The 115,343-nt window shown below is 49.1% G+C and carries 102 protein-coding genes, 1 tRNA gene, 1 other RNA gene and 2 pseudogenes (2 of these 106 only partly in view); 37 read left to right on the top strand and 69 right to left on the bottom strand.

Annotated features, from left to right (window positions below; translation table 11 throughout):
* Window positions 1-83: the final stretch of a TolC family outer membrane protein gene (locus ACPXXB_RS06370; RefSeq protein WP_423910744.1), read on the top strand. It extends 1,234 nt beyond the left edge of the window; the window shows 83 of its 1,317 coding nt (coding positions 1,235-1,317); its start codon lies off the left edge, out of view; it ends in the stop codon at window positions 81-83.
* Between the two features lie 66 nt (window positions 84-149).
* Here the strand turns inward: ACPXXB_RS06370 and ACPXXB_RS06365 are convergent, their stop codons facing one another.
* From ACPXXB_RS06365 to ACPXXB_RS06330, 8 genes are all read right to left on the bottom strand, one after another.
* Window positions 150-1,601 (bottom strand): TrkH family potassium uptake protein, encoded by a 1,452-nt coding sequence (locus tag ACPXXB_RS06365; protein WP_423911013.1) that lies wholly within the window; start codon window positions 1,599-1,601, stop codon window positions 150-152.
* A gap of 13 nt (window positions 1,602-1,614) precedes the next feature.
* The gene (gene trkA, locus ACPXXB_RS06360; protein ID WP_423910741.1) at window positions 1,615-2,991 is read right to left on the bottom strand and encodes a Trk system potassium transporter TrkA; all 1,377 of its coding nucleotides are present in this window, start codon (window positions 2,989-2,991) and stop codon (window positions 1,615-1,617) included.
* Window positions 2,988-4,358, bottom strand: a complete 1,371-nt coding sequence (gene rsmB / locus ACPXXB_RS06355) for a 16S rRNA (cytosine(967)-C(5))-methyltransferase RsmB (protein ID WP_423910738.1) — start codon at window positions 4,356-4,358, stop codon at window positions 2,988-2,990. The genes trkA and rsmB overlap by 4 nt, the downstream gene beginning before the upstream one ends.
* 132 nt (window positions 4,359-4,490) lie before the next feature.
* Entirely contained in the window at window positions 4,491-5,423 is a 933-nt protein-coding gene (fmt, locus tag ACPXXB_RS06350) for a methionyl-tRNA formyltransferase (protein ID WP_423910735.1), read from the bottom strand.
* A gap of 167 nt (window positions 5,424-5,590) precedes the next feature.
* Window positions 5,591-6,106 (bottom strand): peptide deformylase, encoded by a 516-nt coding sequence (gene def, locus ACPXXB_RS06345; RefSeq protein ID WP_423910732.1) that lies wholly within the window; start codon window positions 6,104-6,106, stop codon window positions 5,591-5,593.
* Window positions 6,107-6,176: 70 nt separating this feature from the next.
* The gene (locus ACPXXB_RS06340) at window positions 6,177-6,401 is read right to left on the bottom strand and encodes an integrase core domain-containing protein (protein ID WP_423910729.1); all 225 of its coding nucleotides are present in this window, start codon (window positions 6,399-6,401) and stop codon (window positions 6,177-6,179) included.
* A 156-nt stretch (window positions 6,402-6,557) separates the two neighbouring features.
* Window positions 6,558-6,710: a helix-turn-helix domain-containing protein gene (locus tag ACPXXB_RS06335; RefSeq protein WP_423910726.1), complete on the bottom strand. Its 153-nt coding sequence runs from the start codon at window positions 6,708-6,710 to the stop codon at window positions 6,558-6,560.
* A gap of 97 nt (window positions 6,711-6,807) precedes the next feature.
* Window positions 6,808-7,422, bottom strand: a complete 615-nt coding sequence (locus ACPXXB_RS06330) for an IS1595 family transposase (protein ID WP_423910724.1) — start codon at window positions 7,420-7,422, stop codon at window positions 6,808-6,810.
* A 228-nt stretch (window positions 7,423-7,650) separates the two neighbouring features.
* Between ACPXXB_RS06330 and ACPXXB_RS06325 the strand changes: the two genes are divergently transcribed.
* The 8 genes and pseudogenes from ACPXXB_RS06325 (at window position 7,651) to ACPXXB_RS06290 (ending at window position 13,305) form a co-directional block, all read left to right on the top strand.
* Complete coding sequence (locus tag ACPXXB_RS06325; RefSeq protein ID WP_423910721.1) at window positions 7,651-8,133, top strand: LysE family translocator; 483 nt, start codon at window positions 7,651-7,653, stop codon at window positions 8,131-8,133.
* Window positions 8,115-8,570 (top strand): hypothetical protein, encoded by a 456-nt coding sequence (locus tag ACPXXB_RS06320; RefSeq protein WP_423910718.1) that lies wholly within the window; start codon window positions 8,115-8,117, stop codon window positions 8,568-8,570. The genes ACPXXB_RS06325 and ACPXXB_RS06320 overlap by 19 nt, the downstream gene beginning before the upstream one ends.
* 72 nt (window positions 8,571-8,642) lie before the next feature.
* Window positions 8,643-9,002: pseudogene (locus ACPXXB_RS06315) on the top strand (IS30 family transposase); the annotation flags it as partial.
* A 10-nt stretch (window positions 9,003-9,012) separates the two neighbouring features.
* Window positions 9,013-9,156, top strand: coding sequence for a hypothetical protein (locus ACPXXB_RS06310; RefSeq protein WP_423910715.1), 144 nt, complete (start codon window positions 9,013-9,015; stop codon window positions 9,154-9,156).
* 115 nt (window positions 9,157-9,271) lie between these two features.
* Window positions 9,272-11,083 (top strand): methanol/ethanol family PQQ-dependent dehydrogenase, encoded by a 1,812-nt coding sequence (locus tag ACPXXB_RS06305; protein ID WP_423910712.1) that lies wholly within the window; start codon window positions 9,272-9,274, stop codon window positions 11,081-11,083.
* A gap of 139 nt (window positions 11,084-11,222) precedes the next feature.
* Window positions 11,223-11,642 carry a c-type cytochrome gene (locus tag ACPXXB_RS06300; protein ID WP_423910709.1) on the top strand — a complete coding sequence of 140 codons (420 nt, stop codon included), beginning with the start codon at window positions 11,223-11,225 and terminating at the stop codon, window positions 11,640-11,642.
* Between the two features lie 7 nt (window positions 11,643-11,649).
* Complete coding sequence (locus ACPXXB_RS06295; protein ID WP_423911010.1) at window positions 11,650-12,573, top strand: quinoprotein dehydrogenase-associated putative ABC transporter substrate-binding protein; 924 nt, start codon at window positions 11,650-11,652, stop codon at window positions 12,571-12,573.
* A gap of 114 nt (window positions 12,574-12,687) precedes the next feature.
* Window positions 12,688-13,305: a rhodanese-like domain-containing protein gene (locus ACPXXB_RS06290; RefSeq protein ID WP_423910707.1), complete on the top strand. Its 618-nt coding sequence runs from the start codon at window positions 12,688-12,690 to the stop codon at window positions 13,303-13,305.
* A gap of 122 nt (window positions 13,306-13,427) precedes the next feature.
* Here the strand turns inward: ACPXXB_RS06290 and ACPXXB_RS06285 are convergent, their stop codons facing one another.
* The 5 genes from ACPXXB_RS06285 to ACPXXB_RS06265 form a co-directional block, all read right to left on the bottom strand.
* Window positions 13,428-13,526, bottom strand: coding sequence for a type II toxin-antitoxin system HicA family toxin (locus ACPXXB_RS06285; protein ID WP_423910704.1), 99 nt, complete (start codon window positions 13,524-13,526; stop codon window positions 13,428-13,430).
* 275 nt (window positions 13,527-13,801) lie between these two features.
* Entirely contained in the window at window positions 13,802-14,365 is a 564-nt protein-coding gene (locus ACPXXB_RS06280; protein ID WP_423910702.1) for a DUF1285 domain-containing protein, read from the bottom strand.
* A 40-nt stretch (window positions 14,366-14,405) separates the two neighbouring features.
* Window positions 14,406-15,506 carry a heat-inducible transcriptional repressor HrcA gene (gene hrcA / locus ACPXXB_RS06275; RefSeq protein ID WP_423910699.1) on the bottom strand — a complete coding sequence of 367 codons (1,101 nt, stop codon included), beginning with the start codon at window positions 15,504-15,506 and terminating at the stop codon, window positions 14,406-14,408.
* 263 nt (window positions 15,507-15,769) lie between these two features.
* Entirely contained in the window at window positions 15,770-16,141 is a 372-nt protein-coding gene (locus ACPXXB_RS06270) for a hypothetical protein (RefSeq protein ID WP_423910696.1), read from the bottom strand.
* 3 nt (window positions 16,142-16,144) lie between these two features.
* Window positions 16,145-16,387 (bottom strand): hypothetical protein, encoded by a 243-nt coding sequence (locus tag ACPXXB_RS06265; RefSeq protein ID WP_423910693.1) that lies wholly within the window; start codon window positions 16,385-16,387, stop codon window positions 16,145-16,147.
* Between the two features lie 59 nt (window positions 16,388-16,446).
* Between ACPXXB_RS06265 and ACPXXB_RS06260 the strand changes: the two genes are divergently transcribed.
* A complete protein-coding gene (locus ACPXXB_RS06260) occupies window positions 16,447-16,749 on the top strand; it encodes a hypothetical protein (RefSeq protein ID WP_423910690.1) in 303 nt (100 codons plus the stop codon).
* 262 nt (window positions 16,750-17,011) lie between these two features.
* Here the strand turns inward: ACPXXB_RS06260 and ACPXXB_RS06255 are convergent, their stop codons facing one another.
* The 4 genes from ACPXXB_RS06255 to ACPXXB_RS06240 all read right to left on the bottom strand — a co-directional run bounded on the left by ACPXXB_RS06255 (window position 17,012) and on the right by ACPXXB_RS06240 (window position 19,284).
* A complete protein-coding gene (locus ACPXXB_RS06255) occupies window positions 17,012-17,185 on the bottom strand; it encodes a DUF6722 family protein (RefSeq protein WP_423910688.1) in 174 nt (57 codons plus the stop codon).
* A gap of 136 nt (window positions 17,186-17,321) precedes the next feature.
* Window positions 17,322-18,197 carry a hypothetical protein gene (locus tag ACPXXB_RS06250; protein ID WP_423910685.1) on the bottom strand — a complete coding sequence of 292 codons (876 nt, stop codon included), beginning with the start codon at window positions 18,195-18,197 and terminating at the stop codon, window positions 17,322-17,324.
* 196 nt (window positions 18,198-18,393) lie between these two features.
* Entirely contained in the window at window positions 18,394-18,690 is a 297-nt protein-coding gene (locus tag ACPXXB_RS06245) for an endonuclease domain-containing protein (protein WP_423910683.1), read from the bottom strand.
* A 99-nt stretch (window positions 18,691-18,789) separates the two neighbouring features.
* Window positions 18,790-19,284, bottom strand: coding sequence for a hypothetical protein (locus ACPXXB_RS06240; protein ID WP_423910680.1), 495 nt, complete (start codon window positions 19,282-19,284; stop codon window positions 18,790-18,792).
* A gap of 127 nt (window positions 19,285-19,411) precedes the next feature.
* Here ACPXXB_RS06240 and pth point away from each other — a divergent pair, with 127 nt between their 5' ends.
* From pth to ACPXXB_RS06215, 5 genes are read left to right on the top strand one after another with little or no spacing between them, the layout of a single operon-like run.
* A complete protein-coding gene (pth, locus tag ACPXXB_RS06235) occupies window positions 19,412-20,083 on the top strand; it encodes an aminoacyl-tRNA hydrolase (RefSeq protein ID WP_423910677.1) in 672 nt (223 codons plus the stop codon).
* Window positions 20,083-21,189, top strand: a complete 1,107-nt coding sequence (gene ychF / locus ACPXXB_RS06230) for a redox-regulated ATPase YchF (protein WP_423910674.1) — start codon at window positions 20,083-20,085, stop codon at window positions 21,187-21,189. The genes pth and ychF overlap by 1 nt, the downstream gene beginning before the upstream one ends.
* A 20-nt stretch (window positions 21,190-21,209) precedes the next feature.
* Window positions 21,210-23,357, top strand: coding sequence for a nitric oxide reductase activation protein NorD (locus ACPXXB_RS06225; protein WP_423910671.1), 2,148 nt, complete (start codon window positions 21,210-21,212; stop codon window positions 23,355-23,357).
* 17 nt (window positions 23,358-23,374) lie between these two features.
* Window positions 23,375-24,403 (top strand): ferrochelatase, encoded by a 1,029-nt coding sequence (gene hemH / locus ACPXXB_RS06220; protein WP_423910669.1) that lies wholly within the window; start codon window positions 23,375-23,377, stop codon window positions 24,401-24,403.
* On the top strand, window positions 24,400-24,810 hold the full coding sequence (locus ACPXXB_RS06215) for a sirohydrochlorin chelatase (protein ID WP_423910667.1): 411 nt from the start codon (window positions 24,400-24,402) through the stop codon (window positions 24,808-24,810). Before hemH ends, ACPXXB_RS06215 begins: the two co-directional genes overlap by 4 nt.
* Before the next feature lie 65 nt (window positions 24,811-24,875).
* On the opposite strand, the gene ACPXXB_RS06210 is transcribed toward ACPXXB_RS06215, so the two are convergent.
* A complete protein-coding gene (locus tag ACPXXB_RS06210) occupies window positions 24,876-25,616 on the bottom strand; it encodes a haloacid dehalogenase type II (protein ID WP_423910664.1) in 741 nt (246 codons plus the stop codon).
* A 150-nt stretch (window positions 25,617-25,766) separates the two neighbouring features.
* On the opposite strand from ACPXXB_RS06210, the gene aceA reads away from it, so the two are divergent.
* Both aceA and aceK read left to right on the top strand, forming a co-directional pair.
* Window positions 25,767-27,071 carry an isocitrate lyase gene (gene aceA / locus ACPXXB_RS06205; RefSeq protein ID WP_423910661.1) on the top strand — a complete coding sequence of 435 codons (1,305 nt, stop codon included), beginning with the start codon at window positions 25,767-25,769 and terminating at the stop codon, window positions 27,069-27,071.
* A 74-nt stretch (window positions 27,072-27,145) separates the two neighbouring features.
* Window positions 27,146-28,936 carry a bifunctional isocitrate dehydrogenase kinase/phosphatase gene (gene aceK, locus ACPXXB_RS06200; RefSeq protein WP_423910658.1) on the top strand — a complete coding sequence of 597 codons (1,791 nt, stop codon included), beginning with the start codon at window positions 27,146-27,148 and terminating at the stop codon, window positions 28,934-28,936.
* 15 nt (window positions 28,937-28,951) lie between these two features.
* Here the strand turns inward: aceK and dksA are convergent, their stop codons facing one another.
* The 3 genes from dksA to ACPXXB_RS06185 all read right to left on the bottom strand — a co-directional run bounded on the left by dksA (window position 28,952) and on the right by ACPXXB_RS06185 (window position 30,299).
* A complete protein-coding gene (dksA, locus tag ACPXXB_RS06195; RefSeq protein WP_423910655.1) occupies window positions 28,952-29,386 on the bottom strand; it encodes an RNA polymerase-binding protein DksA in 435 nt (144 codons plus the stop codon).
* 185 nt (window positions 29,387-29,571) lie between these two features.
* Entirely contained in the window at window positions 29,572-29,859 is a 288-nt protein-coding gene (locus ACPXXB_RS06190; RefSeq protein ID WP_423910653.1) for an RnfH family protein, read from the bottom strand.
* Window positions 29,856-30,299: a type II toxin-antitoxin system RatA family toxin gene (locus ACPXXB_RS06185; RefSeq protein ID WP_423910651.1), complete on the bottom strand. Its 444-nt coding sequence runs from the start codon at window positions 30,297-30,299 to the stop codon at window positions 29,856-29,858. Before ACPXXB_RS06185 ends, ACPXXB_RS06190 begins: the two co-directional genes overlap by 4 nt.
* Before the next feature lie 102 nt (window positions 30,300-30,401).
* Here ACPXXB_RS06185 and smpB point away from each other — a divergent pair, with 102 nt between their 5' ends.
* Both smpB and ssrA read left to right on the top strand, forming a co-directional pair.
* Window positions 30,402-30,869 carry an SsrA-binding protein SmpB gene (gene smpB, locus ACPXXB_RS06180; protein ID WP_423910648.1) on the top strand — a complete coding sequence of 156 codons (468 nt, stop codon included), beginning with the start codon at window positions 30,402-30,404 and terminating at the stop codon, window positions 30,867-30,869.
* Window positions 30,870-30,994: 125 nt separating this feature from the next.
* Window positions 30,995-31,352, top strand: a transfer-messenger RNA (tmRNA) gene (gene ssrA, locus ACPXXB_RS06175).
* A 315-nt stretch (window positions 31,353-31,667) separates the two neighbouring features.
* On the opposite strand, the gene ACPXXB_RS06170 is transcribed toward ssrA, so the two are convergent.
* From ACPXXB_RS06170 to rpmF, 14 genes are all read right to left on the bottom strand, one after another.
* The gene (locus ACPXXB_RS06170; protein WP_423910646.1) at window positions 31,668-32,291 is read right to left on the bottom strand and encodes a glutaredoxin family protein; all 624 of its coding nucleotides are present in this window, start codon (window positions 32,289-32,291) and stop codon (window positions 31,668-31,670) included.
* Between the two features lie 173 nt (window positions 32,292-32,464).
* Window positions 32,465-34,732 (bottom strand): ATP-dependent Clp protease ATP-binding subunit ClpA, encoded by a 2,268-nt coding sequence (clpA, locus tag ACPXXB_RS06165; RefSeq protein WP_423910643.1) that lies wholly within the window; start codon window positions 34,730-34,732, stop codon window positions 32,465-32,467.
* Window positions 34,733-34,786: 54 nt separating this feature from the next.
* Window positions 34,787-35,086, bottom strand: a complete 300-nt coding sequence (gene clpS / locus ACPXXB_RS06160; RefSeq protein WP_423911007.1) for an ATP-dependent Clp protease adapter ClpS — start codon at window positions 35,084-35,086, stop codon at window positions 34,787-34,789.
* Window positions 35,087-35,218: 132 nt separating this feature from the next.
* Window positions 35,219-35,590, bottom strand: a complete 372-nt coding sequence (locus ACPXXB_RS06155) for a HesB/IscA family protein (RefSeq protein ID WP_423910640.1) — start codon at window positions 35,588-35,590, stop codon at window positions 35,219-35,221.
* Between the two features lie 164 nt (window positions 35,591-35,754).
* Window positions 35,755-36,528, bottom strand: a complete 774-nt coding sequence (locus ACPXXB_RS06150; RefSeq protein ID WP_423910637.1) for a TatD family hydrolase — start codon at window positions 36,526-36,528, stop codon at window positions 35,755-35,757.
* A gap of 33 nt (window positions 36,529-36,561) precedes the next feature.
* Window positions 36,562-37,617, bottom strand: a complete 1,056-nt coding sequence (locus ACPXXB_RS06145) for a hypothetical protein (protein ID WP_423910634.1) — start codon at window positions 37,615-37,617, stop codon at window positions 36,562-36,564.
* Window positions 37,618-38,376 carry a dTMP kinase gene (gene tmk / locus ACPXXB_RS06140; RefSeq protein ID WP_423910632.1) on the bottom strand — a complete coding sequence of 253 codons (759 nt, stop codon included), beginning with the start codon at window positions 38,374-38,376 and terminating at the stop codon, window positions 37,618-37,620.
* Between the two features lie 17 nt (window positions 38,377-38,393).
* Complete coding sequence (gene mltG / locus ACPXXB_RS06135; RefSeq protein WP_423910629.1) at window positions 38,394-39,380, bottom strand: endolytic transglycosylase MltG; 987 nt, start codon at window positions 39,378-39,380, stop codon at window positions 38,394-38,396.
* Between the two features lie 38 nt (window positions 39,381-39,418).
* On the bottom strand, window positions 39,419-40,657 hold the full coding sequence (gene fabF / locus ACPXXB_RS06130) for a beta-ketoacyl-ACP synthase II (RefSeq protein ID WP_423910627.1): 1,239 nt from the start codon (window positions 40,655-40,657) through the stop codon (window positions 39,419-39,421).
* Window positions 40,658-40,904: 247 nt separating this feature from the next.
* A complete protein-coding gene (gene acpP / locus ACPXXB_RS06125; protein WP_423910624.1) occupies window positions 40,905-41,147 on the bottom strand; it encodes an acyl carrier protein in 243 nt (80 codons plus the stop codon).
* Window positions 41,148-41,432: 285 nt separating this feature from the next.
* Window positions 41,433-42,182 (bottom strand): 3-oxoacyl-ACP reductase FabG, encoded by a 750-nt coding sequence (gene fabG, locus ACPXXB_RS06120; protein WP_423910621.1) that lies wholly within the window; start codon window positions 42,180-42,182, stop codon window positions 41,433-41,435.
* Window positions 42,183-42,243: 61 nt separating this feature from the next.
* Window positions 42,244-43,212, bottom strand: a complete 969-nt coding sequence (locus ACPXXB_RS06115; protein WP_423910618.1) for a beta-ketoacyl-ACP synthase III — start codon at window positions 43,210-43,212, stop codon at window positions 42,244-42,246.
* A gap of 53 nt (window positions 43,213-43,265) precedes the next feature.
* Window positions 43,266-44,270, bottom strand: a complete 1,005-nt coding sequence (plsX, locus tag ACPXXB_RS06110) for a phosphate acyltransferase PlsX (RefSeq protein WP_423910616.1) — start codon at window positions 44,268-44,270, stop codon at window positions 43,266-43,268.
* A 51-nt stretch (window positions 44,271-44,321) separates the two neighbouring features.
* Window positions 44,322-44,504, bottom strand: coding sequence for a 50S ribosomal protein L32 (rpmF, locus tag ACPXXB_RS06105; protein WP_423910613.1), 183 nt, complete (start codon window positions 44,502-44,504; stop codon window positions 44,322-44,324).
* A gap of 290 nt (window positions 44,505-44,794) precedes the next feature.
* Between rpmF and ACPXXB_RS06100 the strand changes: the two genes are divergently transcribed.
* On the top strand, window positions 44,795-45,853 hold the full coding sequence (locus ACPXXB_RS06100) for a 3-deoxy-7-phosphoheptulonate synthase (protein WP_423910611.1): 1,059 nt from the start codon (window positions 44,795-44,797) through the stop codon (window positions 45,851-45,853).
* 17 nt (window positions 45,854-45,870) lie between these two features.
* Window positions 45,871-47,055 carry a sulfate adenylyltransferase gene (gene sat, locus ACPXXB_RS06095; RefSeq protein WP_423910608.1) on the top strand — a complete coding sequence of 395 codons (1,185 nt, stop codon included), beginning with the start codon at window positions 45,871-45,873 and terminating at the stop codon, window positions 47,053-47,055.
* Window positions 47,056-47,145: 90 nt separating this feature from the next.
* Here the strand turns inward: sat and hsdR are convergent, their stop codons facing one another.
* From hsdR to ACPXXB_RS06065, 6 genes are all read right to left on the bottom strand, one after another.
* A complete protein-coding gene (gene hsdR / locus ACPXXB_RS06090; RefSeq protein ID WP_423910605.1) occupies window positions 47,146-49,575 on the bottom strand; it encodes an EcoAI/FtnUII family type I restriction enzme subunit R in 2,430 nt (809 codons plus the stop codon).
* A gap of 320 nt (window positions 49,576-49,895) precedes the next feature.
* Window positions 49,896-51,314, bottom strand: a complete 1,419-nt coding sequence (locus tag ACPXXB_RS06085) for an ATP-binding protein (protein WP_423910602.1) — start codon at window positions 51,312-51,314, stop codon at window positions 49,896-49,898.
* Window positions 51,311-51,577: a restriction endonuclease subunit S gene (locus ACPXXB_RS06080; RefSeq protein WP_423910599.1), complete on the bottom strand. Its 267-nt coding sequence runs from the start codon at window positions 51,575-51,577 to the stop codon at window positions 51,311-51,313. Before ACPXXB_RS06080 ends, ACPXXB_RS06085 begins: the two co-directional genes overlap by 4 nt.
* Window positions 51,578-51,607: 30 nt before the next feature.
* Window positions 51,608-52,849, bottom strand: coding sequence for a restriction endonuclease subunit S (locus ACPXXB_RS06075; protein ID WP_423910597.1), 1,242 nt, complete (start codon window positions 52,847-52,849; stop codon window positions 51,608-51,610).
* Window positions 52,849-53,274, bottom strand: a complete 426-nt coding sequence (locus ACPXXB_RS06070) for an HI0074 family nucleotidyltransferase substrate-binding subunit (protein WP_423910594.1) — start codon at window positions 53,272-53,274, stop codon at window positions 52,849-52,851. The genes ACPXXB_RS06075 and ACPXXB_RS06070 overlap by 1 nt, the downstream gene beginning before the upstream one ends.
* Entirely contained in the window at window positions 53,271-54,728 is a 1,458-nt protein-coding gene (locus ACPXXB_RS06065) for an N-6 DNA methylase (protein WP_423910592.1), read from the bottom strand. The genes ACPXXB_RS06070 and ACPXXB_RS06065 overlap by 4 nt, the downstream gene beginning before the upstream one ends.
* Before the next feature lie 300 nt (window positions 54,729-55,028).
* Between ACPXXB_RS06065 and trxB the strand changes: the two genes are divergently transcribed.
* Window positions 55,029-56,012 carry a thioredoxin-disulfide reductase gene (gene trxB, locus ACPXXB_RS06060; protein WP_423910589.1) on the top strand — a complete coding sequence of 328 codons (984 nt, stop codon included), beginning with the start codon at window positions 55,029-55,031 and terminating at the stop codon, window positions 56,010-56,012.
* Window positions 56,012-56,581, top strand: coding sequence for a Smr/MutS family protein (locus ACPXXB_RS06055; RefSeq protein WP_423910586.1), 570 nt, complete (start codon window positions 56,012-56,014; stop codon window positions 56,579-56,581). Before trxB ends, ACPXXB_RS06055 begins: the two co-directional genes overlap by 1 nt.
* Window positions 56,582-56,711: 130 nt before the next feature.
* Here ACPXXB_RS06055 and ACPXXB_RS06050 read toward each other — a convergent pair whose 3' ends face one another.
* From ACPXXB_RS06050 to aprB, 9 genes are all read right to left on the bottom strand, one after another.
* Window positions 56,712-57,374: an alpha-ketoglutarate-dependent dioxygenase AlkB family protein gene (locus tag ACPXXB_RS06050; RefSeq protein ID WP_423910583.1), complete on the bottom strand. Its 663-nt coding sequence runs from the start codon at window positions 57,372-57,374 to the stop codon at window positions 56,712-56,714.
* Window positions 57,352-58,770: an FAD-binding oxidoreductase gene (locus tag ACPXXB_RS06045; protein WP_423911004.1), complete on the bottom strand. Its 1,419-nt coding sequence runs from the start codon at window positions 58,768-58,770 to the stop codon at window positions 57,352-57,354. Before ACPXXB_RS06045 ends, ACPXXB_RS06050 begins: the two co-directional genes overlap by 23 nt.
* 25 nt (window positions 58,771-58,795) lie before the next feature.
* Window positions 58,796-59,122 carry a glutaredoxin family protein gene (locus ACPXXB_RS06040; RefSeq protein WP_423910580.1) on the bottom strand — a complete coding sequence of 109 codons (327 nt, stop codon included), beginning with the start codon at window positions 59,120-59,122 and terminating at the stop codon, window positions 58,796-58,798.
* A gap of 80 nt (window positions 59,123-59,202) precedes the next feature.
* On the bottom strand, window positions 59,203-61,236 hold the full coding sequence (gene ligA, locus ACPXXB_RS06035) for an NAD-dependent DNA ligase LigA (RefSeq protein ID WP_423910577.1): 2,034 nt from the start codon (window positions 61,234-61,236) through the stop codon (window positions 59,203-59,205).
* Window positions 61,237-61,309: 73 nt separating this feature from the next.
* Complete coding sequence (locus ACPXXB_RS06030) at window positions 61,310-62,680, bottom strand: cell division protein ZipA C-terminal FtsZ-binding domain-containing protein (RefSeq protein WP_423910575.1); 1,371 nt, start codon at window positions 62,678-62,680, stop codon at window positions 61,310-61,312.
* 117 nt (window positions 62,681-62,797) lie between these two features.
* A complete protein-coding gene (gene smc, locus ACPXXB_RS06025; protein ID WP_423910572.1) occupies window positions 62,798-66,319 on the bottom strand; it encodes a chromosome segregation protein SMC in 3,522 nt (1,173 codons plus the stop codon).
* A gap of 226 nt (window positions 66,320-66,545) precedes the next feature.
* Window positions 66,546-68,507, bottom strand: coding sequence for an adenylyl-sulfate reductase subunit alpha (gene aprA / locus ACPXXB_RS06020; protein ID WP_423910570.1), 1,962 nt, complete (start codon window positions 68,505-68,507; stop codon window positions 66,546-66,548).
* A 29-nt stretch (window positions 68,508-68,536) separates the two neighbouring features.
* The gene (locus ACPXXB_RS06015; RefSeq protein ID WP_423910567.1) at window positions 68,537-68,800 is read right to left on the bottom strand and encodes a hypothetical protein; all 264 of its coding nucleotides are present in this window, start codon (window positions 68,798-68,800) and stop codon (window positions 68,537-68,539) included.
* 72 nt (window positions 68,801-68,872) lie between these two features.
* Complete coding sequence (gene aprB, locus ACPXXB_RS06010) at window positions 68,873-69,337, bottom strand: adenylyl-sulfate reductase subunit beta (protein WP_423910564.1); 465 nt, start codon at window positions 69,335-69,337, stop codon at window positions 68,873-68,875.
* A 369-nt stretch (window positions 69,338-69,706) separates the two neighbouring features.
* Between aprB and ACPXXB_RS06005 the strand changes: the two genes are divergently transcribed.
* Window positions 69,707-71,344 carry a TaqI-like C-terminal specificity domain-containing protein gene (locus ACPXXB_RS06005; protein ID WP_423910561.1) on the top strand — a complete coding sequence of 546 codons (1,638 nt, stop codon included), beginning with the start codon at window positions 69,707-69,709 and terminating at the stop codon, window positions 71,342-71,344.
* 8 nt (window positions 71,345-71,352) lie between these two features.
* The gene (locus tag ACPXXB_RS06000; RefSeq protein WP_423910558.1) at window positions 71,353-71,709 is read left to right on the top strand and encodes a hypothetical protein; all 357 of its coding nucleotides are present in this window, start codon (window positions 71,353-71,355) and stop codon (window positions 71,707-71,709) included.
* A 103-nt stretch (window positions 71,710-71,812) separates the two neighbouring features.
* On the opposite strand, the gene lgt is transcribed toward ACPXXB_RS06000, so the two are convergent.
* Window positions 71,813-72,604 carry a prolipoprotein diacylglyceryl transferase gene (lgt, locus tag ACPXXB_RS05995; protein WP_423910556.1) on the bottom strand — a complete coding sequence of 264 codons (792 nt, stop codon included), beginning with the start codon at window positions 72,602-72,604 and terminating at the stop codon, window positions 71,813-71,815.
* 152 nt (window positions 72,605-72,756) lie between these two features.
* Between lgt and ACPXXB_RS05990 the strand changes: the two genes are divergently transcribed.
* On the top strand, window positions 72,757-74,883 hold the full coding sequence (locus tag ACPXXB_RS05990) for a thioredoxin domain-containing protein (protein WP_423910553.1): 2,127 nt from the start codon (window positions 72,757-72,759) through the stop codon (window positions 74,881-74,883).
* Between the two features lies 1 nt (window position 74,884).
* On the opposite strand, the gene trmB is transcribed toward ACPXXB_RS05990, so the two are convergent.
* On the bottom strand, window positions 74,885-75,655 hold the full coding sequence (gene trmB, locus ACPXXB_RS05985) for a tRNA (guanosine(46)-N7)-methyltransferase TrmB (protein ID WP_423910551.1): 771 nt from the start codon (window positions 75,653-75,655) through the stop codon (window positions 74,885-74,887).
* Between the two features lie 153 nt (window positions 75,656-75,808).
* On the opposite strand from trmB, the gene ACPXXB_RS05980 reads away from it, so the two are divergent.
* From ACPXXB_RS05980 to ACPXXB_RS05965, 4 genes are all read left to right on the top strand, one after another.
* Window positions 75,809-77,104 carry an acetyl-CoA C-acetyltransferase gene (locus tag ACPXXB_RS05980; protein ID WP_423910548.1) on the top strand — a complete coding sequence of 432 codons (1,296 nt, stop codon included), beginning with the start codon at window positions 75,809-75,811 and terminating at the stop codon, window positions 77,102-77,104.
* A 38-nt stretch (window positions 77,105-77,142) separates the two neighbouring features.
* A complete protein-coding gene (locus ACPXXB_RS05975; RefSeq protein ID WP_423910545.1) occupies window positions 77,143-79,212 on the top strand; it encodes a 3-hydroxyacyl-CoA dehydrogenase NAD-binding domain-containing protein in 2,070 nt (689 codons plus the stop codon).
* Window positions 79,213-79,302: 90 nt separating this feature from the next.
* Window positions 79,303-80,499: an aromatic ring-hydroxylating oxygenase subunit alpha gene (locus ACPXXB_RS05970; RefSeq protein ID WP_423910542.1), complete on the top strand. Its 1,197-nt coding sequence runs from the start codon at window positions 79,303-79,305 to the stop codon at window positions 80,497-80,499.
* Window positions 80,500-80,741: 242 nt separating this feature from the next.
* Complete coding sequence (locus ACPXXB_RS05965; RefSeq protein WP_423910539.1) at window positions 80,742-80,870, top strand: hypothetical protein; 129 nt, start codon at window positions 80,742-80,744, stop codon at window positions 80,868-80,870.
* A 214-nt stretch (window positions 80,871-81,084) separates the two neighbouring features.
* Here ACPXXB_RS05965 and ACPXXB_RS05960 read toward each other — a convergent pair whose 3' ends face one another.
* Together ACPXXB_RS05960 and ACPXXB_RS05955 are read right to left on the bottom strand one after the other, a co-directional pair.
* Window positions 81,085-81,279, bottom strand: a complete 195-nt coding sequence (locus ACPXXB_RS05960) for a hypothetical protein (protein WP_423910537.1) — start codon at window positions 81,277-81,279, stop codon at window positions 81,085-81,087.
* A 308-nt stretch (window positions 81,280-81,587) separates the two neighbouring features.
* A complete protein-coding gene (locus ACPXXB_RS05955; RefSeq protein ID WP_423910534.1) occupies window positions 81,588-81,839 on the bottom strand; it encodes a hypothetical protein in 252 nt (83 codons plus the stop codon).
* An 83-nt stretch (window positions 81,840-81,922) separates the two neighbouring features.
* Here ACPXXB_RS05955 and ACPXXB_RS05950 point away from each other — a divergent pair, with 83 nt between their 5' ends.
* Window positions 81,923-82,294 carry a hypothetical protein gene (locus ACPXXB_RS05950; RefSeq protein WP_423910532.1) on the top strand — a complete coding sequence of 124 codons (372 nt, stop codon included), beginning with the start codon at window positions 81,923-81,925 and terminating at the stop codon, window positions 82,292-82,294.
* A gap of 69 nt (window positions 82,295-82,363) precedes the next feature.
* Here the strand turns inward: ACPXXB_RS05950 and ACPXXB_RS05945 are convergent, their stop codons facing one another.
* From ACPXXB_RS05945 to ACPXXB_RS05935, 3 genes are read right to left on the bottom strand one after another with little or no spacing between them, the layout of a single operon-like run.
* Window positions 82,364-87,325: a putative Ig domain-containing protein gene (locus tag ACPXXB_RS05945; RefSeq protein ID WP_423910530.1), complete on the bottom strand. Its 4,962-nt coding sequence runs from the start codon at window positions 87,323-87,325 to the stop codon at window positions 82,364-82,366.
* The gene (locus ACPXXB_RS05940; RefSeq protein ID WP_423910527.1) at window positions 87,316-89,931 is read right to left on the bottom strand and encodes a cadherin-like beta sandwich domain-containing protein; all 2,616 of its coding nucleotides are present in this window, start codon (window positions 89,929-89,931) and stop codon (window positions 87,316-87,318) included. The genes ACPXXB_RS05945 and ACPXXB_RS05940 overlap by 10 nt, the downstream gene beginning before the upstream one ends.
* A gap of 38 nt (window positions 89,932-89,969) precedes the next feature.
* The gene (locus ACPXXB_RS05935) at window positions 89,970-96,809 is read right to left on the bottom strand and encodes a BspA family leucine-rich repeat surface protein (RefSeq protein WP_423910524.1); all 6,840 of its coding nucleotides are present in this window, start codon (window positions 96,807-96,809) and stop codon (window positions 89,970-89,972) included.
* Between the two features lie 334 nt (window positions 96,810-97,143).
* Here ACPXXB_RS05935 and ACPXXB_RS05930 point away from each other — a divergent pair, with 334 nt between their 5' ends.
* The 3 genes from ACPXXB_RS05930 to ACPXXB_RS05920 all read left to right on the top strand — a co-directional run bounded on the left by ACPXXB_RS05930 (window position 97,144) and on the right by ACPXXB_RS05920 (window position 100,970).
* On the top strand, window positions 97,144-98,115 hold the full coding sequence (locus ACPXXB_RS05930; RefSeq protein WP_423910521.1) for an ABC transporter substrate-binding protein: 972 nt from the start codon (window positions 97,144-97,146) through the stop codon (window positions 98,113-98,115).
* A gap of 153 nt (window positions 98,116-98,268) precedes the next feature.
* Entirely contained in the window at window positions 98,269-99,072 is an 804-nt protein-coding gene (locus ACPXXB_RS05925; RefSeq protein WP_423910518.1) for an ABC transporter ATP-binding protein, read from the top strand.
* Entirely contained in the window at window positions 99,072-100,970 is a 1,899-nt protein-coding gene (locus tag ACPXXB_RS05920) for an ABC transporter permease (protein WP_423910516.1), read from the top strand. The genes ACPXXB_RS05925 and ACPXXB_RS05920 overlap by 1 nt, the downstream gene beginning before the upstream one ends.
* A 172-nt stretch (window positions 100,971-101,142) precedes the next feature.
* On the opposite strand, the gene ACPXXB_RS05915 is transcribed toward ACPXXB_RS05920, so the two are convergent.
* The 5 genes from ACPXXB_RS05915 to ACPXXB_RS05895 all read right to left on the bottom strand — a co-directional run bounded on the left by ACPXXB_RS05915 (window position 101,143) and on the right by ACPXXB_RS05895 (window position 105,615).
* Window positions 101,143-101,218: transfer RNA gene (locus ACPXXB_RS05915), tRNA-Phe, on the bottom strand.
* Window positions 101,219-101,621: 403 nt separating this feature from the next.
* Window positions 101,622-102,191, bottom strand: a complete 570-nt coding sequence (gene ampD / locus ACPXXB_RS05910; RefSeq protein WP_423910514.1) for a 1,6-anhydro-N-acetylmuramyl-L-alanine amidase AmpD — start codon at window positions 102,189-102,191, stop codon at window positions 101,622-101,624.
* Entirely contained in the window at window positions 102,176-102,796 is a 621-nt protein-coding gene (locus ACPXXB_RS05905) for a CYTH domain-containing protein (protein ID WP_423910511.1), read from the bottom strand. The genes ampD and ACPXXB_RS05905 overlap by 16 nt, the downstream gene beginning before the upstream one ends.
* 39 nt (window positions 102,797-102,835) lie before the next feature.
* Window positions 102,836-104,095, bottom strand: a complete 1,260-nt coding sequence (locus ACPXXB_RS05900) for a hemolysin family protein (RefSeq protein WP_423910508.1) — start codon at window positions 104,093-104,095, stop codon at window positions 102,836-102,838.
* Window positions 104,092-105,615, bottom strand: coding sequence for a hemolysin family protein (locus tag ACPXXB_RS05895; RefSeq protein ID WP_423910505.1), 1,524 nt, complete (start codon window positions 105,613-105,615; stop codon window positions 104,092-104,094). The genes ACPXXB_RS05900 and ACPXXB_RS05895 overlap by 4 nt, the downstream gene beginning before the upstream one ends.
* Window positions 105,616-105,814: 199 nt before the next feature.
* Here ACPXXB_RS05895 and ppk1 point away from each other — a divergent pair, with 199 nt between their 5' ends.
* Together ppk1 and ACPXXB_RS05885 are read left to right on the top strand one after the other, a co-directional pair.
* Window positions 105,815-108,052 carry a polyphosphate kinase 1 gene (ppk1, locus tag ACPXXB_RS05890; RefSeq protein WP_423910502.1) on the top strand — a complete coding sequence of 746 codons (2,238 nt, stop codon included), beginning with the start codon at window positions 105,815-105,817 and terminating at the stop codon, window positions 108,050-108,052.
* An 83-nt stretch (window positions 108,053-108,135) separates the two neighbouring features.
* Window positions 108,136-108,897 (top strand): sulfite exporter TauE/SafE family protein, encoded by a 762-nt coding sequence (locus tag ACPXXB_RS05885; protein WP_423910499.1) that lies wholly within the window; start codon window positions 108,136-108,138, stop codon window positions 108,895-108,897.
* 137 nt (window positions 108,898-109,034) lie between these two features.
* Here ACPXXB_RS05885 and ACPXXB_RS05880 read toward each other — a convergent pair whose 3' ends face one another.
* The 5 genes from ACPXXB_RS05880 to ACPXXB_RS05860 form a co-directional block, all read right to left on the bottom strand.
* Window positions 109,035-110,258 (bottom strand): DNA methyltransferase, encoded by a 1,224-nt coding sequence (locus ACPXXB_RS05880; RefSeq protein WP_423910497.1) that lies wholly within the window; start codon window positions 110,256-110,258, stop codon window positions 109,035-109,037.
* Window positions 110,255-111,052 carry a hypothetical protein gene (locus tag ACPXXB_RS05875; protein ID WP_423910494.1) on the bottom strand — a complete coding sequence of 266 codons (798 nt, stop codon included), beginning with the start codon at window positions 111,050-111,052 and terminating at the stop codon, window positions 110,255-110,257. Before ACPXXB_RS05875 ends, ACPXXB_RS05880 begins: the two co-directional genes overlap by 4 nt.
* A gap of 107 nt (window positions 111,053-111,159) precedes the next feature.
* Window positions 111,160-111,477 carry a cupin domain-containing protein gene (locus ACPXXB_RS05870; RefSeq protein WP_423910492.1) on the bottom strand — a complete coding sequence of 106 codons (318 nt, stop codon included), beginning with the start codon at window positions 111,475-111,477 and terminating at the stop codon, window positions 111,160-111,162.
* 397 nt (window positions 111,478-111,874) lie between these two features.
* On the bottom strand, window positions 111,875-112,957 hold the full coding sequence (locus ACPXXB_RS05865; RefSeq protein ID WP_423910489.1) for a hypothetical protein: 1,083 nt from the start codon (window positions 112,955-112,957) through the stop codon (window positions 111,875-111,877).
* Window positions 112,958-113,081: 124 nt separating this feature from the next.
* Window positions 113,082-113,375, bottom strand: coding sequence for a GIY-YIG nuclease family protein (locus ACPXXB_RS05860; RefSeq protein ID WP_423910486.1), 294 nt, complete (start codon window positions 113,373-113,375; stop codon window positions 113,082-113,084).
* A 197-nt stretch (window positions 113,376-113,572) separates the two neighbouring features.
* Here ACPXXB_RS05860 and ACPXXB_RS05855 point away from each other — a divergent pair, with 197 nt between their 5' ends.
* Entirely contained in the window at window positions 113,573-114,283 is a 711-nt protein-coding gene (locus tag ACPXXB_RS05855; protein WP_423910483.1) for an IS30 family transposase, read from the top strand.
* Window positions 114,284-114,455: 172 nt separating this feature from the next.
* On the opposite strand, the pseudogene ACPXXB_RS05850 reads toward ACPXXB_RS05855, so the two are convergent.
* Both ACPXXB_RS05850 and ACPXXB_RS05845 read right to left on the bottom strand, forming a co-directional pair.
* Window positions 114,456-115,132: pseudogene (locus ACPXXB_RS05850) on the bottom strand (IS1595 family transposase).
* A gap of 107 nt (window positions 115,133-115,239) precedes the next feature.
* Window positions 115,240-115,343, bottom strand: partial view of a Trm112 family protein gene (locus ACPXXB_RS05845; RefSeq protein WP_423910480.1) — the end only. Its footprint extends 163 nt past the window's final position; the window shows 104 of its 267 coding nt (coding positions 164-267); its start codon lies off the right edge, out of view — the gene reads right to left on this strand; it ends in the stop codon at window positions 115,240-115,242.

The following is a 115,343-nucleotide window of genomic DNA, read 5'->3' as shown; positions in this document are numbered from 1 at the left end:
TTGAACTGGAAAGGTCGGCAGGGCAATTGGATGAACAGGACATCAAACGGGTAAACAGTTGGCTGGATGTATCTGCGCAATAATCACTGACCAGAATCATCGCAAGCTGCCCTGATATCGACTGCCGTATCGGCTGACCTGTTAGTGGATCAGCCTTTCCAGAACACGGGTGAAAACAGCACCAACAACGTGAACAACTCAAGTCTGCCCAGCACCATCGCGAAAGTTAGAACAATTTTTCCGGTATCGGTAATGCTGGCGTAATTCCGCGATACATCGCCTAGTCCGGGACCCAAATTATTGAGGCACGCGGTAACCGCTGAAAATGCAGTAGTCAGGTCGGCACCGGTGGCCAACATTATTATAAGCAGGATGGCATAACTAAAGATATATAACGAAAGAAATCCCCACACCGCATTGACCACATTATCCGGCACCGGCTTGCCGCCCAGTTTAATTGGAATCAGTGCGCTGGGATGGACTAATTTTGAAATTTCCCGTGCGCCTTGCTTGAACAACAGCAGCATCCGAATAATTTTCATGCCGCCGGCGGTGGAGCCGGCACACCCGCCTGCGGTGCTCAACAGGATGAGCAATATCGGAATAAACGTAGGCCAGATTGAAAAATTTGTGGTTGTGAACCCGGTGGTGGTGACGATGGATACGACCTGGACAATTCCCTGGACAATGTTATCGCTCAATTGTTCATAGACCTGATGATTATGTAACATCATCACGGTCAGAACTATAATCAGCAGTATCAGCCCGAAATAGGCTTTTGCTTCGGGGTCTTTTAAATATACGGCGACGCGCCTGAACCGGAATGCGGAAAAGTGCAGGGCAAAATTCAGCCCGGCCAACAACATGAATAACGTCGCCACCAAATTTATGGCGTTGCTTTGAAAATAACCCAGGCTGGCTTCATGAGTCGAGAAACCGCCGATGGCGACGGTTGAAAACGCATGGCTTACGGCATCGAAAACGGACATTCCTGCGAAATAATACGACGCGCCGCAAAGAACAGTCAATCCGAGATAAATACGCCATATCGCTTTGGCGGTTTCGGTGATTCGCGGGGTAAGTTTGTTGTCTTTCATTGGCCCTGGGGTTTCGGCACGATAAAGCTGCATTCCCCCCACGCCTAACGCAGGCATGACCGCAACGGCTAAAACGATAATTCCCATGCCGCCGAGCCATTGCAGTTGTTGGCGATAGTACAAAACGGATAGCGGCAGATCATCGATAGCAGTCAGGATGGTGGCCCCCGTGGTTGTCAGTCCTGAAGTCGACTCAAACAGCGCATCGACAATTCGCAACTCAGGACGATGAGCCAGCAGCAATGGAATGGCTGCCATTATCGACAATACTACCCAAATTAATACCACGATCAAAAACCCATCCCGAAAGCGCAGCTCACTCCGATAGCGCCTGGCCGGAAACCAGCAAATCGCGCCCACAGTTAAAATTATCAGCAGCGAGAAAATAAATGCGTCATGTGCTTGATCCATATAGAACAGTGAAACGGCAATCGGGGGTATCAACGTGATACTGAATAACACGATTAGTATGCCGAGAATTTTCATGATGCCGAGGGTCTGCATGGTCAAGCGCGCCTTAGAAAAACGTAGCCGATACCTGGAACAATTTCTCTACATCCGGAATTTTACGTTTGTCGATGACGAATATAATGATGTGGTCGCCGTCTTCGATTACTGCGTCTTCCTCCAGTCTGAGCAATTCATCATTACGCATAATCGCTCCGATTGTTGCCCCGTTTGGAAGCTTAATGTCTGCCAGCTTTCGTCCAACAATTTTTGAAGTCTTGGAATCACCGTGGGCCACGGCCTCAATCGCTTCGGCGACGCCCCGACGAAGAGAGTAGGCCGCCACCACGTCGCCTCTCCTGACATGAGACAATAACGCGCTCACAGTTGAAAGCCGGGGTGATATTGCAATGTCCAGAACACTGCTTTCGATGAGCTCGATATATGCAGCACGATTCACGATCGCCATGGCTCTCCTCGCACCGAGACGCTTTGCCAGCATTGCAGAAAGAATATTTGCCTCGTCCTCGTTAGTCAGCGAACAGAACAGCTCCATCTTGTCGATGTTTTCCTGATGGAGTAATTCTTCATCGGCCGCATCGCCCTGTAAAACAACGGTATCTTCCAATTGATCAGAGACCCAACGAGCACGCTCCGGATTACGTTCAATCAGTTTTACTTGATAACCGCTGCTTTCCAGCGATTGGGCCAATCTGAATCCGATGTTGCCCGCACCCGCAATAATCATCTTTTTTCCTGCTTCTTCTATGCTGCGAAGTTCCTGCATCACTTTCTTGATATCTTCATGGGTAGCGATAAAGAACACCTCATCATCCGCTTCGATAACGGTTTTCCCGGTAGGTATAATTGCCCGGTCCTGCCGATATATCGCCGCAACCCGGGTCTTAACAGAAGGCAAATGGTCTTTTAGGTCTTTCAATTCATGCCCAACCAAGGCCCCGCCGTAATAGGCTTTTAGGGCCACCAACTGAATTTTGCCATCAGCAAAATCGATCACTTGTAACGCCCCGGGATATTCAATCAGCCGTTGAATTTGATTGTTAATAATTTGCTCTGGACTAATAATGACATCGATAGGAATCGATTTCTTGCAAAACAGTTCCGGATGCGCCAAATAATCCGAAGAGCGCACCCGGGCAATTTTCGTGGGGGTGTGAAACAGGGTATGCGCGACCTGGCAGGCGACCATATTTACTTCATCGGAATTGGTTACCGCCAATATCAAATCCACGTCATCCACGCCGGCCTGTTTAAGCACTTCCGGCGAGGATGCGGCGCCATGCACTGTGCGAATGTCCATTCGATCTTGCATGGTATCCAGTATTTTGCGGTTGTGATCAACCACCGTAATATCGTTTTCTTCCCTTGAAAGAATTTCGGCAATGGATGCGCCAACCTGACCACCGCCCAGAATAGTTATTTTCATGAATGAGTGCCTGGGGTTTTATTGCCTGGGGTTTTATTGCCTGGGGTTTTATTGCCTGGGGTTTTATTGCATGGGGTTTTATTGATGCCGCAATAATAGAATCCGTCGCCTGAATGTATTCCGGGTAATCGTTGTCGGCCAAATGACGACTCCACACCGAATATTTCGTTGAGGGATTGTAATTCAAAATCTTCCTTGTCTTTTATGAATTTCTCAATTACATGATCATTTTCCGCTTTGAAAATCGAACAGGTTACATAAACCAGCTTGCCGCCGGGTTTAAGTAACGGCCATACCGAATTAATCATCGCCAGTTGCTGCTCAGCGAATTTTTCAATGTCTGACGGTCGTCGGCGATGTTTAATATCGGGGTGTCTGCGTATTACGCCGCTACCGGAACACGGTGCATCGAGGACAATTCTATCGAACCACCGACCATCCCACCACGCGGCGGTATCCAGCAAATCCGCCGCAATAACCATTGCGTTAAGCTTTAACCGGGCAAGGTTTTGTTCGATTGCCGTTATACGCAGGGGCAAATCGATAGCGACCAAAGAAGCCAAATCGGGTTGGGATTCCAGCATTAGGCAGGTCTTTCCCCCGGGGGCTGCACAGCCATCAAGAACCCGCTGCCCGCTCGACAAGGCCACGGCTGACGCCATTATTTGCGCCGACTCATCCTGAACTGAGACCTTGCCATCGGTAAAACCCGGGATTCGTTCAACCGAAACCGGGTTGCTTAATATCACGCCAATATCACTGTCTTGGGTCAGCACATAGTCCACGCCCTGCCCTTTTAACGTTTCCTCATAGAGACTGCGAGTGGTGGTTTTCTGGTTAATTCTCAGGGTCAAGGGCGGTTTTTTATTCGAAGCCCGAAATATTGCTTGGGCATGATCTGGCCAATCGCTGGTTATACGTTCATGCAAGTGTTTGGGAAAGGCATCTCGAACATGCGCCTTATTGAGCAGCCCAATTATTTCAGGTTTATTTCTAAGGAAATTCCGCAGCACGCCGTTGGTTAAGCTTTTTGCCCATGACTGATTGGTTTTTTCCAAAGCGCTTACACTTTCATTAACCACCGCATGATCGGGGGCGCACATAAACTCGATTCGATAAATTGCGCTGACCAACAAGAAATGAACGATACGATTCTTTTCTTTGATGGGTTTGTGCAACAATTTAGAAATGATGCTATCAAGGTAAATGTAAAAACGGCATCCACCAAATGCGATTTCTTTGAGTTTGGAAAGGTTGCCGTTAAAACCATCCCCCAAGTCTTCCACGGCGCGATCAAGAGAATGCCCGTGGTCAATTACCCCTCGCAATACCCGGGCGGCGGCTATAGTTAGTTGCACCTTTTTCATATGGATTTCTGCGGTAACGGCACGAGCGTTTGTTTGTTTAGGTGTTTGGCATGGCATGGCATGGCCCGGTGCCGTTTCCTTATAGATATACGTGTATTAGGTGCTTCGTCGTCAGTCGCGTTGTCTGCGGCGTTAGCGAAATACCATGCCTTTAGTGATCGACATGCCATTTAAAAAATCGGCAACGGCTAATGCCTTGCCTCCGGGTTTTTGCAGCACTTCCACATTGAGTTGACCTTGCCCGGTTTGAACGACCACACCACCGTTATCAGCACTTAGAACCTGGCCGATCTTTCCCTTGATTTGGCTGTTAATGTGGCTGGCTTTTATAATTCTAATGGTCATCTCACCAAGCTTTGTGGTGGTCATTGGCCAAGGGTTGAATGCGCGCACTTTTTGTTGTAGATTTTTTGCGCTTTGGCCCCAGTCCAATTTCGATTCAGCTTTGCTAAGCTTGTTTGCATATGTGGCTAACGCGTTATCTTGTACAACAGGTTCAAGAGATTGATCACAAATTTTGCTCAACTTGTTTTCAAGCAGCTCGCCGCTCAGCGCGGATAACTTATCGTGCAAGGTTCCGCCGGTTTCGGATTCGCTAATGTCGATCTGCGACTGTGCGAGTATGGGCCCGCTATCAAGGGCTAATTGCATTTGTATTAATGTTATTCCTGTGGTTCGGTCGCCAGCCTCAATAGCCCTCTGGATCGGCGCGGCGCCTCGCCAGCGCGGCAATAGTGATGCGTGAACATTAACGCAGCCAAGGCGAGGAATCTCCAACACCGCCGTGGGTAACAACAAGCCATAGGCTGTAACCAGCATCAGATCCGCATTTAATGCGCCAAGATGTTCAATGACTGCCGGCCCCTTAACCGATTCGGGTTGGTAAACCGTTAAACCCTGTTTTTCTGCGCAGGATTTGACCGCGCTTTTATGTCGCTTTTTACCTCTTCCTGCGGGTCGGTCGGGTTGGGTATAAACCCCGACAACTTCAACAAATGGCGTGTTTATCAATGCCTCAAGGCTGGGCACAGAAAATTCAGGGGTGCCCGCAAAAACCACTCGCATGAGATTTACCTCTTGTTGTCGATTCTTTTTGGAACGGCACCGAGCCTCGTAAACTTGAAAAAATAGGCCTACAAGAGGTTTCCCGCAAGGGGATACTTAAAATAATGCGTAACACTAAAGAGAATCATGTTTGTGAAGCGAAATCAGCCTGGGTTTTAAAAGCGTACTTACGCGGCCTCAGTCTCTGACAGTCGCGCTTCTTTGATGAGTTTCTTACGCACTCGATCCTGTTTTAATCGAGAAAGATAATCGACAAATACCTTGCCATTGAGGTGATCTACTTCATGCTGAATGCAAACCGACAGCATTTCGTCCGCCTCTACTTCGAATGGCTGGCCTTTAATATCCTGCGCCTTTATCCTGGTTTTTGCCACACGTTCCACCATGGCAACGACGCCCGGCACCGATAAACAACCTTCCTCGGTTTCGGTTACCCCTTCGAGTTCAGTGATTTCAGGATTGATAAACACCTGAAGGGTGTCTTTGGTTTCAGATAAATCCATAATAACGACTCGTTTCGGCACGTCGATCTGAATAGCTGCCAATCCAATGCCCGGCGCGTCATACATGGTTTCTGCCATATCCTTGACCAGAACTTCGAGCTCTTTATCAAAGTTCGTAACCGGCTCAGACTTGATTCTGAGTCGGTAATCTGGATAGATTAAAATTTCTCGTATTGCCATAGGTGATTATGGGTGCTTAGTGATCACTGTCAAACACGTATTGTATCCCCAACGGTAAAAAACTTCCATATCATGTTATAAGTCCACCCCCCTTGGCGCTCGGGTTGGTTATGGATGAGGAAGTTGCAGGAGATTGCAAGCCGAGGCTATGATGGGGCAGGACGGTGTTGCAGTCGAGTAGCCAGTCGGCCAGTTTGCGGTTAAAGCCAGGCAGGTCATGGAATAGTTGATTCTCGTGATAATCGACGAACTGCTCCTGGATGGTGCGGTTGAAGTGCTCGACATGGGCGTTCATTTTTGGTGATCTGGGATAAGCCCGCGGTTGGTCATGCCGTGGGCATCGAGGCGTTGCTGGAAGCGTCCCATGAACTCCGAGCCGTTAGCGGATTTCCTTAACCAGCTTAGTGGTGCCTGTGGCTGTCGCCGATGCCTGGGGCGCAGGATTTAGCAGTCAGGGCGGCCGGGGCGCCGCCGACTTGGCGCACTGTTTCCAGCGATAAAGCGTTCTGCGGCTGACATCAAAGGCATCACTGGTCGCGGCTGCGCCATGATCCGCGAAGAAACCGAGGATTTTGAGGCGTTCTTGAGCATATTTGGAAGTCATCTCCCAAAGCTGCCCTAAACAGGCTATGCGGCAAAGCCTTTGAGGCTGACCCAGATAACTAAGTTAAATTCTGCCTAACCAATTGTTTTATTTGCCGTCATTGCTCTTGTGGGTTTGGGTTGTTAAAACGCCGCTCGCATTCCTTCAAAAACAGCGGAAAATGGCGCCTCGGCACGCCGTTAAACTTGCGCAAATGACGCTTTGCCTGATTCCAAAAATTCTCAATGCCATTGATGTGGTTTTGACGCTCGGCAAACCGCCTGCCGTGGTTGATCCGAAAGTGTCTGAAGTCCGAAACATCCAACACATTGACTCCCCTCCAACAATCCGAATAGACAATGCTGTCCAGTACAGCCTTACGCTCAATAATCGGGTATGAAGTCGCCGACGAGGCATCAGCAATCCTTCGCATGACCTTGATGCCTCGCTTCAACCGCCCGAATACAGGGGTTCTCCCGGCTGCTCCACGACCTCTCCCGCCCTTCCGGGCACCACCAAAATAACTTTCGTCCACTTCAATCCCACCACTGAAAACCGTCTCTGACTGTTGCTCAAGTTGATAGGCCATCATCTCACGCAAGCGGTGAAAGTCATACACCGCTGTCTTCGCATTGACGCCCGCCAGTGCGGCGGCGCAACGAGCTGTCGTTCCAGCAACAAGATGTTCGACCAACCGAGCTGATTTGACTTTGCTTACTCTGCTCTTTCTCATGCTGACCATAATAACACCGAGTTGGTGTTATCTGGGTCAGCCCCTTAATGTTTGTTAATCACTTACTCCACGCTCTTTGTCTTTGATTTGATGTCACTTAATAACGGTTCGATTGTTTTTTCAAATGCAGCATGACAAATTTCGTGTGGAGTCACGTTGCCTCCAGGCGATATTTTGCGCTACGCATTATATTAATTCCAACTTAGCAAGAATCGGATATTTCAGAGCATGTCTGATCAAGCGGGATACCACGTTTCAACATGGCTAGTCACTGTAGCTGCAGGTCTTGGGTTCGCGGCGGTGATTCATAAGTATCCCGGGATATTTTCTACAATAAAAGTCTTAGGATCGCTTTATGTGCTTTGGCTTACCTGGAAGTTATTGCGCTCAGGTATGTCACGGACTAATCAGGAACCGACTGTCGCTAATTTCCGGGATGGTGTTGTATTACTAGTTCTTAATCCCAATGCTTACTTCATTATTGCGGCAATGTTTGCTCAATTTTTAAAGATTGAATCGGGAGATCAAGTAATACTGGTATTGTGGATCTTAACAGTATTCACGTTGAATAACCTTATTTCTTTTACTGCATGGATTATTGTCGGAGACCGTCTTGCAACATTGTTTCGTAGTGAGTCTAATGCCAAAATGATGAACTTGGGATTTGGGAGCCTTCTTGCAGTAATCGCTGTATGGATGTTTTTTTCGTAGATGAAATTAAATATCGCCAACAATTAGTATCAGGCACATTTGCTCTAATAAGTCGATATTACCCGGTAGATCAGGCAAACCGTCATAACATTAAGCATTTTGTTATTGTGGTTCTATCGGAATATTTTTCCAGATTCCCGGTTTGCCGGCATGAGTCAACGCACAGTCCAGCCGCACAAGGAATTCTGCGCGAGGAATTTCTTAGGATCGTCATCCACGGACTTCGCAAGCAGTGGTCGCCGGCGCAAATCAGGGCCAAGCACAAGCTAGATTATCCTGGGGATGAACGGATGCGAGCGTGCGCCGAAACCATCTATACGTATTTGTATGCATTGCCCGGGGGGCTGCGTCAATCCCTGTTGCGTTGTTTGCGGCGGCATCGCAACCGGGGCATTGACCATCGGGGTGGTATCCCGGAGATGTTCAGTATTGAATAGCGGCCTGCGCAAGTGGCTGATCGCGCTGTGCCCGGGCATTGGGAAGGCGACTTGATCTAGGGCGCGCGCCATCAATCCGCTCTTGGCACGCTGGTTGAGCGCACCACCCGGACGGTGTTGCTGGTTCGCTTGAAGAGACAGGACGCCGAAACGGTGCGCAAGGCGTTTGCGCGCAAATTGCGAACGATGCCGAAACAGATGAAACCAACCCTGGCATATAATCAGGGCAAAGAGATGGCGGCGCATCGATTGTTCACGAAAGAGACCGGCCTGCAGGTCTGTTTTGCCCATCCGCGCAGTTCATGGGAACGAGGCACCAATGAGAATGCCAATGGCTTGATCAGGCAGCGCTTTCCGAAAGGCGCTGACTTTAATCAAGTCAGCGCTGGTGAAATCCTTTCACTTAAATCACAGGCACCTGCCCGATTATGAGTTCCACCCGTTGTATGAAGGCCGGTTGACGGTGACCGCGATCAACCAGGAACTGGCCTGTTACCAGTGGCCCTATAATCATTGCCGAGCACACGATAGTTTGGATTTAATGACGCCGATGGCGTATTATCGGCAACTCGCCTTGGCGACCTGATTTTGTCTCATTTCTGGTGAACCCGGACAAGCACTGGTTTATACATCATTGTTTGCTGTATACTGTTGGTATGCCATTTTATCGTAACATAGACATTAAATTTAGGAGTGGAAAAATGAAACTGTCGAACTCGTTAAAGGTTCTCATAACCTCGCTTACTTTCCTGATTACACTGGTGGTCGGACCGGCGCGGGCTAATGAACAACTTATCGCATTATCAAAAGATTCTTCGCAGTGGGTGATGCCCACCGGCAATTATGCAAACCATCGCTATAGCGAACTTGATCAAATCAATACTAAAACTGCCAAAGACTTGCGTCCAGTGTGGACATTTTCAACTGGCGTACTACGCGGCCACGAAGGTGGGCCGTTGGTGATCGGTGACGTTATGTATTTCAATACGCCGTTTCCAAATAATGTTTTTGCACTGGACTTAAAGAATGAGGGTCAGGTGATTTGGGAATACAAACCCACGCAGGATTCGGCTGTTATCCCGGTTATGTGTTGCGATACGGTTAATCGAGGCGTGTCTTATGCTGACGATAAGATTTTCCAATATCAGGCAGATACCACTTTGGTTGCGTTGGATGCCAAAACCGGAAAAGAAGTTTGGAAGGTCGTCAACGATGACCCTGCAGCGGGAGCAACCGGTACTTCCGCACCAATGGTTGTTAACGATAAAGTAATCGTAGGTATTTCCGGTGGTGAATTTGGTGTACGTGGGCATATTACGGCTTATAACATTGAGGATGGATCTTTGGCTTGGCGAGGTTACTCAATGGGCCCGGATTCAGATACATTAATCGAACCTGGCGTGACTACTGATATGGGCAAGCCGGTCGGAGCCGCTTCTGGTATTGATACATGGGAAGGGGACCAGTGGAAAATTGGAGGCGGTACCACATGGGGCTGGTATTCTTATGACCCTGATTTAAATTTGATGTACTATGGATCGGGCAACCCCAGCACCTGGAACCCTACACAACGCCCAGGAGATAACCGTTGGTCAATGACTATATGGGCGCGGAACGCGGACACAGGTGCCGTAAAATGGGTTTACCAGATGACACCGCATGATGAGTGGGATTATGACGGCGTCAACGAAATGATCCTGGCAGACATTAAAGTGCAAGGCAAAGATCGCCAGGTGTTGGTACATTTTGATCGTAATGGTTTTGGCTACACGTTAGATCGTGTGACGGGTGAGCTATTGGTTGCAGAGAAGTTTGATCCTGCGGTGAACTGGGCAACCCATATCGATATGGAAACTGGTCGTCCGCAGGTCGTTGACCAGTATAGTACCCAGTACAATGGCGCAGACGTGAATTCACAAAACATTTGTCCGGCTGCATTAGGCTCTAAAGACCAGCAGCCGGCATCGTTCTCGCCAAAATCGGGTATGTTTTACGTGCCAACCAATCATGTCTGCATGGACTACGAACCATTTGAAGTAAGCTATACGGCGGGGCAACCATATGTAGGTGCTACCCTGTCTATGTTCCCAGCGGGTAAAGTAATGGGGGATGGCACCAACAACCTTGGGAATTTCATTGCCTGGGATGCGGGTGAAGGAAAAATAAAATGGTCCAAGCCAGAACAATTCTCCGTTTGGAGTGGTGCGTTGGCAACGGCAGGCGACGTGGTTTTCTACGGAACGCTGGAAGGTTACCTTAAAATAGTTGATGCCGCGACAGGTGATGAGCTGTATCGCTTTAAAACACCTTCCGGCATCATCGGCAACGTCAATACTTATATGCACGATGGTAAGCAGTATATAGCCGTGCTGTCGGGGTTGGGCGGCTGGGCAGGTATTGGCTTTGCCGCTGGGCTTGAAGGGGATACTGATGGCCTGGGTGCAGTTGGCGCTTACCGTTCAATCGGATCTTTCTCCAGGCTGGGCGGTGTATTAACTGTCTTTGCATTGTAGGGATCCTGATCGCTCTACCAGCCTAATGTTGTATATTGAAAAGGGTTAGCAGTGATGCTAATCCCCTTTCATTTATTTGGATAAAGATTCAGTCCTGGTACAGCTTTTTAAGCCTACAACTGACCTGCGAGTCTAACAAATGTGTAAATTGCTGTTTAAATTTACTGTCGTAACATGGTTCGTGCTGTCGACATCAATGATGAACATTGTATCCGTGCAAGCGGGTGAACCAGAATTTAAGCTGATGAATGGCAAAGTGGATATCGGCACTTTTAACGGCTGGCGTCGTTTTCACAGTACCTGCCATGTTTGTCACGGTCAGGATGCGTTAGGCAGTAGTTTTGGTCCTAATTTGATTGACTCACTTAAAACAATGGATTATCAAACTTTTATAGAAACGGTTACAGATGGCCGTCAAGTTACGAGTGCTTCAGGCGAAGTTAGCGTGATGCCAGCCTTCGGCAAGGACCCTAATGTTGCCAAACATCTGGATGACATTTATCGCTTTTTAACTGCACGTGCAAAGGGTGGTTTGGCACCGGGCAGGCCGAAAAAATAGCGCTTTGATGAATGCCGCATTTTGGGATGGCTTCTTAATACATGACGGAACAATAATTCAAAAAACAATTGTGCGCAAATTTGGGAAAGAAGAACTCGCCAGACTGGCTTTCATAATGCTTGCCGTACTCACCCAAGGTATGATAACGAGCATTTCTGATGCAGAGGAAAGTACCGCTGGTCGTGAGGCGCTTTCGACCCGCACACTGCGCGTTTGTGCTGATCCCAATAACTTGCCGTATTCTAATGACAAGGGAGAAGGATTTGAAAACAAGATAGCCGAATTATTGAGTGCTGAGCTTGGTTTGCCGATCCAATACACTTGGTTCCCACAGTCCTTTGGCTTTATACGTAAGACACTGAAATTAAGGCGTTGCGATTTGGTGATCGGCATTGCAACCACATCGGAGTTAGTGCAAAACACCAATCCATACTATCATTCAGTTTATTCGATGGTATTTCGAGAGGATTCTGGTATCAATTCGAATGACCTTAAACTGGATAAGATTAAAGAAAAAAAATTTGGTGTCGTCGCGGGAACGCCACCTGCCTCTTTGTTGGCTAAATATGGCTTGATGCGACAGGTTAAACCCTATTTATTAGTGGTTGATACCCGGCTGTTCAAACCTGCGAAAGACGCGGTGGCCGATGTGCTTAATGGCGAGACGGATGTTGCTATGGTGTGGGGACCATTAGCTGGGTATTATGTCCAGCAATTTAATCAGAATTCTTCTAATCCCAGGTTGGTAATAGCGCCAATGGTGCATGAGGATAACTCGATACGCCTTGATTTCACGATTTCGATGGCGGTTCGGAAACGAGAATATGTTTGGAAGCATAAAATCAATCTGGCGCTTGCCAAATTACAACCAGCTGTCGATCAAATATTAGGTGAATATGGGGTGCCCTTAGTGGATAAAGTAGGCGAATGAAGGCCCTGGTTCAAACATTGTGATTACGTTTCCCGTTTGTGCAGGGTTGTTTCAGACGAAGGTACCATCTTGAACTGTGTATCTTTATTACTGATCAGTTCTCGCATCATATTGGTGTCCATTTTGCTTGCATTGTCTCCCGTCAAAAGTTTCAGCAGCCACGCCCAACAACATAATCATGATGATGCACTGACAAGTGGTGCAGCCGGACAGCACATAAATGTGGCAAACGACGCTGTTTACAGTGATCAGCCAATTGGGTTTCGGTTGGCAGACTATCGTGCGCCCGTGCCAAAATCCTTGACCGGGGCTACGACGATCAATACTACAAAGTTGGAGGCGTTACTGGTTAAAAAACAGGCTATGCGGCCACTGTTAATCGATGTTTTACCGAAATCAAAAAAACCAGCTGGGTGGCCGCAAGAACAAGTTTGGCTGCCGGAGCCGCATCTGACTATACCATCAGCTTACTGGTTGCCTGAAATCGGTTTTGGCACAATCAATGAAATGGTTGAGATTGCCTACAAAAAGTTTATGCAGGCTATGACCCAAAATAATCTCAATTACCCTGTCGTTGTTTTCTGCCGGGAAAATTGCTGGATTTCATGGAATGCTGCGAAACGTTTACTGCAATACGGGTATCGACAAATTTATTGGTATTCTGACGGGATGGATGGTTGGATTAGGAATTTAAACGATACCGAGGTAGTGGAACCGGAAAAATTAGAGTAGCCCTGACACGTCCGACTGCTCATCAGCAATAACCCAGATCCCGCGATAGAAACATAACACACACAATTAATGTTGCGAGTGAGATTTCTCAGTCTTTAAGGTGGTCACAACCATGAACTAAGTCACATAACGATATGACTATCTTTTTGACGAACAACACTAAACCCCAATTTTTCAAGCATCCGTACAACTTCCTTAGTCTGACAAATGTGGTAAATCAAGTGGCATGTGCTGGAATTTCTATTGTTGTTAAAAGAGATTTTTGGGGGAATTGTATCAATTTACCTCAATAAAAAATTGTTATTCCATAGTCCTGATTTTAACTGTAGTTTGGATTTTGGTTGAATAAAAATCATCGCCACCACCAAAACCAAAGGCTCAGGCTTGATTGATTTATTCCTGCACTGTTCCATTCTCTGTGTTTTTTGTGGTCTCTGTGTCTATGCATTGTATCACTGGATTTATTCGTGCTTTTCGTAATTAATCATAAAATAAATCATGCCGTTCCGAAAGCAAAAAATTCACCGGCGCTGAAAACCCCAACAGTAGTAGTTGCATCACTTTGATTAGGGTCGGGTTGCAACAGCTCTGCCAACTGATAAAAAACCGATCGGGTGATTTTGGCTTTTAACTCGCTGCGCACAGTAATGTACGGAGAAGGCTCACTGTTTTTTGCGTTTGTTATTACGGTTAGCGGATGAATATGGTCTGCTAAAATCACTTCGTCCATATTAGTGCGGAAATACAATTTTTGTATTTCCTTTTGTTTAACTTGTTCTTTAACTTGATTCATTTCCACCGCAATAAACGGTACGTCATCCACCTGAATTCGATATTTCACAAGCGGGGTTATCAAAAAATATTGATTGCCTTCGAGCCGCAATACTGACGAAAATAATTTAACGATGCGATGTCTTTGAATGGGCGACCCCAGATAAAACCAATCACCGTTTGCAGCAATTCGAATATCGATATCGATGATTCTTACCGGCTTCCAGTTGTCTATCGGCGCAAGCCTAAATGCTTCCAGTTGATCAAAAAGCACATTTAAATCCGACATACGTCAGGAGGCCCTCGATAAAGTGTCCGATAAAGGAGTGTTACTGGGTGCTGTTAAAACTCAACGCGCTGCCTAACAATTTTGCGGTAACGTCAACTGCGGAAATCACTTCGTCATATTGCATCCGGGTCGGCCTAATTACGCCGAGCACCCCGACTTTTTTATGGTCCACCTCATAGGACGCGGCGATTACACTGCAATCCCTGAACGGTTCATAGCCGGATTCTTCACCGATGAAAATGTTTATCCCTTCAGTGAACATGCTTTTTTGCAATAGGTCGAATAATACCTGCTTGGTTTTAAAGGTATCAAATAACTGTCGTAATTTATTCAGCTCCGAGAATTCCGGAATCGACAGTAAGTTATTTTCTCCGCTGACCAACACATTTTCATTGGCTTGAATAGCTTTATCATCAAACAGTTGACCTGCCATTTTCATTGCAGTACGCATTTCCCGGTGCATGTTTTTGTGATCTTGTTTCATATGCGCGGATAATTGCGCTCTTACACCATGCACCGACTGGGCGCTGTACTTAGCATTGAAAAAGTTTGCCGCTTCAATCAGTTCCGATTCGGAGTATTCGCGATGCGCCGAGAGCACTTTATTTTGGACTTGCCCATCGTCGGTAATGAGAATAGTCAGCACGCGCTTTTCCGATAAATTCAAAAACTCAATCTGGCGAATTTGTGCATGACTATTGCTTGGCGTTGAAACAATACCCGCAAAAGAGGTTATTTGAGAGAGCATTTCCGTTGCCCCGGTTAAGATACTCGTCTGATCAGAGATTCCGCTCAACCTTTCGGTCATTTGTCTCATGTATGGTCCTGGCGAGCACCCTAAAGATTTATTGGCAATAGGCCCGACTTTTAGCAAACTATTGATAAAAAATCGATATCCCTTAATCGTGGGCACGCGACCTGCGGAGGTATGAGGGGCATGAATTAAACCATAATCCTCAAGGTCCACCATGACGTTGCGAATGGTTGCTGGACTGAGCGCCAGATCTGTCTCCTTTGCCAATGTACGTGAACCTACGGGCGCGCCGCCATCGACATAGCAACGAATCAACCCTTTTAGTACTGATTGGGCGCGTTCGCTAAGGTTAATATTTCCAGGGTTAATATTTTCGCTTTCAGCCATAAAATTATTGAGCAAATGTGATTGGTCGTGGACAGGCGGATGGCTAAATTATAATCGTGGCACAATCAGGGAACGCTACCAATCTAATCACTATTTTGTCAAGATCAATGTCCGGGTTCACCCCATAATGAGACAAAATCAGGGTGCCAAGGCGAATTGCCGATAATACGCCATTGGCATCATTAAATCCAAACTATCGTGTGGCCGGTAATGATTATAGGGCCACTGGTAACGGGCCAGTTCCTGGTTGATCGCGGTCACCGTCAACCGGCCTTCATACAACGGGCAGCACTCATAACGACTGCATTGGCGCGCTCGACGCAACCATTCCATTCAGGCTGTTCAGGCGGCAGCGCAAACAGAGGCAGGGCCAAGGCCTGGCGGGCTTGCTCAAACGCATCCCGAAACTCGCTGCCGCCATCGTCATGTATTGAGCGGATTTTGAACCGCGCTGGTTCGATAAGATGGGCCAGGAAGTCCTTGGCGCAACGACTGGTCGCGCGACTATAGGCTTTCAAGGCAACCAACCCGGCAGCCGGACCGGCTGCCTTGAATTCCTTGACGCCAAAGCCCGCTAGCAATCCTGCGCTCATGCGATCAATCTGCACCCGCTCGCCCGGCTGCCTAGAGCGCATCCCCTATTGCCAACGCTTGGCGTAGCCTTGGAATCGATGCCGTTGGGCTTGACCGGCCCGGCCATCAAACGACGCCAGCCTGATCCGCTTCAAGCGCACCAGCCGGGCCAGGATGCGCCCGACCGTGCTGAGGCTCAGAGCCCCTGAGCCCTGGACAACACCTTCCAGAGCTTGCGTTTGCCCCGCAGCGGATAACCCCTGTGCAAGTGCAACACTTGGCGCTCCTGCTGCGTTGTCCATTGTCATCCGCGCACGCGCTTATGATTGGATTCGCAGGCTTTTGATCTGCAGCGGATTTTCAACGCGTGGATGAAAAGAAAACCTTGACCATGCCGTTGCCGATTCACTTCATCGGCGAACAAGATTGTGTCGGCGTTAGAACCAGCGGCGGCATCATTTCTCACTTGATTAATGATGTGGAAATATCCTGCTTGCCGGAATCCATTGAATTGGATATCACCCATCTTGATTTAAATGAATCATTGCATTTGTCGGATATTAAACTTCCAGAAGGCGTCAGTATCACAACGTTGATGCACGACGAAAACAATGAACACGATTACGCCGTGGTTTCGGTATTGCCGCCGCGCATCGAAATCGATGCATGAGGATGTAGTCGCCGCAGAAGAGGAACTGGAAACCGATGCGGAAGATTCAGAGGAAACAACCGCCGACGAGTCCGCCGACGAAAAGTCAAGCGATGGTTAACCCCGTCACTGGCATTTGAAGTCAGCGGTGCGATGTTTTTCGCGTCGGCTGGAATGATTTGTTAGGTGGTTTTATTGTGTTTGTGCTGATACCACAAAACACCTATCAAAGCGATTAAGCCAATCACAGACATTGTTGTAAATAAGATAAATGCTTCCACTATTATTTCCTTGCTAATGTAAAACCAATCAAAGCAAAAATGACTGTTGCGCTGATGCCAGAAAACAAAACTGCTAATTTTGATATACCCTCTACTTGAAGTATTGCACTTAAAACAACGCCTGCAAAAACCAACTTTGAAATATCCAGTAAATAATCAGCAATTTTTTCTTTCATGTGGTTAATTCTAGCATATTTAAAATGTAATAAAGCCTGAATTTTACTTCAGGTTTTGATAAAAAACCAAACAATTTGATTTTCTTGGTGAGTTATTCCCTCTGCACGGTTTTTGCTGTCCGAGTGCAAGCGTTTGTTAGCCCTTTTTCTTGTTCATTAAAGAGGAAAGCGCCTTATTAAGATCCGCCTCATCTTTCAATGCTTGAGATAGCCTCTCTGAAAGCTCGCTTAATACAATTCTAATATTTCCAGCTAGTTCTAAACACTGCTCATCAGTAAGTTCATGCACTCCTTCGCTCAATGCACCATGTAAAAGCAATATTGGGCTGTGTCCGTTTATGAGCAAACTTTCGGGCATGGAATCTTTCGCCATATCCAGCGCCTTACTAAATTGCGTTTCTTTTACTGCATTATTTAAAATATGAATCTTTTCCTCAGATGCACCAATTTTCTCTGATACCTTAATTATTTGCTCTAGTATTCTGTTTTTTTGCTTTTCAACTACCCGGCGGTAATATATAAATGAACCAACTCCCAGCCCTTGGTTTTCACATCTTCTCCCCTTCAAAAACTCATCCCTGTCTGTGCCGATAAGTTTTATCAACTTGGGTGATACAGGTGGCCCGTATGTTGGTAGCTCACCAAATTTGTAGCATACACCTTGAGGTTCGGAATTTGAATCCAACTTTGCCGCAAGCGAAAATGTCTTTTCTACACGTTGGCAGTTTGAGCAACGATATTTAACATAAAAGAATTTATACTCATTTGTCTTTAACGGGTTTTCATCACCGGAAACGCATCTGAAAAAACGTATGCCATTACAGTTTTCGTGATCACAATGCAACTGTATCTCTGGCGCACACATGCAATTTCTGCCGCCATAAGCGTATACTTTCCAAACAGAAAGGTCAGAAATATAGATGAGCTGATTAGGTGGGGTGCTTTCAAGAAACTCAGCGATTGTTTGATACTCAATTTCTTCTTTTACTTCATCTGTACTCTGACCTGACAAAATAATGCTCCTTATTTATATGGGCTAACGAACAAGTTCACCTACACGTTTTTTGTGTCAGGTGGAACGGGGGTTAAAAGGCGCGGTCACTTTATTATTCATTTTCTGAATCAGAATTTTCGATTAATGAAATTAAGACTTCATCATCAAGTGGTGGTTCCGAAAGCAAGGAATCGCTTACCCTGTGTTTAATTTCTTAAACATTCATCCATTGTTTTATTCTCTCAACACAACCATAAATATCATCTCGTATTTCATAAACCCAAAATCTTTTAACATCCCAACCCAATTCGAATAATCTTTGATTCCTGATTTGGTCTCGTCTGCAAAGCTCTCCTGTCCAATTTTTGTGATAACGTTCTCCGTCAACTTCTATATCAAGATTTCTGTCTTTGTCAAATAAAGCCAAATCAAGAGTGTATTTTTCAATTTGATACTGCGGGATGACTTTAATGCCAGCACTATATAATGCTTTGTATAAATATGCTCCCATTCTGACACATAACGTTGCAAATCACTGGTGGAAAAAAGCATAGCGACGAAGGAGCGGCGTTTTTTGCTGGCCGAGTGCATTTGCCTTGTTATAAGTCATTTACTCACATTCGTTAATGATGAGATTTCGTGATTTAGCCCAACCGTAAATGTATTCTTTTATTTCATCTACTCTGGGTTTTGCTTCCAACTTTCCAGAGCGAATTCCCACAAGGCTTTGTTGAGATAAAAGCCAATTCATAATACCCAGATAATCGAAATAGGGCCTGTCCAAATCAGAATATCCAGGGTTCAGCCAATGGACAAATAGGGAATACTCATTTTCAATAAAATAGCTGAATGTTTTTTTGCTACTTTCACAGTACTGAGTTGAACAAAGTACAATCCTTGGTTCTGCGATCATGAGATTACCAACATATTTTTTTCGTTCCTCTGGAGAACCGCTAATCAAGAACACTGTTACATACTCGCAGTCATTAAAATACAGACGACGCTTCTTTTTTCCTGTTCTTACGGTAACACCAAACAATGTATTCCATGTGTAGCTTTTCCCAGAATCTTTATTTCCAAGAGCAGATACGAGTAGCTTGTTCATTTATATTCCTCTGTTTGATTGTGATTTATAACTATTAGCAAACATCCCAATATACCATAAAATTATAAAAAATAACTTCTATGCTGATACAATCATACTTTTAAATGAATTGAGTGCATGAATTAAGATGGAGCCGGCAGGAATTGCACTGATTGCGGGGCTGGGAAATCCTGGGAATCAATATGCCGCAACCCGGCACAATGTCGGGTTTTGGTTGCTTGAGCGGTTGCAACGCGAATACCCGATTACCTTCGCAACAGAAAAAAAATTCAAGGCGCAAATCGGTCGATTCGAATGTAACGGCAGGCGCGTTCGCATCATCGCGCCGGATATTTTCATGAATCTAAGCGGCCAGTCAATTGCGCCTATGGCAGCATTTTATCGCATCGCGCCATCGCAAATACTGGTCATTCACGATGAACTTGATTTGCCGCCGGGCAGCGCACGATTGAAAATTGGCGGCGGTCATGGCGGGCACAACGGTTTGCGCGATATTGTTTCCAAACTGGGGGCGTCGGATTTTTTAAGAATGCGGATTGGTATAGGCCATCCTGGCGTCAACAAAGATGTTTCGGGATATGTGCTTAACAAACCGCGGTCAAGCGAACAAACCCTGATCGAGGATGCGATTGACAAAGCAATTGGCGTTTTGCCCGATGTTGTATGTGGGGACTATCAAAAAGCGATGAATCAATTACACGGCGAAGCGGAAAAAGATAATGCTGGAAAAGACAAAATCGGCAAAGACAAAATTGAAAAAGATAAACTTGACGAGAGCAACGGTATTGAACTGTTCTAATGGGTATTAAATGCGGCATTGTCGGATTGCCCAATGTCGGCAAATCAACGTTATTCAATGCACTGACTCGGTCAAATATTGCGCAAGCCGCTAACTATCCTTTTTGCACCATCGAACCCAATGTCGGGATGGTCGAAGTGCCTGATCCTCGGTTGTCGAATTTAGCGAAAATTGTTCAATCGCAAAAAGCAGTCCCGGCCACCATTGAGTTTGTTGACATCGCCGGATTGGTCGCCGGCGCCTCCACAGGCGAAGGATTAGGCAATCGATTTCTGACCCACATACGGGAAGTGGATGCTATCGCCCATGTTGTTCGTGGATTTGAAGATCCGAATATTGTTCACGTATCAAATGCCGGATCAAATGCTATTGATCCAGCAGCGGATATTGAAACCATCAATACCGAGTTGATGCTGGCCGACATGGAAACTGCTGAAAAAGCGTTGCAGCGGGCACAGAAAGGCAGTAAATCCAGTGACCAAGAACAGCTCGCCATGATAGCGTTATTGTCCACGGTGAAATCTCATCTGGATGACGGCAATACGCTGGCATCTCTGGAACTTGCCAAGGAACATGTGAAATTATTAAAATCGCTGTGCTTTCTGACCATCAAGCCTACTTTATACATTGCCAATGTTAGCGAGCATGGTTTTCAAAACAATCCCCATCTCGATGCGGTAAATAAAATAGCCGAGAAAGAATCCGCTCAAGTGGTCGCCATTTGCGCCGCCATTGAACAGGAATTATCCGAGCTCAGTGATGACGATGCCGCGCTGTTTCTTGAGGAAATGGGGCTTGAAGAAGCCGGGCTCAAGCGGGTGATCCGGACCGGTTATTCATTACTTGAATTGCAGACTTATTTTACCGCGGGCCCTAAAGAAGCGCGCGCCTGGACTGTGAAAATTGGAGTGACCGCGCCGCAGGCCGCAGGGGTTATTCATAGCGATTTTGAACGAGGATTTATCTGCGCCGAAACCATCGCCTATCAAGATTTTATAAAATATAATGGCGAACAAGGCGCTAAAGAATCAGGTCGCCTGCGTTTGGAAGGAAAAAAATATATTATTCAGGACGGCGACATCGTGCATTTTCGTTTTAATGTTTAAGATCCATACAAGGCCATACAGTGCCAGACAAGACGGGCAAGACCATATCTCTAAGTTACGAAAAAATAGAATCGGCGCTGGATGAATACCTCGAACCGGCGCTTTCAACCCGGCGCACCTCCGAAGCGCCCGCTCGAGGTTTAACTACGCTCCCTCTGAAGCAGCAAAAGTTTGCGCTGCATTGGACCGACGTTATTCGCAAGTCCAACGCCGAAATGGCTTATCAATTTGTAAGCCATATTCCATTTGCCTTAAAACTTATGGGCCTGGACGGGACACATCAGTGGCTGTTACGCGCTATGGATATTTACGACAAGGAAGGGTTGTACCCCGGTAGCGCGGCCTTTGAAAGCATCGAGCAATTCGCCAGAGAATATAGATTAAGCCACATCACTGTAACCCTGGAACAGGTTCGCGGCGTCCTCGAAACAATCCTCTGCGGTTTGACCGGGCGAAACTTAAAAATAGAGGCCGGTAACCGTGTTTTTACCGACACCGAAACCTTGTATTTACCGGCAACGATAAACCGATTTAACGAGCGCGAAAAAAACTACCAGTTATACAAAGTTACGGCGATTCACTTATGGGCACAAACCTGGTTTGGCACCTTCAAGCGACCGACGCCGGATTCACCCCACCTCAGTGAGATCATAGGGAATTTTGCCGATAACGGGCGTGCGCTCAAATTGTTTAACCTGCTGGAGACTTTTCGATTGAACGCCTGCCTCCGTCGCGAACTTCCGGGACTTGGCCGGGATATGCTCGAACTTCATGCCCCGCCGCCGGCGCATGATGCAACCTGGAAAACGATTATCAGCGCTCTGGAAGCACCGCAAGCAACGGTGATTGAAACGTTGGCAGCGACAACGCAACTTTATCATCGGCAACTTGCCTGGCCCGACGCATTTTTGTATCAGGGCGACTTTAACCTGAATGCCGCTGAACTGACTATCGACCAGCGCATTGAACTTGAAAAATCGCAATTGCAAACTGCGCTGACTGACTTGCTCACTGACGAACTCACAGATGAACTTATGGAAGCAAGCGAATCTCAACCAGAAAATACGGGCGCGGATTTGGAAGCTAATCGGGATGAAAACGGAGCGGCTCAATTAACACTGGATGGAGAGCCATTGTTCCTGCCACCCGACCTCGACAACCTTTTGTCTTCCATGCTTCAGGATTTTGATAATATTCCTGAACACTGGCTGGTTGCGGCAGGTGATGGGGAAAATTATCAGGAAGACAACAATAAAAATAAAGTTGAAGATGTGTGGAGAGACACCTACCACGAAGAGGGCGCATTCTTATACGATGAATGGGATTTCCGCAGGCAAACCTATCGAAAAAACTGGTGCGTGTTGCGAGAAATGACTACTCATCCTGTTTACGATGATTTTTCGAAGAACACCTTGCAGCGATATGTTCATCTGGTTGGCGATATTAGAAAACATTTTGAAGCGTTGCGTGGCGAAGACAAAATACTTAAAGCGCAACCCACTGGCGATAACATCGACCTGGATGCATTGGTCACCGCGCACACCGATATGCAGACCGGTGTTGAGATGACCGATCGCTTATATACGCATAGGCGAAAGCAGGAGCGTGATCTGGCGGTTATCTTTATGGTGGATGTCAGCGGATCGACCAAAGGCTGGATTAATGATGCTGAGCGGGAAAGCCTGATCCTGCTATGTCAGGCACTGGAGATGCTGGGTGATCAATATGCAATTTACGGATTCTCAGGCATGACCCGTAATCGTTGTGAGGTCTATAAAATAAAAACCTTTGAACAGAATTATGATAAGGACGTGCGCGCCCGCATCAGTGGACTTCGACCCCAAGACTATACCCGCATGGGCGTAACCATTCGCCACCTGACTCGTATTCTCAACCAAGTTGAGGAAAAAACTCGAATCCTGATCACTTTGTCCGATGGCAAGCCGGACGATTATGACGGTTACCGTGGCGATTACGGCATAGAAGACACGCGACAAGCATTACTGGAGGCGCGCCATACCGGCATCCATCCGTTCTGCATCACCATCGATACCGAAGCCAGCGACTACCTGCCCTATATGTATGGCCATGCGAGTTTTATAGTGGTGGATGAAGTCCGAAAATTACCCCTGAAAGTGGCAGATATTTACCGACGGTTAACCACTTAAAAGCGTGAAAAAAATTAATGACCAAACTCAATTCAACCGATTCAGAAACACTGGGCGTGCTGATTAACAATCTTGGCACGCCAGATTCTTATCGGGTTGATGATGTTAAAAAATTCCTGAAAGAATTCCTGTGGGATCCCAGAGTAGTGAAAATATCGCGCCCGGTCTGGTGGTTTGTTTTAAATATTATCATTCTCAACACTCGACCTAAAAAATCCGCAGCAGCTTATAAAAAAGTATGGACTGAGCACGGGTCGCCTCTACTGTCAATGTCTAAAAAACAAACCGGCCTTATTCGACAAACCCTGCATAAAACCTATAGAAATACGCTGGCAAATACGCGGGTAGAACTCGGGATGCGTTACGGTAATCCATCCATAGAGGAAGGCTTGAGTAATCTGCGAGATGCTGGCGCGACCCGGTTTTTAATTGTTCCGCTCTATCCACAATTTTCGTACACCACCACCGCTTCCGTCGAAGATGAAGTTATCAAGATCCTGCAAAAATGGGAATGGCAAAAGCGCCAAAAATGTCGGGGGCCGAATTTTAAAATAATCCGGCATTATTTTGATAATCCCGATTACATCGAAGCGTTAGCCAAATCGGTAACCACGTACCGGAATCAAAACGGACGAGCGGAAAAGTTACTGATGTCCTTCCACGGCATCCCCCAGAAATATGCGGATGATGGGGATCCATATGCGAGTGAATGTCGGCAAACCGCCCATTTGTTAGCGCAATCATTGAACCTGAAACCCGATCAATGGCAACTTAGCTTTCAATCCCGCCTGGGATATAAAAAATGGCTAACACCCTATACCAATCACATATTACACAATCTCGGCAAACAAGGCATCCAATCAATTCAGGTGATATGTCCGGGATTTAGTGCTGACTGCCTGGAGACTTTGGCAGAAATCGCTATGGAAAATCGAGATGTTTTCCTTGAGGCTGGCGGAAAAGAATACAGTTACATCCCATGTTTAAATGATTCTGAAGATCATATCAAGATGTTATCGGACCAAATTATTCAGTATATTAAATGAAGCGACATAAAATAAAAGCGCTATTACTCATCGCTCACGGTAGCGGGAACCAGGATTCCAACGATGAAATCCATGCATTAACCCGTTTGCTCAGAACGTCATTCAGCACACGGCCGAAGAATTCTCTTGATGAGAAATTTGCATTTGTTGACTGCGCTTTCCTTGAATTAACTGATCCTGACATTGCAACAGCTATTGACAGTTTGGTTAGAGAAGGCGTGACCGAGATTACTGTGCTGCCTTATTTTCTTGCCAAAGGTAATCACATTAACAAAGACATCCCTGCAAAAATCTCTGTCACACAAATTCGTTTTCCAAGTATTACGGTTAATTCTATACCCCATATTGGCAAAGCGGCGGATATGCCCGATTTACTAATCAGACATTTGCAAGACTATACGCGGTAATTTATAAACCGCTACTGAATAAATTGAATGTGCGTTATGATGCCTTAACCTCTTTATGCACTTCTTTATCTGCCAATCTCTTGTTGCACCGCGTCTGCCATTTGCGCCATAGCGTTAAACAGAAAATCAAACGCCGGTCGATTTTCCATAACCGTCGTCGCACCCCAATTATCGCTTTCGTTGAGGCGCTGGCGGTCTATCCAGGCATTTGACAATCCGAATTCGTTAGCCGGCGCATGATCGTGAAACAGACTCTGGGCAGTATGAAGAATATCGTCAGCATCCACACCAAGATCATCTTTTAAATGACTTAGCATGTATTCGAAATTTCCAGGGTCTGGTTTATACGCTCCGATCGCTTCGGCAGTATAGATTGCATCGAATTCAACGCCTAGCTTTCTATTGGATGCCGCAAATCCTACGTTATTAACATTCGACAGGATTACTAACTTGAAATGTTGTTTCAGTATTCGCAACGCATCTGCGCTATCAGGGAACGCTGGCCAATACGGCACAGACTGGCCAAATGCTTCATCTAATTCAGCCGTGGATTTAAGCCCAAACTGGTTGGCGATAGCACAATGCACATTGCGCAACACTTCATGATAAATCATAGTCGGTGTTGCTTTTTCCTGGGCGCTCTCAGCCCTGGCAAACGCGCCAAGTCCACAATCACGAGTTATGTCATTGCGATGGTTCTCAGCGATCAACGGCTGCAAGGCATCCCAAATTCCAGATTCCCAATCTATCAAAGTACCATAGCAATCAAATGATAAAGTGGAAAACTGGGTTAATTTTTTGACCATTAATATTTTCGGGATAGTGTTAATTATCACTAAAGTTTAATCCTGCAAATTGAAAAATATTTTATTGGCGCCATTGTAAATCTGCCGCGAATACAACATCATTCATCCCCCTGTTTTATTCCAATTTTAACTTAGTATCAGGTAATTAGCATGACAAGAGAGGACCAAATCAAGGCCGTTGAACAAGATTGGGCAACCAATCCCAGGTGGGCAAATATTACTCGCGGCTATGCTGCAGAAGATGTCGTCCGGCTGCGTGGTTCGGTTCAACCCGAATACACTTACGCCCGCCGCGGCGCCGAGAAACTATGGTCGCTGGTTAACGGCACAGCTAAAAAGGGATATGTCAATTGCCTGGGCGCACTCACTGCGGGTCAGGCGTTGCAACAAGCTAAAGCCGGCATTGAAGCAATTTACCTGTCTGGCTGGCAGGTTGCCGCGGATGCCAACTCTTCCGAACAGATGTATCCTGATCAATCGTTGTATGCATATGATTCGGTTCCGACAGTGGTACGTCGAATCAACAATTCCTTTGCGCGAGCTGACCAAATTCAATGGCAGCGTGGCATCGAGCAAGACAACGACCAATACATCGATTACTTCCTGCCCATCGTCGCCGATGCTGAAGCCGGCTTTGGTGGCGTACTGAATGCTTTTGAACTGGCCAAGAACATGATCGTCGCGGGTGCGGCCGGTGTGCATTTTGAGGATCAACTGGCAGCGGTGAAAAAATGTGGTCATATGGGCGGCAAGGTTTTGTTGCCAACCCAGCAATCAATCCAGACCTTGATCTCCGCTCGGCTGGCGGCTGACGTACTCAACGTGTCGACTGTACTGTTGGCCCGAACCGACTCGGAAGCGGCCAATTTGCTGACCTCTGATTTCGATGATCGCGACAAACCGTTCCTGACCGGGGAGCGCACTATGGAAGGTTTTTATCGGGTCAAGAATGGTCTGGAACAGTCTATTTCCCGTGGTGTTTCTTATGCCGCTTATGCCGATCTTATCTGGTGCGAAACCGGCACGCCAGACCTTGGCTTTGCACGGGAATGGGCTGAAGCGGTGCGGGCAGCCTATCCTGGCAAGTTGCTGGCTTACAATTGTTCGCCATCGTTCAACTGGAAAAAGAATCTGGATGACAAAACTATCGCGTCATTTCAGGATAATCTTGCTGCCATGGGCTATACCTACCAGTTCATTACCTTGGCCGGGATTCACAATATGTGGTACCAAATGTATGATCTGGCGCATGACTATGCGCGCGGTGAAGGTATGAAGCACTATGTCGAAAAAGTGCAGCAACCGGAATTCGCGGCTACTGACAAGGGTTACACTTTCGTTGCTCACCAGCAAGAAGTCGGCGCCGGTTATTTCGATGACGTCACCATCACCATCCAGGGCGGGACTTCATCTGTCACTGCTCTAGATGGATCAACCGAACAAGATCAGTTTTAAGCGGCATTAATTCTGGCTGTATAAATGGCGGCGGCGCACTATGTTGCAATGCAAATTTGCTGTACTTTCAGGCTATGAGCGTGGATCTTGTCAAACAAGTTGCTGAAACCATTCTGTATGGTTTTAACCGCCATTTCATTCGATTCCAGAAGATTACCCGAGCGGCGAAACAGCGCTTCGAAACCGCCGATTGGGAAGGCGAAGTACAAGCCCGGAAAAAACGAATCTATTTTTATGATTTACGGGTCAATGAAACCGTCGAATACGTTAAAAGCAACCTGAATATTAAGGAACTCGATAAGTCGTACTGGCAAGACGTGAAGCGCCAATATATGTGGTCATTGTATGAGCACAGGCAACCTGAGCTCGCCGAAAGCTTTTATAACTCGGTTTTTTGCAGGTTGTTTGATCGACGATATTTCAACAATCGTCATATTTTTGTCAAGCCCGGTACGGCGACGGATTTTCTGGATATGGAAGATCCGGCCTATACCAGCTATTACCCCGATGCCCATGATTATAATGGGGGGCTGCGAGCAACATTCAACGAAATATTGAACAGTTTCAACTTGAATTGTAGCTGGCAAAATTTTGAACGAGATCTCGATCTGCTGACAGAAAACTTCCAACCCTATTTGGATACCGAAGTAAGGCCGCTGCCGCATCGGCAATTGCAAGTGGTGTCGGTGTTATTTTATCGAAATAAAGCGGCGTATATAGTGGGTCGAGCGTTGATTGGATTCGAGCAACAGCCTTTTGTTATTCCCCTGCTATTGGCCGAGGACCTGGAATTGTATGTCGATACCGTGCTCACGGATCAAAATGATGTGGCACTGATTTTCAGCTTCACCCGGGCCTATTTTATGGTCAACACCCAAGTACCGGCCGGGTTGGTCAACTTCCTGCAAAAAATACTGCCCACCAAAAGCCGGGGCGATATCTATACGGCAATTGGCTTCCAGAAACAGGGCAAGACACTGTATTACCGTGAATTTTTGTATCACCTGGAGCATTCCGACGATAAATTGGTGACCGCGCCGGGAATCAAAGGCATGGTGATGAGCGTATTTACATTACCGTCATATCCTTTTGTTTTTAAAGTAATAAAAGATCATTTCGCACCTCCGAAAAACATCGATAGAGCGACCGTTAAGGAAAAATATCAACTGGTTAAAATGCACGATCGCGTTGGACGGATGGCGGATACTTTGGAATTTTCCCACGTTGCCTTCCCGATACACCGATTTTCCAATGAGTTATTGGAGGAATTAAAGGCAACGATTCCATCCAGTATGGTCATAGAAGAAGGCATCGTCATTATTCGACACTTATATATCGAGCGCAGGATGGTGCCCTTTAATATCTATCTGGATAACTCGGATGATGAAATGATTGAACAGAGCATCAAAAGCTACGGCAATGCGATAAAGGAAATGATTGCCGCAAATATCTTCCCCGGTGATATGTTATTAAAAAACTTCGGCGTTACTCGGCATGGCCGGGTTATTTTCTATGATTATGATGAAATCCGTCTTATGACAGAAATAAAGATTCGATCGATACCGCGCGCTAAATCAGCGGAAGAAGAAATGTCGCCGGAGCCTTGGTTCTACATCGGCGAAGATGATTTTTTCCCCGAGCAATTCAAGCAATTCGTGGTCAATCATCCCAAAGTCAGGGAGCGATTCCTCGCTCATCATTCAGAGCTTCTGCAACCTGATTACTGGAAGAAAATACAAAATGATCTTATTGAGAAAAAACGCCATGATGTATTTCCTTACCGCCAGGAAATAAGATTTTGTAAGCGATACTCTGCCAGATACCCAATACCGGCGGTTAACTCAACCCCTAAACAGGCCACTTAATCAAGACAGATTGTCTCAGGATAATTGCTTTTCGCGGATTTCGTCCAGCGTTTTACAATCGATGCAAAGACTTGCGGTAGGACGCGCTTCAAGACGTTTAAAGCCTATTTCTTCCCCGCAATTTTCACAATAACCGAAGTCACCGGAACTCAGTTGCGAAATCGAACTTTCGATTTTCTTGATCAGTTTTCTATCGCGGTCCCGGCCACGCAATTCAAGAACCATGTCGGTTTCCTGACTCGCACGATCAGAGGGATCGGGATGATTAGCGGTTTCATCCTGAATGTTATTGACCGTGCGCGAAGTCTCGTCGGTAAGCTCTTCGCGCCATGCCTTGAGTATGGCTTCAAAATGCGCTAACTGGGCACCGACCATGTATTTCTCGGATTTTTTTAGTCTATAAGGTTTGATGCCGTGAATTAATAATTCAGGTTTTTTCTTTGTTACCATGGAAATCCAGTTTATATTGCTAAATTAAAAGGTTATAAATATATTCTGGCCGATTGATAAGCCAGGGTCGAAAAATTGGGATGGCGTTATACCAAAAGCCTCAGAACTTTGCAATGCCAGCGTTAAGATCCTCTTTTTAGCTATTGAAAACCTCAAATAATAAGCGGCTAAAAATACTGTATTACCTATCTATTGTGCCTGGATTTAGCACGCAACCGCCGTGCTTCCGTGGGCGATACCAACAATGAGCGATAGATTTCAACTCTATCGTTATCAGATAAATTGAAATCCAAACTCTGTTTTACACCATACACCCCAACTTCCCGGGATTCCAGACCGATCTCTGGATATTTATCGCAGACCTTGGATTGATGAATCGCCTGACGGATGGTGGCACCCTGAGGGCAGCAGATTCTCACAACTTCTTGCTTATCTGCAAGCGCGTACACTACGCTGATATGTATTTCAGTCATTGCTCGTGTTGCGGATATATTTCGTCCGCTCGGTTGCGAAATGATTCAATCATGGAATTTGCGATTATCTTAAACACCGGGCCAATCACCTTTCCAATTACTTTGCTGGGAAAATCAAATTCCAGATTCAATCTGATTTTCGAAGCATTAGCTGCTAATGGGGTAAATTCCCAAACCCCTGAAAGCTCACTAAACGGTCCATCAATCAATGTCAGCACCGTTTTTTCATTGGCAATCAATTGATTTTTAGTTGTAAATGTCTTGTTGATACCTTTGAAGGCGATGGTGATTGCGGCAATAACCTCATTTTCAGTACGACTTAATTCTTCTGATCCGCCACACCACGGCAAAAACTCAGAATATTGCTCCACATCATTAACCAATGTGAACATATTCCCGGCACTGTGCATAACCAACGCTGAACGCTGAACGGTAAACATTGCGTAACAACTATTCCAGATAAAAATTGACCTGTGGATTATACTTTAAGCATTAGCGACACGCTTAATTACCGATCTACCGCACATTTATCCCTTGAAAAAATGGCAAAGAAAAAACACATGGGCGCCAACACCATTGCGCTTAACAGAAAAGCAAGGTACGACTATACCATCGAGGATCAATACGAAGCGGGTATTGTGCTGGAGGGTTGGGAAGTAAAGAGCCTGCGCGATGGGCGGGCGCAACTTAAAGAGAGTTATGTCTCGGTATATAAAGGCGAGGTATATTTACTCGGCGCCCATTTCTCGCCCCTGGCCTCAGCCTCTACACATGTTAATCCGATACCCACTCGAAAAAGGAAACTACTGCTGCACACTAAGGAAATCAGCAAGCTGATCGGTGCTACCGAGCGCGAAGGTTATACCATCGTTCCGCTTAGCCTGTACTGGCAGCGCGGCAAGGCAAAATTAAAAATTGCCCTGGCCAAAGGTAAAAAACAATACGATAAGCGCCAATCCGCGAAACAACGCGATTGGGAGCGTCAGAAGCATCGCATTTTGAAGCAGTAATCGACACGGCATTGCCTGTCACCACGTTTTTCATGCCGAAAGATCAATACCCCATGTTGATTTCTGTTATTAATTTCTGTTATTCCTGTCTTCAACCCGCCCTATTTGCTATAATAAATCGTTATGGGGGTGACTGGCTTCGACGTCGGTCGCGAAACCATTGGAGCATGTCGAGGTGTAGAGTTCCTCGTAAATCCAGCTACACAACATTAGTTGCCAACGACGACAACTACGCACTAGCCGCTTAAGTCGGTTAGTCCTTTCACTCAAGCTCGCTTTTAGGCTGAGGCTGGAAAGGTCATCTTATAAAAGCTCGCTAGTCAGTTCTGCCCGTTAACTGACGGTTAAAACCAATCGGGCTCGCCGATTTGCAAGTTCGTCTGCCTACTGGCAAATCGGTTAACTTGAAGCGCAGACTAAGCATGTAGTCGCCAATGTGTGTAGGATCTGCGGACGCGGGTTCAATTCCCGCCACCTCCACCATTATTTAAAATAAGTGCTTGTTTTTCAAGCACTTTATTACTTAAATTTAAATAAATTGACTGCCGTAATAGAAAAATGGACCAGCCGAACAAAGTCAACCAGTTGATCGATCTGGGCAAGTTGCATACCCTCAATGCCCCAAACTCACCACGTCTTTACAACAAACTTTACTCACGCAAAATGGCAACACCCTTTGCCAAGCGGATGACAATGTTCCGATCATGCTGAAACAACAGAGCATGCCATGCGAACAAATACCGAATTGGATTTGAGGCACGGCACCCGGGCCAGTGTGCCGTGGCGCAAGCGGCTACATCAGGTCGGTTGCAGCCGCCCCGGCGAGAGCGAGGACTGACCTCGATCGGTGTTTGCAACCACTTCGATATTCAGGATTTCAGTCAGTTCAGCGGCACCGCCCACATAGGCGCCATTCAGCCAGATTTGCGGCACCGTTACTGGTGATTTCGGGCCAATGATCGGCTTCACCCGCGCCAGCATTTCATATAACGCACGGGGTTCGCGCACGACATCGTGATAGACATACTCGACTCCGGCTTGGTCCAGATAACCTTTGGCGCGTACGCAATGGGGACAGCTTTGCTTGCCAAACAGCACGTTGCTGGCAACTTCGGAGCGCAAGGCGTGAGCTTCGACTACAGATTGGGTCAGGACGCCACGGTTCAATGCCTTGCCCTGGCTGATGATGCGCCCCTCTACTATGACAATCGGCGCGTGCCAGCCGCCCTTTGGTAGCGGTTTCCACCAATGGCTTAGCCAGTCGCGCATTTCAAGATTGAGCGCAATGCCCTTCAGTTCGTTGTCAAAGGTATCGACAATGACATCCCCGGTGAGCGCACATTCTCCACAAGGAATCGAGACCTTAAAGGGTCCCCATTTCCCGGCCCAGCGATAAACGGTTACATTGATCGGCGGTGTCACGATTATGCTCCGATTCGGTTTTGGCGTTGTATGCGATTTAACCGCCGCAAACAGATGCATGATTGTGGATATTCGTTACTCAATGCAGAAAAAATGCAAAAAAAGAAGTGGCGCTGAATCTGGTTCAATTATTTATCCTGAAACGTCTAGCACAAAATATACGGAATGCTGAATTAACTACGTGTGATAGTAAATCCCAACTTATCCTTATCCCCTGTTTTCTTGTCCAAGGTCACCACAACCTGCCCGCCCTTTGCTAATTTTCCAAACAACAGATCTTCGGCCAGGGGTTGTTTGATTTCCTGCTGGATGACCCTGGCCATTGGGCGCGCGCCCATCGCTGAATCGTAGCCTTTTTCGGCAAGCCAATCGACGGCATCGTCATCTACTGCCAACTCTACATTTTTTTCTGCCAGCTGTTGTTCCAGTTCCAAAATAAACTTTCTAACCACATGGACAATGGTCTTGTCGTCAAGTCCATCAAAGCGAATGATATTATCCAACCGATTCCGAAATTCGGGGGTGAACGCTTTTTTAACCGCCTCCATATCATCGGCGCTGTGGTCCTGAGTGACAAAACCCATGGTTTCTCGTGCAGACTGCATTGCTCCGGCATTGGTTGTCATCACTATTATGACGTTGCGAAAATCGGATTTACGGCCATTGTTATCAGTCAAACTGCCGTAGTCCATCACTTGCAGCAACACATTAAAAACATCGGGATGGGCTTTTTCGATTTCATCGAACAACAAAACCGAGTGTGGATGTTTATTTATGGAGTCGGTAAGCAACCCCCCTTGGTCAAATCCAACATAACCGGGCGGCGCGCCAATCAACCTGGAAACTGTGTGGCGTTCCATGTACTCGGACATATCAAATCGTATAAATTCTATCCCCAAGGTATTGGCGAGTTGCTTGGTCACTTCGGTTTTGCCCACGCCGGTGGGACCGGAAAACAGAAAACAAGCAATTGGTTTATCGGTATTGCCCATCCCTGCCCGCGCCATCTTTATAGATGAAGCCAAGGCGCCTATCGCTGGGTCCTGGCCAAATACCACCAGTTTAAGATCCCGTTCAAGGGTTTTTAATGATTTCAAATCAGATGCCGAAACATGCTTTGGCGGAATTCGTGCAATATCCGCAATCATATTTTCTATCTCTTTAACCCCGATAGTTTTCTTGCGTAATTTTTCATTACTCAATCGCGTTTTTGCGCCCGCTTCATCGATAACATCTATAGCAGTATCGGGAAGTTGGCGCTCAGGCAAATAGCGCGCCGAAAGTTCAACGGCAGACCGTAATGCCGGGTTGGTGTACTTTACATCGTGGTAGTGTTCAAATCGACTCTTCAAGCCGCTTAAAATATCTACGGCTTCATCGATTGTGGGTTCAACAATATCTATTTTCTGGAATCGGCGGGACAACGCTCTGTCCTTTTCGAAAATGCCGCGATATTCACGATAGGTCGTGGAGCCGATACATTTCAACTCTCCGGATGCCAACATCGGCTTTAGCAGGTTGGAAGCATCCAATGCCCCGCCAGAAACCGCGCCTGCTCCTATAATTGTGTGAATCTCATCGATAAATAAAATTGATCCGGATGCCTTATCCAATGCCTTCAGTACCGCTTTCAATCTTTGCTCAAAATCTCCCCGATATTTCGAACCCGCTAACAATGCCCCCATGTCCAGACTATAGATAGTGCATTCCGATAATATATTCGGCACTTCATTTTCGACTATTTTTCGCGCCAAGCCTTCAGCTATGGCGGTCTTGCCGACCCCTGCCTCTCCTACGAACAAAGGATTGTTCTTGCGCCGACGGCATAATATTTGGAGCGTTCTTTCCAACTCCTTTTGTCGTCCAATCAACGGATCTATTTTCCCGTCAATCGCGAGTTGATTGAGGTTCAGGGTATAAGCTTCCAGCGCGCCTTCGGCATCGTGTTCCTGACCATCATGGTCATGATCGTAGGCTTCGTCTTCATCCGGCGCGGGCAAACGGCCTTCTTCCGAAATTTTGGTTATACCATGGGCAATATAATTCACCACATCATATCTTGTGATTTCCTGCTGACTCAGAAAATAAACAGCGTAGGATTCTGTTTCACTAAAAACCGCTACCAGAATGTTGTTTCCCTTAACTTCCTTGTTCCCGGAACTTTGCACATGCATAATCGCGCGTTGTAAAACCCGTTGGAAACCCAGCCCGGGCTGAGGCTCTGCATCCTCAGGAATTAATGAAACTTCATTGTTCAGGTATTGTGCCAGGGATTTTTTAAGAACTTCTATATTTCCGCCACATGAAACGATAGTCCTTCTTGTTTCCTTATCGTTAAGTAGTGAATACAGCAAATGCTCAACAGTAATAATCTCATGGCGCTCTTTACGCGCCAGCGTGACGGCGTTTCCCAAGGCAATTTCTAGTTGTTCTGAAAGCACTTATTAAGACTCCGGCCAATCGGTTCGACCACATATTCGACCATCGATTAGATATTAGTTTTTTTCCATTGTACACTGCAATGGTTGCTGGTTTTCACTTGCGAAATCAGTCACTATACGTACTTTTGTTTCAGCAATTTCTTTTGGAAATACCCCGCATATGCCCACCCCCTTGGTATGCACATGAATCATGATTCGTTCGGCTTGTTCCTGATTCATGCCGAAAAATCGTATGAGCAGAATAACCACAAACTCCATCGGCGTGTAATCATCATTCAACAACAATACTTTATATAGCGGCGGTTTTTTAGGTTTTAGTTTCGATTTTTCTGCAATTAAGCCGATTGCCGTCATTGTTCCCTGATCTGGGACCTGATCAGAGTGATCACCAGCGCTGTTAAACGGCGTTTTGAATCGCTCTTGTTTCATTAATAAAAACTTACCCGATATTGCTCGACGATGAGCGCAATCATTTAAGCGCTTGTTTTAGAAAGCGCCGCCACCGCAGCCGCCGCATGAACCGCTACCGCCGATAGATTGAAATACATTGTTGAATACAAAAGTGGCGTTAACACCATCGTCCGAATAGTCGATCTCCGCACCGCCGAGGAAACTTAACGCAATGGGATCGACCACCAGTTTAAAACCGTTTTCCCCGGTCATCGTACTATCATTGACCTCACCATTTTCGGCAAATGTCATTCCATAATTCATCCCGGAGCAGCCGCCGCCTGAAACGTAAATACGCACCGCGGAAACCTCTCCCTTCGTGTCATTAATCAAACCCGCTATTTTGTTTCTCGCGGTTTCAGTAACCGCCAGGTCTGATTCGGTAAGGATAGGGTTATATTCGCTCATGGTAAATTACCTCGTTTTAGTTCTGGCTCATCTGCCATCTATAATAATAGTTGTCTCAATGGATAACGATTGAAAAATCTTCGAGAAGTCATCTATAAAGGTAGTGACATTGTATCCAATATCAAGCAATTGGCAACCCCGAATTATATGATGCAGTATTAATATTACCTGCTCGCAGTGGAAAATAGCTGGAAAAAATTCTCGGTTGTGGTCTCGGCTAACGCCGGCAAAGAGATGCCGCGCAACTGGGCGAGCAATTCTGCCGTATGTTTTACAAAGCTGGGTTCATTGGTTTTCCCTCGCATAGGAACCGGCGCCAGATAGGGACAATCGGTTTCCACCAACATTCTATCCAACGGCACTTTTTTCGCCACGTCCCTTAATGCCTGAGCATTTTTAAAGGTCACAATTCCCGAAAATGAAATATAAAAACCAATGTCCAGGGCGCGTTTTGCGGTGCTCCAATCTTCACCGAAACAATGCATCACCCCGGCGCAGGATTTTGCGCCACGGCTTTCAAGCATATCCATAGTGTCATTTGCCGCAGACCGGGTATGGACAATCAGCGGTTTTTTACAGATTTTTGCGGCTTCAATGTGGTTTTCAAAGCGTTGTCGCTGCCAACTTAATTCACCTTTGCTTCTAAAATAGTCCAGCCCGGTCTCGCCTATGGCGACCACATTCGGATTTTCTGCCAGCGCCAAAAGTTCCTCGCAACTTGGATCATGACATTCGGTGGAGTTTGGGTGTACACCGACCGATGAAAAAATATTTGCATTATTTGCTGATAGTTTTTCAATCTGGGGATAATCCTCCAGATTGACGGATACGCATAGCATATAGTCAACATTATTATTCCGTGCCCGCGCCAGCAATCCATCCATATCTTGCGACAGTGCTTCAAAGTTTATATGGCAATGAGAATCGACCAGTTGCATATTCGTTCTGCTTGCGTTATTAGACCACAATTATTAGACCACAACTCGTTGAAATGCGAGCACCAAATCTTCAAGGGCAAGCTGTTCATTCACGGTCCCCCGAGCGATACGGCGGTAGTAACTAATTCTATCATACAGACCATATAGCCTTTCAACAGAGACATTTTGAGTGTCAATACGAATGCTTTCCATCCAATAGGGTTTGATGCCTGTGACACAGAATTTTGCCAGCTCGGTAACGAAACGATGAAACCATGCCAGAAGTTGCTCAAATTCCAGTTTGTTGAGCTGACCAGCAAAATCGACCGGGTTAACCTGTTTAGCCACCACCCCGGCAAAACCTATAAGACAAGCTTGATGGTGTTGCAGAAATCCGGTGTCGGATAATCGTCGCGCTTCCAAGGGGCCGCCATTTGCCAAGGTTAATGCGATATCAATCTGTTGCTCGGGAAGGTGTTGCGCGAGCCACGCCAATGCACTTTCTTTATCTGGCGTGGCAAGAGTCTGTGTCATACACCGACTGCGAATTGTTGCGGGCAGGTGGCTGGGGTTTGCGGTGACCAGGACCAAAATCGAATCTGGCGGCGGTTCTTCAAGTAATTTTAATAGTGCATTCGCCGCATTGATATTCATGCAGTCCGCGGGAAAGATAAGGGCAACCTTTGTTGTGGAAATATGGGCATGGGTTGAGAACCGCTCTATCAATCCTCGCACCTGATCGACAGAAATAACCCGGCTGTGCTTTGTCTTCTTTTCTCTTGCCGCGCTATCCAGATAACGGTTACTGTAATCGGTCAGCAGCGATAGCCGACCCTCAGCAGATTCCAATTCATTGGTCAGGACATGAAAATCGGGATGCGTCCCGGCATTAAATAGTCGGCAGTTTTGACACTGCCCGCATGGCCCATTATCTTCTTCTGAGACATCTTCTCCTGAAACGGCATTGCATAAAAGGTATTGGCACAGTTCAAAAGAAAATTCCCGCTTGCCGATGCCGGATTGTCCGTTTATCAACAGGCCATGATGCGGTTTATTCCTGTATCGAGCGAGCCGATGCCAATCCGACTGTTGCCACGAAAAGATCATCATTTACAAGGCGCCGTGTCTTGCCTTTAAAAACGCCTCAACGCTCCGGATCAAGTCGTTTTGAACATCGGCAACACGCCTGGTCGCATCGATCAACTTTATTCTTTGCGGATATTTTTCCGCTCGCTGCAAATAGACCCGACGAACCGCTTCTTTGAAGTCAATTTGTTGTTGTTCAAATCGGTCGCCTTTGATGCCGCGTTCTTTTGTTCGTTCCACGCCCACTGCAACTGGCACATCAAGCATAATGGTAAGGTCCGGTTGCAATCCTTGCTGCACCCAATCTTCAAGCTGTTGTATCCGTCGCTCGCTAATTCCTCGCCCACCGCCCTGATAGGCATAAGTCGCATCCGTAAATCGGTCGCAAAGCACACAACGACCCGTCTCCATTGCCGGCAAAATTACTTCGTGCAGATGCTGCATTCGAGCGGTAAACATTAACATCAGCTCCGCTTGATCGCTTATCCTTGCACCTGTCCTTGCACCTGTCCTTGCACCTGTCCTTGCACCTGTCCTTGCACCTGTCCTTGCGCTTATTCCTGTATGGGCATCATGTTGACCGTCGTGGTTATGGTCATCAAGTAAAATTTTTCGCAACACTTCGCCCAATTGCGTTCCACCGGGTTCACGGGTGGTAATCACATCAAATTTTTTATTTATCAACCAAATTTTCAGGCATTCGATGAGGGTGGTTTTTCCGGATCCATCAGACCCTTCGACGGTAATGAAAACGCCTCTATCCATGTTTTTTCTTTCTCGCATTTTTCTTTCTCGAAATTTTATTTCTTGATATATTTTCTTACTGCCGCATTGTGTTCTTTCAAGGTTTCTGAGAATTTATGCCGGCCTTTGCCTATCGCAACAAAGTAAAATGATTTGGTTTTTTTCGGATTCACTGCTGCTTCCAACGAATCATACCCAGGCAAACTAATCGGGGTAGGCGGTAATCCATATCGCATATAGGTGTTATATGGGGTGTCGGTCCTGAGATGTTTGTACGTGATCTTCCCGTTGTATTTGGTGCCGGCCCCATAGATAACCGTTGGGTCGGTCTGTAACCGCATGCCGACCTTGAGTCGATTACTAAAAACACCTGATATTAGCGGTCGCTCGTCCCGAATCCAGGTTTCTTTTTCAATAATTGAAGCCAGTATCAACGCTTCATAACGGGTTTTTATTTGCAAATTCCTTTGACGATTTTCCCAAACAGCGTCCAATTGATCCTGCATCAATAAAAACGCTTTCTTATAAATTGATAGATCGTCGTCGCCCCGGCGGTAATAGTAAGTATCCGGGTAAAACTGCCCTTCCGGGTGCAGGCCAGAGTGACCCATTGCTTGCATAATTTGTTGGTCGCTCCAGCCCAACGTCGTTATTTTCAGTTTTGGGGCGGTGCGGATCGTCTCGCGCATCTGCTTGAAGGTCCAACCTTCTATAAACGTTATTCGTATCCCAATTTGTCCTTTCCCGCTGACCAGGCGATCAACGAAATCGGCCAGAGATATTCCCTGGGGAAATTTATACTCACCCGCTTTAATTCGTGTACCCAGTGCATTTAGTCGAGCATGTAGTTTTAACGTGTAGGGCTCTTCAATAATTTTGTCTTCGACCAGTCGGTTTGCAATGGCGGACAGCGATTCTCCACGGCTAATTAAAAACGCTTCATCGCCAAAATCAAGCGGCTTTGAAATAGCCGACAAGTAATACCCAACCACGAGCAGCGCCATCAGAACACTCGCTTTTTTCGGCCACGACCAAAGTTTCATATGCGAGGCCCGCCAGAATGACAAAGTGGCTTTTAAGTTCAAATTTTACTGAACACCAAAGTGCCATTAGTGCCGCCAAATCCAAACGAGTTGCTCAGCGCAACATCGATCTTATGCTGTCTGGCCTCACCTGGAACATAATCAAGATCGCACGCCGGGTCCTGGTCAACAAGATTAATTGTAGGCGGTATCGATTGATGATAAATTGACATTGCGGTCATCACCGCTTCAACCCCCCCAGCCGCACCTAATAAGTGGCCGATCATGGATTTGTTGGAGCTGATGACTAATTTTTTTGCATGGTCGCCAAAAGACAATTTTATTGCCAGGGTTTCAGCCAGGTCCCCTTGAGGGGTAGAAGTGCCATGGGCATTCAAATATTGAACTTTGTCCACATCAATTTTAGCGTTACGTAAAGCATTATCCATGCACCGGGACGCGCCTTCCCCTCCTGGAGATGGACTGGTCATATGATAAGCATCGCCGCTCATACCAAACCCCGTCAGTTCTGCATAAATTCGCGCTCCGCGTTTTTTCGCATGAGCATATTCTTCAAGCACCAAAACCCCGGCACCCTCGCCCATTACAAAACCGTCTCTGCCAACATCCCAGGGGCGACTCGCGGATTCAGGATTATCGTTTCGGCGGCTTAGCGCACGGGCTGCGGAAAATCCAGCCAGCGAAGTGGGAGAGATGGGCGCTTCAGCGCCACCGGCCACCATCACATCGGCATCGCCGTATTCAATCAGTCGGCCGGCCTCGCCAATGGCATGGGTTCCGGTACTACAAGCCGTTACCATGGACAGATTAGGGCCTTTCAAACCATGGGCAATGGATAGATTCCCCGATATCATATTGGTGATAGTCATGGGAATATAAAAGGGAGATATGCGGCCAGCTCCCTTTTCCTGGAATATGTGTGTGGTTGATTCGATGGTGTTGACCCCGCCAATACCAGACCCAATATAAACACCGATTCTATGTGCATTACTTTCTGATATTTCAAGCCCGGAATCCTTTATAGCTTGATTGCCGCAGACCAGACCGAATTGCATAAACCGATCCATTTTTCTTGCAACTTTTTCAGGCAAGTATTCGCCGGGCACGAAATTATCGACCTCGCCCGCAAACGTGCAGGGAAACGAGGACGCATCAAAATGGGTGATACAGGAAATTCCATTTTCCCCTTTTAACATCCCTTGCCATGATTCGGTCAACCCAGTTCCAACCGGGGTTATCGCCCCCATGCCAGTAACCACTATGCGTCGATTGTTCATCGATATTTTAATTTTTTTCAGGATGCTTATTATACAAGACGAAATTTTTGAATTTATCCCGCTATTGTGACAACACTGTATATTACCTGATAAACATGATGCTCCGCATAATGCAAAAAACCGCTACCCGATGCAAGGTAGCGGCTTGAAGTGCCTTTCACTAAAACTGTCAGGTCAGTTCAAACGGAATATTTGGCGTGTATTCTGACAAGTTTGAGCCTCGCTCAAATGGATTATGGCTGATTGATCATGCGTCAGGGACAGTCGCCTTGATGTAATTTACCGCATCTTTTACTTTGGTAATGCTTTCAGCTTTGTCATCAGGGATTTCAGCGTCGAACTCCTCTTCCAATGCCATAACCAATTCTACGGTATCAAGCGAATCTGCACCAAGGTCATCTACAAAAGATGCCTCCAGGGTAACTTGATCTTCACTTACACCAAGCTGTTCAACAACAACTTTCTTTACACGTTCTTCGATGGTGTTCATTCGAGTTTTAGCCTCCAGATAATGAGTGGATTGAATTTCCGCCCTGCAGATGTTTCGTTCTTTCTAATCTCAATGCGGGTATCAAAAAAGAGTGGATGTTCAGGTCATTGGGTAATTTTTTGACCGATGGATAGTAAACAATAGAAAGGGTCAAGTCCAATAAAAATTAACTCAATTTTAGTTTTTTTGCTTGCTTTTAGAGCGGAATATTCTCAAACCCTTCTTAATTACAACAGCTAACTATTTGAATTTTCTTCGATATTTCCCAAATAATCAATTCATACATTAAACCATAAACATCCCGCCATTTACGTGGATAGTCGTCCCGGTAATATAATTCGCCATATTTGATGCAAGAAATACCGCCGCCGAGGCAATGTTTTCAGGGGTTCCCAGTTTTGCCATTGGAATGTTTTTCATTATCGCCTGGCGTTGGTCTTCGTTCAACGCATTGGTCATATCGGTTTCTATGAATCCTGGGGCTATGGCATTGACAGTAATGTTGCGAGATGCCACTTCCTGAGCCAATGATTTGGAAAACCCGATTAAGCCCGATTTTGCCGCCGCATAATTCGCCTGGCCCGCGTTACCGGTAGCGCCCACTACCGAAGAGATATTGATTATCCTTCCAAATCGCGCTTTAGTCATGCCGCGCAAGCAGGCTTTGCTCATGGTATAAACTGATTTCAAGTTGGTGTCCATAATTTCATCCCATTCCGACTCCTTCATTCTAAGCACTAAATTGTCACGGGTAATCCCGGCATTGTTTACCAACACCAGCGGCGCTCCAGACCGCTCGGTAATTTCAGTTATCAAATTCCCGACACCGCCTGCATCGGTCACATCCAGCGCTCGACCATAGCCGATGCCTTCCATATGCTTAAAACTATGCGCTATGGCACTGGCACCGTTATCCGAAGTCGCCGTGCCGTAAACGATGCCACCCTGCTCAATCAGGGCGCATGCTATGGCCTTGCCAATGCCTCTAGTCGCGCCTGTAACCAAACAAACTTGATCTTTTAATAAGTCATTCATTTGTATTTTTCATTTGTATCTTTTTGCGGGTTTTGGTGCAGTGGACATTAAATTCTGATTATTACATTTTGATCATGGCCGATCCCCAGGTAAACCCACCACCAAAACCTTCAATCAGCACATGGTGGCCCGACTGTATCCTGCCATCACGAACCGCCTCATCGAAGGCAAGCGGCACCGAAGCTGCGGACGTATTGCCGTGGCGGTCTACCGTAACCACCACTTTTTCTGAGGGAATTCTGGCGCGCTTTCCAACCGCATTGATTATACGGATATTCGCTTGATGGGGAACCAGCCAATCAATATCGTCCCGGTTCATGCCATTTGCATCGAGGGTTTCATCTACAATATCGCTCATCGCTGTCACTGCCCATCGAAACACTTCCCCGCCCTGCATAGTGGTAAATGCAGTGCCTGCTTTTATCTGATTAAAGTTTCTGGAAACGCCGACAGGCACACATAACAGGTTTTTGTATTTTCCGTCGCAATGCAGGTGAGTAGACAGTATTCCGGGCTCATTATCGGCCTTCAGCACCACCGCGCCCGCGCCATCGCCAAACAGCACGCAGGTGCGGCGGTCGCTCCAATCAATGATCCGGGAAAAGGTTTCCGCACCCACCACCAATGCGCATTTGGCGCTGCCTGTTTTGATGAATTTATCCGCTACATCCATCGCAAACAAAAAACCGGCGCAAACCGCCTGAACATCAAAGGCCGGTGGCCCTTCAATGCCTAATCGATGCTGCAATAAACAAGCAGTGCTGGGAAATACCTGGTCGGCCGTGGTAGTCGCAACCAAAATTAAGTCGATTTGGTTGTTTAAAATTCCGGCAGCCTCCATGGCGTTTAACGCTGCTCGCTCAGCTAAATCACAGGTGAATTCATCGTCTGCGGCTATTCTGCGTTCACGAATTCCCGTTCTGGAGTAAATCCAGGCATCGTTAGTGTCAACTAATTTTTCAAGACCTGCATTGGTCAGCACTTTTTCCGGCAAATAACTACCTGTGCCAATTATCCGGGAGTACATCATTGGAAATCTTTTTGGAGAAATTTAATTGAAAGTAATAATTTATGCGGACGGGGTCAAACCGAACTCGCCACGATAGCTGATTCTATTTGATTGACCAGTCCTTTTCGTGTCTCTTCAATGGCAACCTCAATGGCAAACTTAAAACCGATGTGATCCGTTCCGCCATGGGATTTAACCACAGCACCTCGCAACCCAAGCAGACTTGCGCCATTATAGCGGCGATGATCCAGGCGACGTTTAATTGCGTTTAACACGGGTTTCGCTAACAATCCGGAACCTTTGGCGACAACATTTCGACTAAATTCTTCTTTTAATACGCTCATAATCATTTGTGCGACGCCTTCTGATGCTTTTAACGCAACATTACCCAGAAAACCATCACATACGATCAAATCGGTGTTTCCCATATAAATTTCATCCGCTTCAATGAAGCCAATGTAGTTCAAGTTACTGCCCTTGAATAATTCCGCCGTTGCCTTTATCGATTCATTTCCCTTAATTTCCTCAACACCGATGTTGAGCAGCCCAATAGTTGGGTTCTTTTTCCCGTTAAGACAGTCGATCAACTGCGACCCCATTAACCCAAACTGCAATAAAATCTCAGGCGGCGTATCAATGTTCGCGCCAAGATCCAGCATATGAGTATAACCTTCGGGCCGAGGCAACGACGCACAAATCGCCGGGCGATCAATACCCGGTATGGTACGCAGGACAAACCGCGCTGTCGCCATCAATGCGCCGGTGTTTCCTGCACTAACACAACCATCAACGGTGCCGTCCTTGACCAGATTTATGGCGACCCGCATGGATGAATCTTTTTTCCTTCGCAACGCATTCGCCGGATGCTCATCCATTTCGACAATCTGCGAGGCATGTTGGATGGCCAGACGCTTGCCGAGTTTCCCGCCCAGATCGTTTAGTTTAATTTTGATTTGGTCGGTATCGCCTACCAGAATCAATTTTATTTTCTGGTAGGTTCTCAGAATTTCGAGGGCCGCAGGAACCGTGGTTCCTAATCCGTGGTCACCTCCCATTGCGTCGATCGAAAGTTTAATCATTGCTATATGGGCTGGCAAACCAAACCCTGCCGCGCCGATAGGCAAGTGTTTTTATTGTTCCGATTTAGTGGCCACGAGTTTCTTGCCGCGGTAATAGCCATCCGCCGTGATGTGGTGACGTCTATGCAATTCGCCGGTAACGGGGTCGATCGACATAGTAGAATTTTTCAACCTATCGTGAGCTCGACGCATTCCTCGTTTGGAAGGCGTTTTGCGGTTCTTTTGTACAGCCATGATTTCCTCGTTATGGTTAATTCAATATATTGTGGATTGAGCCCAAACCAAGAGACCAGAATTGGTCCTGTTTCCGGTCTGCCATTGTGCCGCTGTGCAACACAGATTGAGATTATTAAATAAATCCACAGGATTATATTCGTTTCCCTGGTTCTCGTCAAAACCAGCCGAAACCCCTGATTAATACGAATTTAACCGATTATACAGCTATTTTTTTGAAGTAATCACTTAACACTTTGTAATGATAAACATACAATCCGATATCTTATTTTTAACCCACGGGCAAACTTGTGACAATATCCATTACCGACGATCTTAGAATCGGCAGCATCAACCCGGTGATCAGTCCAAGCGAAATCATCACCGAGCTGCCAACGACTGAGGACGCTGCAAAAACCACGTTGGCAACGCGGGCTGCCATCCATAATATTTTGGCAGGTGAGGATGATCGCATCCTGGTCGTGGCCGGGCCCTGCTCAATACATGACACTACGGCGGCAATTGAATATGCCAAACAGTTATTGCCGCTAAAACAAAAGTATCAGGAAGATTTGCTGATGGTAATGCGAGTGTATTTTGAAAAGCCGCGCACCACGGTAGGCTGGAAGGGATTGATCAACGACCCAGATCTAAACGATACCTTCGACATCAACAAGGGACTGCGCACGGCACGAAATTTGTTGCTCGATTTGAATAATCTAGGCATGCCGGCGGGAACGGAATATCTGGACATTATTACGCCGCAATACGTTGCCGACCTTATTTCCTGGGGCGCCATTGGCGCGCGTACTACCGAAAGCCAGGTTCACAGGGAGCTGAGTTCGGGGCTATCCTGCCCTGTGGGGTTAAAGAATGGCACTAACGGCAATCTCGATATTGCCGTGGACGGAATCCGCGCTGCCGCCAGACCCCATCACTTTTTATCCATGACCAAAGATGGGCGGTCAGCAATATTCACGACCACAGGCAATACCGATTGCCATATTATTTTAAGAGGAGGCAAAGTCCCAAACTTTGACGCAGATGGCGTCAATCAAGCCTGCGGCAAACTTGTCGAGGCTGGACTCACCCCGCAAGTAATGATTGATTACAGTCATGCCAATAGCAAGAAAATTCCTGAAAACCAGATCCTGGTTTCCGCGGATGTCGCTAATCAGATTTCATCCGGCGACAAGCGGATTATCGGCGTGATGATCGAGAGCCATTTGGTCGCTGGCCGACAGGAAGTGGTGGATGGAATAGCACAAACCTACGGGCAGAGCATTACCGATGCCTGCATAAACTTCGATGCCACGGCGACCATCATAGACCAGCTCGCCGCCGCTGTTCGCAATCGCCGTCAAACATAATTTTCAAAGATGGTTTTATGATCAAACCCCATGGTTCTGCGGAACTAACGCCTTTATATGTTGAACATGCCGATGAACGGCGAGCGCTGACAGAACAGGCACAATCCCTGAATTCGGTTTTATTGAGCTCGGCCGGGGCCGCAAATGCGGTGATGCTGGGCGCCGGTTACTTCACCCCTTTATCGGGTTATATGGACAAGGCGGACGCCTTGAGTGTCGCTGATTCCATGCGAACCGATAATGGTTTGTTTTGGCCCACTCCGGTTTTGTGTTTGGTGGACTCGGCAGATCACATTGCGCCAGGTCAATCGATTGCGCTTAATGACCCTAACGTTGCCGACAATCCAGTGCTTGGGGTAATGGAAGTTGACAAAGTGGAGACCCTGTCCGAGCATGATATGGCGTATATCAGTGAAAAAGTTTATCGCACCATGGACATCGCCCATCCCGGCGTTGCTGCCTTCAAAAACCAGGGCCGCAAGTTATTATCCGGCGCCGTCAAGGTTTTGAATTTCAGTTATTTCAAAACAGAGTTTGCGGAAACTTTCCGCACCGCGGTCGAAATTCGAGCGGCGATAAAGCATAGCGGTTGGAAAAAGACAGTCGCATTTCAAACCCGTAATCCCATGCACCGCGCTCACGAGGAGTTATGTCGCATCGCCATGCGGCGCGTCGGCGCCGATGGTTGTGTCATCCATATGTTGCTCGGAAAACTCAAACCCGGAGATATTCCCGCAACAGTGCGCGCCGCCACCATAAGCAAAATGGTGGAATTGTACTTCCCGAAAAATACGGTAATCATCGCCGGTTATGGTTTTGACATGTTATATGCGGGTCCCCGCGAGGCCGTGTTGCATGCTATTTTTCGACAAAATATGGGCGCCACCCATTTCATTATTGGCCGCGACCATGCCGGAGTCGGCGACTATTATGGCGCATTCGACGCGCAAACCATTTTCGACGAGGAAGTGCCGAAAGGAGAATTAGCCATCGAAATTTTCAACGCCGACCACACTGCATACTCAAAGAAACTCGACAAGGTGGTGATGATGCGCGAAGCCCCAGACCACAATATGGAAGATTTTGTTTTACTGTCCGGCACCAAAGTCCGCGAAATGCTATCCCACGGCATCGCACCCCCAGCCGAATTTTCCCGCCCGGAAGTCGCGCAAATTTTAATGGATTATTACCGGTCAAAATGAGCGAGACCGCGCTTGTCATTTTTGTGTGGGCTTGTATGGCAAGGCAGGGAAAGACACATCACAAACCATATGGGCGATTTGCACAACCAATCATGCAACTTCTTGGGGCCTGTATAAGTGCGGCTGGAAACCAATAAATACATTCCGTATCTCATCAGCACTGATACCCAACTCTGCGATAGCATCGTGTACAGAGTTATATTTCAAATGCAGTAAATCGGGTAATTTCCTATCATCCAGTTCACCCACTCCTTGTTTGATGTAATGGCCAAGAACGAATTCCAGGAATTCTCGCTGTTTATACCCATAGTTCGCCAAGATGGCGGCTTTGCGGGTATCCACCCGCTGCTTGCGACTGATGGCAGGCAGAGCATATGCGATGTAAGCCAGCACATCGTAGAGATCGCTCTTTTCGGCATTCACCAACCGGGTTAACTCGGCCAACTGTTCTGTGCCGTACCCCTTCTCCGACAAGCCTTCAAGCAGTTGCCGCCGCGTGTCCGGCCTGCCCCACTGCTTGCGCAGTTCATCCTCGTTTTTGAACAATGCAGGCAGGTCGCCGAAAAGCCGCGCAATGAACTGTGCGGCCGACATCGGTGTGCCATCCGGATTCCAGAATGAGGTAGCCATCATATGCTGGATGGCGCGTTCCTTGCCGTCGGCTAGTTTAATCTTCACCCACTCGCGTTTGTTGCACACACAGGGGGACTGTTCACAGTTGGGACATATGGTTGGCTCGCATACACAGGGAGTCTGCCCGCACACGGGGCATATACTCGGGGGCTGCACCACGCAGGTACAGGGGATATTGCCACAACGTTCACAAAGCTCCGGTTCCTCCGGCTCACCGTCCCATTCTGGATCGCTGAAATGCTCGTACGCCTTCACAAAATCATAAATCGTGAAGTAGTCCTTGCCGTCAAACAGCCGCGTCCCGCGACCGACGATTTGCTTGAACTCAATGATTGAGTTGATCGGACGCAGCAAGACAATGTTGCGCACGTTGCGGGCGTCAACCCCGGTCGAGAGTTTGTGCGATGTGGTCAGAACAGTCGGGATGGTCTTCTCGTTGTCCCGGAAAGTACGCAGGTACTGATCGCCGCGGCCGCCTTCATCGGCGGTGACGCGGACACAGTAGTTCGGGTCGGCACTGGTCGTGGTCTGGTTGATCAAGTCGCGAATCAAGAGCGCGTGTTTCTGGTTCGCGCAGAAGACTAGCGTCTTTTCTCTTTGATTGATATCATGCATGAAGATATCGACGCGCTTCTTCTCTCGCTCCTCAATCTTGATGCTACGGTTGAAGTCGGCTTCGGTGTAGCACCTGCCTTTCTCGACCTCCCCCTCCACCACATCATCGTCCTGGGTATAAACATAGTCATCAATAGTAGTGGCGATCTGCTTGACCTTGAAGGGCGTCAGGTAACCATCGTTGACGCCGTCCTTGAGGGAGTAGGTGTACACCGGCTCGCCGAAGTAGGTGTAGGTATCGACGTTATTCGTGCGCTTCGGTGTGGCGGTTAGTCCTAACTGCACCGCCGACGCGAAGTAGTCCATGATGGCGCGCCAGGCGCTCTCGTCGTTGGCGCCGCCGCGGTGACATTCGTCAATGACGATGAAGTCGAAGAAGTCGGGCTGGTAGTCGCCGAAACTCGGATTAGGTTTGCCCTCAGCATCGCGCCCGCTCATAAATGTCTGGAATATGGTGAAGAAAACGCTGCCATTCTTGGGCATGCTGCCCTTCTTGCGAATCACATCCGGCGCAATCCGCACCAGCGCGTCCTCCGGGAAGGCATTGAACTCGTTGAAGGCTTGGTCAGCCAGGATGTTGCGGTCGGCCAGGAACAGGATACGCGGGCGGCGGCGCGGCTCCTGCCCCTCTTCCAGTCCGTTACGCCAATCGGTGAGGTTCCAGCAGGCGTGGAAGAGTTTCCAGGCGACCTGGAAGGCGATGGCGGTCTTGCCGGTGCCGGTCGCCAGCGTCAGCAGGATGCGATCCTGTCCCGTGGCTATCGCATCCAGCGTTCTGGTGATGGCGTTGTGCTGGTAGTAGCGCGGCTGCCACTGTCCGCCCTTGTCATTGAAGGGGACGGCGGAAAACCGCTCGCGCCAGTGCCGCTCCTGCGCCTCGCTCTCGCCATATGCAGCCTCCCATAACTCACACGGCGTTGGGTAGTCTGCAACATCGCCCTCCTCGCCGCTTCGCATATCCACGCGGTAGATGCCGTGGCCGTTGGTGGCGTAGGCGAAGGGCGTTTGCAGTTTCTGCGCGTAGTTCTTGGCTTGCCCCAACCCATCAGTGACCGGCGCGCGCTCGCGCTTGGCTTCAATCACCGCCAGTTTCTGGTTCTTATAGACGAGAACATAGTCGGCTTTTTCCTGTTTCGCGCGGCTACCTGTGCCTTGCAGGCGACCGAGGGTGATGACCTCGACTTGGATGCGACTCCCGTCTGTAACCCCCCAGCCGGCAGCCTTGAGCGCAGGGTCAATCAGGTCAAGGCGGGTTTGGGCTTCGTTTCTCACGATGGATTTTGGGATGGCGATTAAAAAGAGAAGTTATTGATTTGCAAGGGGGGTTCACATAAATGCGCTTTTCCGTTTTGATAAAACACTAACTTATTGTATTTTATAAGATATTAGTGTGAAAACTCGTTTTTTAGATCTTCCTATAAAGCACTTTAGATAGGCTCGGTCAACCCTGGAAAGGTAGCAGACATATTTTTTTTCAGCAATATCCGTTTTCACTCTTAAATCCGCTTAAGATAGCATCGTATTGATTAAAAAGGTTTTGTTGAGTTATCCACAGCATTTTACGGTTTGCGATTAAGTACTTTTTTCAGCATCTATGCCCAGAAAGGCAAATAGCGGGCATATCGTGTTGCCGTTAATTCCGAGCTACCGGATTTAATCAATCCTGCTGCCTTCGTTTGCGAAATGATTTGTGAAACGGTGGATATTTTACTCTCATCAAGCCTAAACCGCTCACGAAGAGAATGGTTTGTCATGCTTTCGTTGAAAACATGGCGCAGACAACAATGTTGATAGCAAGCGCGAATACGATTCTGCCTAGTCATAGCGGAGAAATCCACATGGGCAAACAAAACGACTGTGGTTCTGATGTCGTCTTCTCTAAAATCTGGAGCGGGGAGCTGGGAAACCTCAACTTGGCGGATGACTTTATTAATACCACTGCCTTTCTCTTCGCAGATGCCAAACCGACGCATAACATCGGCTAACCTCTCATTGCGGGATTTATAGCCATCAATAAATCTATTAACATTGATAATTGGCGTTCCCGGATTGGATATTTCTACTCTATCTGAGTACATCTCGATCATAACCGATGTACCCGAAACAGAAAAATCCTGGTGAATCAGTGCGTTGGCAATTAACTCACGCAATGCTTGCAGCGGAAACATTTTATATTCTTTTCGTATCGTTTCTTCGATGAAGCGATTTTGTGGCGCTATGTGGTGCACAAATTTGACTAGCTTTTCAAAGGCAACCGCATAACCGAAAGCACCTTGTTTGTCATCTCGCGTAACCAATTTATTGTTGCCTTCATAAATGATAACACGTGGCGCTTTTCGATAAATATTTGGCGGAAATTCGCGCAACTTATTTGCCAACAAAATTGCTGCCATGTTAGTGATGCCCCACTTCTCTCCCTGTTTTTTTATCAGTCCCTCAGTTTCAAAACAGCTTAAAATTCCCGTTACTGTGTCTGGATGGGGCAATCCAAGCAATTTAAAATACGTTTTTGTGCTCAAAAGAGTTGTTACCCCCTCCGCCGCAACATGTTCGACTGCCATTTGCTTCAACCAGGATTCCATATCTTCCGCAAATATCTCTTTCAGGCGGTCGGGAGTCATTGCAACCACACTCTCGCCAGCACGCATCAAATAGCAACCATTAAAATCCAGCGGCTGTGCGACGGGTCGCGTAGGTATTTCAAAAACCAGCACTCGTCCATCAGGATGTGTGATTGCATGGACATCCACCCGGATATGTAATTGATTAACAATTTTGAGTTTCAGTTTATTTAATTGGCTTACCGATGCGAATGCTTGTGTGCCGGTTACTTGTCGCGGTGGAGTGTTTTTGACACCTAGAACGAGGTGTCCGCCGCCTTCGTTAGAAAGGGCAACGCAGTATTTCAATACATCATCGGTTCTATATTTTTGTGATGCTTCTTTGAACTCCAGTTTTTCGCTCTCAACCGGAACGGTTAACCATCTTTCAAGTGTTTCAATGGAAATCATGCGCCGGCCTCCGAGAACGTGCGGTCGGCGGCGTTGGGGTGCGCGGTCAACTCGCCGGTGAAGGCCTTGTGGAGGAGAGATTGCTTGAGTTCGGCGAGGACGCTGATCTTTTTTTCATAGATGCCGACAAGCGACTGTTTTTCTGCCGAGAGTTTGTCGAGGACCGCTACGATGCGTTTCTGCTCGGAGATGGGCGGGATTGGGATAGGGTAGCTTTGAATAAACTCTAGTGGAACACGTTGATGACCCACAGCTCCTGCCATCTGAGCAACACCGGCACCAATGAAACTTTGTTATGACAAGAAATAGAATAGAAACTCCGGGCTAATCTGATGCGGGCATCGGAACACAAAGAACTCGCTTGAACCGAAACCAATGCCATTCTTCAAACCACTCGCAATGCCAAGCTTACCGTTCTGAAAACACGGAGTGATTTTGGCAAGTAGGACATCCCTGTCTGCAAAGTACGTGTAGGCTCCATAGACATTTCCGAGTGGCTTTGCTTGAGTGGAATCAAAGATCTTCTGTCGGATGCCGAGAGATTTCATCGAAACAAACGAGACTTCATCGTCGATGTTCAGTTTCATCTTGGCTTCTAGTTTGGGTGGACGAAACAAACATGCTTCGGCGATCGGCTTATGCGCCCACCTTGCATTCACAACATCTCCCGTGAACGCCTGCTCTAACTGACTCGCAAACAATTCCCTGGTATTGGCGAGGTTCTTTTTGGTGTTGGCGGTCGCCGTGGCTATCGCCGCGAACGCTTCGTCGAGGATTGCCACAATCCGCTCCTGTTCGGGAATGGTAGGCTTTCTGAATCGAATGCTCTCAATCTGCTTCTTGTTGATTGACGCAAAGACAGCACCTTCGCTTCCTGTAATTTGCTCTTGCATCGAGAGTAGCAAGTAGAAGAGGAAATCTCGATGAATCTGTTCTTTAGCGCGTATGGATGCGAGGCCACGACCGATGCAGATCCGTTCGGTGGAAAAGTTGATTGGCCCTACTGGAGCCCTTACAGACATCAAGACATCCCCAGCGGTGGCTTCTCGAGTGATTTGCGTCGTCCATTTCGTTGGGGCTCCCAAGTACCTGTCCCCGAACTCCTTCTTGCCCTGATAGAAAGGCAGTCCGTCCCCCGAATTGTTGTAGTTGCTACCCTTTGGTGACTGTCCGGCAATTACCTCGCAGACTATGCCGAGCGTGGCTTGTTCCCACCCCGCCATCTTTCCACTTTCCTTTTGATAAAAAGTTTTACCCATTCTTTTAATGTGATCAAGCAATCGCGGGCTTTTGATTTCTTCAAGATATTGAATATCGCACAAGTAGGGGAAATCAGACTCCATTATGTCTGCGACAATGGCGGCAAGCAAATGTCGGTCGGCGTTGGCGGATTGGATTGCCAAATCCAAATCGCTTCGCGGGGTAAAGTTCCCTTTTGCGCGCGAACCATAGACAATGACCTTTCCCTGTTTCAGATGTTTGTCAAAAATAGAGATTAACCCTTCTTTCTGTTTTAAGGATAAGCCAAATTCCATTATTGGACTCGCTCCTCAATCAATGAGATGTAGAAATCGTTCAACAAGGGGTAGTAATCATTTTTGAGACTTTCTAAAACCTTGTCAAAAGTTGCAAGGTCAGATGTATGAATCATCAAGTTTCTGTCGTTGGTCATTTTCAGCCAGATTTCAATTTTCTTAATATACTTGCTTTGGTGTGCCAACTTAAACATATGCCTCGGCGAAATCTGTTTTATGGCAATACCATCGTGTTCCATTTTGTCTTTGAGAGTTTTCCATGCGAGTTCAAAGGTGTATTCAAATCTTTGAATTATCCCTTCCTTGACAATGGGTTCCAGGGCTAAAATATCTTCATTCCCTTCGACGAATTCTCTTAGCAAGCCAAAGGCGCGACTGAAACTATTAAAACGCTGAACCCAGCGAATATCTTCGTTCTCGCTCATATCAACTTCTCAATAGATTGCAGGATTTTCTCTGTTTCCTTATCCAACAGTTTGATATTGGCTAAAATTTCTTGTGGATGCCTCAGTGGCTCTTCCTCCGGCGCATTCGGATTTTTTACGCTCATATCAAAAGTATCCTGAGCCACATCACCCGCATCCACCGTCCATGACTGCACGGAGTCGGCAAACGTTTTCTGCAGCTTTACGAACTCTATCAAGTCGGCATCGTTCAACGGGTTGGTCTTGCCGAGGCTGCGGCCGGGGTCGAGTTGGTAGAACCAAGTCTTGCGGGTCGGCGCGCCCTTCTCAAAGAACAGCACCACGGTCTTTACGCCGGCGCCTAAGAAGGTGCCGCCGGGGCAGTCGAGCACGGTGTATAGGTTGCAGTTCTCCAGCAGTTCTTTTCGCAGCACCCTAGAGGCATGATCCGAGTTCGACAGAAAGGTGTTTTTAATGACCACCGCAGCGCGGCCGCCGGCCTTGAGACACTTGATGAAGTGCTGCAGGAAAAGGAAGGCGGTCTCGCCGGTCTTGATCGGGAAGTTCTGCTGGACTTCCTTGCGCTCCTTGCCGCCGAAGGGGGGATTGGCGAGGATGATGTCGAAGCGGTCCTTCTCCTGAATATCGGTGAGATTCTCGCTCAGTGTGTTGGCATGGACGATGTTCGGCGCTTCGATGCCGTGCAGGATCATGTTCATAATCCCGATGATGTAGGCGAGCGATTTCTTCTCCTTGCCGTAGAAGGTCTTCTTCTGAAGCGCCTTGAGTTGGGAGGTGGTGAGTCTCTTTTTACCGTGTCGAAGGTAGTCGTGCGCTTCGCACAGGAAGCCGGCCGAGCCGCAGGCGCCGTCGTAAATGGTCTCGCCAATCCTGGGGTCGGTGACCTGCACCATGGCGCGGATGAGCGGGCGCGGTGTGTAATACTCGCCGCCGTTGCGTCCGGCGTTGCCCATATTTTTGATCTTGGCTTCGTAAAGGTGGCTGAGTTCGTGTTTTTCTTTTTGCGAGTTGAAGCGCAACACATCCATCTGTTCCAGGACATCGCGCAGCGAGTAGCCGCTCTGAAACTTGTTTTTGACTTCGCCGAATATCTCTCCGATCTTGTATTCAAAGGTGTCCGGCGCGGATGCCCGTAACTTGAACCCTTGCAGATAGGGAAACAGATTATTATTGACGAAAGCGATCAAGTCGTCACCGGTCAACGCGCTGTCGTGATCAAAAGAACCGTCTGCCTTCTTCGGCGCCGCCCAACCTGACCAACGAAACTGTTTTTGCAGCAGAAAATCGAAGCGCTTGCTGGCGAGTTGGGCTTTTGCCTTGCGTTCTTTTTCCAGATCATCGAGATACTTGAGAAACAGAGTCCACGAGGTCTGCTCAATGTAATCGAGCTCGGATGCGCATCCAGATTCCTTCCAGAGGATGTCGTCAATGTTTTTGAAAGTTTGCTCGAACAATTGTTTCTCCTGTTTGGGGGCTCTGATCAGGCTTGATTCTTATTGGCTGGGCAGAAGTCAGCCGCACCAGCGTGATTGGTCGAAATTATAGCCGTTTTGATGTCGATGTTTCCATATCCGAGAGCAAAACCGTAACATGCCGGAATCACTCACTACATGGGACTTTACATGGGACTTTGTATATTTGCCCCTTTATAGGTTGCGCGAATTCGGTTATAACGTACCCGCATTTTTAGTTTAATTTTGAATTAAACGACAGATCCATTCAATCAACTGCCGTAAAATTTTCAGGAAATCAACATGCCGGACGACAAGCATTGCCCATTACTCATCCTCGGTTCGGGGCCGGCGGGATATACTGCTGCGGTTTATGCTGCCAGAGCGAATCGAAATCCGGTGTTGATTACCGGCATTGAGCAAGGCGGGCAATTGACCACCACAACCGATGTGGATAATTGGCCCGGCGATGATGTCGGCGTGCAGGGTCCGGCGTTGATGGCAAGGATGCAGCGGCATGCGCAAAGATTTAATACGGAAATTATTTTCGATCATATTCATACCGCCGAAGTCATCGGCAAACCGTTCCGCCTATCGGGCGATTCCGGGGTCTATACTTGCGATGCATTGATCATCGCCACCGGTGCATCGGCACTGTATTTAGGCTTGCCTTCTGAGCAAGCGTTCAAAGGCAAAGGCGTATCGGCTTGCGCGACATGCGATGGGTTTTTTTTTAAGGATCAAGATGTTGCGGTCATTGGCGGCGGTAATGCCGCAGCCGAAGAAGCGTTGTATCTATCTAATTTGGCATCGTCCGTAACTCTGGTTCACCGACGCGATGAGCTACGCGCGGAAGCCATATTGGCGGATCATGTCATGGCTAAAACCAAGGACAACGGCGGCAATATCACGATTGCCTGGGATAGCGTGCTGGACGAAGTGCTTGGGGATGAGAGCGGCGTCACCGGCATCAGGATTAAAAATGTTAAGTCGGGGGCGCCCGAAGAAATTAATCTGATGGGCGTGTTCATCGCCATCGGTCATACGCCAAACACGGGTTTGTTTACCGGTCAGTTGGCAATGAAAGGGAATTATATTGTGACGCGCGGCGGCGCCGGGCAGGTAAATGGTGGCAATGCCACGATGACCAGCATCGACGGGGTTTTTGCCGCCGGGGACGTGATGGATCACGTTTATCGCCAGGCAGTCACTTCTGCCGCAACCGGCTGCATGGCAGCGCTCGATGCCGATAAATATTTAAAAAATCTTGATGCGCAGGTGACGTAGTGTCTGAAGATAAACAAACTGGAGATAAACAACCGGATGGTACCACATCGCTTTTTCAAAAAGAGATGGCGAAGACAAATACCTTCAGCCGCAATTATCAAGCGTCACGGTTTAATCGCTACGACCAGGGGGATAAACCACGAGCAACCAAGTCTCCTGGCCAATATATGTCGACCGATGCGCCGGGTTGTGCCGCCATAGATCAAACAGATCAAGGCGAATCGGTGCTCTTTGTTCGCTCCGGCTTGCAACGCAAGGTGATTAAACACTTGAAGCGTGGCGACTATCCCTGTCAATCGGCATTGGATTTACATGGCATGAGAATCCATGAGGCGGAGACTCTTTTAAGCCAGTTCTTGTCCGAAGCTATTCAGCAAAACCTGTCTTGCGTTTTAATTATTCATGGCAAGGGTTACCACTCGGAAAACAGAAAAGGCGTTCTCAAGCCATTTACAATAAACCGGTTAAAGCAATGCGCGGAAATCAAGGCATTCTGTTCAGCCAATCCAAAAGATGGTGGCAGCGGCGCAGTTTATGTATTGCTTAAACGCGGGCTCTCGACAGAATAATTGTTAAGGAAACCCTGATTAATTCAAAGTTTCTTTGCACGTGATTATCGAGTTTGACCCGATAATGACGAGATAAGAAGGATTCGCCAATTCCCGCCTCGCAATATCACCGTCTTGAATCAGCGGTTCCTTAAGGCGGATGCACCCATCGATAGGTTAAGTTTATTCGCGGCCCTGTCACTCGCCTGGTTTTGGGCAGCGAATGTTTCCAATTCCGCTGAGACATCCCGTACATCACTAACAACGATCCATGATTTAGATTTACCTTGATACTAGGTTGCTTGTTGCCGGAATTGGGATGGAGAATGAATCGGCGTGTTGCGCCTAAACTTACCGAAGCAATGGTCGGCGTAATGCCCAACTCAGGCTCATCATCGCTGTGGCGGCCCATACTGTCATTGCCGTCACGATAAAGATTGAGTAACACGCTGTTGAAAGATTGCCGGGTATAGGCTTCTATAAAGCCGCGAATTTCCATCAATTCATCAATCCACGGCAGCGGTATATTTGTTGTTCCAGAGTAACGATAGAGCGCTTTCTTGTCACCATACCAGGCACACAACCTCGGCGAAGTGACTGATTTACCAAAAATTTTTATGGATTGCTGATACCACTTTGCGTTTTTATAAATGCCGTCAAAGAGGTCGTCGCTTTTAGCTTGCCCGATAAAATCCCCAATAAAATCATGGATGAAATTATTAACCAATACACATTGGTTTGGCACAACAGAAATTGCCTGGGAGAAATTACCGAGGTCAAAATCACCCGCATCAAAATTGCCTGTGCCACTCAAATATTTTTCCCGGGTTAAAAATATTATTGGGGTCTAACGCTTGCTTGATCAACCGCATAGGCTGAACCGCTTCGCCATGCTCTAGTTTCAGGAATTCGATTTTGCCGTATCCAATACCATGTTCGCCGGTGCAGGTGCCATCCATTTCCAATGCGCGCATTACCATTTTGTGATGCAATGTTTCGGCTGCTGCAATTTCATCTTTATCTTCATGATCAACCAACAGCAATAAATGAAAATTACCGTCGCCAACGTGGCCTGCAATGGGCGCAAGAATTTTCGCCTCCTCAATATCTTTACGAGTTTGATCTATACACTCGGCCAGGCGGGAAATTGGAACACAAACATCGGTTGACCAAATTTGGCCATCTGGACGAAGCAGTTTACAGGCCCAAGCGACATCATGCCGTGCGCGCCACATTTTATTCCGTTGCTCAGTATTACTGGTCCATTTGAATTGACTGCCCTGGTTTTGGTCGGCAATTTCCTGAGTTAGCCGGGCCTGTTCTTGCACGCCCTGTTGACTACCATGAAACTCAAAGAATAACGTCGGCGCTTCGGTATATTCGGTACTGGAATACCTATTAATTGCTTTAAGCGTCAATCCATCCAGCAACTCTACTCGGGCAACCGGTATTCCATACTGGATCATTTCGATAACTGTGTTGACCGCACCTCCCATGTTTTCGAATGTGCACACCGCTGCCGATATTGCTTCGGGCAACGGATACAACTTTACCGTGAGCGCCGTGAAAAATCCAAGCGTTCCCTCGGAGCCCACCATTAGACGGGTCAGGTCGTAGCCGGCGGCCGATTTACGCGATCGTTTTGCGGTTTGAATGATAGAACCATCTGCCATCACCGCTTCGATATTGACAACATTTTCGCGCATCGAGCCGTAACGGACCGCATTGGTCCCAGACGCGCGGGTGGCGGCCATGCCGCCTAAAGTTGCATCTGCGCCAGGGTCGATAGGAAAGAACAACCCGCTGTTTTTCAAGTGTTGATTTAATTGCCTTCGAGTCACTCCGGGCTGTACTAGCGCGTCAAAGTCACCGTGATTAACCGAAATTATGGCATTCATCATCGCACTGTCTATACAAATTCCGCCGCTCAGCGCTGCAATATTACCTTCAAGCGAGGTGCCGGCGCCATGCGGAATAATGGGTGTTTTATTGCGATTGCATATCTTCACAATCGACTGAACTTCCGTTGCGTTTTCCGGTTGAATGACCGCATGCGGCGGCACCGAAGGATGAAAAGACTCATCTTTTCCATATTGTTCACATACTGCATGCTCGGTCTTCAACCGACTGCCGAACAACTGGGCTAATTCCTCCAGAGCCGGGGCATAGTTAAATTGCTTCTGGGGATTGTTATTTTGTGGACTGGTCATTGGACTGGTCATTGAACTGGTCATTTTAATTTCCTGCCTGGTTTTCATATTCACTCATCGGCAAGTCGTCAAGACACCTGCCTGCGCCTTTAATCGCGTCCATAAGTTCATCGCGGTCGAAAAAATAATGACACACTTCTTCATCATTAACCACCAGCACTGGAACATATTCCCTGTAACGCTTGTACCATTGTGAATGATCATCAATATCTCGCATAAGCACATCAACGGCTATTTGCCCGCCAAGATTTGCAATGAACGCATTCAGTTTTGACTCCATATCGTCGCACAAGCGGCAATCTTGCCGAGTATAAAAAATGATCTCCACAGTATTCAATCGCGATTGCCCCATTGATTCGATGCCGCGACACGGCTAATGTAAAATTCGCGCTTGCCAGTTGAATTCAAACTTGAAATCACGTCTGATTAACGTCACGCAGTATTAACCTGTGCCAGAAATTGATTTTCATCCAAAATTTCCACGCCAAGTTGCTCAGCCTTGTCAGCCTTGGAGCCCGCATCCTGGCCGACAATGACGTAATCTGTGTTCCTTGAAACGCTGCTTGTGACTTTGGCGCCCCGAGATTGCAATAACTTTTTTGCCTCGGAGCGGGACATGCTTAAGGTTCCGGTAAGCACCACCGTCTTTCCCGAAAAAATACTGTGCATGGCAGTTTTAGTTTTTTCAGGCTTCGGCCAATTCACGCCCGCCGACAATAATTTGTCGATTACTTCCTGGTTATCGGGCTGCTTAAAAAATGTATTGATACTCCTCGCTACCATTGGCCCTATATCAGGAATATTCTGAAGCTGTTGTTCGCTATTGTTTGTGACGCCTTCCAGAGTCAACAAGCTATCAGACAACGTTTCCGCTGTAGTTTCGCCAACCAACGGAATCCCCAGCGCATACAGAAATCTCGCCAATGTGGTATTTTTACTTTTTTTGACGGCTTCAAACAGATTGGTGGCCGATTTTTCCGCCATTCTCTCCAAACTGGCAATCTGTTCTACAGTCAACGTATATAAATCCGCGACATCGCCAATCATTTTATCGTCAACCAGTTGATTAACGCGCTGATCGCCCAACCCTTCAATATCCATCGCCTTGCGACTGGCAAAATGTTTGATGCTCTGCTTTTTCTGCGCATCGCAAAACAAGCCGCCGCTACAACGCGCAATAACCCCTTCCCCTTCGTAGACAATCGGGGATTTGCATACCGGGCATTTTTTCGGGAACTTAAATGCTTTAGTATTTTTTGGTCGTTTCCGAAGCATTACCGAGACTACTTCGGGAATAACATCCCCGGCTCGCCTGACAATTACGCTGTCGCCGACGCGCACATCCAGACGTTGGATTTCTTCGCTATTATGCAAGGTCGCATTGGAGACGGTAACACCGCCGACAAATACCGGTTTAAGCCGCGCGACTGGTGTAATTGCGCCGGTTCGGCCGACCTGAATTTCGATGTTATCAATCCGCGTCACTTCTTCCTGCGCTGGAAATTTGTGCGCCATTGCCCAGCGTGGCGCTTTGGCGGTGAACCCTAAACTATTTTGCCAGTCAATTCTGGAAACCTTATAGACCACGCCATCAATATCAAATGGCAGGGCATCACGTTGATTCAACATTTGTTGATAATAGGCCAGACACCCTGCTATGCCCTTGACTGGCTTCATCAGATCGGTAACCGGCAAACCCAAACTTTTTATCCATTTCAAGGACTCTAAATGCGTATTGGGCGGTTTCGCCCCGACAACCTCACCCAGCGCATAGCAATAAACACTCAATGGTCGAGATGCGGTTACTGCCGGGTCCAGCTGCCGCAGGCCGCCCGCCGCCGCATTTCTAGGATTTACAAAAGTTTTCAGGCCGGCCTTTTTTTGTGATTGATTCAAAGCGGCGAAATCGTCCCTACGCATAAAAACCTCGCCGCGCACCTCCAGCACTTCTGGCATCGGCGCCGACAATCGGCTCGTCTTTAGTTGTGTTTTTCCACGCAACACCATGCGCATGTTATGGGTAATATTTTCCCCTTGCCTGCCGTCTCCACGGGTCGCGGCCTGCACCAACCACCCCTGTTCAAATCTCATGCTAACGGCTAAACCATCCAGCTTTGGCTCTGCAACATAGTCCACTTCTCCCTTATCCAATTCCATCATTTCTTGCACTCTTCGATCAAAATTTATTATTTCCACTTCCTCAAAAGCATTACTTAAAGAGCGCATTGGGATTGAGTGAACAACTTCAGAGAATGTTTTTGAGCCCGCTCCACCTACCTTTTGAGTCGGAGAATCATCGGATTGCCATTCAGGATATTTATCTTCCAGAGCCGTTAAGGTTTTGATGATCCGATCATAAGCGCTATCAGGAATTTCCGGGGCGTCCAGCACATAATAACGGTAGTTGTGGTATTCGAGTTGTTCCCGCAACGCGATAATTTGTTTTCGCAAATTTTTTGACATCATTTTATTTACATGGATGTAATGTATGCCGAAAGCGCAGGAGCGGCGATTAAAAAAATGTTATTTAGAACTTGCGTCAAAAAATTCTGATTGCCTCATCACTTCCCGGCACCATACCCTGCTCTTCCATATCCCGGGCTACATTTTCAATGGACAGCCGAATTTGTTCAATGTCTTGCAGGGATAAATCTGCACAATTTGGGGCAACGGCATGTCCTTTTATCCGCCCGGCAAACGCCTTTGCAGTATCAACCATTTCGGAAAATACCGCACCCGGAGATCGATTCACGGCAGGTTTGGTAAAAAATATGACCTCGCGAGTAGCAAAATCTCTTAAATTATCAAAGTCGAATTCCCCGGAATCGCTCATATTCGCCAAGCTGTATAAGCACACATTCGTCTTGCCGATTGTTTTATTACGAACGAAGTAATTATTTTCGCTGCGCTCCAAGCCGAGTTGTGTCGCACACCGATTTATAGCGCCACCGTCTAAATAGTCTGTATGTTGCGGCTTTACATTGACCATAAATACAGACTCATAATAACGTACAAAGTCCGAGATAGCATTTGCTTGTTGCAATGCACTTTCAAGGGAAGCCATAAATGCAAAACTCCGGCCCGTGCCTTCAGACAAATTCGCAACCAATTTTAAAAATTTAGCGAGTTCAGTTTCGCTAACCGGGCCTTTTTGATCGGCTAATTGAATGGTTACGATTATGTCGCCAAAACGAGCGTCTTCAGACTCCTTTTCCAAATCACACCAGTTCTTTTTAGGTATTTTAAGGCCGAGTATCCGGCTATGCTTGGTAAGCGCAGACTTGGCCTCTCGGTATTGCGCCAATACCGACTCACGACCCACATCACGCGCACCCTGTAGTTTTACCCAATAATCTATCTGGCTGACCCTTTCAAACCCGTCAATATTTGGATAGATATAGTTGCTTGCAGCAGCCGATTTAACCACGTCCGGGAAGGCTTGTTCTGTTTCCGGTTGGCCGCCCTGAGTGAGTTGTGGTTCATTTTTGAGGTCAACACGCTCATCCGGAATTTCATCGGCATCCTCGATTTTTTCGGGCGAATCAATGTCGTCCACGGTATCGCTGACCGGATTCTGTTCATCCGTGTCTTGTTGATGCGTGTCGTGCTCAGACTTACTCTGCTGGAATTCATCGCTCTGGCGCGCGTTAGTTGGAACTTCGAGTTCATCAGAGAACAGTGAACCATCGTTCACTTGATAATCGAGTACCGGAATATCATCCGCCTGCTGATCCGGCCCATCCACATCGAGATTGTTCGGATCGCTGTTGTCATCAATATTGTGTCGGTTTGATTCGGGTTTCGCGGGTTTCGCGGATTTCGATTTTCCCCGTTCCAGCCATATCGAAATAACATAAACAGCAATGATGAGAATGACACCAATGGTGATTAACACAATCTGCAGACTCACATTAGCTCCTCAAACTCAATCTGATTTATTCATGTTGCACAATTCGGCATATTCATCTAACGCGGGGTGCGGTAGGCATCGCATAATCGCACACTGGCTTTTTTATTGCAGTAACCGCTATTGAACTGCCATCTCAATCGCCTGGTCGATATCAACTGAAACCAATCTCGACACACCGGCTTCCGCCATTGTAACACCCACCAACAAATCCATGGCTTCCATGGTAATTTTATTGTGCGTTATAACAATCATTTGACTGACTTCGGCGAGTGTTTGCAGAGTCTGGCAGTATCGATCAACATTGGCATCATCCAATGGCGCATCAACCTCATCAAGCATGCAAAATGGCGCTGGATTGAGTTTGAACAGCGCAAACAACAACGCCACCGCCGTTAACGCCTTTTCTCCACCTGACAGCAGGTGAATATGGCTGTTTCGCTTTCCCGGGGGTCGCGCCATGACACCAATACCCGCGGTCAGTAAATCGTTGCTTGTTAAGTAAAGTTCTGCCTTGCCTCCTCCAAATAGTTTTGGGAAAAACACATTAAACCCCACATTAATTTTGTCGAATGTCTGCCTGAATCGAGAACGAGATTCCCGATCGATCTTGCGAATGACACTTTCGAGCGTGTCCAGGGCTTCAGTCAGGTCGGCATGTTGAGTATCCAGATATTTCATGCGCTCGCTCTCCTCGTCAAATTCTTCTATCGCAACCAGATTGACCGGCCCAATACGCGCGATTTTCAATTCGATTGCGGAGCGTGTCTCTTGCCACAACTCAACAGTTGCATTATCCGGAATCTCGACTCCACATTCTTCAATGTTATAGCCCTGCTCCTCAATGGATTCAAATTGGGTGTCCCGGCGCACCCTGATTTCTTGCTTGGAAAGTTTGTGTTGATCCAAAATTTCACGGGCATCGTTAACCTGCTCCACCTGGCCTGAACGATTCGCGTTTATCTGGATAATTTTGTTGTCAAAACTGGCTGCCTTATCTTTAGAGGATGAAAACCGCGAATCTATTTCCAGTTTCTGTTCGAGTAACTGGCCCAGTTCCGCCTCCAATTCGGTAACCGATTCGCTGGGCTTATTACCCTTTTCAGTCAACGCCAATAAACGTAAATCGGACTGTTCGAATTCCTGCCGAAGGCGTTTAATATTTTCCCGGATAGATTCAATGCTGGCTTCCAACCGCAGCTTTTGCAGCTCTTTTTCGTGCAGATTTTCCCGCTCCTGGCTAACCGCGTTACGATTTCCCACAACCTGTGCATTTAAATGATCGCGCCGCTGGCTCAGCTTTTCGCGTTGTTGATCAAGGCCGCCGGTTTGCTGCGCCGCGGTTTCCAGCAATGCTTTGGCATTTTCAATTTCATTGCGGTCGTCCTTCATTTGTACAACCAAATCTTCGAGCTCGACGGTTTGTTTGTTTATTTTTGCATGAGCTTCCAAATACTGCGCCTCCTCACGACCAAACCGATTATGTAATGCTGACATATCCGAGCGCAATGCATTCAATTCGACGCGTTGCGCCTGCAATTTGAACTCGAGATCAGTGCGCTGATTATCCAAATCCTCGATTTCCTGATCGGCGCGCGCCACCAACTGAATGATTTCCAGCCGGCGTTGTTGTAATTGGCTGATTTCCTCTTCCCTAACCAAAACGCCGGTTTCCAACTGGCCCTGGCTGGCAAAATCGACCCAGTTTGCACCGACCAGCACACCCTCTCGCGTCACAACACACTCTCGGCCAATAAGTGCGGCTTGATGTCCAATGGCGTGCTCCAGGGAATCCGCAACATAAATTCCCGAAAGCAACGGAGACAAGTTCACGTTTTCGACCTCAATCTTATCGATTAGTCTGGATAATTTTGTCTTGGGCAATTCTGTTCGGTCCTGCGGCACCTCAACCGAAGCGCTGGCAATCAATGACAACCCGAAATTTGGCGGGCGACTCAATATGTCGATAGTAATCTCCTCGGTACAAATGGCTCCGAGAAAACCGTTCAAAACTCGATCCACGGCGCGCTCCCAACCTTCCGATACTTTGATATTTCCAGCTAATTTCGGCGCATTTCCCAAACCACTGTCACCGAGCCAGGATTTCAGCACATCATTATCAACGCCCAGTGCGGCATTTTGAATTTCCTGTAGCGATTCCAGTCGAGAGACAACTTCTTGTAATTGAGTTCTGGCGTTGGCGGCATAGTCGCGCTTATCTTCCAGTTCCGCTGAGAGATGTTTTATCGCCGTTTCGGACTCATGGAACTGTTTTTCGGCATCTGTATATTGATTGTCGTGGTTTGCCACTTCGAGCCGCAATGCTTCAATATCTATTACTGAAAACTGTTGTGTTGAAGCCGTTATTTGCTGTTCGAGTTTTTCCTTATTCTGCGACCCACGTTTCAAGTGTTGCGAGAGATACTCGATTCGAGATTTTTGGATTTCCATCTGTTGAGCAGGTGCGCGAGATTGCTCACTAAACGCCTCCATTTCGGTCAACCAATCCTGCAATACCTTTTCGGCCTCAACTAACCTGGCTTCAGCCTCATTGCTTATCGACTGTAGGGCTTCCAGTTCCGGTAAATTTTTCTCAAGCTGTTCGCACAAAAGAATTTCTTTTTGCATATCCGATTCAGTTTGCTGCTGCCGCTCAACCTGACTCGCTTTGAGTCGACCCAATTCTTCTGTTTGTGATGTTTGCGTTTCGTTCTGGTGTTCAATGCGTTGTTCGAGATTGGAAATATCGGCGCCCACTCGATAAAACGCTTGCTGTATCTGATTGTTTTCTTCGTGGGATTCTGCTTGCTGTTCACGCAAAGTTTCCAGCTCAGCTTCGGTTTGCCGTTGGGATGCCATGGCAGATTGCAAAGTGTTTTCAAGTTTCGCGGTTATCCGGTCTTGCTCGACTAATTGCGTATCCAGAGCATGCAGTCGCAACACTTGGAGCTGACCGTTTATTTGTCGCTCTTGTTCCTTTAAATCCTTGTATCGGTTTGCAGATGCCGCCTGCCTTTTTAACCTGCGTAGTTGTTTTGCAAGTTGGTCGCGAATATCTGAAACCCGGTCCAGGTTTTCCCGGGTGTGCGCAATTCTGGTTTCAGTTTCGTGCCGTCGGTCCTTGTACTTTAAAGTGCCGGCCGCTTCTTCTACAAATGCACGTAAATCTTCAGGTCTGGCTTCAACAATTCGACTCACCATGCCTTGTTCAATTATCGAATAGGATCTGGGTCCCAGGCCAGTACCCCGAAACAGATCTAAAACATCCCGACGCCTGGTTTTCACGTTGTTAATGGAATAGATGGAATGCCCATCCCGGGTCAGGGTTCGTTTAACCGAAATCTCAGCGAATTGCCCGTAGTTGCCGGGTGCACGACCATCGCTATTATCGAAAATCAGCTCAACAGCGGCCTTGCCCACGGGTTTTCGTGCCGATGAGCCATTGAAAATAACATCCGCCATGTTGTCGCCACGAAGCATTTTCGCGGAAGATTCTCCCATCACCCAACGCACCGCATCGATGACATTGGATTTCCCGCATCCATTCGGTCCAACTACGCCAACAAGGTGAGCCGGAAAGCGGATATCTGTTGAATCAACGAATGATTTGAAGCCAGAAACCTGTAACTTCTTAAGCCGCATTCAATTTATTATTAACTTATTTTTAAACAAAGAGTTATCGACACTCGTTAAACTAACTTATTAAAATTTAAGCAAACATTTTGATGTTCACGGAAGGCCGATTATACTATCCCGGATTAAAACTGGCTAAGGAAAGTGACAATTATTTTTGCAGTGCAAATCAACTGTCGAGGAGCAGTTATTTACCGGGACAAACCTGGCATTTCAGGTTACTTTGGAGCTGAAATTATGACAGTTCAGGTCCCAGGTGACGCATGGCTTCCGGTTCGTTTTCTCCAACCGAAATCAATGGCTGCCATTTTACTTTCTTTAATTTCCATTCGCCAGTGTCGCGGTCGTAGGTGGAATTTACAAAACACTTCCACTCGTCATCATTTATTGCCTGATAGTCCGCTCGATAGTAGTACCCTGGATAACGAGTCTCTTGTCGAAACTTGATGTGCTGCATGTGGGCTTCCGCAGTAATGATTCGATGGTAGTTTTCCCAGGCGCGCAGCAACTCATGCAAATCCTTGGCGCGCATCTTCAACGAATCTTCTTTCAGCATTTTCATCTTGCGCTCGGCCATCACCAGCATTTGCTCGTTGGTTTGATACCAGGTGGACACACCAGCGACATATTCGTCCATGATCTTCTGCAATCGGAACTGCAGCATCTTCGGGGTAATGTAATGTGGATTTATATCGATGGCGGTGGTGTAATCCTTATGCTCGAGAAACGTATGCACCGGTCGATATATTTCATCCACAAGTTGTTCCGTCGTGCGCGATAATTCAGGCTTGAGGTCAGGATTATCAAGGCAATATTGCACCATGCTCTTTGCCACCATTCGTCCTTCAGTAAACGACCCCGAAGAAAACTTGTGACCCGATGCCCCAACACCATCACCGGCCGTAAATAATCCGTTTACCGTGGTCATTCTGTTATAGCCCCAGTGATAATGGTCGGGGGTGCCGGGCAGATCATCCGGGCCTGAACACCATAGTCCCGCACAACCTGCATGCGAGCCCAGTAAATACGGTTCGGTAGGCATCAGCTCAGACATTTCCTTATCCGGCTCAATGTTCTCTCCGGCCCAAACACCACATTGGCTTATGGTCATATCCAAAAAATCTTCCCACGCTTCCGCTTCAAGATGCTTGATTTCCTTGGGGGTCATGGATTCCGCCAGTTTTGCCATAGCACTGGGCGTGTCCATCAAAATGGGACCTCGGCCTTCTTTCATTTCAATCATCATCAAGTGATTTCTCAGGCAGGTTCCCATAGCGAATCCCACCGCGTATTTGTCATAGCCGTGGTCTTTCAATAAGTCGTAGTTTTTCTCTTGGTAGTCCTCACCAAAAGCGTTCATTGCTTTTGCTTTGAACAATAGGAACCACGCACCTACCGGACCATAGCCATCTTTGAATCGGGCGGGAACGAACCGATTTTCCATAAGGGTCATTTCAGCACCACATTCCGCCGCCATCGCATAAGTCGAACCGGCATTCCAGACTGGATACCACGCACGGCCGGTGCCTTCCCCAATCGAGCGTGGACGAAAAATATTTACCGCTCCGCCGGCCGCGAGCAAGCAAGTTTTGAACTTGTAAATATAAATCTTGTTTTCCCTCACCGAAAATCCGGCTGCGCCAGCGATTCTGCCAGGATCGTTTTTATCCGTCATTAAACGGACGATAAATATACGCTCTTGAATGTTTTCGATGCCCAACGCCTTTTTAGCGGCCTCGGCAACGATCCATTTATAAGACTCGCCATTTATCATGATTTGCCAGCGACCCGAGCGCACCGGCTTGCCGCCATCGCGTAATTTCTTCCCTTCATCGCCTTTTTGTTTCCAAACCGGCAAGCCCCAATCCTCAAAATTGTGAACCGAATCATCGACGTGCCGCCCGGTGTCGTAAACCAGATCTTCCCGGGTTATGCCCATTAGATCACCGCGCACATAACGCACATAGTCGGCCGGATCATTGTCGCCCATATAGGTATTGATCGCAGACAATCCCTGTGCCACCGCACCGGAACGATCCATCGCGGCTTTATCCACCAGCTTGATTTTCAAGCCAGTCCCTTCAGCCCATTTTGGAATTTCGAATGCGGTACCGCAGGCACCCATGCCGCCGCCAATAATCAAAATATCGAGTTCTTCTTCGACTACTTCGGGACTTGCTAATACATCTTCAGACATGATTTTTTCCTTCGCTAATACTCGGATGGTTATTCAAGGATGCTGTTGTGGTTTTTGATCGCCAACACGCACAAACCAATACTGATTAGCGAGCCAAATATCCCGACGATCTCCAGGTCACCCAAGGTAGCTGCGGTTATGGATATTCCAGGTAGCATAATCAAACCAATGGACACGCTGGCGTACAGCAACCCAAGTGGTCCGAACAAAATCGTCAGAGCCAATGCAATGCCCATGCTTTTTTTCGGACGCGCCACAACCGTCGCCGATTGTGGTTGATGGTTTTCATTCATAAATAAATGGCCTGTTGGTTGAGCAACAAAGAAAGAGCGCGACGTGGAAATGGATGGGAATTATGTCAAAGTTTAACCCGTCACGAACTGCGTCATGTCGCAACCATGCATGGCGTCGGTAAACAACTTTGCAGGGTTGCCCAAATCGCTCATATCCGCATCCGGCTTTCCTCCAAAAGGGTCCGCGGAACCTTCGGGGGTCGTTCTAATGGGGAATTTAAACCGTTTCACGATCCCATTTCGGAATTTAATGGTCCACATTATGGAGTCAGTGCCCCTCAAGGGTTGAACCTGGGCGCCCAACGGCACGACATCGGCGTAGTGTCGGCATTCAATCGCTTGCTGTGGGCAAATTTTCACGCAGGAATAACATTCCCAGCATTGTTCCGGTTCCTGGTTATAGGCTTTCATAGCGTGCCCGGTAACGGAGCCATCCTTGTCAAGCATCATCAAGTCGTGTGGGCAAATATACATGCAGGCGGTTTTGTCCTGGCCTTTGCAACCGTCACATTTATCGGTGCGAACATAAGTCGGCATTGTTGGTCTCCTATTCGGATTAAGCATTAAATTCACACAGGCCATGGCGTTCTGTGCCACGGTTGTTCTGTATATGTGTTGAAACTATCGTTTTCTCAATTCCCAGTATCAATTGCGGGAATTTCTAATCTGATAATATACTGGTTTTTAGCCGAGAAATCTAATTAGTATTGTCAACCGACCCATAAATTTAATTGATAAGCAGTGATAGATTATTCTTATAATTGAGTATTGTGCCCCTTTAATTCCTGTCCACGCTCTAAAGCATCCGGTGAGTTTGATTATTAGCTGTATACATAACAACGGAGCAATACCATCCATGATACTATTTTGATGAAGAAAAGCAGACTTGAGTGCAAGGGATTAAGAATGAATCAACAATTACTATTTAGGAATATTGAAGAAACGTATCTATCGATAGATGACGTGGCAAGCCAGCTTGAAGTATCGACTGCATCAGTTAGAAACTGGGTTAAAACCGGATATCTTGATCAAACAGGTCGTGGTGTAATTTCGAGAGAGTCGTTTGAAAATTTCAAAACCGTTGTGGCTGGATGTGAAAAACTAACAGCCAGAGCTAACAAGTCATTAAAAGACACCCATGACCATGAAGAACTACAGAGACAATTTGATGAACTACTAAAAAAAGATAAAACTGATCTGAATAATATAGGGTTACGATATGAAGAGTCTTTGTCTAATGCATACAGAAACAAAGAAGGAATCTATTATACACCAATAGATATTACGGAGCGATTCTTTCAGTATTTACCTGAAAATAACTCTCGTTTGTCTTTTTGCGACCCTTGTTGTGGATCGGGAAATTTTATTCTAACGGCCATAGAAAATGGGTTTAGGCCAGAGAATATTTATGGCTATGACATAGATCCCATAGCTGTAGAGATTACAAAAAGAAGAATATTTAAGCGTACTGGCTACCAAACAAACAAGATAATTTGTGTGGATTTTTTAGAATCCATACTCGATCGCAATCGTACCTGTTTCGATATTATTGTTACTAACCCTCCATGGGGTAAAAAAATCACCAATGGACAGAAAAGAGAATACGCTCGCCTTTTACGTGCGGGGACCAGTACTGACACGAGTTCATTATTCTTTTTTGGTTGCTTATCCAGATTAAAGGAAAATGGATATTTAGGTCTTTTGTTGCAGGATGCCTTCTTTAACGTGGCTTCTTTTGAATGTGCACGAAAACAAACATTATCACTGAATATCATAGCATTATTGGATTTCGGAAAACCTTTCAAGGGGCTATTGACAAAAGCAAAAGGCATTATCGCTCAACAACAGAAAGCCATTAATGGGGGGCTTGTGCAATGCCTAGTGCATCAAAAATCTACGGTTAGATTACAGGATTCTTTTAATAAAAACCCAAAATCCATACTGAACTTTTCTTGCTCATCAGACGAGTCAGAAGTAATTGAGCATCTATACAGACGGCAGCATTTAACACTATCTGGCAAAGCCAAATATGGACTTGGCATCGTTACTGGCAATAATAAAAAATTCTGTATTAAAGAGAAAAGAGAGGGTTATATTCCTGTTTATAGGGGCGCAGATATCCATAAAGATGGGATTAATGACCCATCAAACTATGTGCCTGATGATTTATCTCTGTACCAACAGGTAGCACCCAAAGATCTTTTCATGGCGAAAGAAAAATTGATTTACAGATTTATTTCTTCTGAATTGATATTTTATCATGACACCCAACAAAGGATATTTTTGAATAGTGTTAATATGCTTGTATTAGAAAATGATTTCCCAATCAACGCAAAACAACTAAGTAAAATACTCAATAGTAGAGTGCTTAGTTGGTTATTTAAATCAATATTTGAAACACACAAGGTTCTTCGGTCTGACATTGAATCACTCCCAATACATACCAAGTATTTTGACGACCATCCAAAATTTACCGAAGAGTCATTCATTAACTATTTAGGTGTAGAAGAAAACCATAATGGAACTTTCAGAATTAAAAAATAAAATCTGACATGTGGCTTGATGGGATAAAAATAGAAGTAAAAGCTTCTAGGGCAGTTGATAGTGATAGCTCAGAACCACTGTATATAAAAGCATTGGCTCGAAATACGCATCGACCATTTTTAATGAATTTCCAGCAGTTAAAACCACAATGTTGCGATGTATTTATTTGGGTTGCTGTATTTCGAGATGAAATAGCCATCTGGGTTATGAGTTCTAATGAAGTACTAAATAACCCATTATTTTCTAAAGGACAACATCGTGGTAATCGTGGCAACGAAGGGCAATTGCATATTAAGCATGACAATATTCATGTCTTAAATGAGTATGAATTAAAAGACAATGATTTGGGGCAATTTATCAGGTAGGCGGCAAAACGTAGTTGATGGAGATGCAAATCCAACAGCGTTCTATCATGCACCTGTCTTTTTCGCAGGGAGTGGTTCCTCAAAACATTTGTCGAAATAATAACTATTCAGTGCCGCTATAAATTGATCTTTTCCTAACCAACAAGAATAATCCTAATAATATCATGGGGATACTCAATACCTGCCCCATGGTCATCCAGTCTAACGCCACTGCCCCAATATGGCCATCCGGTTGCCGGTAAAACTCGACAAAAAACCGAAATACGCCATACCCCAGGAGAAACAATCCACAAACGCGGCCGGGCAGCCGTTCTTTGGATGAATACCACCAAACAATAATAAATAATATCAACCCTTCAAGCAATGCTTCGTACAACTGCGACGGGTGGCGTGGCGATCCTGGAGCCGTATAGAACAACACCCCCCAAGGCAAATCCGTGGTCCGGCCCCACAACTCCTGGTTAACAAAATTTCCAATCCGACCAAAAAATAATCCCGGCGCAACCAAAGGCGCTAAAAAATCCGCAACCGCCAAAATGCCCCGATTGGTTTTTCGGGCATAACACCAGAGCGCGGCAATCACACCAATAAGCCCGCCATGAAATGACATCCCCCCATCCCAAATGGCAATAATATCCAGGGGGCTTGAAAGATAAAAACTCAAATTATAAAACAGTACATAACCCAATCGACCACCCGCTATGATGCCGACGGCGATATAAAAAACCAGGTCAACCACTTCATCTTCCTGCCATCCCGCCCGACTGCGCCGCGCTCTGTATCGCCCCAGCACCATGCCGGCTGCAAAACCACACAGGTACATCAAACCATACCAATGAATGGATAGCGGGCCGATGGACAGAGCTACCGGATCAAAATTAGGATGTACAATCACGATTAAATTTCCGCGACTAAATTTCTTTGAGAACTAAAAGTATAAAATTACCCGCTACGCTTTAGCCGACTGATATTGAGCCATGAATTGTAACTGATTCAAATTCAGACCGCCCCCAGGAAGTTCACATGAAGTTCACAAATATTTATGATATGTCTAACCAGTTAATCAACCAAACCAGTCCTTATTTGCTGCAACACGCTAACAATCCAGTGAATTGGCATGCCTGGACTGAGCACGCGCTCGAGGCAGCGCGAAATCAAAACAAACCGATCCTGTTGTCCATTGGCTATGCGGCATGTCATTGGTGTCACGTTATGGAACGCGAGAGTTTTGAGAATGACGGCATCGCCGAAATCATGAACAAACACTTTGTGTGCATTAAAGTAGATCGGGAAGAACGCCCCGACCTGGACAAAATTTACCAGATCGCGCATCAGATGCTGACTCAAAGACCTGGCGGCTGGCCCTTGACCATTGCACTGACGCCTGATGGCCATGCGCCATTTTTCGCAGGCACTTATTTCCCGGCCGAAGCGCGTTATAACATGCCCGGTTTTGGCGAGTTGCTTGAAAAAATCTCGGCGCATTTTCACGAAAATTCTGAAAAACTGACCGACTACCATTTGTCGTTTAACCAAGCGCTGGAAAAACTTAATCCGCAATCCAGCGCAAGCAAAATACCCGATCCCTTGACCGCGCTCGCTCACGCTTCGGCGCATTTGGCAAAGCAATACGACAGCGAGTTTGGCGGCTTTGGTGATGCGCCAAAATTCCCTCATCCCACTCAATTGGAACTGCTGTTAGTTGCCGCAAGACATCCCAACCTAACCAACCTAGTGAAGCAAACGCAATCGGCGAAAACAGCCGCGGAGATGCCCGCGCAAATGGTGACCAACACGCTGGCGCATATGGCTCAGGGCGGGCTTTTCGATCATCTGGGCGGAGGGTTTTTTCGCTATTCCATAGACCGAAAATGGCAAATCCCGCATTTTGAAAAAATGCTTTATGACAACGCGCAACTATTAAACCTGTACTGCGATGGCTATCACTTGTTCGGCAACGCGCAATACGCCCATGCCGCCATGGCCACGGCGCAATGGGTTGTCGTCGATATGCAGCAATCCGATGGCGGATATGCGTCAACCCTGGATGCCGACTCCGAGGGCGAGGAAGGCAAATACTATGTTTGGAGCGAAACTGATTTACGCGCAATTCTAGCGGAAAACGAGTATTCAGTATTAGAAAATTATTTTGGGTTATATGGCGAAGCGAATTTTGAAGGAAGTTGGCATTTCAACCGGAACCCGGAAACCGACTTCGAATTATTAGCGAACAATCCTGAAACTGGCCATGAAATTGAAAGGGCATGGTCCGCGGCAAAATCGAAATTACTGGCGATTCGCAATGCGCGGATACGCCCCGCTCTTGACGACAAAATTCTAACCGCCTGGAATGGGTTGATGATTAAGGGCATGGCAAAGGCAGGCCGAGTTTTGCAACAACCTGAATTTATCCAATCGGCACAAATAGCCGCGGATTTTGTGCGCGATAACATGTGGCAGGACCGGTCTCATGAAATGTCGGGGGAAGGGCGAATGCTGGCCGCATACAGCCAGGGCAAAGCGCATTTGAATGGCTATCTGGACGATTACGCATTTATGCTGGACGGACTGATCGAACTGCTCGAATCGAGTTGGCGCAGCGCCGACCTTGAATTTGCCACCGCCATTTGCGATGCCATGCTTGCGCGATTTGAAGACCAGGAAAACGGCGGCTTCTTCTTCACTTCGCACGATCACGAAAAGTTGTTGTGCCGCCAAAAATACGGCGCCGATGACGCCATTCCTTCAGGCAATGGCGCCGCCATTCTGGGCTTGCTTAAACTGGGCAATCTGCTCGGAGAATCGAAATATCTACAAAGCGCGGAAACCGCGCTGTCCTTGTTCGCCGATGATTTAGAACATCATCCTTCGGTGAACGGCTTGATGACCATCGCCCTGCAACACCTCGGCGACCAACACACGACCGTTATTATCCGCGGCGATGACGCGCCCAATCAAAATGCGACTGTGCAAAAATGGAGGCGATTTTGCAATGCTCAGTATCAACCGCTAACCCACATTTTTGCGATTGAGAAAGATGCAAAAAACCTGCCGCCGACGCTGGCATTACGTAAAGCCGGGAAAACGACTGTAGCGTATGTCTGCAAAGGCAACCGCTGCACCCCGGCAATAACTTCTTTGCAAGAATTAAAAAAACAATTCAGCCCAGATTAATTCAGATAAAATTGTTTCTATTCGCCGTATAGTCGGGATGATGGCAAGAATGACTCGACTGATTGTTCTTTTGCATAACAATATCCCAAACACCATGCCCCAATCGCCGCCCTCTTTTTTCGAATTTGGTTTCAGGTCGCTGCTGCGGACCAGGCGAGAAATTTCCGCGGCCGGCGATATTGACCAGCGCCGACGATAATTCCAGTTTACCCATAGCCTCATCGGCATAATCCCGCCAATCCGTTGCGTAGTGAAAAATGCCGCCGGGCTTGAGTTTGTTTGCCACCAAGTCGATAAAGGGCGGTTGCACTATTCTGCGCTTATGATGTTTTTTCTTTGGCCAGGGATCCGGGAAAAACAAGCATATTTTGGCCAATGATTGGGCTCTAATCGCCGTATTCAGAACATTGATCGCGTCTGCACAAAATAATTTCACATTGGTCAGGTTATAGCGGTGTATTTGAATCAGCAAATGCCCGATGCCCGGTCGATGCACTTCCACACCGATGAAATTCTGGTGTGGATTTTTCCGCGCCGCTTCAAACAAAGCTTTGCCGTCGCCAAATCCAATCTCCAATATGGTCGGCGCCGCTCGCCTGAATATTTGCTGAAAGTCTGCCCGCTCATTCGCCAGCTCGTCGAGGGATAAACCGTATGCCGGCCATAGCTCCTGCAAGGCACGTTGTTGGCCCTGGGTAAGCTTGCCGCCGCGAAGCGTGAAACTTTTTATTGCCCTTATCGGTCTATGTATCGGTCTGTGAACTTGATTCATGTTATTCAGCATGGGAAAGTTGGACTGCGCTATAATACCAAATTCATACTACTAACCTGGAACGAGAAAAATGGGCGGAACAAATGCTCAGAAAACTCAAGCCAGAAAGCCTGGCCAGAAAACTTGGCCAGATAAATTTGCAAGGTAAGTTATATGCATAGCGGAAGAAACGTATATTTGGTTGATGGCAGTCGAACACCCTTCCTTAAAGCCGCAGGCCAGCCCGGGAAATTTAAGGCCGCTGATTTAGCGGTAGCCGCCGGGCAACCGCTGATTGCTCGCCAACCCTTTTCTGCAACAGATTTTGACGAAATTATTTTGGGCTGTGTCGCGCCCACTGCGGATGAAGCCAATATCGGGCGCATCGTTTCTTTGCGGCTGGGATGCGGGGAATCCACGCCAGCATGGACGGTCGCCAGAAATTGCGCCAGTGGTATGCAAGCGCTGGATTCCGCTGCGACTAATATTGCGCTGGGCCGATCTGATCTGGCGCTGGCCGGCGGCACCGAGTCCATGAGCCATACCCCGGTGTTATTTTCCACGGAATTTGTCACCTGGTTGGGCAGTTGGGCCAAAGCAAAAACAATTCCAAACAAATTAAAAACCCTGACCACGCTCAAACCATCCAGCCTGGTGCCCATAATCGGATTATTGAGAGGATTAACCGACCCGATATGCGGCCTGTCCATGGGCCAAACCACGGAGAAAATCGCATACAATTTTGGCATCACTCGCGAAGCCATGGATGCTTTTGCAGTGCGTAGTCACAAACGGCTGGCGGCGGCTGCTGATGAACAAAGATTTGCCGGGGAACTGGAAACGATCTATGACAACGATGGCAATAGTTACCACGCAGACGATGGGCTGCGACGAGATTCAGCCATGGAAAAATTGGCTAAATTAAGCCCGGTATTTGATAAGCCCACGGGTCTTGTGACGGCCGGGAATAGCGCCCAAATCACCGATGGCTGTGCCTGGTTAATATTAGCCAGCGAGGTCGCGGTCAATCAGTATGGCTTAATGCCCCGCGCCCAAATAACCGATAGCCAATGGGCCGGGGTAGATCCGACGCAGATGGGTTTGGGGCCGGTTCATGCGAGCACCCCGATTCTGCAACGACATTCCTTGCGGCTTAATGATGTCGATTACTGGGAAATTAATGAAGCTTTCGCCGGCCAGGTTTTGGGCTGCCTGGCGGCATGGAATTCAGAACAATATTGCAAAAATCAGCTCGGTCTCGACAGCACAATGGGTGAATTAAACCAGGAGCGCCTTAATCTTGATGGCGGCGGCGTGAGTATGGGACATCCGGTTGGAGCAAGCGGCACCAGAATTGTGCTTCATGCACTGCATGTGCTTGAGCGCAATCAATGGCAGCAGGCCATGGCGACCTTATGCATCGGCGGCGGCCAGGGCGGCGCGATGTTGATTCAACGCAGCACACCATAACGCAAACCATAACGCATTGATCTTCAACGGAAATTAAAATGGCAAAATTAAGAAACTGGACGATTGAGGAACGGGATAACCTTTGCATTCTGACCCTTGACCTACCAAAACAGCGTCAAAATGTGCTCTCTTCCGCAGTGATTACAGAACTGGATCAGGCGCTGGATCAAATTGAAAAACTCGATGTCAAAGGGTTGATTGTGAAATCCGCAAAGGCAACTGGCTTTATAGCCGGCGCCGATGTCAGAGAGTTTCAGCAAATAGAAACCGGGCAACAAGCTGCTGAATTCGTACAATTTGCCAACCAGGTTATCAACCGAATTGAATCGTTGACTATGCCATCGGTGGCCATGATAAATGGTCATTGTTTGGGAGGCGGATTAGAACTTGCCCTTGCCTGCGACTATCGTGTAGCCGCGGATGAACCTGCGATAAAGTTAGGATTGCCCGAAGTGAAACTGGGCATTCATCCCGGTTTTGGCGGCACCGTTAGGCTAATCGAAATCATTGGTGCGCGCTCTGCGATGGATCTTATTCTCAGCGGTCGCACGGTTATTCCTTATGTCGCCAAGAAAATGGGGGTTATTGATCTTTGCGTTCCCACACGACAACTTGAACGGGCGGCAGAATTTGTCATCAATAAAAAACCGCCTCCAAAACAAGCCGGAGGCATCGACAAAATAATAAATTTCGGCCCGGCCCGATACTTAATGGCGCAGTACCTGAAAAGACAAGTTAGTTCTAAAGCAAAACAATCGCATTACCCCGCGCCTTACGCCGTCATCGAATTATGGAAAGAGCATGGCGATAATCGTGACGCGATGCTCAAGGCCGAACAGCAATCCACATCAAAATTATTTACCACAACCACCGCAAAGAATCTGGTCAAGGTTTTCTTTCTTCAGGAACAACTCAAGAAAATTGGCAAATCGGGAACGGGCAAATCATGCCGCAATGAAAATTTCCAGCGCGTTCATATCATCGGCGCCGGCGTAATGGGCGGAGATATCGCCGCATGGTGCGCATTGCGCGGTGTGACTGTAACACTCCACGACCGCAGCGCCGAAGCCCTTGCCCGGGCAACAAAACGTGCCCATCAGTTGTTTTCAAAGAAGTTAAAACAACCGAGACTGGTTGAACGCGCTATGGATCGATTTCAACAAGACCCGGCTGGCAACGGCGCTGCAAGCGCGGATGTCATCATCGAAGCCATCTTCGAAAATGCAGAAGCGAAAATTAGCCTGTTTTCAGACCTCGCAAAAGCGGCAAAACCCGATGCCATTCTGGCAACCAACACCTCGAGTATTCCATTGGAGACGATTAGCGCCGCCCTGCCCAGGCCCGGCCGATTGGTGGGACTGCATTTTTTTAATCCGGTGGCGAAGATGCAGTTGATTGAAATTGTCCGCGGCAAAAAAACATATGCGAAAGTTTCCGCTCGCGCCGCTGCTTTTGCGAACCGAATTGGACGACTACCTGTTCCTGTAAAAAGCAGCCCGGGATTCCTGGTCAATCGGGTGTTAACGCCCTATACCCTGGAAGCGGTGGAATTGCTGAAAAAGGGAGTTCCCGCATCGCTAATTGATAAAGTTGCCACGAATTTTGGCATGCCTATGGGGCCGATTACGCTGGCGGATACCGTTGGCCTGGATATTTGCTATCAGGTCGGCGAAAACCTAAGCAAACATTTTGGCGGCGCGCTTCCCGAATTGCTCAAGCAAAAAGTCAATAACGGCCATTTAGGCAAAAAAACCGGACAGGGATTCTATATATGGGAAAAAGGCAGGCACAAAAAAAGTTGGTCTCTGAAAGGCAACATGACATCGGGGCAGCAAGTCGATGACATTGAAGACCGTTTGATTTTTAGGTATTTGAATGAATGTATTGCCTGCTTGCATGAAGGCATCGTCGAAAACCGGTCTCAGCTGGATGCCGCATTGATATTTGGAACCGGGTTCGCGCCATTTACCGGCGGCCCGATTACACACATCATCGACCAGCAACCAGCGGCAATGCTGGAGCGATTAAAGCAGCTGCACAACCGCTACGGCGATCGATTCAAGCCTTCCAGCGGTTGGGAAGAATTCGCCAGGAAAAATTTACCATAAAAAATTTGTGAGCAGGGTTTATGATAGGCCCTAAATGCAGTTCAAATCCTTTATATTTCGCTCATATAGATTCATTGGTTCCGCATCGAAATGAACAGACCGCTCTATCAGAAAATTACTCTGCAACAGTTAGCCGCGATTGATCAAGATATTAAGTCGGCCACGGGCATGCCCAATGCGGCATACACGGATCCAGAGTTTTTTGTATTTGAGCGCGACCATGTTCTAGGCAGCAGTTGGACCGCCCTGATGTTTTGCGTCGATTATAAAGAAGATAGCACAGTCACCCCGATTGAATTCATGGGGCTACCCCTGATCGTCACCAAAACCAAGCAAGGCGGCATCAAAGTTTTTCACAACGTTTGCAGCCATAGAGGCAGAAAACTGGTCAGCCAACAAAAGAAAACCAACGGTATGGTGGTTTGCCCATACCACTGTTGGAGCTACGACCTCAATGGCAAACTCTGCGCGACTCCCCACATAGGCGGTGTTGGAATCCATCAGGCTGAAGGATTCCGACCGGAAAATAATGGCTTGAAAGAGATTCGCTCGCATATCTGGCTGGGGGTTTTGTTTATTAATTTGTCGGGAGATGCGCCCGAATTTGAAGATCACGCAAGGCCCATAATCGATCGATATCATGGCCTGGTCGGTGAGCATGGATTTGACCAGATCGAATACGCGGATACCCATGGTCAAATAGCCTTCGCTATCAATTGCAACTGGAAACTGGCCATGGAAAATTTTTGCGAAGCCTACCATTTACCCTGGATTCATCCGAGTTTGAATGCCTATTCCCCCTTGGAAAAGCATCATCATTTGTTCATCAACGCGGATTTTGCCGGGCAACGCTCAACCAGCTTTGACCCCGGTATCAGCGGGTGCACAAGTTTTCCGAGATTTAATAGTTGGCCGAAAGACCAAGCCGGATGTGCGGAATACCCGGCTTTCTACCCTAACTTAATGCTTGGTTTTCAAGAAAATCACCTGTTCATATTGATCGTCCACCCCATTGATATCGGCAAGACTGACGAAGACGCACGCCTGATTTACGTTAATCATGAAGCCGCGAATGGCGGCAAGTTTGAGGCCGCCAGAATCGCCAACCACGATGCCTGGAAGAAAGTATTTAGCGAAGATGTCACGGCGGTGGAAGGCTTGCAGCAGGGGAGACGATCATCAGGCTATACTGGGGGCGCATTTTCGCCTGTACAAGACGCGCCCACCTTACATTTCCATCAATGGATAGCACGAAAATATCGGGCCGGCTATCGCATCAATAGTTAGTTCATACCGTACCATTGAATGTGCCATTGAGTGATTCGGCGCTTTTAGACGCAGGGTTTGGACATAGGGGAGCGCCTCCAACTCAGGAACGTCTTGCGGGAACATCTTAACTGGCGTGTTCTGCATGAACGGAGTCAACAAGAGCAAACTGATTATCAGCGTGTGTCGCCGAATAATCTATTAAAACAACAGCAGCCCCTACGGGTTAAAATAATTTTCGGTCTTAACTAGATAACGGATCATTGAACGACGACGCCGTCGCCGGGTCGACCTTCACCGTACTTGTGCAGTTGGCGGCAAACACCACGCTGGTGTTCAGCCTGGTGGTGACCGACGGGGCGGTCTGGCCTCGGTCACCGCTGACAGCGTGACCATCACTGTGCCCCCCGACACCAATGATCCGACGACCGCCAACGCCGGGCCGGATTAAACCGTGGACGAGCACGCGGCAGTGACTCTGGACGAATCAGGGACTGATGCCGAAAGCAAGACCCTGAGCTATGCTTGGACGCAAATGAATGAGGGGATCACCTTTTTCAGGTTTTTCAGCAAGATATATGCTTTATACCCTCAAAATAGCTGGCCTTATATGCAATTTCTTTTTTCAGCGCCAAGGCAGCGGTGAGCGTTAAAAGCGTATTGTGCCTTTGAGCAGGATGACGTGAGCTGCGGGTCGGTTTCGGTCTCGAGACGCTCGCCTGCCAGGTTCAGATCGAACCGCGAATCCGGCCGCCAGTGCAGCCCCAGACGATAGCGCGGGCTGGTGCTGCCGAGGGTCATCTCGCTGTACGGCGTCAACCGCCCTTGCCCACCGAGTGCCGACAGGCCATAGCCTAAGGGCGCATCCAGCTTTATGCCGTAGGCACGGCCGTTGTTGTCATTGACGGCGCCGCCTGCCGCGCCCAGTGTAACGGGACAAAAGTCCGGTACGAAAAGCGGATAAAAATGGATTTTTTCGGCGGTTTTTGGACATTTTTAGACCACTTTTAGGGTGTGATTTGCGGCGTTTGAGTAGTGTTTGAAGCCGTTGCGCATTCATGCCGGAAAACGTTTGAAAGCCCGGCGGCGCGGTTTCGTTATTCCACCTGTTATCGCGCGGTTGCCATCGCATTGTGCGCTGTTGTGAGCGCCGTTAACCAGGATATGAATTCTCTAACTACCCATCTCAATTCTATGATCTTCGACTGATCAAATGAATGATTCCTCGCGCCGGCACCTGCATCCACAAGAGGCTCCAAGCCATCAGCATCCGCCTGGTCGCGGTGGATCGCATATATGGCTTTAGCAACCGCTTCCGAAGCGGTTCTATCCGGTGAAATCTCGCCTATGGCACTTGACACCCCTTGCGGCGCCTGACGCCAACTTCCGCCCAAAAGCACCCGCTACCATTTCTTGCGAAAGCATCGTTATCATTGTTTTGTCAATGCGCGCCAGCATCAACACATATGAACCGGTCTATCGTCCCATTGGCATATGCTTCACACGCGCGATACATTACACCCATCGCTTCATCAAGCATCTGACTGAGACCGGTTTTACCGAGCAGCAAGCTGAGGCCTTGGCCGATGAACAGGTGAGGTTCATCAACGCCAACTTGGCGAGTAAGGAGGATATTGCTCGGATTGAAGCTGCCCTCAAGACCGACATCACCCGGGTTGAAGCCAACCTCAAAGTTGACATTGCTCAAGCTAGGCACGAGGTTACCAAGTGGATGGTCGGGGTTGTGTTAGGCGTGGCGGCAGTGCAAACAACGTTGATTGTTGGACTATTGTCGTGGTTACTCCAAAGCGGATGAGCCGGCCGCCAAGCCGCCCGCCGATTGGCTGCTTTCCTGAGAAAGCGGTTCAATACACCCCATGAAAAGTTAAAACCGCACTTCGCTCTTGATCAGGATGGCATGCTCGGTCGGGCCGCTGTTGCTCTCGCTGCGCTCGCCCGCCAGGTTCAGGTCAAACCGCGAACCCGCCTTCCAGTTCAGGCCGATGCGGTAGCTGTCGGTCGCGCCGAGGGTCATCTCGCCATATGGTGTCAGCACGCCATCGCGTTCGCGCAAGGCAAAACCGTAGCCCAGGCGGGCCTCCACTCGCGCGCGGTAGTCGGCGGCGGCGTTATCATCCCCATCCTCCAGCAAACCATCCCGCCATAACTCCTGAATGCCGCTGCCGCTCTCGCCGTAACTCGGGACCAAGCTCAGCGACAGACCTTGTCCATCAGCCCCGGGCTGCACCGCCAGCTTCCCCTGAATTCCCCATTCCTCATAGCCGCCGCTATGCCCGAGCAGCGCCCGCGCCCGAACTTCAACGGTTGCCCTCGTGACCGGATTGCGATAACTCAGCCGGCCGCCTATCTCCGCCCCGCTGCCGGTCTCGCCATCGCCGCCGTCATAGCGCACTCCGACTTCCAGCGATGACTCAAACAGACCGCCAGCCGACAGCGTGCGCGACTGACTCCCTTCCAAAGCGGCACGCAGACGGACGGCATCCACTTTCGCCGCCCCGGCAGCGCCCTTCACTTCCAGCTCGCTCCGCATGGCTTCGCCCTTGAGCCGATACCCGCTCGCCCCGACCTCCCACAACTGGCCGCTGCCGCCCGCGCCGACCGTGCGCAAGTCCACATCGCTTGACAGCATCGCCTTGCCCTTCTCGGTTTTCTCCAACTTGCCTTCACCGTAACCGACGGTCGCCCACAAATCCAACTGTCCAGCGCCCCAGCCGATATACGGATGCGCGCTGGTCATGTTCAAGCCATATTCGCCCTTGCCCAAATCCAGCAGGTCGCCGGCGTTATCGTCTTTATAGTTGAAGTCGCCCTGCATCCGCGACGCCGCGACGCCGACCAGCAGGTCGTCTCCCAAGCGCGCATCCACCCCAAGATGAACGCCGGACAGGTCGCCATCCCAGTCCAAGGCGACGCTGTCGCCAGACAACTTGCGGTATTCGCCGAGACCCCAGAAGACCGCCGAGGAGCGGCCAGCCGCGCCATCGCCGGCGTTCAACGGCAGCACAAAGTCGGAGCCAGCCAGCATCTCCTTCAAATCGCGGCGGTCTTCGGCCATGGCCTTGCCGTGGGTGCTGAGTGCGCCTGCCAGAGTGCGCTGCCCGCCGACGGCAAGCGCGCGCGCCGCGCTCCCGGACTGCCCAATCCGCCGCTCGATGGCGCTGACGACGCTGCCGGCCATGGCGCGCGCGACTTGCGGCAGGATTATGTCATTGAGCGCGGCGTTCCGCCGCCGGTCCGCGGCGTCATTGGCGCCGGCGGTCACGGCGATGGTCACCGTATCAGCGCCCGAGGCCAGATCGCGCGCATCCGTGACCGTCAGGCTGAACACCAGCGTCGCATTATTCGCCAACTGCGTCGGCGCAGTGAAGGTCGGGCGGGACGGGTCGGCGGTGTCCAGCGTCACCTGCGGCGCACCGTCGGTCTGGGTCCAGGCGTAAGCCAGGGTCTCGCCCTCAGGATCGCTGCTGGCGCTGCCGTCCAAGGTCACGGCGGCGCCCTCGGCCACGGTTTGCATCGGACCGGCATTGGCGGTGGGCGCGTCGTTGGCACCGGCGGTCACGGCGATGGTCACTGTGGCGGCGGCAGAGGCATGGCCGAGCTCATTCGTCACAATCAGGCTGAACACCAGCATCGTATTATTCGCCAACTGCGTCGGCGCGGTGAAGGTCGGTTTGATGACCGTGGCGCTGCTTAGGGCAACGGTCGGGCCGCCGGTCTGGGTCCAGGCGTAAGCCAGGGTCTTGCCTTCGGGGTCGCTGCTGGCAGAGCCGTCCAGGGTCACCAGATCGCCCTCAGCCACCGCCGGCTGGTCAGGCCCGGCATTGGCGGTGGGCGCGTCGTTGGCGCCGGCGGCCACGGTGATGGTCACTGTGGCGGCGGCAGAGGCATGGCCGAGCTCATTCGTCACAATCAGGCTGAACACCAGCGTCGCAGCCTTCGCCAACTGCGTCGGCGCGGTGAAGGTCGGTTTGATGACCGTGGCACTGCTTAGGGCAACGGTCAGGCCGCCGGTCTGGGTCCAGGCGTAAGCCAGGGCCTTGTCCTCAGGATCGCTGCTGGCAGAGCCGTCCAAGGTCACGGTGGCGCCCTCGGCCACGGTTTGCGCTTCGCCGGCATCAGCAGTGGCCACGCGGGCCACGGCGACCGTGTAGGTCCGCACCGTCGTGGCGTCCGCAGCTGTTACCACGACCTTGATTTCAGTCCCGCCCACCGCCAGACTGATGGCCTCGCTGGTCTCGCCGCTGGCGACGGCCGCGCCATTCACCGTGACGCTGGCGTTGGCGTCATTGAGCGTCGGCGTGACCGTGATGCTCGTCACCGCATTGCCAACGCTGGCGGTGTAGCTAATGGCGTCTGAGGCGAAGGCCGGGGTTAGGGCGCCGGCGGACAAGGTCAAGGCGCTCAAGGACGCATCAGCAGCAGCCGCGCGGGCCACGGCGACCGTGAAGGCGGCATCAGCGCTGGCGCCGTTGGCGTCGGTGACGGTGTAGGTCAGTGTGCTTGTTCCTTCTGCGGTCGGCGCGCCCGACAGAATGCGGGTGTCTTGGTCAAAGCTCAGTCCGTCCGGCAGGGCGCCGCCCGATGGACCGGTCAGGGTGTAGGTCAGGGGCGCGGTGCCGCCGGCGGCGGCCGGCAGTTCCAGGTCGGTGATCGCTGTGCCGGCCGTGTAGGCCTGGCCGGCCGGCGCGTTCAGGGTCGGTCCATCGCTAACGGTGACCGTGAAGGCGGCATCTGAGCTGGCGCCGTTGGCGTCGGTGACGGTGTAGGTCAGTGTGCTTGTTCCTTCTGCGGTCGGCGCGCCCGACAGAATGCGGGAGTCTTGGTCAAAGCTCAGTCCGTCCGGCAGGGCGCCGCCCGATGGACCGGTCAGGGTGTAGGTCAGGGGCATGGTGCCGCCGGCGGCGGCCGGCAGTTCCAGGTCGGTGATCGCTGTGCCGGCCGTGTAGGCCTGGCCGGCCGGCGCGTTCAGGGTCGGTCCATCGCTAACGGTGACCGTGAAGGCGGCATCAGCGCTGGCGCCGTTGGCGTCGGTGACGGTGTAGGTCAGCGTGCTTGTTCCTTCTGCGGTCGGCGCGCCGGACAGAATGCGGGTGTCTTGGTCAAAGCTCAGCCCGTCCGGCAGGGCGCCGCCCGATGGACCGGTCAGGGTGTAGGTCAGGGGCGCGGTGCCGCCGGCGGCGGCCGGCAGTTCCAGGTCGGTGATCGCTGTGCCGACCGTGTAGGTCTGGCCTGCCGGCGCGTTCAGGGTCGGTCCATCGCTAACGGTGACCGTGAAGGCGGCATCAACGCTGGCGCCGTTGGCGTCGGTGACAGTGTAGGTCAGCGTAACCGCAGCAGCTGTTGCCGCAGTCGGCGCGCCCGACAGAATGCGGGTGTCTTGGTCAAAGCTCAGTCCGTCCGGCAGGGCGCCGCCCGATGGACCAGTCAGGGTGTAGGTCAGGGGCGCGGTGCCGCCGGCGGCGGCCGGCAGTTCCAGGTCGGTGATCGCTGTGCCGGCCGTGTAGGCCTGGCCGGCCGGCGCGTTCAGGGTCGGTCCATCGCTAACGGTGACCGTGAAGGCGGCATCAGCGCTGGCGCCGTTGGCGTCGGTGACGGTGTAGGTCAGCGTGCTTGTTCCTTCTGCGGTCGGCGCGCCGGACAGAATGCGGGTGTCTTGGTCAAATCTCAGTCCGTCCGGCAGGGCGCCGCCCGATGGACCGGTCAGGGTGTAGGTCAGGGGCGCGGTGCCGCCGGCGGCGGCCGGCAGTTCCAGGTCGGTGATCGCTGTGCCGGCCGTGTAGGCCTGGTCGGCCGGCGCGTTCAGGGTCGGTCCATCGCTAACGGTGACCGTGAAGGTCCGGGTGGCGACGGCGGCGTTGGCGTCGGTGACGGTGTAGGTCAGTGTGCTTGTTCCTTCTGTGGTCGGCGCGCCCGACAGAATGCGGGTGTCTTGGTTAAAGCTCAGTCCGTCCGGCAGGGCGCCGCCCAATGGACCGGTCAGGGTGTAGGTCAGGGGCATGGTGCCGCCGGCGGCGACCGGCAGTTCCAGGTCGGTGATCGCTGTGCCGGCCGTGTAGGCCTGGCCGGCCGGCGCGTTCAGGGTCAGTCCATTGCTAACGGTGACCGTGAAGGCGGCATCAACGCTGGCGGCGTTGGCGTCGGTGACGGTGTAGGTCAGCGTGCTTGTTCCTTCTGTGGTCGGCGCGCCCGACAGAATGCGGGTGTCTTGGTTAAAGCTCAGTCCGTCCGGCAGGGCGCCGCCCGATGGACCGGTCAGGGTGTAGGTCAGGGGCATGGTGCCGCCGGCGGCGGCCGGCAGTTCCAGGTCGGTGATCGCTGCGCCGGCCGTGTAGGTCTGGCCGGCCAGCTCGGTCAACGCCGGCACGGCGGCCACGGTGACCGTGAAGGCGGCATCAACGCTGGCGCCGTTGGCGTCGGTGACGGTGTAGGTCAGTGTGCTTGTTCCTTCTGTGGTCGGCGCACCGGACAGAATGCGGGTGTCTTGGTTAAAGCTCAGTCCGTCCGGCAGGGCGCCGCCCAATGGACCGGTCAGGGTGTAGGTCAGGGGCATGGTGCCGCCGGCGGCGGCCGGCAGTTCCAGGTCGGTGATCGCTGTGCCGGCCGTGTAGGCCTGGTCGGCCGGCGCGTTCAGGGTCGGTCCATCGCTAACGGTGACCGTGAAGGCGGCATCAACGCTGGCGCCGTTGGCGTCGGTGACGGTGTAGGTCAGTGTGCTTGTTCCTTCTGTGGTCGGCATGCCGGACAGAATGGGGGTGGCGGGGTCAAAGCTCAGTCCGTCCGGCAGGGCGCCGCCCGATGGACCGGTCAGGGTGTAGGTCAGGGGCATGGTGCCGCCGCCGGCGGCCGGCAGTTCCAGGTCGGTGATCGCTGCGCCGGCCGTGTAGGCCTGGCCGGCGCGGTCAACGCCAGCACGGCGGCCACGGTGACCGTGACGGTGTAGGTCCGCTCCGTCGTGGCGTCCGCAGCTGTTACCACGACCTGAATTTCAGTCTCGCCCACCGCCAGACTGATGGCCCCGCTGGCCGCGCCGCTGGCGACGGCCGCGCCATTCACCGTGACGCTGGCGTTGGCGTCATTGAGCGTCGGCGTTACCGTGATGCTCGTCACCGCATTGGCTACGCTGGCGGTGTAGCTAGCGGTGTCTGAGGCAAAGGCCGGGGACAGGGCGCCGACGGACAGCGCCAAGCCGCTCAAGGCCGCATCATCGGCAGCATCAGCGGCAACACGGGTGACCGTAACAGTGTAGGTTCGCTCCGTCTCGGCGTCCGCAGCTGTTACCACGACCTGAATTTCAGTCTCGCCCACCGCCAGACTGATGGCGCCGCTGGCCGCGCCGATGGCGACGGCCGCGCCATCCACCGTGACGCTGGCATTGGCGTCATTGAGCGTCGGCGTTACCGTGATGCTATCCACCGCATTGGCGACGTTGGCGGTGTAGATAGTGGCGTCTGAGGCAAAGGCCGGATCCAGAACGCTGGCGGACAAGGTCAAGCCGCGCAAGGACGCATCATCGGCAGCGTCAGCGGCAACACGGGTGACCGTAACAGTGTAGGTCCGCTCCGTCTCGGCGTCTTCGGCGGTGACCACGACCTGAATTTCAGTCCCGCCCACCGCCAGACTGATGGCCCCGCTGGCCGCGCCGCTGGCGACGGCCGCGCCATTCACCGTGACGCGGGCGTTGGCGTCATTGAGCGTCGGCGTTACCGTGATGCTCGTCACCGCATTGGCTACGCTGGCGGTGTAGCTAGCGGTGTCTGAGGCAAAGGCCGGGGTCAGGGCGCCGGCGGACAGCGCCAAGCCGCGCAAGAACGCATCATCGGCAGCGTCAGCGGCAACACGGGTGACCGTAACAGCGTAGGTCTGCGTCGTCTCGGCATCTTCGGCGGTGACCACGACCTGAATTTCAGTCCCGCCCACCGCCAGACTGATGGCCCCGCTGGCAGCTCCGCTGACGACGGTCGCGCCAGCCACCGTGACGCTGGCGTTGGCGTCATTGAGCATCGGCGTGACCGTGATGCTCGTCACCGCATTGGCTACGCTGGCGGTGTAGCTAGCGGTGCCTGAGGCGAAGTCCGGGGACAGGGCACCGGCGGACAGCACCAAGCCGCGCAAGGACGCATCATCGGCAGCGTCAGCGGCAACACGGGTGACCGTAACAGTGTAGGTCCGCTCCGTCGTGGTGTCTTCGGCGGTGACCACGACCTTGATTTCAGTCTCGCCCACCGCCAGACTGATGGCCCCGCTGGCAGCTCCGCTGGCGACGGCCGCGCCATTCACCGTGACGCTGGCGTTGGCGTCATTGAGCGTCGGCGTGACCGCGATGCTTGTCACCGCATTGGCGACGTTGGCGGTATAGCTAATGGCGTCTGAGGCGAAGGCCGGGGTCAGAACGCCGGCGGACAAGGTCAAGGCGCTCAAGCTAGCAACGCTGGATGCTGGCACGGCCACGGTTATCGCTCTGGCGTTAGCGTCGCCGAAGTCCACATCGCTTGCGCCAATGCGGACACTGTAATCGCCGGATGCGGTGCCGGCTTTAGCGCTTAATGCAGCGCCGGTTAGGGTGAATTTATCATTACCGCTATCCCCGTCTCCTGCAGCCAGTGCATAGACCGGGGCTTGGTTGGTTAAAACGCCGTTCTGCGCAGCGAGATTGAGCACGACACGATTATCAGCGCCGTCATAGTCAGGGTTTGTAGTTCCAACAATATACCAGCGACCGAGGTTTTGGCTAAAGGCGACGGCATCTCGGAACATCTCTAACATATTCGTCACATTGCCCACCGTCCAGCCACCGATGTCCTGGTCAAAGGCGGCGGCGCCATCGAACATGTTTGCCATATTCGTCACATTGCCCACATCCCAGGTTCCGATGTCCTGGTTAAAGGCCCCGGCATACGAGAACATGCTTCCCATATTCCTCACATTGCTCACATTCCAGTCGCCGATGTCCTGGTTAAAGGCGGCGGCAAAGAACATGGCTGCCATATCCGTCACCTTGCCCACATTCCAGCCGCCGATGTCCCGGTTAAAGGCGGCGGCGGTGAACATGGCTCCCATATTCGTCACATTGCCCACATCCCAGTCGCCGATGTCCTGGTTAAAGGCGATGGAATAGAACATGCTTGCCATATTCGTCACATTGCTCACATCCCAGTCGCCGATGTCCTGGTTAAAGGCGACGGCAAGAAAGAACATTGCATTCATATCCGTCACCTTGCCCACATCCCAGTCGCCGATGTCCTGGTTAAAGGCGGCGGCATCCTCGAACATGCCTGTCATATCCGTCACATTGCCAACATCCCAGGTTCCGATGGCGCCGTTAAAGGCGGCGGCGTCTCGGAACATCTGACTCATGGAACGAACCCCGGCAAGATTTGGCGCATCCGTTGCGCTCATCCGCATATTAACGGCGCGATCAAATGCGTTTTCCATGCTGCTCCACTGCGCGCCGCCCCATTGTTTTATATCTATCAGTTTCTTTCTATCATCGCCAAAAGTGAAGTTAAAGCGGGTAATGGTGTTTGAGGCGGTGATGTCGTAGTCGCCGGCGGCGGCGTAGGTATGGTTGACCGCGCCGGTGGCGGTTTCAATCGCGCTGCCGTCCCCCAGTCAATGGTGTAGGCGCCTTCGCCGGGGAAGGTGATGGCATCGTTCGCCGTGGCGCGCCAGGTGGTGATAAAGGCAGTCGTATCAACAGCGCGGGCCACGGCGACGGTGTAGGTCTGCGTCGTCGTGGCGTCCGCAGCTGTTACCACAACCTTGATTTCAGTCTCGCCCACCGCCAGACTGATGGCGCCGCTGGCCGCGCCGCTGACGACGGTCGCGCCAGCCACCGTGACGCTGGCGTTGGCGTCATTGAGCGTCGGCGTGACCGTGATGCTGTCCACCGCATTGGCGACGTTGGCGGTGTAGCTAATGGCGTCTGAGGCGAAGGCCGGGGTTAGGGCGCCGGCGGACAAGGTCAAGCCGCTCAAGGACGCATCAGCGTCAGCGGCAACACGGGTGACCGTAACAGTGTAGGTCTGCGTCGTCTCGGCATCTTCGGCGGTGACCACGACCTGAATTTCAGTCTCGCCCACCGCCAGACTGATGGCCCCGCTGGCCGCGCCGCTGGCGACGGCCGCGCCATCCGCCGTGACGCTGGCGTTGGCGTCATTGAGCGTCGGCGTGACCGTGATGCTATCCACCGCATTGGCGACGTTAGCGGTGTAGATAGTGGCATCTGAGGCGAAGGCAGGATCCAGAACGCCGGCGGACAGCGCCAAACCGCGCAAGGACGCATCATCGGCAGCGTCAGCGGCAACACGGGTGACCGTAACAGTGTAGGTTCGCTCCGTCTCGGCATCTTCGGCGGTGACCACGACCTGAATTTCAGTCTCGCCCACCGCCAGACTGATGGCCCCGCTGGCCTCGCCGCTGGCGACGGCCTCGCCATCCACCGTGACGCTGGCGTTGGCGTCATTGAGCGTCGGCGTTACCGTGATGCTATCCACCGCATTGGCGACGCGGGCGGTGTAGCTAATGGCGTCTGAGGCAAAAGCCGGATCCAGAACGCCGGCGGACAGCGCCAAGCCGCTCAAGGACGCATCATCGGCAGCGTCAGCGGCAACACGGGTGACCGTAACAGTGTAGGTTCGCTCCGTCTCGGCATCTTCGGCGGTGACCACGACCTGAATTTCAGTCTCGCCCACCGCCAGACTGATGGCCCCGCTGGCCTCGCCGCTGACGACGCCCGCGTCATCCGCCGTGACGCTGGCGTTGGCGTCATTGAGCGTCGGCGTTACCGTGATGCTATCCACCGCATTGGCGACGCGGGCGGTGTAGGTCAGTGTGGCACTGTCGAAGACCGGGGTTAGGGCGTCGGCGGACAAGGTCAAGGCGCTCAAGCTAGCAACGCTGGATGCTGGCACTGCCACGGTTATCGCTCTGGCGTTAGCGGCGCCGAAGTCCACATCGCTTGCGCCAATGCGAACACTGTAATCGCCGGCTGCGGTGCCGGCTTTAGCGCTTAATGCTGCGCCGGTTAGGGTGAATTTATCATTATCGTCATCCCCTGCTCCTGCAGCCAGTGCATACACCGGGCCTTGGCCGGTTAAAACGCTGTTCTGCGCAGCGAGATTGAGCGCGACAAGATTATCAGCGCCGTCATAGCCAGGTTTTGGAGTTCCAACAATATACCAGCGACCGAGGTTTTGGCTAACGGCGGCGGCGCCATTGAACATGTCAATCATGTCAATTACCTTGCCCACATCCCAGCCGCCGATGTCGCCGTTAAAGGCGGCGGCGCCGCCGAACATGCCTGCCATATCCGCCACATTGCCCACATCCCAGCCGCTGATGTCGCCGTTAAAGGCGGAGGCATCTCGGAACATGTCAGACATAGCGCCAACAACGGAAAGATCCGGCGCATCCGCCGCGCTCATCCGCATATTTTCGGCACCATAAAATGCACTCCCCATGCTGTTCCACCGCGCGCCGCCCCATTGTTTTATATCTATCAGTTTCTCTCTATCCTCGCCATGATTTAAGTTAAAGCGGGTAATGGCGCTTGAGGCTGCGATGTCGTAATCGCCGACGGCGGCGTAGGTATGGTTGACAGCGCCAGTGGCGGTGTCAATCGCGCTGCCGTCCCCCCAGTCGATGGTGTAGGCGCCCACGCCGGGGAAGGTGATGGCGTCGTTCGCCGTTGTTGTGCGCCAGGTGGTGATAAAGGCAGTCGTATCAACAGCGCGGGCGACGGCCAGGGTGTAGGTCCGCACCGTCGTGGCGTCCGCAGCTGTTACCACGACCTGAATTTCAGTCTCGCCCACCGCCAGACTGATGGCCCCGCTGGCCGCGCCGCTGGCGACGGCCGCGCCAGCCACCGTGACGCGGGCGTTGGCGTCATTGAGCGTCGGCGTTACCGTGATGCTTGTCACCGCATTGGCGACGCGGGCGGTGTAGCCAATGGTGTATGAGACAAAGGACGGAGACAAGACGCCGGCGGACAGCGCCAAGCCGCTCAAGGCCGCATCGGCAGCACCGACGGTGACATCCACCATTATCGCGTTATCGTCGCCGAAAAGCACATCGCTTGCGCCAATGCGCACTTTATAGCTGCCGTCTGCAACGCCGGTATTGGCGCTTAATGCTGCGCCGGTTAGGGTGAATTTGTCATTATCGTCACCCCCGTCTCCTGCAGCCAGTGCATAGACCGGGCCTTGGCCGGTTAAAACGCTGTTCTGCGCAGCGAACCTGAACACGACAAAATCAGTAGCGCCATCATAGTCAGGGTTTGGAGTTCCAGCAATATACCAGCGACCGAGGTTTTGGCTAAAGGCGGCCGCGCCATTGAACATCCTATCCATATACTGCACATTGCCCACATCCCAGCCGCCGATGTCCTGGTTAAAGGCGGCGGCGCCATTGAACATGCCTATCATATTCTTCACATTGCCAACATCCCAGCCACCGATGTCCTGGTCAAAGGCGGCCGCGTCATTGAACATGCTGTCCATATTCGTCACCTTACCCACATCCCAGGTTCCGATGTCCTGGTTGAAGACGTAGGCTTTAAAGAACATGTCTTCCATACTCCTCACATTGCCCACATTCCAGCCGCCGATGTCCTGGTTAAAGGCCAAGGCATACGAGAACATGCTTCCCATATTCCTCACATTGCTCACATTCCAGCCGCCGATGTCCTGGTTGAAGACGTAGGCTTCAAAGAACATGTCGAACATATTCGTCACATTGCCAACATCCCAGCCGCTGATGTCGCCGTTAAAGGCGAGGGCGCTAAAGAACATGGCTGCCATATTCGTCACATTGCCCACATCCCAGCCGCCGATGTCCTGGTTAAAGGCCTCGGCATACGTGAACATGCTTCCCATATTCCTCACATTGCTCACATTCCAGCCGCCGATGTCCTGGTTGAAGACGTAGGCTTCAAAGAACATGTCGAACATATTCGTCACATTGCCAACATCCCAGCCGCCGATGTCCTGGTTGAAGACGAAGGCTTCAAAGAACATGCTTTTCATATTCTTCACATTGCTCACATCCCAGCCGCCGATGGCGCCGTTAAAGACGAAGGCATATTGGAACATGCCACGCATAGTGCGAACAGCAGAAAGATTTGGCGCATCCGTCGCGCTCATCCGCATATTTTCGGCGCCATGAAATGCGCCTTCCATGCTGCTCCACTGCGCGCCGCCCCATTGTTTTATATCTATCAGTTTCTCTTTATCCGCGCCATTATTTAAGTGAAAGCGGGTAATGGCGCTTGAGGCTGCGATGTCGTAGGCGCCAGCGGCGGCGTAGGTATGGTTGACCGCGCCGGTGGCGGTTTCAATCGCGCTGCCGTCCCCCCAGTCAATGGCGTAGGCGCCTTCGCCGGGGAAGGTGATGACATCGTTCGCCGTGGCGCGCCAGGTGGTGATAAAGGCAGTCGTATCAACAGCGCGGGTGACGGCGACGGTGTAGGTCCGCTCCGTCTTGGCATCTTCGGCGGTGACCACGACCTGAATTTCAGTCCCGCCCACCGCCAGACTGATGGCCCCGCTGGCCTCGCCGCTGACGACGGCCGCGCCATTCACCGTGACGCTGGCGTTGGCGTCATTGAGCGTCGGCGTGACCGTGATGCTCTCCACCGCATTGGCGACGCTGGCGGCGTACGTCAAGGCGCCGCTAGCGAAGGCCGGGGACAGGGCGCCGGCGGACAGCGCCAAGCCGCTCAAGGCCGCATCGGTGGCACCGACGGCGACATCCATCACTGCCGCGTTAGCGGCGCCGAAGAGCACACCGCTTGCGCCAATGCGAACACTGTAGTCGCCGGCTGCGGTGCCGGCTTTAGCGCTTAATGCGGCACCGGTTGCGGCGGTTATTAGGTCGAATTCATTATTATCGCTATCCCCGTCTCCTGCAGCCAGTGCATACACCGGGCCTTGGCCGGTTAAAACGCTGTTCTGCGCAGCGAGCCTGAGCACGACAAGATTAGTAATGCCGTCATAGCTAAGGTTTGGAGTTCCAGCAATATACCAGCGACCGAGGTTTTGGCTAAAGGCGGCGGCGCCATTGAACATGCCTTCCATATTCGTCACATCGCCCATATCCCAGCCGCCGATGTCCTGGTTAAAGGCGGCGGCGCGATAGAACATGTTATCCATATCCGTCACATTGCCCACATCCCAGCCGCCGATGTCCTGGTTAAAGACGTGGGCATCTCGGAACATGCCTCCCATATTCGTCACATCGCCCACATCCCAGTCGCCGATGTCCTGGTTAAAGGCGGCGGCGCCATTGAACATGTTATCCATATCCGTCACATTGCCCACATCCCAGCCGCCGATGCCCTGGTTAAAGGCGGCGGCGTCATTGAACATCCTATCCATATTCGTCACATTACCAACATTCCAGCCGCCGATGTCCTGGTTAAAGGCGGCGCCATCAAACATGTAGCTCATATCCTTCGCATTACTTACATCCCAGCCGCCGATGTTGCCGTTGAAGGCGGCGGCTCTAGAGAACATGTAGCTTATATTCGTCACATTGCCCACATTCCAGCCGCTGATGTCCTGGTTGAAGGCGCTGGCGTCATAGAACATGAAACGCATATTCGTCACATTACTTACATCCCAGCCGCCGATGTCGCCGTTGAAGGCGGCGGCTCTAGAGAACATGCCTGCCATATCCGTCACATTGCCAACATCCCAGCCGCCGATATCCTGGTTGAAGGCGGCGGCGCCATAGAACATGCTACGCATAGTGCGAACAGCAGAAAGATTCGGCGCATCCGTTGCGCTCATCCGCATATTTGCGGCGCCATGAAATGCGTTTTCCATGGTATTCCACTGCGCGTCGCCCCATTGTTTTATATCTATTAATTTCCCTCTATCCGCGCTATACTTTAGGCTAAAGCGGACAATCGCGCTTGAGACTGTGATGTCGTAGTCGCCGGCGGCGGCGTAGGTATGGCCGACATCGTCAGTGGCGGAGGCAATCGCGCTGCCGTCCCCCCAGTCAATGGTGTACCTACCTCCGCCGGGGAAGAGGATGGTGGTGTCGTTAGCCGTTGCGCGCCAGGTGGTGACAAAGACAGTCGTATCAACAGCACGGGTGATGACCAGGGTGTAGGTCCGCTTCGTCGTGGTATCTTCGGCGGTGACCACGACCTGAATTTCAGTCTCGCCCACCGCCAGACTGATGGCCCCGCTGGCCTCGCCGCTGACGACGGCCGCGCCATTCACCGTGACGCTGGCGTTGACAGCATTGAGCGTCGGCGTGATGGTGATGCTTGTCACCGCATTGGCGACGCTGGCGGTATAGCTAATGGTGTCTGAGGCAAAGGCCGGGGACAGGGCGCCGGCGGATAGCATCAAGCCGCTCAAGGCCGCAGCATCACCGACGGTGACATCCACCATTACCGCGTTAGCGGCGCCGAAGAGCACACCGCTTGCGCCAATGCGCACTTTATAGCTGCCGTCCGCGACACCGGTATTAGCGCTTAATGCAGCGCCGGTTAAGGTGAATTCATTATTATCGCTATCCCCGTCTCCTGCAACCAGTGCATAGACCGGGGCTTGATCGTCTAACAAAGCACTTTGCGCAGCGAGCCTGAGCACGACAAAATCAGTAGCGCCGTCATAGCCAGGGTTTGGAGTTCCAGCAATATACCAGCGACCGAGGTTTTGGCTAAAGGCGTCGGCGCCATTGAACATGTTGTCCATATTCGTCACATTGCCCACATCCCAGCGGCTGATGTCCTGGTTAAAGGCGGCGGCGCCATTGAACATGTATCCCATATACTCCACATCGCCAACATCCCAGCGGCCGATGTTGCCGTTAAAGGCGGCGGCGCCACGAAACATGAATGCCATATTCGTCACACTGTTCACCGTCCAGCTGCCGATGTCCTGGTTAAAGGCGGCGGCGCCATTGAACATGTCTGCCATATTCGTCACACTGTCCACCGTCCAGCGGCCGATGTCCTGGTTAAAGGCGGCGGCGGCGGCGAACATGGCTGCCATATTCGTCACATTGCCCACATCCCAGTCGCCAATGTCCTGGTTAAAAGCGTCGGTGGTAAAGAACATGAACCCCATATTCCTCACATTGCCCACATCCCAGCCGCCGATGTCCTGGTTAAAGGCGGCGGCGCTAAAGAACATGGACTCCATATCCCTCACATTGCTCACATCCCAGCCGCCGATGTCCTGGTTAAAGGCGGCGGTGGCACGGAACATGCTACGCATAGTGCCAACAGCAGAAAGATCTGGCGCATCCGTTGCGCTCATCCGCATATTTTCGGCGCCATAAAATGCGTTTTCCATGCTGCTCCACTGCGCGCCGCCCCATTGTTTTACATCTATCAGTTTCTCTTTATCCGCGCAAGACGATTGCCGATGGCGGGACTAAAGTCCCACTTCCGATACAAGTGAGACCTTTGCATAATTACCGGAAGTGCGGCTTTAGCCGCGCAAGATGATTGCCGATGGCGGGACTAAAGTCCCACTTCCGATAGTATTTTGAATTATGCAAAGGTCTCACAATAAATTGCGCATGAGCAGGCAATGGGCTACAATTCAGCGGAATGGAACACAAAATCGGTTATACTGATTTATTTTCCTGTCTATTCTTTCCAACAACCTAAATGAAGTAATCACAATGAAATCTATAGAAAAACTTGCCAGTTGCGTTGCTGCGGCGGCGGTCGCGATAACAATGGCATCCTCGGCAATGGCCGATGTTAATGTCGCCTTTTTCCTCGAATGGGCGACACCAAACCAAGAGGACAAAGTCAAGAAAGTATATGACGATGCCCTCGGAACGAAGGTCAACTGGACCAACTTCGACGCTGGCACAGCGATGACCGAAGCCATGCTGGCCGGCGATATTGATATTTCCTACAGCCAGGGCCTCGCGCCTTTCGTTAATGGCGTCAACGCAAGCGCGCCCATCAAAATGGTTGCCCTCGCGGTGGCCTATCCGGCCAACGACTGCTTCGTGCGCAACGACGCCAGCATTGACGCAAGCAACGCCAACGAACTCGAAGGCCAGTCAGTGGCAGTCCCGTTGAACACCATGGCCGACTACAGTTTCCGCGTGATGATGAAAACGTTAGGCGTGGATGTCTCCAAAATTAAAGTGATCGATCAGGCGCCGGAAGACGGCGCGGTGTCGCTGACCGACGGCAACGTCGTCATGGCCTGCATCTTCGGCGGCAATTCCGCAGCCAAGGCCAGAGAAGTCGGCACGCCGATCATGTCCGAGAAGAGCAAGCAAGCCGCGGGCATCGTCAGTTTTGATGTGGTTTCGGTGACCGAGAAATTCGCCCAGGAAAACCCGGAGCAACTTCGCACCTTCCTGCAAGTGACCGACGAGGCCAACACTCGATACAACGCCGGCAAGTCCGATATGGAAATCATCGCCAAAGATGCCGGCATGAAACTGCCGTTGGCGCGCGACCTGATCAGCACTTTCGTCTTTCCGTCCAACCAGGAGCAGTTGAGTAATTATTTCAGCAAGGGCGGACCGGTGGAGGCGGCCATCAACTTTGTCGGACAAACTTTTGCCACTGCGGAGGCACCCGCGCTTGCGGATTACAGCGCTGTGATCGACACTTCTTTTTTGAAGTAACGCTGAAGTAACGCGGCAAAACGCAAAGGCCGGGCTGTTTCACAAAAGTGAACAGCCCGCCATACTTCGCGACGACTTGTTTCACGATGCCATGATTTATTGTCGCATCATGTTTATTATCGCTGAAGAAATTGGTCGAACCGAAAAAGCCATATGAGCGATCTAGTCGCCGATAAAGTCAACATGGTGTTCGCCATGTCGTCCGGCGAGGGAGTTCACGCCTTGAAGGATGTCAGTTTCACTCTCAAGCGGGGCGAGTTGCTGGCAGTGCTCGGGCCTTCGGGCTGCGGAAAAACCACCTTGCTGAACATTGTCGCCGGCTTCCTGCGACCCACCGGCGGGGAATGCACCCTCGGCGACCACGAAATAAACGGCCCGGGCGTGGACCGCGGCATGGTGTTTCAGCAAGGCGCCCTGTTTGAGTGGTTGACCGTAGCCGAAAACGTTGACTTCGGCTTGCGCATGAAACACGCGGACAAAGCGGAAACCGCGGAAAGAGTCGAGGAATGGCTGGACATCGTCGGCCTGCGCGGGTTTGGCGGCACCCCGACCTATCAACTCTCCGGCGGCATGCAGCAGCGCGTCGCGCTGGCGCGGTGCTTGATTAACGATCCCGATCTGATTCTGATGGACGAGCCGCTGGGCGCGCTGGATGCGCTGACCCGCGAGAAAATGCAGGCGCTGGTGCTGAAAATCTGGAAGGAAACCGGCAAAACCATCATGATCATCACGCACTCGGTGGAAGAAGCCTTGTTGCTGGGTGAGCGGCTGTTTGTCATGGCGCCACGGCCCGGGCGGCTGCATAAAGAATACCAACTGCCGTTTGCCGAGAAAGGGCTTACCGAAGATCCGCGTGAAATCAAAAACAGCCAGGAGTTCGTCGAAACCCGCGAAGAAATTTTGACCATGATCTGGGATATGGAGGAAGAGATTATGGGCAAGGCCGAGACCGTGTGATGATAGTCGGGGCGCTGTTCATCGCCCTGATCGCCATGCTGGCGGGGTCGGTTATATACGGCCGAAAACTCATCCGCACCGAAAAAACCGACGCGGTTTTCGGCAATCCGAGCCGCGCCTTGGGCGGATGGCACTGGATTATCGCCGGCATCTCGACCATCCTCATCATCTGGTTTTATTTTTCCTGGGACGCGGCGCGTTCCTATTTTCCCTTGGCCGGGAATGAATTGTGCCAGGTGGCAAAACTAAACCGCGCGGTCAACCCGATCCGCTCTTCTTTTCCGCTCGACGGCCGGTTGTTAAGCGGCACCAAACTACTGCAGCGCGATTACGCGCAAATCACGTTGCTGGAAAAACGGTTGGGGGAAACTGATTTTAATGACGCTGACAGAGCCGCATTACAAGCCATTATTTCTGAAATGCGCGGTGCACTGGCGGCTCAGGCAGACCCTGAAATCACCGAACCGACGATAACCGGACGCTTTCGTGATATTGCCGCACGCATCTACCAGTTGGCTGATGAAATGGGCGCGGACGGGTACCCGGGATCGGTGGATGAAGCTGAGTACGCTGAAGCACAGGCACAACCCGATTGGGGCGAAACCAGTGTGGAGTTGCCGCCCCTGCCGCGCACAGATCGTGGCCGCATATTTGATGCCGCAAGTCTGGTCATAGCTGAAATTTCCGATGATTACATCGCCATCCGCAACGATGGCCCGGCGATCACGGCCATGCTCGACGCAATCAGGGCGCGCTACAAAAACTTCCAGATCGTTGACGGCGGCGGCGATAACGGTGCGGCTGTGGTCGCGCAACGCAAGCAATTGCTGAAACAAATTGACAAAATTTTCAAACGCATTGACGATGGCAGGATATTTCCTCCACAGATGACGCAAATTGTCGAGCAGGCGTTGATTACGCTGGACAAACAACAGAAACGTCTGCAAGGTGGCCTGCGCTACATAAACGCGCTGGCCATGCCGGGCGGCGAAATCTTGGCCGGCAATCAGGCTTGCTCTGAACAAGGCTCTGGACGATGGTTGCCAAAACCTTCGGATACGCTTCGAACTTTCGTGCATATGGCAAATCCGGAGGTTGGCTACAAGGGCATTCCATTGCTGTGGTACAAAATGAAGCCAGTCTCGGAAATGCTTGGTTTTTTGCTGCCCGACTGGATAGCCGACCTGATTCCGGGACAGTATCCCCGCCATGATAATGCAGGGGAAATTTCGAGCAATTTCAAAGGAGCGGTGTATAACTTTGTTACCGGCAATTACAGCTCACCCTCGCTGCCAATCCCGTCCGGGCATATATGGGATTCCATTATGCGGGTATTGTCCGGTTTATTCTTCGGGATTATCTTGGGCGTGCCGTTAGGATTGTTCATGGGGCTTTCGCGTTTTGCCAAAGGTTATTTTGACCCCCTGATCGAACTTTATCGACCGATTCCGCCACTCGCCTGGGCGCCACTTGTTCTAACCATATTTGGCATTCAGGACGACGGCAAAATATTCCTGTTGTTTATGGTGGCCTTTGCCATCATGGTGATTTCCGCGCGCACTGGCGCCACCGGCACCCAGCTCTCAAAAATACACGCGGCGCACTCGCTCGGCGCCAGCAAAAAACAAATCATCTGGAAGGTTATCTTGCCCAACTCCCTGCCTGAAATTTTGACCGGAATCCGCATAGCCATCGGGGTTTGCTGGGGTACGCTGGTGGCGGCGGAAATGCTGGCCGGCACGACCGGCATCGGCTTCGTCGAAAACGTCGCCCGCAAGCAATCCGACTACGAAATCATCTGGATGACCATCTTGCTGTTGGGCTTGCTTGGCCTGATATTTGACCTGGTTATGCGCTGGGTAATCCGCCGCTCCATCCCCTGGCGCGGCAAGGGGTAGATTGCACTGACTCGGCTGCTCTAGCTCGGCTACCCGCCTTGGGGCGCCGGTTTCCCGTTTCACTTCCATCGGAAATATCGATGTATTCCCGTGTTGCGCGGAAAGATGGATAACCCTGGTTTTTTAGCCTTCAAACAGCAAATCCTGAAACCGCGCTTGGGAGGATAGCGAATGGTGGCCAGGGACAGAATCGAACTGCCGACACGGGGATTTTCAGTCCCCTGCTCTACCGACTGAGCTACCTGGCCATACAAGTGGAGGGAAGCGACGCATTTAAAAACACGAGGGCTGATTAGTCAAGGGATTTAAGCGGGATTTGACCCGATGACGCTGAAAATTTCTCGCCCTGTCTTGCGCATGATTTTATTCCGCCTTGATTAAAGCCACTTGATTAAAGCCAATTCAAGAAAAGTTTTGCGGTTGTCGATAATTGTTTGCCTCCGAGATAAGCGATATGCCATTTGCGTATAATTGGAAAATGCCCAACCTCAGGTCAAGGATAAATGCCCTTGTGGTTAGAGGGTGTGGCAAAACGACTGCGGCGATGCGGCGTTAAAAACGGACAAAAATGCGCATTGCTCGGCTCCGCTCTCCGCAAGCTGCACCATTACAGACATAAACTCAAACAAACATATACCCGTTGTCGTAAAATTATATCGAATTAAAATACCGACTCCAATCAAAACAGGGACCAGGATCGGTTTTCCGGTGCGGTGAGATAGCATCATGTCCAACAATGTTTTCTGGGGTAATCAATGGATAAACCGTTTGCAGACACAACGTAAGTTCCCCCAAAACGGCATATTGCGGGTTTTCAAATTCATGCTGGTCACACCCCTCCAGTTCGACGCCGATGGAAAAGTCGTTGACCCGTTGGCGCCCATTGAAGATGGATTTCCCGGCATGCCATGCGCGGCGATGCGTGGCCACAAACTGGATAATTTCGCCACTGCGTTTAATATAAAAATGCGACGACACCTTTTGACCCGCGAGATCCATAAAATAAGGATCGGCATTGGCATCCAGCCGACCGGTAAATAAGTCTTCGACATACTGATTGCCATAGCATTGCGGCGGCAGACTGATGGCGTGGATTACCAACACATCAATTTCAGTGTTATCAGGACGCTGATCATGGTTTGGTGATGCAATTAACCTGGCGCCATTAACCAATCCGCGCTTATGGCAATAACCCAGGGACGATGCTATCGGCTTTTCCATAGCTCAAGGCCAATTTTATGTTTGGTTGAAAGAGACGGATTTAATTCATATTTTGCTTTCAAATTATCTCCTATTTCTTTGATTATATTGATTTCTCCAGACTTAAACTCCAACTCAACTTCGCATATTTCCACTTCCCGATCATTCCCCTTAATTGATCCTTGATCCGTAACTAATTCAATTTTCGTGCCATCAACTTCGAGGTTGACGATTTGTCTTTGCATGTCCACAGTAACTATGGTCAACAGTTTTTCGATTTCCTCGATGTGATTGAGAACCAGCGATTTCAATTCACCATCCGGGAGCTCGCCGGCATTTTTCAACCAGCCATCGATGTCGCATTCATATTCCTGACGTTGAGACATTCCATCGGTGATGCGGCCAGGCAACTTAAACGCCGCGCGAAATTTCCTCCCTTCGCGTCTAGCGCGCAGAGAGCACTGATCTTTTTCGAGCGTCCTATCTTTAGTATCGTAATAATTAGCCAGGAATCGTTGCGGCTGAGGCGTGGGCGTGAGTGAATATCGTTGTATAGTGTCTGAGTTGAGCACCGCTGTTAAGACCTCGGCATTTGCGGCGGTTAATTTTAGCTCTTGTTCGTACATTGTGATATGTTATTTTCGGAATGGGAAATACTTGACCGGTCAAATCTTTTCCACTTTTATCTTAACGATGGCCTTATCGGTGCGTTGTTCAACGATAAATCGGTAGCCCTGCTCCATCATATCTTCGCCTCGCTCTGGAATGTGGCCGAGCTGCATCATTATTAACCCGCCAATCGTGTAACAGATTTTGGTATTTAAGTTGATTTCCAACAGATCATTGATTTCGGAAACAGATAATCGTGAATCCACCAGCCAGGTATCATCGTCAATGGTTTCAAAAATTTTCTTTCTTCGAGGCAAATACTCCTCAAAATCGTAGCCCACATCAATATCACCGACCACTTCCTCGACGATATCTTCCATCGTTATTATGCCAATGGCTGACCCATACTCATCAACCACTACGGCCATATGATCTTCTCGCTGCCGTAATATAGGCAGCAGTTGATCGATGGTCTGAAATTGCAGAACGTACTGCGCCGGCTGCATGACCTCATCCAGTTTTTTGTCTGCGGTTGATTTTTCCATCATATCCCAAGTGGTCAACGTGGCAATACCAACGATATTGCTGATATTACCCCGGTACACCGGCAAGCGGTTATAACCTTTTTGCCGAACTGTGGCGATGGCGCGCAATATGCCGCTGTTATGATTTATTGCGGTAACTTCTGCAATGGGGATCATGGCTTCACCCACAGTGGTATCGCCAAATCGTATCACCCGACGAATGCGGCCGCGATCAAATGCGTCAATCGAAGAGGTTCTTTCCGCCATTTCCGCCACTGAGCGAATTTGCTCACGAGTCGTGAATAAATTTTGTTCGACCTTGCCGCCGCCCAACAGCCGCGCAAGCAACCGAGCGATACTCGAAAAAACAAATATCGCTGGATAGAACACAAATGCAAATACTTTTAGCGGGTAGATGGCAATCGGCGCCAGTTGGTCGGATTTTTGCTGGAAAATACTTTTTGGCACAATTTCTCCCAAAATCAACAACACCGGGGTAAAAACCAAAACCGCATATAAATCCCCTCGCGCCCCGAAAAGTTCAATAAACAAAACGGTAATCAGTGTGGTTAACGCCACCGTAGCGATATTGGTGCCAACCAGCGTGGTGCCTAACATCACATCCGGCGTCTTGAATAATTTCAATACCGCTTTGGCCCCGTTATTGCCTTGATTGGCCCTGGCGGTCAGTTTCACTTTGTCGGAGTTGACCAACGCTATTTCCGAACCAGAGAAAAAACCCTTGAGCAACAGCAACACGATGATTAAGGCGCTGAGCGCGAGTATCGTCATGATGCTTTCTCCACTATATCGCCAGTCCGAATATCGTCAGCCCGCTCCTCGGCTTCAACTTCCATGGATTCATCAATGTCTTCTGAAATATCATTAATGCCTTCCCGGTCTTCCGCTCTTGGGTCAAGTTCTTGTTGCGCTTTGACAACACCCTCAGCACGATCAAAATCTTCCTGGTCCACACCTTTGGCCACCCGCACCCGGGAAATCCGGTGATCATCCATTTCCAGAATCCGAATTAAAATATCTTCGCTTCCCACCTGATCCCCCTCCCGTGGCAACCGATCAAGCAAGCGAAATGCATACCCGGCGATGGTCGTCATCCTCGGATCTTCAATGCCGAAATTGGTTAGGTTGTTAAAGTCATTTAACTTCATATCGCCGGGCACTTCGTAGATGTTGCAATCCTTTTCCTCATAAAATCCCGCGGTCGCTTTGGAGCCGCCGCTAATATCGCCAAAAATAAAACTCAACACGCCGCGCATGGTGATAAAACCTTCGACGCCGCCAAATTCATTCAGGCAGGCCGCGGCGCGAACCTTGTTCAACTGGAAAAAATCAAACATTTCATCAACTTTTTTGGTCAACGGCACGACCACGGGTGGATGCATGATATCTTGCGGCAGCAGCTCGGATTGATCCGCATCATCAAGTACTATGCGCAATATATCTTCCGCATGCACAAATCCAACCAGATTGTCCCGATGGGTCTTAAAAACCGGAACCCGCGGGTGACGATAGGAAATAAATTTTTCAATCATTTCCGGGACGCTCATTTCCACATTCAGGAATGCCATTTGTGTTCTCGGCGTCATCACCTCTACAATTTCTGTTTCATTGGCCTCCAACAAGTTATAAATCAGCGCGCGTTCGGTCGCATCCAATCCGCCATCTTCGGATACCTGTTCAACCAAGGTCAGAAATTCATCAACCTGTAAAATATTATCTGCGGTTTTAATTTCGCCTACCAACAGTGTGGTGACCCGGTCTGCAATTCCACGAATCGCCCAGCGAATTGGCGCAATCAGTTTTATCCAAAGCGCCAGCGGTTCGGCAACGATTCGGGTGCTGTATCGAATCGGATTTGATACCGCGATGGTTTTCGGCGTGACTTCCCCCATAAGCAGAAACAGAGGCACCATAACCAACAGATTCATGATCACTGCTTTGTCAGGCTCATACAGCGAGATTAAAATCGATGCCATATTCGCGGTCGCGGCAATATTGACTAATTCATTGCCGGTCAATATAGAAATGATCAACCGCCGCGGTTGATCAAGCAATTCGTGGATGGTCTCAGAGCGGGGATTTTGCTCGCGCCGAAGCTGCTGAAGATCTAATCGGGAGAGAGAGAAAAGCGCCGTTTCAGAACTTGAAAAGAATGCCGAGCAAACCAACAGGCACAGCTGCATCCCTAACCGAAAAATCATGTTCGGCTCGGACAGCATGGCAGCGTCGAACGCAAAGAACTCGACCACGGACTGCCAGTACTGATTCAGAGTGTGCAGCAACTGTTGCATTGGAATTTGGGTTAAAGGATAAGTTGGGGGGGTGCTCGCTCATTTAGAAAATCGACGTGTTAGAAAGCATGGCCTCAAGATTGAATTAGCGTTACTATCGCTCAATATGACTTTGATTTCAATAAAAAATGTATAATCCCATTTAAATTCGCAACAATATTCACAATTATCCAAAGTTTATACTTATAACCGACCTGCTATGACCAACCTCAGCAAAATCAATATAAACCAGGTAGTCAAACTGAACACACTGGAATCCTCGAAAGAATCGGAGAAAATCCCTCTGGCGCTTAATCCGGATATTGACCTTGAAAATGACCTTGCAAAGGACCTTGATGAGCCAGAATTGTATCTCAATCGTGAACTCACCTGGCTGGAATTCAATCGCCGGGTTTTGCACGAAGCGACCGATGAGGCTAATCCGTTACTGGAACGACTCAAATTTTTTGCGATATTCGCATCAAATATCGATGAATTTTTTATGAAACGAGTCGGCGGTCTCAAACTTTTGCTGGCCGCCAATATAACTGAATTAACCGTTGATGGCCGAACACCGGAACAACAATTACAGGAATGCGCGGAGCGGGTCAATGCCATTGAACATATCCGCGATCAATCACTGCCGACATTGTTAAAAGAACTGGAAACCTACGATATCCGAATTCTGGACTACGATGCTTTGGATCAAAAGCAGCAGGATTTTCTGCGGCTGCATTATCTGGAAAACATTTTCCCGCTGGTAACGCCGCAAATATTTGATCCGGCGCATCCGTTTCCGTTTATTTCCAACCTGTCCCTGAATATATTAGTCACGCTACAACCTGGCATTGGCGAAGAGACCGCCCTGGCAAGGGTGAAGGCGCCGGTTGGTGCAGGCGTTTCCCGGTTTGTCCGAATCGGCGATACCCACCACTTTGTTCCACTAGAGCAGATCATCGCCCAAAACCTGGATTTACTATTTCCCGGCGAAAAGCAAATTGATTACGATTATTTTTTCGTTACCCGAAACGCCGGCGCCGAGCGTCAGGAATCCGGCACCAATGATTTGCTGTCAATGATTGAGTTGGAATTGCGCGACCGACGAATCGCCCCGATTGTCAGGCTTGTGGTCAACCCCGGAATGGAGCAGGAAAAAAAACGAATGATTGTGGATCAGTTGGGATTAGACGCTAACACCGATGTGTTTGAAACCCCAAATCTGATGGCGCAACGAGATTTGTTTGAACTAATAAACCTGCCTATTGCCGGTTTGCATTACCCACCACATCACCCTACCAATCACCATAGACTTCAGGACACTCAGCGCAACATTTTTTATTTACTGCGTGAAGCAGGATCGATGCTGCTGCAACATCCATATGAATCTTTCACAAGTTCGGTAGTAAGATTTCTTGAAGAGGCTGCCAATGACGACAAAGTCCGGGCGGTTAAAATGTCCTTGTACCGCACCGACAAGGAAACCCGCGTGGTTGATTTGCTGGTGCAAGCCGCAAAAAATGGTAAGCAAGTTGCCGTTGTGGTGGAAATCAAGGCTAAATTTGATGAAGCGGCCAATATAAAATGGGCAGAAAGCATGGAGCAAGCAGGCATCCATGTCACCTACGGCGTGATTGGCTTAAAAACCCACTGCAAAGTCCTTATGGTAGTGCGACAGGATTACAGCAAGCTAAGACGCTACGTTCATATTGGCACCGGCAACTATCACGGCGGCACCGCAACGCAATACACCGATCTCGGTTTGTTGACTTGTGATGAAGAAATTGGCCATGATGTGACCGAGTTATTCAATTATCTGACCACCGGCCATTCCAGAAAGCGCAATTTCCAGCACATCCTGGTTGCACCAAAACAAATGAAGAAGGAGTTGATGGATCGCATCTATCGGGAAGCGGCAAATATGAAAAACGGCCATAAGGGCCTGATTCAGATTAAATCAAATGCGCTTGAAGACAAGGACATTGTAAAGGCGCTTTATCAGGCTTCCATGGCCGGCGTTAAAATTGATTTGATTATTCGAGACACCTGCCGATTACGTCCAGGCGTTGCGGGATTGTCGGACAATATTTCCGTTATAAGCATCGTTGGCAGATTCCTTGAACACAGCAGAATATTCTATTTTTTCAATGCTGGGAAAGAAGAGTATTTAGTTGGCTCGGCTGATTTAATGAAAAGAAATCTTGAAAGCCGTGTGGAAGTGATCACGCCGATTGATAAGGAATCATTAAAAATTGAATTAAGACTGATTTTTAACACGTTGCTCGACGATGCAATGGATAGTTGGGAAATGCAATCCGATGGCGGCTATATCAAACGCAAACCGAAATCTGCTGATGCCATTGGATGCCAGGTAAAACAAATGGAATTCGCTCAAACCCGATTAAAAACCAAACGCTATAAAAAATTACTCAGAACGGTCAGCGCAAGAAAAAGGAATTAGTTTTAGGAACCCGGCAACTCCCCTTTGGATTTGCACGAAATCGCCGATTTATAAACGGCCCGCTTCTATAAAAAACGCTAAAAATGTTGTTGTCCCCGGTGTTGACATTCATCGTCTTGGTGGTCGGCATTTTAATAGGCGGCGTTGGTATTGGTGGCTTACTGCTGGTGCCCGCGCTTAAATACCTGGGCGGCATCCCGTTGCATGTGGCTATTCCGGCCTGCATGTTTAGTTATATCGTTACCGGTTTGGTTGGGGCATTCATTTACGCTCGGCATGGAACAATCAATTGGCCGTTGGCGATCAAAGTTTGTGCAGGCGCTTTGCCGGGAGCCTATATCGGCGCTTTCCTGCTACCTTATTTTTCCGCTATCGTGCTGGAATTGGGTATTGCAATTTTGATATTGACCTCGGGTATTTATGCCTGGCGTAATGATGACCCTGGTAATGATGACAGCGGGTCTGAAACCAATCGGTGTTCAAGCACTGCGGCATTGGTTACGATTGGATTGATTACAGGGATTGGATCGGCCCTGACCGGAACCGGCGGGCCGTTGCTGCTGGTTCCGATTCTGATCTGGCGCAAGCTGCCTATTCTGACTGCTATCGGACTTTCCCAGGCGATACAGGTTCCGATCTCTGTGATGGCGACGTTGGGCAATCTTGTTTATGCCGAAGTGGATATTAAACTCGGTTTGACCCTGGCACTGGTTCTTGGCGGGGGTGCATTGCTGGGTGCAAAAGCATCGCACTTGCTACCTGTTGAAATTTTGAAAAAATCGCTAGCCGGACTTCTGGTTGCAGTGGGCCTGGTAATGTTGTATCGATTGCCCATGCAATTATAAAGATGGCGCAGTTATGAGGATGACTAAGTTAGTCGCCCAAGTCAGTGTTAGAAGTAAATAAAACTGTCCGGATTTATAACACGTGGATTGTCCGCTTTTGTTTGTTTTAGATTTCCCCTGAAGGCGTTATACCGTAGCTAACCATCAAATTCTGCAAACACATCAAATTCAAACAATTCTTTTTTACTATTTCTTTTTCTAACTACTCGGGTTTCTATATTCCTGTATCCAAGGCTGTGCAAAATATCCCCATAGAGTTTTTCGGTGTGAACAGGAATTCCGAAAAATGTAGAATTTCCGACAATATAATTAATTCTTGCGCCTTTTTTTAGTTGCTTCTTCAAACTTTCAAAGTGCAAAAACATGTCGTTAAAATACTTTAAGACATATTGAGCCATGAGAAATGCATTTTTTCCATCTGATTTTTGGATTGCTAAAGCTGTTTCCATCAGTGATTCAGGCAAGTTATGTGCCGTAGGTTTCCAATCATTTAATCGACTTGTTGCTACTCCCCATGTCCCTCCTATTGCTTCCCAGTCTAAATCACCCGCTTGCCTCGTTTCAGTTAAGAATTTTGTCCAATACATATATGGACGAAGTTCTCTTATGTAACTAATACGATTTGGATATGGCGGTGAAGTTACAACATGTTCATAAAGTCTTTTGGATGTCCTTTCATTACGAGAGTCAAAATGCAAAACCTTTGCTTTTCCAACCGGATTATCAGAAGCAGACTCAAGGATTGCATCTATAATATAGAGAAACAAACTAGAAACCTCCTCAATATCAAATGTCGTCACACCATCCTGAAATGACATTGAAACATGATTAAACGCTGCAGAAGATGTTTCGATTATAAGCCGGCAAAATCCTACCCATACTAAGTTTGAAAAAGCATCGTGCCCTGGCTCGCCACATAGCGTCACAATTTCATTTCTTAGTGCAGCAATTATTGGGAGAGTAGAACCGCACCACCAACGCTCAATATTATGGATATTTGGAACCCAAAAATCGAGTACAGCATTTGATGAAAGGTTATGTACCGCATTTTTTGCGGCTAAAGATGCCTTTTTAATATCTGAATTTGAATATTGTGCGCATTTTGCATTGCCAAACCAAATTAAGAAAGGATTTATTTCATATAGAATTGATTGTTTGCCAAATTCTGCTGAGACCAATCCAGTCGTTGCCGTACCAGAGAATGGATCAAGAATAAGTTTTGATTTAGTATCACCTTCAAGCAGCTCTTTAACTAACTTTACAGAATATGCGGGCGTTAGCCGTAGCCACCCGTGACGACCAAGTTTACGATTATACTTAAAAGTATAGTCTGAACGCTGAGAGACTATTGCATCCATCATTCAGCACTCAACAAAGACGAAACTACTGGTTCAACACATTTTTTTATTTCAATGCTATTTCTTTCAAAAAAACCCGCAAGATTATATCCTAGAACAACCTTACAAAAAGCAAATAGAGATAGATTTGGATCGTCATTATTTATGCCTGTCAAAATACCACATCTATTGTTCTGGTATCTGAGTACAATATCAAAATCTATTTGAGATGAAAAAATGGCAAAGACAGGCATATAGCCATTAGCCCAAGCAACAGTAGCATTATCAATATCCGCATTTTGACGCTTACTATCTTTGCTTTTATATCCTTGCCTGACTTCAAAAACAATGCCATTTTTAGGAGGGCTTACTTCATTTAGGTTCTTGCAATAAGCAATGACCCAATTTTCTACCGACTGCTTTATTTGCTTGTTCCTTATTTCAGAAACTTCCAAGCGACCATCAAGTGAAAGTGTCTTCTTTTTTCCTGCTTTTGTTTTGGTTGTATATGACCAAGTAGCTAGTTCTCGATCTTTATACCCAGTTTTATCGAAAATAATTTCCCTTAATAATCTCTCACAACCAATGCCAATTTGACGATATACGGATGTCATTCCTCCTGCCGCTTTGTGGGTTGCATACATCAGATCAGAATTTAAGCCAATCCATGAATAAAATGGATCAGCTCCATAAAGCTCATGGAATTGCGACAAAGTGTAACCATCAGCCTTTGAGGCATTACCGAATTTTGGCTTGTATAACCTTGACTTTTCTATTGGTTCCAGAAAAATGGCTACATACTTTTTATCACTGCTCAAAATTCAGGCTCCTGCATATTGTTTGTTTTTAAGGTATAACACTGGGGTCATCGGCGCGCGAAGCGAGGCCGGTGCACCGTTTTGTTAAGCCTCGTCAATTATGTTAGCTACAGTATATGTATTTTGTACTTATCTACGAAACTTTTCCGATCTGATTCTGTAGGCGGGTTATCCTGACTGAACTTAGAAATATCCCGGATAAAACCTTCAGATGGGCCTGAAGGCGTATTAATTACGAGAGCTTTGCTATCTTGCAAAGCTTTGAATCTTCTTTGAACATTTGCTCCAGCAATCACTAAATCTCCTGATTTAGCGACAAATTCTTCTTTATCTACGCCAAACTCAATTTCACCTGAGATGATATAAAAAATTTCATCATTGATCTCATGATAGTGCCATGGTGCTTCATTTCCTTTTGGGAGCACACTATCGAAGATGGAAACTCTGTTATCTCTTTGCCAGAAGCTAGGATAGATGTGACTTCACCACTATCAAGTTCATACTTCTCCGAGCTTCCGGCAATGACGTGTTTGTATCTCATTATGTTTTCCTTAACTGGCTATTCGTGGGCTTAACGGTGGAGTTGACCTGCCAATTGTAACAGCATATTCAGAGGCATGCCTCTTTTTATGCTGGAGAATTGGTCTGGTTGAACGCTTTGTTCGATGGTGCTTTGCACCGAGAAAAAGCGCAGACCAGTTCAGGTCAACTCCACCGTTCCCTCGGTGCTTCGCACCGAGGGAACGCCTAGCATCAGCGGCAGTTAAAAGCAGAGTGTATCGAAACGAAACGCCGCTTTTAACTGTCCGCTGGATGCTTTTGTTAGGACTTTACACACTCCTTGGTTGTTAAGGATTTAAATTTAGCCGTCTTTGAAATAATGAACGGAATTTCCTCTGGATCAGAATTCCATTCACTCAACTCATCGAAGTAGTCAAAATATTGCTGGGGACACGTAACTAGAACCTGGCCAGTTCTACTGTCTTTATCCAATTTTTCTGCCCACTCTCTATGTATTATGATTTCATCAATATCCTTGTTTGTATAAATGTACTTATATTCTTGTTTTGCTCCACATGATTTGTATCTAGTTAGCTTATAAATTCCTGTGTTAAAACTACGAGTGTAGTATTCCCTAGAAACATTTTCATTTTTATCAAATTCTTCTAGCTTACTTGTTTCTGTCTCTGCACTTACCTCACCTTTGGCAGTGAGTTCTAACCAGAATTTTTTAAGACTAAAACCGACCTCACCAGATATTTTTCCACCATACTTAGATGCAATTGCAGTTTTTGTATTACATGGTTTCTTTATACCTGAGATTCCATCTACGATGCTTAACTTGAAAATTCCAGCATCTCTTAGAACTAATGATTTAGATAAGTCGACTAATTTTGAATTGATTCGTGGAATTGAAACCTTATAGTTAACATCTTCACCAAGTTCTGGTAATTTATTTTTTCCAACCTTAATAGTAAATGAGTCTTCATCCTCCTCTATAAGAGGGTATGTTTCCCCTCTACTAAATCCTATTACAAGCTTGACCTTATCTGATATTTTTTTGACGATATCCTTTGGCCGAGTGATAAATACCCATTTGTTACCTCCTTCCTTTATAAAGCTGTGAATTTGATCTTTATTCCAGTACATTCCTTCTTTAATATAAGCTTCAATTCCGTTTTCTGCATAAACTAATACTCTTGTAGAACCTCGATAATCAGCGGTCAATTCTCCTTTTATTAATTTTGTTCCCGCCGGAAAGTATGCAAACCTATTTTTCTTGAATTGGTGTGAGATTGGGTCAGCAAGTTGAACAAATACGCTTTTTGATATTAGTTGTTCTGCAAAGGCAGAGGCCGGCAATAAAGCAAAAATAAGTACCAACTTTAATACATTGTTTTTCATATATTCTCCTCTTTTATCATTCGGAAACACATGATTGGCATAATTCTTAATTAGCCCTAACGCTTGAATTCAGCCGACGCGTAAGCGGTCAGCTGGAATGATTTGTTATAAACTGACCAGAATCTTATTTTCCTTTTTTGTTTTGAGCAGGTTGTTGGTTTTTTATGATTCTAGCTTCTGCTTTCAATGCTTCTGCGATACTAGTTTTTTGTTGAATTATTACCTTTGCTCCTCCACGAATTGCATCTTGCGCACCAGGCAAATGTTCTTTTAGTCTTTCTTCAACTCTACCTCGTTTTGCCGCTCCAGTATAAATATTTTCACCTTTGGAATTTTCTATTTTGTATACCACAGGCTTATCTTTTGCCAGACCTTCAATTCCGCTACTATCAAATTTACCACTTTTCTTTCCAGCCATTTCATTCTCCTCATAAGTTTATAACGATTAGTATAAGGCATTATTGCCTTAATACACTATATTAACTTTGTTTTCAATAAAAACCTGTTAATAAAACCCCTTGAATTCAACTAGCAAGTGCCACTCCACAGTGTTGGAAGAGGGAAGCTGCGGTAACATCGTGGCTTTCTCGAACCAACGAAGCAGGAGGAGCGCCGATGAGATACACACAGCTTACCCAAGAGGAACGATACCAGATTTATGCCTTCAAGCAAACCGGTTATAGCCAAACCGAGGTTGCGGCGATAGTGGGCCGCGATAAAGGGACGATCAGCCGCGGACTCCGGCGCAATCAGGGCTTGAAGGGCTACCGGCTCCGGCAGGCTCACCAGCTGGCGCAGTCGCGGCGCAAGCGCTATGGCGCCACCGACCGACGCGGCGTCATTCCCGGCCGAACATCGATCGATGAGCACCCGGCCATGGTCGATGCCCGGTGCCGCATCGGCGATTGGGAGGGCGACACAATGATCGGCAAAGGCCATCGCAGCGCCTTGGTGACGCTGGTCAAGCGCAAGTCCCGCCACACCATTATCCGCGCAGTCCTGCGCAAGACCGCCGAGGCTGTGCGCAACGCAGTCACGGTGGGGCTGGCGCCGCATATCAACCAGGTTCATGCCATCACCTATGACAACGGGCGCGAATTCAGTTGCCATGCCAGCATGGCCAGAGACCTTGAGGCGCGGATATACTTTGCCCATCCTTATGCCTCGTGGCAGCGCGGACTGAACGAGAACACCAATGGCCTGATTCGCCAATACTTCCCGAAACAGCGGGAGCTGACGACCGTGTGCAACGCCGAAATCAAGCATGCCAGGGATAAACTTAACCACCGCCCAAGAAAGACTTTGGGCTTTCGCACTCCCCATTAGGTCTTTTTTAATACCAAGACTTCGTTAACTGTTGCACTTACGAGTTGAATCCACGCTTGATATTAAGTATGGGTCATAACTAGTTAAGACCCTAAAAATAAAATCAGGCATATTAACTTTGGTTTCAATAAAAACCTGTTAATAAAACTTGATATTAAGTATTGGGTCTTGACTAGTTAAGAGGTCTTTTTCTTAACTCTTTAAGCAAAATCTCGTAGAGATTTTGCCCTCTATGATTAAACCTAAATTCACATTCTTATGGATGCAGATAGAAAGTTTTCTCGTGCCATTGAATTGGGCTAGCCGTCTTTTTGCAAATGACCAGAAACTTTCGATGCCATTGACGCGACATTTCCCGCGCGCAAATTGATTTTTAGAGTGGAACACCCAGTAGTGATCGTATCCGTTCAAAATGAGCCACTCATACGCTTTCCATCCGTCGGTGTGGATCGTACTCCGTTCAAGGATGTTTCCTTGTATGATAGGCAACAGGCTCTCACGTGAACAGTGATTCACCATTTCGACGTAAACTTTCCCTGCTCTTTGGAGAAGCCCAAAGACCGGTGTTTGCCGACTGCTCCACGCCCGCGCTTACCACGAATTCGACCGGCGCCGAAATAACTTTCATCTAATTCGAAAATGCCTGCATGCGCATGACTTGCCATGAAATACGCTACTATATGGCGACGCAATTTTGCGTAGATAACCTTTGCACGAACGATGGGAAATATGAGTCAGTTGATGGGTTTCATAAGCATTCAAGTCCAGGGCAAAACATTTCAGCAGTTGTCTGAATTTGTTTTCTGAAATATGCGAGCAGCGATAATACTTGTTTTTCCCTTTCGTCATAGTGCTTTAGCCTAACATTATATTGGCTGAAGTTCGCCAGACCCTAATGACAATTTAACAAAAAAGACACTTATCGCACTATCCTGATTTTGGGGCCACTTCTAAACTTACCATCCCTCTATTTGGTCGGTTGCGATAGCCTGGTGTTCGAGCATAATCGGGATATTGTTTTCTATGCGGTAAATTATATTTCTATTGCTGGTAATCAGCG

Source organism: Candidatus Spongiihabitans sp. (genome assembly GCF_965237845.1).
Lineage (GTDB): Bacteria > Pseudomonadota > Gammaproteobacteria > Arenicellales > Poriferihabitantaceae > Spongiihabitans.
This window is presented reverse-complemented; position numbering and strand designations above follow the sequence as displayed.

Excerpts from the sequence above, each read along its gene's own strand:
- ACPXXB_RS06265 (WP_423910693.1), bottom strand. The coding sequence starts at position 16,387 with ATGACAATGGACAACGCAGCAGGAGCGCCAAGTGTTGCACTTGCACAG.
- ACPXXB_RS06240 (WP_423910680.1), bottom strand. The coding sequence starts at position 19,284 with ATGAACAAGCTACTCGTATCTGCTCTTGGAAATAAAGATTCTGGGAAA.
- ACPXXB_RS06335 (WP_423910726.1), bottom strand. The coding sequence starts at position 6,710 with ATGACTTCCAAATATGCTCAAGAACGCCTCAAAATCCTCGGTTTCTTC.
- ACPXXB_RS05970 (WP_423910542.1), top strand. The coding sequence starts at position 79,303 with ATGAACAGACCGCTCTATCAGAAAATTACTCTGCAACAGTTAGCCGCG.
- ACPXXB_RS06330 (WP_423910724.1), bottom strand. The coding sequence starts at position 7,422 with ATGAGAAAGAGCAGAGTAAGCAAAGTCAAATCAGCTCGGTTGGTCGAA.
- ACPXXB_RS06215 (WP_423910667.1), top strand. The coding sequence starts at position 24,400 with ATGAAGCGACATAAAATAAAAGCGCTATTACTCATCGCTCACGGTAGC.
- ACPXXB_RS05905 (WP_423910511.1), bottom strand. The coding sequence starts at position 102,796 with ATGTACGAACAAGAGCTAAAATTAACCGCCGCAAATGCCGAGGTCTTA.
- fabF (WP_423910627.1), bottom strand. The coding sequence starts at position 40,657 with ATGAACAATCGACGCATAGTGGTTACTGGCATGGGGGCGATAACCCCG.
- ACPXXB_RS06270 (WP_423910696.1), bottom strand. The coding sequence starts at position 16,141 with ATGCGCTCTAGGCAGCCGGGCGAGCGGGTGCAGATTGATCGCATGAGC.
- ACPXXB_RS05975 (WP_423910545.1), top strand. The coding sequence starts at position 77,143 with ATGGCAAAATTAAGAAACTGGACGATTGAGGAACGGGATAACCTTTGC.
- plsX (WP_423910616.1), bottom strand. The coding sequence starts at position 44,270 with ATGATTAAACTTTCGATCGACGCAATGGGAGGTGACCACGGATTAGGA.
- ACPXXB_RS05855 (WP_423910483.1), top strand. The coding sequence starts at position 113,573 with ATGAGATACACACAGCTTACCCAAGAGGAACGATACCAGATTTATGCC.
- ACPXXB_RS06295 (WP_423911010.1), top strand. The coding sequence starts at position 11,650 with ATGAATGCCGCATTTTGGGATGGCTTCTTAATACATGACGGAACAATA.
- pth (WP_423910677.1), top strand. The coding sequence starts at position 19,412 with ATGGAGCCGGCAGGAATTGCACTGATTGCGGGGCTGGGAAATCCTGGG.
- ACPXXB_RS05940 (WP_423910527.1), bottom strand. The coding sequence starts at position 89,931 with ATGGAAAACGCATTTGATCGCGCCGTTAATATGCGGATGAGCGCAACG.
- aprB (WP_423910564.1), bottom strand. The coding sequence starts at position 69,337 with ATGCCGACTTATGTTCGCACCGATAAATGTGACGGTTGCAAAGGCCAG.
- ACPXXB_RS05960 (WP_423910537.1), bottom strand. The coding sequence starts at position 81,279 with ATGACCCTCGGCAGCACCAGCCCGCGCTATCGTCTGGGGCTGCACTGG.
- rsmB (WP_423910738.1), bottom strand. The coding sequence starts at position 4,358 with ATGAAAAAGGTGCAACTAACTATAGCCGCCGCCCGGGTATTGCGAGGG.
- ychF (WP_423910674.1), top strand. The coding sequence starts at position 20,083 with ATGGGTATTAAATGCGGCATTGTCGGATTGCCCAATGTCGGCAAATCA.
- ACPXXB_RS06320 (WP_423910718.1), top strand. The coding sequence starts at position 8,115 with ATGGATGTTTTTTTCGTAGATGAAATTAAATATCGCCAACAATTAGTA.
- ACPXXB_RS05935 (WP_423910524.1), bottom strand. The coding sequence starts at position 96,809 with ATGGAAAACGCATTTTATGGCGCCGAAAATATGCGGATGAGCGCAACG.
- ACPXXB_RS06000 (WP_423910558.1), top strand. The coding sequence starts at position 71,353 with ATGTGGCTTGATGGGATAAAAATAGAAGTAAAAGCTTCTAGGGCAGTT.
- aprA (WP_423910570.1), bottom strand. The coding sequence starts at position 68,507 with ATGTCTGAAGATGTATTAGCAAGTCCCGAAGTAGTCGAAGAAGAACTC.
- ACPXXB_RS06305 (WP_423910712.1), top strand. The coding sequence starts at position 9,272 with ATGAAACTGTCGAACTCGTTAAAGGTTCTCATAACCTCGCTTACTTTC.
- ACPXXB_RS05860 (WP_423910486.1), bottom strand. The coding sequence starts at position 113,375 with ATGGCTGGAAAGAAAAGTGGTAAATTTGATAGTAGCGGAATTGAAGGT.
- ampD (WP_423910514.1), bottom strand. The coding sequence starts at position 102,191 with ATGGAAAAGCCGATAGCATCGTCCCTGGGTTATTGCCATAAGCGCGGA.
- ACPXXB_RS06245 (WP_423910683.1), bottom strand. The coding sequence starts at position 18,690 with ATGGGAGCATATTTATACAAAGCATTATATAGTGCTGGCATTAAAGTC.
- ACPXXB_RS05945 (WP_423910530.1), bottom strand. The coding sequence starts at position 87,325 with ATGCCCCTGACCTACACCCTGACCGGTCCATCGGGCGGCGCCCTGCCG.
- ACPXXB_RS05990 (WP_423910553.1), top strand. The coding sequence starts at position 72,757 with ATGTCTAACCAGTTAATCAACCAAACCAGTCCTTATTTGCTGCAACAC.
- clpS (WP_423911007.1), bottom strand. The coding sequence starts at position 35,086 with ATGACGGCAATCGGCTTAATTGCAGAAAAATCGAAACTAAAACCTAAA.
- smc (WP_423910572.1), bottom strand. The coding sequence starts at position 66,319 with ATGCGGCTTAAGAAGTTACAGGTTTCTGGCTTCAAATCATTCGTTGAT.
- ACPXXB_RS06150 (WP_423910637.1), bottom strand. The coding sequence starts at position 36,528 with ATGCAACTGGTCGATTCTCATTGCCATATAAACTTTGAAGCACTGTCG.
- ligA (WP_423910577.1), bottom strand. The coding sequence starts at position 61,236 with ATGATGTCAAAAAATTTGCGAAAACAAATTATCGCGTTGCGGGAACAA.
- ACPXXB_RS05920 (WP_423910516.1), top strand. The coding sequence starts at position 99,072 with ATGATAGTCGGGGCGCTGTTCATCGCCCTGATCGCCATGCTGGCGGGG.
- ACPXXB_RS05885 (WP_423910499.1), top strand. The coding sequence starts at position 108,136 with ATGTTGTTGTCCCCGGTGTTGACATTCATCGTCTTGGTGGTCGGCATT.
- dksA (WP_423910655.1), bottom strand. The coding sequence starts at position 29,386 with ATGGTAACAAAGAAAAAACCTGAATTATTAATTCACGGCATCAAACCT.
- aceK (WP_423910658.1), top strand. The coding sequence starts at position 27,146 with ATGAGCGTGGATCTTGTCAAACAAGTTGCTGAAACCATTCTGTATGGT.
- def (WP_423910732.1), bottom strand. The coding sequence starts at position 6,106 with ATGGCAATACGAGAAATTTTAATCTATCCAGATTACCGACTCAGAATC.
- ACPXXB_RS06155 (WP_423910640.1), bottom strand. The coding sequence starts at position 35,590 with ATGAGCGAATATAACCCTATCCTTACCGAATCAGACCTGGCGGTTACT.
- ACPXXB_RS06015 (WP_423910567.1), bottom strand. The coding sequence starts at position 68,800 with ATGAATGAAAACCATCAACCACAATCGGCGACGGTTGTGGCGCGTCCG.
- ACPXXB_RS05930 (WP_423910521.1), top strand. The coding sequence starts at position 97,144 with ATGAAATCTATAGAAAAACTTGCCAGTTGCGTTGCTGCGGCGGCGGTC.
- ACPXXB_RS06085 (WP_423910602.1), bottom strand. The coding sequence starts at position 51,314 with ATGATTTCCATTGAAACACTTGAAAGATGGTTAACCGTTCCGGTTGAG.
- ACPXXB_RS06325 (WP_423910721.1), top strand. The coding sequence starts at position 7,651 with ATGTCTGATCAAGCGGGATACCACGTTTCAACATGGCTAGTCACTGTA.
- ACPXXB_RS06210 (WP_423910664.1), bottom strand. The coding sequence starts at position 25,616 with ATGGTCAAAAAATTAACCCAGTTTTCCACTTTATCATTTGATTGCTAT.
- ACPXXB_RS05895 (WP_423910505.1), bottom strand. The coding sequence starts at position 105,615 with ATGCAACAGTTGCTGCACACTCTGAATCAGTACTGGCAGTCCGTGGTC.
- trmB (WP_423910551.1), bottom strand. The coding sequence starts at position 75,655 with ATGAATCAAGTTCACAGACCGATACATAGACCGATAAGGGCAATAAAA.
- ACPXXB_RS06365 (WP_423911013.1), bottom strand. The coding sequence starts at position 1,601 with ATGCAGACCCTCGGCATCATGAAAATTCTCGGCATACTAATCGTGTTA.
- fmt (WP_423910735.1), bottom strand. The coding sequence starts at position 5,423 with ATGCGAGTGGTTTTTGCGGGCACCCCTGAATTTTCTGTGCCCAGCCTT.
- tmk (WP_423910632.1), bottom strand. The coding sequence starts at position 38,376 with ATGCGAGAAAGAAAAAACATGGATAGAGGCGTTTTCATTACCGTCGAA.
- hrcA (WP_423910699.1), bottom strand. The coding sequence starts at position 15,506 with ATGGCTGAAAGCGAAAATATTAACCCTGGAAATATTAACCTTAGCGAA.
- fabG (WP_423910621.1), bottom strand. The coding sequence starts at position 42,182 with ATGAATGACTTATTAAAAGATCAAGTTTGTTTGGTTACAGGCGCGACT.
- ACPXXB_RS06070 (WP_423910594.1), bottom strand. The coding sequence starts at position 53,274 with ATGAGCGAGAACGAAGATATTCGCTGGGTTCAGCGTTTTAATAGTTTC.
- rpmF (WP_423910613.1), bottom strand. The coding sequence starts at position 44,504 with ATGGCTGTACAAAAGAACCGCAAAACGCCTTCCAAACGAGGAATGCGT.
- hemH (WP_423910669.1), top strand. The coding sequence starts at position 23,375 with ATGACCAAACTCAATTCAACCGATTCAGAAACACTGGGCGTGCTGATT.
- ACPXXB_RS05925 (WP_423910518.1), top strand. The coding sequence starts at position 98,269 with ATGAGCGATCTAGTCGCCGATAAAGTCAACATGGTGTTCGCCATGTCG.
- ACPXXB_RS06185 (WP_423910651.1), bottom strand. The coding sequence starts at position 30,299 with ATGTTTACCGTTCAGCGTTCAGCGTTGGTTATGCACAGTGCCGGGAAT.
- aceA (WP_423910661.1), top strand. The coding sequence starts at position 25,767 with ATGACAAGAGAGGACCAAATCAAGGCCGTTGAACAAGATTGGGCAACC.
- ACPXXB_RS06340 (WP_423910729.1), bottom strand. The coding sequence starts at position 6,401 with ATGAACGCCCATGTCGAGCACTTCAACCGCACCATCCAGGAGCAGTTC.
- ACPXXB_RS06280 (WP_423910702.1), bottom strand. The coding sequence starts at position 14,365 with ATGTCGGATTTAAATGTGCTTTTTGATCAACTGGAAGCATTTAGGCTT.
- ACPXXB_RS06115 (WP_423910618.1), bottom strand. The coding sequence starts at position 43,212 with ATGATGTACTCCCGGATAATTGGCACAGGTAGTTATTTGCCGGAAAAA.
- ACPXXB_RS05950 (WP_423910532.1), top strand. The coding sequence starts at position 81,923 with ATGCGCGCCAGCATCAACACATATGAACCGGTCTATCGTCCCATTGGC.
- ACPXXB_RS06005 (WP_423910561.1), top strand. The coding sequence starts at position 69,707 with ATGAATCAACAATTACTATTTAGGAATATTGAAGAAACGTATCTATCG.
- ACPXXB_RS06075 (WP_423910597.1), bottom strand. The coding sequence starts at position 52,849 with ATGGAATTTGGCTTATCCTTAAAACAGAAAGAAGGGTTAATCTCTATT.
- smpB (WP_423910648.1), top strand. The coding sequence starts at position 30,402 with ATGGCAAAGAAAAAACACATGGGCGCCAACACCATTGCGCTTAACAGA.
- ACPXXB_RS06190 (WP_423910653.1), bottom strand. The coding sequence starts at position 29,859 with ATGACTGAAATACATATCAGCGTAGTGTACGCGCTTGCAGATAAGCAA.
- sat (WP_423910608.1), top strand. The coding sequence starts at position 45,871 with ATGATCAAACCCCATGGTTCTGCGGAACTAACGCCTTTATATGTTGAA.
- ppk1 (WP_423910502.1), top strand. The coding sequence starts at position 105,815 with ATGACCAACCTCAGCAAAATCAATATAAACCAGGTAGTCAAACTGAAC.
- ACPXXB_RS06040 (WP_423910580.1), bottom strand. The coding sequence starts at position 59,122 with ATGGGGCAATCGCGATTGAATACTGTGGAGATCATTTTTTATACTCGG.
- trkA (WP_423910741.1), bottom strand. The coding sequence starts at position 2,991 with ATGAAAATAACTATTCTGGGCGGTGGTCAGGTTGGCGCATCCATTGCC.
- trxB (WP_423910589.1), top strand. The coding sequence starts at position 55,029 with ATGCCGGACGACAAGCATTGCCCATTACTCATCCTCGGTTCGGGGCCG.
- ACPXXB_RS06255 (WP_423910688.1), bottom strand. The coding sequence starts at position 17,185 with ATGAAAGAAAAAATTGCTGATTATTTACTGGATATTTCAAAGTTGGTT.
- ACPXXB_RS06080 (WP_423910599.1), bottom strand. The coding sequence starts at position 51,577 with ATGGCAGGAGCTGTGGGTCATCAACGTGTTCCACTAGAGTTTATTCAA.
- ACPXXB_RS05980 (WP_423910548.1), top strand. The coding sequence starts at position 75,809 with ATGCATAGCGGAAGAAACGTATATTTGGTTGATGGCAGTCGAACACCC.
- ACPXXB_RS06045 (WP_423911004.1), bottom strand. The coding sequence starts at position 58,770 with ATGACCAGTCCACAAAATAACAATCCCCAGAAGCAATTTAACTATGCC.
- ACPXXB_RS05865 (WP_423910489.1), bottom strand. The coding sequence starts at position 112,957 with ATGAAAAACAATGTATTAAAGTTGGTACTTATTTTTGCTTTATTGCCG.
- ACPXXB_RS05900 (WP_423910508.1), bottom strand. The coding sequence starts at position 104,095 with ATGACGATACTCGCGCTCAGCGCCTTAATCATCGTGTTGCTGTTGCTC.
- ACPXXB_RS06145 (WP_423910634.1), bottom strand. The coding sequence starts at position 37,617 with ATGATGATCTTTTCGTGGCAACAGTCGGATTGGCATCGGCTCGCTCGA.
- ACPXXB_RS05880 (WP_423910497.1), bottom strand. The coding sequence starts at position 110,258 with ATGATGGATGCAATAGTCTCTCAGCGTTCAGACTATACTTTTAAGTAT.
- acpP (WP_423910624.1), bottom strand. The coding sequence starts at position 41,147 with ATGAACACCATCGAAGAACGTGTAAAGAAAGTTGTTGTTGAACAGCTT.
- mltG (WP_423910629.1), bottom strand. The coding sequence starts at position 39,380 with ATGAAACTTTGGTCGTGGCCGAAAAAAGCGAGTGTTCTGATGGCGCTG.
- ACPXXB_RS06300 (WP_423910709.1), top strand. The coding sequence starts at position 11,223 with ATGTGTAAATTGCTGTTTAAATTTACTGTCGTAACATGGTTCGTGCTG.